Genomic DNA, 98,894 nt, shown 5'->3' with positions numbered 1-98,894 from the left:
CAATAATGCCTTGTAATGCCTGCTCTATATAGTCAGCTGCTATTACTCCTCGCAGCTGTAATGTTGAACTCATCACATAATGCGCACTGCCAGGTTGCATCTGTTCAATAAACCACAAACGCTGTTGTGCATATGACAAAGCCGCCGGCTCTGAACTATCTCTGGGCTCAATTATTATGGCTTTATTAACACCAAGGGCTGCGCTATCAATAAACTGGGCTAACGAGCTAAGCGTGCTGAATTGATATGCTTGAGCTGCAGAGAAGTCAATATTAAAGTAGGTAGCAACGGCTGTTGCCATTTTTATCAAAGAAAGTGAGTGCCCACCCAAACCGAAAAAGCTGCTATCTCGGCCAACTGCTTCACACACAATACCTAGCTTATCAGCCCATAATTCAGCTAACGCAATTTCTGTAGGTGTTATTGGCGGTTGTGTAGTCTGTATCTGTGGTTTTGGCTTTGGTAATCGCTCACGATCTATCTTACCATTTTGAGTTAAAGGCCAATCAGCAACAATAACGATAGCTTCAGGCACCATATAACTGGGCAATTGTTGCTGCAAGTGTACCCGAAGTAACTCTACTAATTGTTTATCGGTGTCGTTGATGGGCTGAACATATGCAACAAGCTGTTTATCAATAGCGCCTTGCTGTAACACCACCAAACTACTCGCTACACCGTTGAATTGGTTAAGACAACTTCGGACTTCATCCAGCTCTACGCGGAATCCACGAATTTTAACTTGCTGATCTACACGCCCAATAAATGCCATTACGCCTGGGCTAATATAGCGAACATAATCGCCCGTGCGGTAGATCATTCGTGGAAGAGTGCTACCCTCAGAATAAAATGGATTCTCCACAAACCGTTCACGAGTCATCTCATCCTGATTTAAGTATCCGAGCGCAAGTCCATGCCCACCAACACATAGTTCTCCTTCCGCACCAAAAGGAGCGAGTCTATCCCCCTGCAAAATATAGACATGATCTCCAGGTAAAGCCTTGCCGATAGGAATTGAGGTAGGAGCTACTTCATTAATCAAATGACATGTTGTAAATGTCGTATTTTCTGTTGGGCCATAACCATTCCAGAGCTGAACTTCAGGCAACTTCTGTTGACATAACTTTACAGCAGCAACATCTAACACATCACCACCCGCGATAACATTCTCAAGAGCGTGATGTTCGGGAAGAGACTGAGCCCATTGGCTGAACAAACCAGCGGTCAACCACAACGTATTGATCTGCCAAAGCGCTAACTGTTGATTTATTTGCTCAGGAGTGACAAATTTTTCAGGGTAAACAACGCAGGTTCCACCGTTAAGTAGCGGTCCCCAAATTTCGAATGTTGCTGCGTCAAAAGCAATGTTTGCACAGTGCAATACCTGTGTCATTGAATTAAGAGGAAAATACTCGGCGTCACAAACTAAGCGTAAAATCCCTTGCTGTGAGGTTAAAACACCTTTTGGCTTACCTGTCGACCCAGATGTGTAAATAACATAAGCTACTTGCTCAGGAGGAGTAGATATTGCGGGCTTGCTCAGCAGCTTAGCGGTATCAATCAATCTTTCCAAATAACCATCACAGAGTAGCAGCTTAGTACCTTGGAAAAATGTGAGTGTACTGCTAAGACTTGGTTCAGTTATCACAAGCGACAACTGAGCATCAGTTACAATATTCTCAAGTCGCTGTTGTGGTTGATTACTATCAAGAGGTACATAGGCGCCTCCAACTTTCAGTATTGCCAACATCGAAACTAGCATTTCTACGCTACGAGATACATGTAAGCCAACTAGCATTCCTGATGTAACGTTATACTTTTCAACTAGAGTGTGAGCGAACTGATTTGCTAGGTGGTTTAACTCTTCATAACTATATTTTTTATTCTTTGCAATGACAGCCACTTTATCCGCATATTTCAGCGCAATGGATTCAAAGCGTTGTGATACTGATTGATTTATTGGGTAAGGGATTTGGGCTTGGTTTAAAGTATGGATTAAATAGTCTTGCTCGGACTGAGTTAACATTTCAAGCTGAGCAGTACTGCCCTCATGGTTGCTTAGCAGGCTTCTCAAAAGCTGCCAAAAGTGTTGATCTAAGCTCTCAATTAAGGCATGGTCAAAACAGTTCTGATCGTAATACCAATTAAGACATAGCGTTTTGTGATCAAAGCTAAACTCTAAGTGCAGATCAAACTTTGCTTTACTTTGATGTAGCTGAAGTAAGGATAAGTTTGTTCCAGATAAGAACAGCTGCTCAGGAGCAATCCCCTGCTCAAAATCTTGTTGTTGCGTCAGCATTATTTGAAATAAATTACGCCCTTGCTCTGGAGCTAAACGTCTCACCAGTTCCTCGTAAGAGGCCTCTTGGTTGGCTTGCGCTTGCCTGTTAACATCTTTTATTTGGGCGAAGAAATCGGTAAGTAACGTATCCTCTACCTGAGTTCTCAACACCAAGATATTGACAAAGAAACCTATTAGACCTTGAGTTTCTATGGTAAGACGATTTGCAGCCGCCGTACCCACAACAATGTCTGTACTATTGCTATGACGTGCTAATAACAAAGCCAGAACCCCATGAACTAGCATAAATGGGGTCATTTGATTATCTTTTAATTGCGCTTCCAAAGGTCGCTTTAAAGCGTCAGAAATACGACTAGAATATTGACCTTGCTGACCTCGTTGCTCTGCTCGTTTGGAAACGTTTAGATATGCAGTTGTTGGCAAGTGGGCAAGCTGACTTTGCCAATAATTATATTGCTGAGCCAATTCGTCGCTATTTTCTCTATCTCGTTGCCACAATGCGTAATCTTTATATTGAATTGGCAGCTCTGGTAGTTTTACTTCTTTTTTCTGCAATGCTAACTGGTATGCAGTTGCAAGTGCTTGACAAAAAATCTCCACAGACCAACCGTCAGCGATAATGTGATGTAAATTTATCACTAAAGTGCCTGACTTTACTTTGTCATCACCAACACCACTTTGCAGCAATACATCCACGTTAAAAAGTGTGTCACGGCCGAGTTCAAAATTATATTCCTGTTGTTCTTGAATATACCTTTGTCGCGCTAATTGATAATCTCTCGCTGTAAGCTGGGAGTAATCAATCACTCTTATGTAGTCATCTCGGGGAGCAGAAATAACTTGAACTACAGAGGAGCCATCTTGAACTAGGTTAGTACGTAGGATCTCATGCTGCGTCGCCAAAGCAATCAAGGCTTTATTCAAGCTATGAATATCGATATGTTCAGAAAACTCAAAAGCAGCTAGCATGTTGTATTCACAACTACCACCTTGTAGCTGATCCAGTGACCACAGCCTTAACTGGGCCATTGACAGGGGGTAACGCTCAGCAGAAGGTTGAGGCAATATTGTTGTGAGGTTTTCAGTCGCTTGACTCGCAGCATTTAGCTGCTCAGTTAAAGCGGCAATCGTTGAGGCTCTGAATAAAGTCGCTAAGTTAATATCAACTTTAAACTCGCGCTTTAATCCCGAGAGCATGCTGACCGCCAGCAAGGAATGCCCACCCAAAGCAAAAAAGTCGCTTTCTGGCGCTAACTTGGCAATAGAAACGTTTAACAGCTCTGACCATATCGAAGCCACACGCAACTCCATTTCGCTCAGGCTCATCTTTGAGTTAACACCATCACACAAGGCGATTTGTGGGAGCGCTTTCAGATCTATTTTGCCATTTGCTGAAATCGGCCACTGCTCCAGCAACATAAAACCACTTGGTATCATATAGCTGGGTAGCTCCAATGCTAATGCGCGTTTAATCTGCGCCAATAATTCTTCGGTTTTGTTATCCACAGCTTTAACATAGGCATTAAGCTGAGCTTCAGAGGCTGAGGAATCGAGTACGACGATAACCGAGTCGACACCACTTATCTGTTTGATATGATTTTCAATTTCTCCAAGTTCAACTCGGTGACCACGGATTTTAACTTGCTTATTATTACGCCCTAAATATTCAATGTTCCCATCACTTCTAAAACGACCTATATCTCCGGATTTATACATTCTTGCGTCGGGTTGATTTTGCCAAGGATCTGCGAAAAACGTTCGTGCCGTTAGATCCGGACGTTGCCAGTATCCGCGAGTAACTTTACTTCCTCCAATGTATATTTCTCCAGGTACTCCAAATGGAAGCGGACGTTGCTTTGAGTCTAGAATGTACAGTTGAGTGTTGGGATCTGCACGACCTATTGGTACCCTATCTTGGATATCTCCATTTTTCTCAATCTCAAAACAACAGGCTGAAACCGTTGTTTCAGTGGGCCCATAGGAATTGATTAGCCGAGCTGTAGTATTCGTTTCATTTAGCCATTTTCTGACTTTATCTACCGCTAACGCTTCACCACCTAAAATAATAAGCTCAATACAATTCGGTATCTGACCATCAAGCTCGACTGCAAGTCGATGCCAAAACGCGGTCGGTAAACTAAGCAAGTTAATTTCGTACTTTTGACAAAATTGCCAAAAAGCATCAGCACTTCCCAAGCAGGTTTCACTACGTAACACTAAAGTTCCACCATGTACCAAGGCGACAAAGATTTCTTCTATTGCTGTATCAAAGCTCAATGAAGCAAATTGTAATACTCGCTTACCCGCAGTCATGGAATATTTGTGCTGTAATGGCAGGATAAATGCTGCTAGCTGGCGATATTCAACCATCACCCCTTTTGGTTTGCCGGTGGAGCCTGAGGTATACATGAGATAAGCTAAATCGTCTGACTTAGTAGGGATAGAGACTTGCTGATATTCGTATTGTTCAAGCGTCAGATCATCGCTGTTGATGACGGTGCAACCAAGGCTTTGGTTATTTTGATTTTTTAAGTTAGCAAGCCCTGCATTGTCGGATAAGCACAACACTGGGTCGGCATCAGCAACCATAACTTGAAGACGCGCTAGAGGAAGGGCCATATCACATGGTACATAGACAGCTGCCACCTTCATAATCGCCAGTATATTGACAATAAGTGCTATACTGCGTTGCTGGTAAACTAACACTCGGTCTTGTCTTTTCACACCTAACATTAACAAGTGTTGGGCCATTGCATCTGCACGACGCTCAAGTTCGGCGTAGCTAATCGTTTGATCTGCTGCAATCACAGCCGTCCGCGCAGCAAGGTTGTTGCTATGCAAAGCGATTTGCTGATGTAGTAAGGCTTGCTCGGTATCTAACTCGTCAATCGGTGTATTTTTTAGCAGCGCGAACCTTTGCTGATCTTCAGCAGAGAGAATCTCAATATCAGAAACTGGAGTTTCAGCACTTTGTAAGGTGATCTCTTGCATCACGACCATTAGCCTTTCTAACAACTGAATGCCTTCAATTTCATTGAAATAAGCAAGGTTATGATCAAGCATTAACGCTGGTGATAGTTCCTCACCATACTCCCAATAAGTCACCGTAACTGGAGTTATTTCATGTAGATGTGATACATACTCAAGAGACTCGGTACCATTTTCAAAATTCAGGGAGCTATCCAATTTTAAATAGTTAAAGGCAATATCAAATAGTTGATTTTCTTTGCCTGAGCTACCCAATGCATTGACCAAGTGCCCGAAGGGAAAACGCTGATGTCGAAAGCACTTTTTCTGCCGATTTGCGATATCTTTGACTAACTCCAGCAACGACTTCTCACCTGCGCAATTAAGTGTTGTTGGACTGATACTGGTAAAAGCCCCCAGCATCCGCTTTTGTTTAGCACCGTTACGGTTATGAAAAGATAACCCTATGTTCAATTCCGTTAATTGGTAAGCTTTGGAAAAATAGATGCTTACTCCAGCTAATACCAATTGAGCAACACTCACTCCCCATGCTTTAGCTCGAGCAACCATGCTTTTGTGTAACTGCGTAGGAATATCAAGTTGTATTCGGTTACTCGGTGTATGTTGTTGACGCCAGCTTTCTTTATGAGTACGGTTAAAAACTCGTGCTTGAGGCGTTATTCCCTGTTCAAGCCAAAATTCTCTATCTCTTTGATACTTTAAACTTGCTACATAATTTTCGTCGTCTGCGACAATTTCAGCCCAGAGCCCCATCTTTGATTGATGTTGTGGGTCTTGACCACGATAATACTGGCTCAATAAATCAGCCCAGTTTGCAAATCCCCAACCGTCCATCATGACATGATGAGCAATCGCTACATACCAGTATTCATTCACGGAAAGCTTGACCAAATAGGCATCGTATAACGGCTGCTCTTCAAGCTGAAACGCTTCTGCAAAACGCTGCTGCAGCCAAACTGTGGCATGCTCAAGAGGAGTAGAGTAAACCGAAAAGTCGAGTACTTCTAAATTAGTAAGTCTAGAGTCACTAAAATACTGAGATATGCCGCTTTCACTCTGGCGCACTCTCATTCCAAATATTTCATGATTTATGACTAGCTTTTCATGAGCTGCTTTAATCCGACTTTCGTCAATCGCTCCCAACTTAATATAGCCACCAACATTATATAGTGGGTGCTCAAGATACTGTTGTTGGTCCAAGTAAATGTCGCGCTGCGTTAAACTCAACGCTAAGTAGCAGGTTGAGCCTTGCTTTTGTCCATCCATCATCATCTTCCTAGCTCATTGGATTATCGCGTTCAACTGGCCACTTAGTTGTTTAAGTTCTGTTGTGGGAGAGGAGTCGGTAGCGATTGGTTGCAAGATTGATAGCTGACCTTGCTCCATTCGGATCACCTTATCAGCGATTTTGAAGTACCTGTCATCGTGGCTTATAACTACTACGGCTTTATTTGCTGACTTTAATTGCGGAAGAATTTCCGTATAAAATATTTCTTTAAACTCGGGGTCTTGATCGGCTGCCCATTCATCAAAAAGGTATAAGCTTTTATCTTCAAGGACACTAACCAAAAGTGCTAATCTCTTTCTCTGCCCATCCGATAACGAAGTCGTTGAAAATGCGTTATCTACAACCTTCACTTTTTCATTAAGATCCAATGCACGAAGCAATTGAGTAATTCTTTCCGGATCCACTTTCAAACCAAAAAGACGCTTAAATAAGTGATAATCAGAGTAAATGGCTGCAACTTCTTCACGGCAACTAGCTAGGCTTTCCATTGTTACTTTTGTGTCACCAAAGTAAATATCGCCTTCTGTTGCTTGATAATGCAGTGTCATCAATTTACTTAGCGTGGATTTCCCAGAACCATTCCCTCCGACAATAAAAACAACCTCACCTTTGCTAATTTCGAAACTCAACGGTCCTACTTTAAATCCGGGTTTATCATCAACACTCAAATATCGAAAACTTACGTCATCAAAACGAATACTTTGCCATTCTGGAAGTGGAGAAATTTTCTCGATAAATTGCTCTTCGGGTAATGTTTCTAGCAGGGTGTTAACTTTCCTAACTGAGACTTTAGCAATCGCAATCTGGGGAATAGCGTTCAAAATCACCGATACTGGACCTGCGATATACAACAACACCATCACTACACCAATCAACTCAGATGAAGATATTTGGTGATAATTGACAAAGACAAAGCTGATCATTCCAATCACCATAAAACTCAAAATATCACCGTAATTCACAGCAACTCGCAGTACACTTTGCGCTATTTTATCGGAGGCTAGGATATGGCTTTCTTGCTGATGCAATGCATAATCAAAGTAATCGTCACTTTTGGCTCTGTTTAGTTTGAGCTCCTTCGCACCATTAATAATACCGCGGATACCTTCTTGTAAATTATCAACGTGCTTGCGGGACTTTGTTATATATACTCGGCTCACATACATGGGTAATTGATAAGTCACCACACCAAATACAATGCAGTAAGCGACAAACAGAAAAACATCTCTATTGAGATAGTAGAGAAAGATCATCATGCCCAGTAGCGTTACACCATTTGTTAATAAATCAGGTAACACTCTCGCTCCCATCACGATCCTCTGAACATCAGTCGTTAGCGCTGCAATCAATTTAGCTGAACCTACTTTTTCCAACGCCACTATTGGTGCTTTACGGATGCGATCGTACATGTCCTTACGCATCTGCGTCGTGACCTCAAGCGCAACACGAGTCAGTAATACTTGTGAAAGTGAACGTGTAACAAAAATAAGGGCACATAAAATAGCAAACGCAATTGCAAATTTGGCACTGCTTACCTGCCAACCAAAGAGTTCTAATTGATCTGACTCTGTTGCCAACCCTCCCAACGACGGCTGAAGCGCTTTTAGGACCAATGGAATAAGAAGTGAATAAGCGATGCCCGCCAGCGCTCCGAGAAAGATGGCACAAAATACCTTGTTAGGCGCCTTTTTTGTAAATACATCAAACAGCTTCATAGTTATCCTTAGTTAGACTAATGCCAAGAAAATAGCGTCGTTTTTCATTTCCATGACGTGCCTAATCACCCGCAATCAATTCAACGTAAGCAAGCTGCGATGGTTCTGCATCAAACCTTTCGAACTCTACTCGACTAAACTTCATAACCATGTCATCGTAATGTTCACTGATCGGGTTGCCAGACTGCCCAGTTGAGTTCATGTAGAAGTGCTGCTCAGGATCGCCCATCACTATAATTTGCCTCATACCGGCACCAAAGTTTTGCACAAACCCTTGTGATTTGTCGTAATATGAGGCTGCAACATTGACCGAGTGTATTGAGCCGCCAGCAGGAGCCCTGCGCTCAAATAAGCCATCCAATACTCTTATATGACTAAAGGGAGTATGAGCATATTCAGTATGTTGCAATTCTCCCCAATTCCATCCAGCAATGTCTTCACCTAGTTGATTTGATAACACCTGCAAGGCTTTTTTAAACGCTTTATTTATAAGTTGTTGACAATTATCACTAGAGGAGTTTGCTGCACTATCCACACACCATTGCGGATGCTGCAGCAACTCAACAACAGTCGTCAGCGGTAAAGTAGATGCAATGTCCTGCAAAATATCTAGCTGCCCTTGCTGATTCCAAAAGCCAGCCAGCTCGTCCTTTAATAGCAACTTTCTTATCTCACGCTGCCACACAATAAAAATGCTTGGCGCCTGACTATCCGCTGACATATTGCCGGACCAACTTTTCAGCAGCTCTAGCGCTTGACGTTGATGCTCATTCTGCGGTTGAATTTGCTGCGCCAGCGGCAGCAATTTTTTCACTTCAAGATCTAATGTGTCCCCTTGTATGCTCATCATGTCCTTTGCTGTGAGCAGCCTTTCTGGATTTTTTATTAAATCGCTAATCCGCTGACTGCGATAGCTAGGGGCAAATGCATGACTGATAAAATATGGATAAGAATCAAATAACAAACCATCATTGGCTGACACGATAATGCCACTTTCCGGGTTATATAGCTTAGGCATTTGTTGATACGGAATATAACCAGCCCAATCGGTATTAACCCGACCAGCAGGCAATGGGATTACCCCCTCACCAACAGCCCTTATAGGTATGCGTCCTGCTCCAGCGTAACCAATATTCCCTTCGGTATCGGCATAAAGCATATTCAGTGCTGGCGCGACTAAAAAGCTGAGGGCATTTTCAAATGATGACCAATTGTTGGCATAGTTAAGCTTAAAAAAAGCCTCATAAGACGTATCATCAGGGTCTAATCCCGTCCACCTTAGGGAAACAGGGTGCATCATTGACTGCTTGATATCACTGATCAAGGGACCACGCTCAGTAGTTCGAACATTGATTTTTACTGGCTTTATACGTTTATTCAGTAATTCTGGAGTGTCAGCTCTAACCTCTATGATCTCAATTCGTTCACCAAGTGGTTGCCATGAACTCCCTGACTCATATAAGCCTTTTTGGTTAATGTTTAAAGTTTCGAAATATAGGTCTTGCACATCAGCCATCATATTAGTCCCCCCCCAGCTGATATGATCGTTTTGACCAAAGATAATCAACGGGGTACCAACCAAGCCCATTCCTTTAGCTGATAGATGCTCACCTTGTTGCGAAAGTGCATACCAATATGAGGGGATTTGCAGTCCTAAGTGCGGATCATTTGCCAGAATAGGCATATTATCTTTGCTATGCTTGCCACTTATAACCCACGCATTACTACCAACATATTGACCACCAAAGTTAAATTGTTTTTGTAACTGCGAGTTACGTCGCATCACATTTTCAAGTGCGACTAAAGTAGGTTGTTGATTAAATTCGGAGTATTGAGCAATACTAAACTTACTGGTGATGCCACCAAATAACTGAGTAAGCTGCTTTTCTGGCAAAGACTGAGCGGCAATATAGTTTCGAATCTCATCATTCATATTGCCAGCCAAATTTAGCGCAAACATTTTAACCCAAGCAATAGTATCTATTTCTTGCCATTGCTGTGGTTTTATATCTAGTAAAGTAAACTCAGCTGGATAAACAGTCTGTTGCGCAATCCAATAGTTAATCCCAGCAACATACGCTGTAACTGACTTTTTAGCTTCAGGAGAGAGGTTTTGCCAAGCTTGCTCTGCAGCGCCATAAATTCCAAGGCTTCGTATCCAAATATCACTTCCTAGAGCATCTCGACCGAGTACTTCGCTCAAGCGTCCTTGAGCCATGCGTTTTTGAAGTTCAAGCTGCCACATTCTATCTTGAGCATGGACAACCCCTGTTGCAAAGAAAATATCTTGATCATCACTACCGTCGAGATAAACAACGCCATTTTGGTCACGATAAACTTTTACATTAGCGCTCAACCATGGAGCCTTTAGCTGCCCTTTGAGTGGCGGGAGGCTTGCCTGAAGATGGTTAACTCCGTATATCAGAATAACGAGTAAAGGTAGTAAGACCACTAAAATTACTCTTGAAATCAATGGGTAACTCTTAAACACGAGCAAACTAATCCTTTTTTATTATAATTTATTTCTAGCACCTGTACTGCTAAACCCAACAACCCCTAAGATCCCCTGAACTCCCAGTGACGACTGCCTCCAGTCACTCGGGCTGTTAAAACGAAATCGTGTTCATGAATGAGCGAGACTTAATCTGTTGAAATTGGCTAAGTCGCTGACTAGGGTAAAATATAACCACAATCAAACTTAACCTTTAGAAAACACAAAATCAACTAAGAAAACAAAAAAATAACACTTGCAACCATTCGTGAAACAAAACAAACTAATGGCTAATTTTTCATCTGTTTTAACATCAGCTTTATAAGTAAAGGAAAAACAGCTAGAGGGTATGTGGTCTTGCCAGTAGTGGTCTACTTCATAAAACATGTAACCCAAGATGTTAATCGCGAGATATATCAATTCCGGAACAAAAAATTGCAAATGTATCGAAAGTGGGACTTTTACCTGCTGTAAGTAAAGTCTTTTAAAAATACATAACCAATTGATTCCAATTGACAAATAAAACAAAAGTAGAAGTTGGTATTAAATCTGCTGACCAAGCTTACATCAGAAGATATACGGTAGAGTTCATGGATATAACTATTAATAAAAAGAGTAAGAAAAACGTCAGCAAAAAAATGTGGTTAATTATCACAGCCAGTGCAATGGTCATTATTGTGTTTTATTTATTCTTTAATAGCGGATACTCCAACGCTTCTTATATAGCCAATAATCGTAGTTTACTTTTTGCTAACGTTCAGCAAGGCCAATTCACTATTAACGTGAGAGGCTATGGTGCATTAGTCCCTAAAGAGATCCATTGGATTTCTACTGATATTAACGGCAGAGTTAAACAACTGTGGGTTAAACCTGGAGATAGCGTAAAGCGTGGTGACATTTTAGTTTCTTTGCAAAACCCCCAGTTAATACAAAAAAAGGAAGAAACCACATGGGAGCTCGAGGCATTGATTGCCGAGAAAAAGGCTGAACGCGTGGCATTAGAATCGCAATTATTCCAACTCAAAACAACGCTACTGGAGACCGATGCCGAGTTTGAATCCACCAAACTGGTACTGGATGCCCAAGAAGCCCTTATAAAAGCTGGTAACTCAACTATTTCAGCACTTGACCACTCGAAAACTAAATTGACCATGAAAAACATTGAGCTGCGTCAAAACTTACAAGCTCAGCAATATAAAAAAATGGAAGAGAATCTCGAAGCTCATATCGCAGGTGCTAAAGCGCGCTTAAATAAAATGCGAAAGACGTTACAACAAGTTCAAGGTCAAGTCGACGCATTAGATATAGTGGCGACCTCCGATGGTGTTGTACAAGAGATGGAGCTGGAACTCGGGCAACAATTGACTAGTGGCGATGGCGTAGCCAAGATAGCCCGCTTAAATGACTTTCAGGCCGAGTTAAAAGTACAAGAGCTTCAAGTACAAAATATTCAACAAGGACAAAAAGTAAAAATAGACACAAGGACTTCGACAGTTAATGGAGTTGTTGAACGGATCGATCCCAATGTTGTTGAAGGAACAGTTAAAGTGGAAGTCAATTTGCTAGGAGAACTTCCACCTGAGGCTCGACCGGACTTAAGTGTCGAAGGGACTATTGCGATCGCAGATAAAAAGGACACTCTATTTGTTAAACGCCCAGTATTTGCCTCAGAAAATACACAAGCATATGTCTATCGTGTAGATAACAATTCAAAAACAGCCCAGCGCGTTAAAGTTGAGTTTGGCCAAGTATCAACAAACACCGTTGAAATACTGTCTGGGCTCAAAGCAGGTGACAGAATTATCATTTCAGACCAATCTGCTTGGGAGCAGCATGCGGAAATTATCCTCAATTAGGGAAGCCTTATGACAAATAAAACAATTATTCAACTGGACAATATCGAGAAAAAATTCTCAACGGAAGATGTTGAAACTTATGCATTAAGCCAGATCAGTCTCACTATTAACTCTGGCGATTATATTGCAATTACAGGCCCTTCTGGTTGTGGTAAATCGACACTGCTATCGCTCATTGGCTTACTTGATGTGCCGTCAGCAGGTAAATACGTACTAAGTGGGCATGATGTCAGCCAAATCAGTCGAGATGAGCGAGCCGCCATCCGTAATGAACATATTGGATTTGTATTTCAGTCTTTTAATTTAATTAGCGATATGACTGTTGAGGAAAATATTGCTCTACCACTAAGTTATCGAAACAACATCGACCAAAAACAGATTAGTCATCTTATTGACTTCGCACTAGAAAAGGTTGATATGCAACATCGCCGTAAGCATTTCCCAAGTCAGCTATCAGGGGGCCAGCAGCAACGTGTTGCCATTGCCCGAGCGATTGCAGGAAAGCCAGCTTTAATTTTAGCTGATGAACCAACTGGTAACCTTGATTCTAAAAACACTGATGCGGTTTTAGAATTACTAAAAAAGTTACACAATGAAGGTACGACGATTGTTATGGTGACACATGACCCGCGCTCAGCTGGACAAGCCAACCGCCAAGTTGAGATGTTTGATGGTAAAATCGTTGCGGATCAAGTCGTAAGCGCAAAAAACTCTGCCGCTTAAGGTGTGCACTATGAATTATTTATTAGATATAAAATACGCTTTTCGACTTTTGGCAAAGTCTCCGCTTTTTACTATTTTGACAACCATCGTATTGGCTGGTGGTCTTGCGGTCAGTATATTCAGCTACTCTTTTTTGCATACCTTCGTCTTTTCTGATTTACCATTACCCGAAGGCGAGTCGATAGTGAAACTACAAGCGACAGAACAGGGCTATGACCGTATGTTTGATGCCGTTGACTTTGCTGCCATTCGGCCACAAATATCAACGCTAAGTGAATATGGCATGTATTATTCAACTTCAGTGCTGTTGGATATTAATGGTCAAGCTCAGTCTCACAATGCTACTTTTAGTGAATGGAACTTGTTCCAATTCTCCCGCGTCCAACCGCTAATGGGTCGAGCTTTTAGACCTGATGACAGCTCCCCCCGGTCAGAAAAAGTTGCCGTGATAGGCTATGACCTTTGGCAAAGTAAGTTCTTCGGCACGCCGGATATTCTTGACTCCACAATTAAAATCAATGGTAAAAATACCCGAGTCGTTGGCGTTATGCCTCAGGGATATGGTTTCCCTGTTGCTTCAAAATTATGGCTTCCGATTCCTGATCCCTTGTTTACGACTCAAAACAGGGATCAAGTTTATGTAGATGTATACGCTAGGATAAAACCCGATATAGCACAAAACGTTGCTAATGACGCACTATCTCGCATCGCCAAAAACACTTATGAGATGCGTCGTCAAAATAGTGATACTGCAATCGATGACATTTACATCACGACTTTTCAAGCCGCGCAAACCAATGGCGCTGATGGTATTATCGTTTTCACCATTCTAAACATAGTCACCGGATTTATTTTTCTGCTAGCAGCAATTAATGTGGGGAATCTACTGTTAGCCCGCATGAATGCAAGAACCAAAGAGATATCTATCCGAGTCGCCCTTGGTGCGCCGCAGAAACGGCTTATCGTCCAAATGATGTGGGAAAGTATTATTATCTGCGTAGCTGGTGGCGTTATTGCTTTACTTTTATCAGGCTGGGCACTGCAACAAGTTAATCAGTTTTGGATTAACATGAATCTAGCTGACGGATTGGCCTATTGGTGGCACTGGGGACTTGACCTGAATACTATCTTTGCGACTATCATCTTCATTTTTGTCGCTATTATCATGACGGGTGTATTACCTGCGCTACATGTAACAGGTGGCGACTTCAACGCCATTTTGCGAGGTGGTACCAGAGGCGCGGCTAGCAGCAAAGGAAACAAAGTTACTAGAATGCTACTCACTACCGAAATTACTGTTGTTACGGTATTAATGTACCTAGGTATTGTCTCTAGTTTTTTTGCCAATCAGCTGATCAATTTAGATATTGGCTTAAACACCAAAAACATCTTGTCTGCCCAAGTTTCTCTGCCTGCAGAACGTTACGACTCCCACCCTCGCCGCAATGCACTCTACCAAAATATCGCATCTAGGCTACAGCAACAGTCAAGTGTGTCTGATGCAGTTGTCACTACTAGCTTTGGTAAAAATACCTTCATGCAACAAGGTATAAAATACCAGCTGGAGCAAGATAAACCACAAGCTGTGATTAGAAGTGTATCAGGCAACATTCAATTCACAGGTGTCCAGCTACTCACAGGCCGCTATATAGATTCAAGGGACCAAGGGAACACCATGCCTGCAGCAATGATCAGTAAAACTTTAGCACAGACTTATTGGCCTGAAGGATCGGCCATAGGTAAACAACTTAAAATAAGTGACGAAGTAGAAACAGCTAGTACTTGGGCAACAATTGTCGGCGTAGTTTCAGATCGTGTTGAAGGCACTCCAGTTAGCGATCCTAAAAATCTAATGACAATTTATCGTCCAATAAGTCAACTAGATAGCGGTAATATCAATATAGAATACAAGTTTATTGGTTCAGAGCAACAAGCTCGCTCAGTGATTTATGAAACGCTATACGCAATAGACTCAGAAGTACGTATCAGTGCACTTAAAAGTATGGAAGAATTACTCGTAATGCTAAGGGATCTCACTCACTCTGCAACCCAACTATTTTTGAAATGCGGCTTATTTGCCTTGGCATTGGGAGTGACAGGTATTTATGGCCTCACGGCCAATTCAGTTACCCAACGCCAACATGAAATTGGGATCCGCAGGGCATTAGGTGCAAACGATCAAAACATCATCCGCTGGCTCGTTAAACTCGGAGCAAGACCGATGTTAAAGGGTCTAAGTATTGGTTTAGTTTTGTCAGCCATACTCAGCTTTGCCACTTGGCAGATCATCGCGTTAGATATCTATCTCTACGCGATTAGCGCCTTGGTTGTAATTGTAATAACAAGCACGGCTGTGTTAAGCGCCATTTACCTTCCTGCGCGCCGCTCAATTCAATTAGAGCCGAGTGAAACACTGCGCTGTGAAGACTGATGTAGCAAACCTCCTAGCTGACGATCTTTGTCAGCTAGGTCCTAAAATCAGACCCTAAGGAGAAGGAAATGTTTACAACTACTGCCATACGCGTCGGCTTTACAGCACTTGTTATGCTCTGCGCGACATCGCAAGCACAACAACCCGCCCCACAAACCACTTCGCTTGAATCGGCATTTTACAATCGACAATATGAGCAAGTCGCTGAAGCATTAGCGGCACAAAAAAACAAAGATCTTAACTCGGAAATAATGGCTGTATCCGTTGCAGTAGCACAAGATAGCGACGATAAAGAAGCGATGCTAAATGCCTTGATCAAGCGGCATCCAGAAAATGCCGAAGTGCATTTTGTAGCTGGCGAATTATGGTATCAAATTAAGGAGCAATCGAACCTCTTTAATAAACTTGGTCTAGTGGAAAAATCTAATAAGCATTCAATTAGAGCTGCTGAGTTAGCACCAAACAATCCTAAATATTTAGTTGCTGCTGCAAAAGCTTTAGCTATTGAAAGCGGCTTTTGGGACTCAGAAAAGAAAGCATCGAAAGCTATCGTCGAACGACTGAAAGACATGGATAAGCATTATTATTATTTGGCTCTCATGGATTACCTTCAAAACACTCAAAATGAAAGCCTCGCGTTACAAACTGTAGATTTTGTGAATCAACACTACCCTCATGATATTGCCTTAGTAAACCGAGCCGCTAATTTGCTTTGGACTTTTTCGGCCAAAGAACAAGCACAGAATCTGTTCGCTAAAGGGTGCCAAATTAATAATGTAGCCACTGGGTTGTTACCTACTTGGCGAGATACTTGTGTGTCTGCCGCTTATTTAGCATTACAGGAACACGGGGATAAGCAATTAGCAGTTGATGCCATGGAGCACTTAATAAGCAAAGAACAAGTAGAAGATGAGCAGCACATAGAATACTTAATGCTGTTAGGTGAACTAAGTCGAGCAGTAAAGGACAACAATAAAGCTAAAAGTGCTTATCAACAAGCGCTAACACTTAGCAATGACAGTTCAACAAAGCGAGATATTCGCCGTGCACTCGATAAAGTAAGCCAATAAGCGACATTAGTAATATAGAGAAGGTAAAAATTGACTTGAAAAAACACAAGTAATTCAGCAAGATGGAGTTATTGCTATTATTTATCCTAGCAAAGATCATGAGTAAAGATTAAATTTTTATAATGTAAATCATATAGATAAAGATTTTTTCCTTGATACACATGATACCTCGAAGCAGCAAGGGTTAAATACTAATAACGCCGCTTCAGCTAAGCAAATATATGATATAGATAGTCTTACGGGTTGCATTGTCACCACCAGAGGAGTAGTAAAATGACAAAAATGGCAAGATATGCTCTACGAATTGCTGCCTGTTAATTAGGAAATCACGATGAGTGAATCGATTCTTGTAGCAGATGATAATCCAGACATCATCACCTCTGTACAACTACTGCTTGCTGAGTTTGACTATCAGGTATTCAGTGCTACTACCCCAACAGAGCTACTTAATGTACTGGAAACAAAGCACTTCGATCTAATACTCATGGACCTTAATTATCACTTAGACAGCACCTCAGGTATGGAAGGTCTAGAGTTATTAGCTAATATTCGAGCCAAATGGGACATTCCCGTAATAGTCATGACCGGATGGGCTACTGTAGAGTTAGCGATAACGGCTCTACAACAAGGTGCTAATGATTTTATCCAAAAACCTTGGCAGAACGAACACCTCGCAAACAGCATTAAAACCCAATTAGCCTTAAGCGATAGCCAAAGGTTAAGCAAAAAACTAAGTGCTGAAAACAATCAGTTACGTACGCAACTCAGTAATAATCACTGCACTCTAATCGCAGACTCACCTGCGATGCAGAAATTAATTGCAGAAATAGATCGATTACGAGAAAGCCAATCGAGCATTTTACTTACCGGTGAAAACGGCACAGGAAAAACGCTACTCGCTCGCTATATACATAATGACTCACAACGAAGTCAGCAGCCTTTTATCTCCGTAAATATGGGAGCTATCGCTGATGGTGTGTTTGAAAGTGAATTTTTTGGCCATAAAAAAGGAGCGTTTACAGGAGCAATTACTAGTCGAGAAGGTCTTGTCAAACAGGCTCAATGTGGCACATTATTTTTAGATGAAATAGGGAACACTCCCCTTTCTCAACAAGCTAAAATACTTAGCGTGATTGAAGAGAAAATGTATACACCTGTTGGGAGCACACAGGTATATCACGCTGACGTCAGAGTCATTAGCGCCACTAATATGGATTTAGTCAGAGCGATAATGGAAGGAACATTTCGCCAAGATCTATTTTATCGTCTAAACACTATCGAACTTCGTGTACCGTCACTTAGGGAGCGTTTGGAAGATATTCCTCTTTTAGTAGATCATATGTTAGATAAGCTCATCGCTGAGTATAGCTTCGCACCAATAAGACTTACGAATTGCGCCATGGAGAAACTTAAAGCACATTCATGGCCAGGCAATATTCGAGAACTTAACCATTGTATTGAACGGGCAGTATTTATGTGTCAAAACGGTGTTATAGATGCACATCATTTGCACTTAGTTACTGAGCCTGCAGCTACAACAGCAAACGCTGCGGTTACCGCAGCGGTACCATTAAATCTGACTTTGGATGAACTCGAACGACAAGCCATCATCGAAAGACTTGAACATTATGCAGGAAATGTGAAAAAGACAGCAGCATCATTAGGCCTTAGCCGAAGCGGCTACTATCGTAGAATTGAAAAGTACAACCTTTAAAACATAGCAGCTTTGACCTTGTCTACCACACTTAAAACCACAACTGGAATGCTCATAGTATTGAGTTTAGCCTTTTGTTATTTATTAAGCTTACTATCGGTATCTAAATATATCATAGCGTTGACAGGGCTATTTCTACTTCCAGCCTGCCTGTTTTTAACTAACCACATAAAAGCGAGCTATTACAACCAAACTAGAAACATTGCTGTATTACTAGAAGCACTGGTGGACGAAGACTACAACATACGGTCAGCCATCCGTGCTGAAGATGATGAGATGCTAGAAATAAAACAGCTCCTCAATACACTTTCACAAAGACTAGCACAACAAAATGTTGCCATAAAAGAAAGCCAACTTTTACTGGAAAAAGTGATCACTCACATTGATGTAGGAATAATTGCCACGGATGTTAACTACGACATAACCTTTGCAAACCCCGCAGCTAATGAGCTACTAGGCCTTCAATCGTCACAACAAGGCGCAAACTTAAGCTGCACTACAATCCCTGTAGAACAAGTTACAAGACAGCCACAAAGCTTTACCATTAAAGATGGTGCTGTTAGTAAAACCTATCGAATTGCGGTAGTAAAATACATTCATCATCAGCAGCTCAACTATCTATTTTTTATCAGCGACGTACAATGGTTACTAATAGATAAAGAGCGAGAGAGTTGGCAACGCTTACATCGAGTACTCAGTCATGAAGTTAACAATAGTTTAGCTCCGATCTCTTCTATTAGTGCCACGTTACTGAAACAGCTTCAGAAACTAGAAAGTGCTACACCGGCTCTTGAGCAGGGTCTTACGGTGATCCATAATCGCTCAACTTCGCTCTACAAATTTATTAGCAACTTTCAGAAAATTAGTAAGCTCCCTCAACCTAATAAGCAACCGCTCGACATCTGTGAACTTATCGAAAAATGTATTTTACTATTTCCCGATAGCAAAATATCACTACTAAATCCAACGAAATGCCAGCTATATGCTGATCCACACCAATTAGAACAAGTCTTTGTGAATCTTTTAAAAAACGCTCAAGAAGCCATGAGTACAACAACAGGAGAGATTACCATTGAGTTTGAACAAAGCGACAAATATTGCAGTATAAAGATAATTGATGAGGGTGTCGGCATTAGTAATACTGACAACCTCTTTATTCCGTTTTTTTCTACCAAAGTGTCTGGCAGCGGTATAGGTCTAGTGTTTAGCCGGCAAATACTTTTCAACCATTTAGGTGATTTACAAATTCAAAATAGAAACGATAAAAAAGGAGCTGTTGCAGTAGTTTCTCTTCCAAGGTTGCAATCGTAACAATTGCTACAGCGTTATATTACTATTTTTAGGTATACACCTTATTGCAGTAGATGAATCATTCATAAACAAAATATCCATCAATTAGCGGGATCGTTCTTGTATTTTTGTAACAAACAAAATAAAGTAATAACGATTTGCATTTAAATTAGTAACGGATGTACGTAGTTGTGCCTACCTCACACACAAAAGCTTTGCGACAGCAAACCCCAGACGTCGCGTCCTTAAGTTCATGTTTCCTTGTTATTGCTATTCATATCGGAGGCATTGCTTTTGCGTGGACAACTACCTCAATACCGGAGCCAATGGAAATATCTTCTCAGCACTCTAGCATTAAGGGCAAGTTTATCAACTTACCATCCCAAACAGAGGTAACGACAGTTCAACAACCTGAACCTATTGTAGAACCTGAGCCTATTGTAGAACCTGAGCCTATTGAGCCTATTGTAGAGCCTGAACCTGTTGTAGAGCCTGAGCCTGTTGTGGAGCCTGAACCTGTTGTGGAGCCTGAACCTGTTGTAGAGCCTGAACCCGTTGTAGAGCCTGAACCTGTTGTAGAGCCTGAGCCTGTTGTAGAGCCTGAGCCTGTTGTAAAGCCTGAGCCTGTTGTAAAGCCTGAGCCTATTGTAGAGCCTGAGCCTATTGTAGAACCTGAGCCTGTTGTAGAGCCTGAGCCTGTTGTAGAGCCAACTCCAGTCAGCTCCGCTGTTCAACCAGAACAAAGCGATGTTAGTAACACGACGGAGACAGCCATCACCTCTCAGGATCCGAGTTTACCGCCAGGACTTGTATTGCCGCACATGAGTGACGCTAATGCATTAAACAATCCGGCACCTATTTACCCAAGATTATCCCGTAAATTTAAAGAACAAGGGACAGTCTTATTAAAAATTTATATTGAAGCGGACGGCAGCGTCTCTGAGATAGAAATACATGAGTCGAGTGGCCACGGTCGCCTAGATCAGTCTGCAAAAGCAACTGTAAAGCACTGGCAATACCAACCGGCAACTCAAGACGGACAAGCGATCGGTTATTGGTACCTACAGCCTGTCAATTTTGCATTAAATTAAATAAGGAACAGTCATGGAGAACCCATACGGAATCGCCGCCATGTGGGCACAAAGCGATATCGTCATTAAAGCAGTAGCGTTTAGTCTGCTGTTTATGTCAATCGCAACTTGGTGCGTCATATTAATTAAAGGCATTAAGCTTTATAAATTAAAACAGCCACTTGTTGGCTCTAAGCAGTTTTGGCACGCACAAGATGTGCAGTCAGGTATTTTATTGCTCGAAACTCCAACGGGCCAAGCGACGCCCTTTAGTTCACTGGTCAACGAAGGCATGCATGCCAAGGCGCATCATGAGCAACACAAAGAAGATTTGCATGGTAATTTACCTATCGCGGAATGGTTAACTGCCAGCTTACGAACTTCTATTGACGAAAGTAAATCGGAACTACAGAGTAACTTAGCGATACTAGCTTCCATTGGTGCCACCGCTCCTTTTATCGGCTTGTTTGGCACGGTATGGGGAATTTACCATGCCCTGATAAGCATTGGCGTTAGTGGCCAAGCAAGTATCGACAAAGTAGCAGGTCCTGTGGGTGAAGCATTAATTATGACTGCTTTTGGCCTTGCCGTCGCTATCCCCGCAGTACTGGGTTACAACGCACTCACTCGGGGAAACAAACGCGTTGTAAACCGCCTGAACCACTTTGCTCACGAATTACACGCATTCTTACTGATGGGCTCTGCACCAAATGCAAACGCTAAGCGCCCAGTATTTAAATCGGTCGGAGGTAAATAATGGCGTTTGGCCAAGGGTTTGAAGATGACGAAGAGGTCATGGCTGAAATAAACATGACACCACTTGTGGATGTGATGTTGGTATTGCTGATCATTTTTATTATCACCATGCCTGTGATCACTCAGTCCATTGAAGTAGAGCTGCCCAAAGCAGCCTTGCAAGAAACCAGCGTAGAGGTATTGCCCGACAGCGTTTCTTTGATAGTACAAGCGAATGGTGATATTCAGTGGCAACAACAAGCCATCACGCTCGCGCAACTTAAACAACGTTTAGTGGAAGTTGCCGCACAATCACCGCAGCCTCCGATCCAATTACAAGGGGCTGCCAAAGTTCCCTATGAAAAAATAGTCGAGGTTATGGCACTGGCGCAGCAATCGGGCGTTAACTCGCTGAACTTTGTGACACAAACCAAGTAATAAAAGCAAGATAGCGCTAAGCGGGGTGTCGCCTTGTTATAGCGCTATGAAGATTGATAAATAGATAGAACTTAGCTTTTTTAACACAGTGCAACGGGCAGAGATTAGGCACTAAACGACGAAGGATCTCGTTAGACAGTTTAAATACGAATTAATTTCATAAATATTTAAATAAATTAAATTCTCACTCGTCTAATCCAAAACATAATTTTAGTTGAGCTTCTGATAGTCATACCAATTCGCTTAATTAAGTGATCTATTTTGAGGCGAGCAAATCTTGTCGATAACAAGGCGAAAATTTTGCTATTTAGTTGTTCTAAATGAGAAATTTTTAACGCGGTTAGCGTCAGATTTGCTCCTTCAAATTGAGCAACTATTAAGACTAATTGGTATTAATAGCGCCCTGTCGGTCTTGACGCTCAGCAGGCCCTAGGACAATAGCAGTAGCTAACCGTAACTGTGAGGATTAAGTATGAACAACACATCTCGCTTTTCATTAGTAGGTATTGGCTTCGGACCTTCTAATATTGCACTAGCAATCGCACTTCGTGAGCAAGGCCTAACAGATTGGGCTAACCATGCCTTGTTTATGGAACGTCAGCCAGAGTTTTCATGGCATAAAAATATGATGCTCGAAAACACGCACATGCAAATTTCCTTTTTGAAAGACCTTGTCACTATTCGTAATCCTAAAAGTGAATTTACGTTTATTAACTATTTACACCAAAAAAATCGCTTAGCAGACTTTATCAACCTTCAAACATTTTTCCCAAGCCGACATGAGTTTAACGACTACTTAGCATGGGCGGCTTCGCATTTTAAAGATCAAACCAGCTATGGCGAAACAGTATTTGATGTCCAACCGATTTTAGAAAACGAGCAAGTTGTTGCGCTACAAGTGCATTCCAGAGGTGTTGATGGCAGTGAAAAAGTCGTTGAAACAGATAACCTAGTCATCAGTATTGGTGGTGGTGGATATATACCAAAACAATTTAGAAAGCTGGCGGGCGACACCCGCGTATTCCACAGCAATGATTACAAAGTTGCTATTGAAGCAAATAACACAGCTAAGAAAATTGCCGTCATTGGCGCAGGCCAAAGTGCCGCCGAAATATTTATGGATTTACACGGCCGCGCAGATGATAACCAAGTCGATTTTGTTATTCGTGCAAACTCTATTAAGCCATCGGACGACAGTCCATTTGTAAATGAAATCTTCAATGCAGAATATACTGATAAAGTTTTCTCCAAATCCGATATCGAACGCGAAGCCTTCTTAAAAGAATACCGCCAGACCAATTACGCTTGTCCTGACTTACCCCTTATCGAACAAATTTACGGCGTATTTTACGAACAAAAAGTACGCAGCCACTATCGCCATCGCTTCCTTTCTAGCACAGAGGTCGCAGCGGTTGACGCGGACGAAAACGGTATTCATCTAACCCTCACAAACCGCAAAACTGGCGACACTAAAGTGTGTAGCTACGATGCGGTAGTGTTGGCAACAGGCTATGTACGAGATCAGCACAAAACGCTATTGGCACCTTTATCAAAATACTTAGGTGACTTTACTGTGGGACGCGACTACCGCATTCAAAGCACGGAAGACTTTAAACCGAATATTTTCTTGCAAGGCGCATGCGAAAGTTCCCATGGACTGAGCGATACCTTGTTATCAATTTTGGCAGTCCGTAGCCAAGAAATTGGTGAGGTACTTAAACAACTAAAACAAACATCAACGCCTCAAGTTACTGATAACACGGCGCTAGTGGACTAGCCTCGAACTAAAACGGGTGATTGAGAAAAGCTCTGCTCAATCACCTCATAAATAAATCTGCTTCTCAAAAATAATAAGGAGTCTTTGTGAAACAACAACGCTCAACCCCATTGTTAACCCTATCACCAATTGCTGCCGCCATTTTAGGTTTAACACTGGTATCAACTGCACATGCTGAAGGTAACTCGCCAAGCAAACTAAAAGCGGTTACCGTCAATGCTGATGCCGACCAAGAAACGGCAACAGGTCCGGTTGAAGGTTACAATGCACGCCGCAGTGCAACTGGCTCAAAAATCGATGTTGCAATAATTGAGGTGCCACAAACCATCAATGTTGTCACCGCAGACAAAATTGAAGCCATTGGCGCAACGCGTGTGACAGAAGCATTATCATATACCGCAGGTGTAAATACCGCACCTTGGGGTGACTTACCACAATACGATTGGTTATACATTCGTGGCTTTGATGCTTATGCACCTGGTTTCTACCAAGATGGTCTACAGATCCGTAACAGTGGTAACTGGGGTTTATGGCAGACCGAAAGCTACGGTATGGAGCGTATAGAAATTCTTAAAGGCCCCTCTTCAGTATTATATGGTCAAAATGGTCCAGGTGGCGTCGTTAACCTAGTTAGTAAAATGCCAACGCCATTTTCGCAAAATGAGCTGCAGATCAAACTTGGCAATAACAGCCTCAAACAACTAGCCGTTGATATGTCAGGTCCAATTGACGACGATAGCGAGTATTTATATCGCGTGACAGGCTTAACCAAAAAGTCTGATTTGAGCACCGATCCACTAGAAAACGATCGCGACTACTTAGCCCTATCAATGACTTGGCAACCAAGTAGCCAAGGGAAAATCACCTTTTACTCACAGTACTACGACATTGAGTCTGGCGCTGCTTGGCACGCCTACCCAACAACAGGTACTATTTTACCTAACCCTAACGGCCAAATCCCGTTTTCAACATTGATTGGTGAGCCTGATTTCAACCGCTACAACCAAGAGCAGTGGGTGGTAGGTTATAAAGGCGAATATCATTTCAATGACAACTGGCAAATCAAGCAACACGCGCGCTATGCGGAATTTGACGTTGACTATGGCGTCATTTGGGGTAAATGGGCGCAAAAAAATGCTGATAACCCAAGTGACCCAGAAAACTTCCGTTACTTAGCCCGTACTCCACTATCAAGTAAAGAGAAAGTCAGCGGCGCTACTATCGACACGCATTTGATCGGTCAGTTTTCACACGGCAACGTAGAACATACATTACTCATTGGTGCCGATTATCAAGATACAGAGATTGAAGTGAGAGCGCGCTACGGCGGTGTGTTAGCTGATCTTGATATCTTTAACCCGACTTACGGCTCAAGTGTGATCCAACCTGAACCTAATATCAAGGGTGTTTCCAAGCTAGAGCAGTTTGGTATTTATATCCAAGACCAAATCAAAATTAATGAGAAGATCATCATTTCTTTGGCTGGTCGTTGGGATGAAGCAAAGCTAAAAAATGAGACGCTAGAAGGTCAAGTAGACCCGACATCAGTGCGTACAGACAGAGAATTTAGTGCTCGCGCCGGGGTTGTTTATTTAGCTGACAACGGCTTAGCACCTTACTTTAGCTACTCTGAATCTTTTGCACCGACAACCAATGTTGACCCTGCTACCGCTCGTCCTTTCTCACCTGAAACAGGTAAACAATACGAAACCGGTGTGCGCTATCAACCAAAGGACTCAACTTCGAGCTATAGTGCAGCGGTATTTGAGATTGAACGTAGTGACTTCACTCAGTGGGTATGGACAACCGAACCTGCTGGCTACAAACAAACGGGTGCCATCGTTGTGCGCGGTTTAGAGTTCGATGCCTTTGTGCAACCAACTGAAAAAATGAACTTAACCGCTTCTTACGCTTACATTCCTAAAGCGGATGTCACTGAGAGTGGTCTTGATCCAAGACTTGCTGACGAAGTCGGCAAACAGGATAAAGCAGTTTCAAAGCATCAGTTTAATATCTGGAGTGACTATCAACTTACCGACAACTTCACTGTAGGTTTAGGTGCACGTTACACAGGAAGTAACAAAGGTACTGGTGAAAAAGCACCTAAAACCGTTGAGGGTTACACCCTGTTTGATGCCATGGCAAGCTATGATCTGGCACAATGGCGCTTTGCACTCAATGTGCGTAATCTAACCGACAAAAAGGTTATCGCTTCATGTGGTGAAACATCCTGCTCCTATGGCAGTCGCCGAAACATCGCATTAACTGCAACTTACCAATGGTAAGTGCTAGCAACTAGAGTTAACTCTCACAAAAACGGCGCTACTCAGCGCCGTTTTTATTTCCAAAGACAAACCTTCCAAAGACAACCCTAAAGATAAAAATAAAGCGACTTAGAGCCGCTTTATACTTTAACTTTAAACTTCGCTAGACACGTTCTAATACAGTGCGATCTTTAACCACCGCGAAATGTCCAACATCCAAGTCGTGAGACGAAACACTTTGGCTATTCAACCACTCGTACCACCATGCTTTATGCGCTTGCTCTCGACCTTTCATCCAAAATAGTTCAGCCTTACCGGTGAAAACAGGCAGCGTCTCAATATTGACGGCAGCCAAAAATAGCGGTTGGAAGGCCAGATATAAATGATATAAGTCTTGAGCCGTTAACTGTCCGTAACCCGTCATAAACTCCGTCCTTGGGTGCTCAAACACTTGCTGCATCAACCTTTGAATGTCATCACTTGATATCTGCTGTTGAGCAGAACATTCAGCCAGCGTACTTTGTATTTCAACGTCTTGCATCAAGGCAAACCCACTTTCTTCGCTCAGTAATAAGCTGAAGAAAGTTTGTAGCTGCATCATTGGGCCTATTTGCTCTGCCAGTGTTGAGCGCTGTGCACTTGCATTAGGTGGCGAGTAAGGGTCAAGTAAAAGCAGCTGCTCTACTTGCTCACCTTGTTGTTCTAACTCAGCGGCAATAGCGTGCGCCAACACGCCACCTAAAGACCAGCCACATAAACGGTAAGGTCCGCGAGCTTGCACTTTGCGAATTTCGCTCAGATGCGATGCCACCAGTGCAGATAAATCAGCAGCTTGTCCAGTTAAAGAACCAGGCTGATAAGTCAGTCCGTACACCGTACGCTTGCCATCGAGATGCCTTGCCAAAGTGGTGTAGTCCAACACTTTACCAAAACCATCATGTAAGCAAAATAGCGCACTTGCAGCAGCTGATTTTTGATTCAGTGCGATAATAGGCTCGCTACAAAGTGTATTTCCAGAGCCGGTAGCGCCTTGCAACTCAGTCAACTGCAAGGCTAACTGACTCAGATCTGCGGTTTCAAACATGTGTTTTACCGCCATGTCAAAACCACGTTGGCGCATCAATGACACCACTTTTAGACATGCGATAGAATCGCCGCCAAGCGTAAAGAAATTAGCAAAACGACTGATATAATTGATTCCTAAAACCTCAGACCAGACTTGCGCCACACTTTGCTCCATGTCGTTTATTGGCGCAACAAACTCTCCGCTATCTTGCCAAACCGGTTCCGGTAAAGCGTCGCGGTCAATTTTCCCATTCGGGCTAAGTGGCAAGCGCTCAAGACTCAAAATGCTGTTTGGCACCATATAGTCAGGTAAGACTTTAGCTAAGATGCTTTTTAGCTCATCACTTGACTGTACTTGTTGAGACTGCACATAGCCGACTAAACGGTCGCCTGACGGCGAAGGCTTTGCCAATACAACGGCTTTTTGAATACCGCTAATACTTGCAAGCTGAGCTTCAATTTCTTCAAGTTCAATACGTAGGCCTCGGATCTTAACTTGGTGATCAAGTCGGCCCATGTATTCAATCAGTCCTTCTTTATTCCAACGCACCAAATCACCGGTACGGTAAAGACGACCACCTGATGCGGATATCGGATCGGCAACAAATCGCTCTGCGGTTAAGTCAGGGCGGTTAAGATAACCCCGGCTCAACCCTACTCCACCTAAATAGAGCTCACCTACTACCCCTTGAGGAACTGGCGTCAAGTATTCATCGAGTACGTAGCAACTGGTGTTTGAGATAGCACGACCGATTGGAATTGTGGTTCGTGGCGCTTGCGTAAACTCCCAGTTGGTCACATGAATTGTGGTTTCTGTTGGTCCATATAAATTATGCACCTTAGCATTTGGTAGTGCGGCGAACATACGTTGACGAAGTTCCGGTGGCGCAGCCTCTCCTCCTACCATAATGTTACGTAAATAGTTCTCTTCATTGGGGTTAGTTTGCTCAATAAAGGCTTGTAGCATCGTCGGTACAAAACTTGCTGTTGTAACTTGTTGCGCCTTGATAAGTGCAATTAATTTGTCTGGATCTTTATGATCTCCGGGTTCAGATACTACAATGCGGCCGCCTTGACTCAGTGGGAAAAATAGCTCCCAACAAGACACATCAAAGCCAAATGGTGCCTTATGTAACACCGCATCTTCCCGTGTGAGTTGATACTCGCGCTGCATCCACTGCATACAGCTAACCAGTGAGCGGTGACTAATAGCCACGCCTTTAGGTCGTCCCGTCGAGCCTGAGGTATAAATCACATAAGCCAGTTGCTCTGGGTGAGCATCGACAATGAGATTATCTTGGCTGTATGGCGCTAAGTCTATCTGTTGCCATACACACTGCGTGAGCTGCTCAGGGAATGGCGGCAGTGCATCTACCCCTTCAGCATGAGTCAATAGCAACTGTACGCCACTTGACGCCACAATATATTGCAAACGCTCCGCTGGATAATCTAAATCTAGTGGTACGTACGAGGCGCCCACTTTCATGATTGCCAACAGACTTATCACGGTTTCAACACTACGCCACATGCCCACAGCGACTCGGCTCTCTATACCCACGCCTCGTGATTGTAGATAATGCGCGAGCTGATTCGCTTGTTGGTTAAGCTCAGCGTAACGCACGTGATTGTTTTTAAATGTGACGGCAATAGCGTCAGGCTGTTTTTGCACCTGTGCTTCAAATAAGCGGTAGATCGCTTGCTGGGTGTTCTCTTTGGTGGTGTTTTCGCTCCACAAGCGCTGAGTTTGCCACGCATTGTCAGTCAACGCTTGCCAATCACCTAGCTGTCTTAGTGCAGGCTCTGCGACAAGCTGAGTCAACGCATTCAGTAAATAGCCACACAACTGCGCAGGTTCAACACTCGGTAGTGTTTGCGCTACGATGTTAAAGCCATCGCCAGCATCGTCAATAGAAACTCCAATAGGGTAATTGGTGCGTTCCTCACCGCCAAATACTTGCCAGCCATCATCGGTAACATAGAGCTTTTTCGAATCACCATGTTTGTGCGCATTTGGGCTATAGCGATAGTTCAACAGCGTCGAAAACAGCGGCGTTCCTTTCGCTACGTTGCTGCAAGATTGTGCTTTGGATAAGCTCGCACTTTCATGGCAAATAAGCGCAGTTAACAGCTGCTGCGCTTGTTGCAATCCTGATTTAAGATCTGCTTGGCGCAATCGAAAACGGATCGGCAATGTATTGATAAACATGCCAACAGCCCTATCGGCGCCTTCTCCACCTTGTGAACGGCCAAACATCACCGTGCCAAATACCGGATCATTTAGTCCGGTCAGCTTTTGTAGCACCATCGCCCAAGCTAGGTGGAATACCGCCGCAGCACTGGTGTTTTGCTTTACGGCAAGGTGGCGCACTTGGGCGGCCAGTGCTTCAGGCACGGCAGTTTCGTGCGTTAGAATGTCCTCACCTGTGCCCTTAATATCTAACAACCCAAATGGCGCAGTTGGCGTTTCTATATCCCCTAATAATTCGCTAAAGAACGTATTTTGCTCCGCTTCGGCCTCTGGGTTTTGCTGCGCTAGCGCCACAAAATGTCTAAACGGCACAGGCTCTGGCAGTAGCGCTACATTACCCGCTAAAATCATCTGCACTTCTTCAACGAGTACTTCTAAGCTGGTGTGATCCATCACTAAATGATGACTCGGCAGTTGCAACCAGCAGGTCTCGTCTTGCACTTCGGCAATAGCGATGGCGGCAATTAAAGGTGCACACTGTGTATTTAGTCTAAAGTGGGTTGGATCTACGGCTTCATTTAAGCGTCTTGCTGCTGCCGTTAAGCCCGCTTCATCAGCAGCTAATGGCGCATCACAGGCATAATCTAACCACTTGATTTCCACTTTGGCCTGACGCTGCACAACTTGCACAGGCTCAGGCAGGCCCTGCCAAAAAATGGCTGTCCGCAGAATATCATGACGGGCAATAACAAGGTTAAGCGCATCAACAAATGCACTTAGCTGCGCGCGGCTTTCAAAACGTAATAGATTAGGCGTAATGTAAGCGTCGCCTTTTTCTTGCAAAGTATGATGGAATAAAATTCCCGACTGCAGCGGTGCCAGCGGATAAATATCTTGGACATTTTGTACGCCCCCATCTACTTGCTCGACGACTTTAGCTATCTGGTCATTATCCAGACTGACCAATGGCAGCATTTCACTGGTGATAACAGCGGTATCCGTCGCAATCCCTGACCATGCGGTTTCTGGTGCCGTATCTTGGCGGTAAGGCGTAAGGGCAGCAGCGAAGTGTTTGAGCACTGGCTGACTAAATAGGGTTTTCACTTGTGCTTGCCAGCCAGCTTGGCGGGCACGCTCCACCAGCTTAATCGCCAGCAGTGAGTGGCCACCTAACGAGAAGAAGTTGTCATCCCTGCCCACTCGCTCAAGGCCGAGTAAATCTGCCCATAGGTGTGCAGCCATGGTTTCAGCCTCACCTATCGGTGCGCTGTATTCTTGCGCTTTGGCCCATTGCGGCTCAGGCAAAGCTTTGCTATCGACTTTACCATTGGCTGTCAGTGGCATTTTATCTAACACCACAAACGCATTGGGCACCATATAATCCGGAACATTTTCACCAAGCGCTTGAGCTAATTGCTGCTCATCTTGAATACTACCAGTTACGTAAGCGACCAATTTATCGCCAGTAGCCAAGTGTTTAACTAAGACTTTGGCTTCACGCACTTGAGGTAAGCGTCTTAACTGCTCGGCAATTTCACCCAGCTCTATTCTAAACCCTCTGATCTGTACTTGGTCATCGCTACGACCTAGGTATTCAATCTCACCGTTTTGATTCCAGCGCGCCAAATCACCAGTACGATACATCCTTTGGCCATTACCTAACACGCTGTCTGCAACAAAGCGTTCGGCGGTTAAATCTGGTCGGGCAAAATACCCTCTGGCCAGCTGGATGCCTCCTATGTATAACTCTCCAGTAACGCCCTCTGGCACGGGATTTAAACTGGCATCTAAAATATAGGTATGGGTTTGTGAAATACCTTGGCCAATAGGCGCCAAGCTTCTATTGTCGTTAATAAAAGGCCAGTGGGTTACATGAATTGTGGTTTCTGTTGGCCCATACAGGTTGTTCATCACAACATCAGGCAGTGCCTTGTATGTATCACGGAATAATTCAGCAGGCACGGCTTCACCACCACACATGATATGCCGCAGCGAGGTGCATTCAGCCACATCAGGTAGCTCGATAAAGGCCTGTAATAAAGCCGGAGGAAACGAGGTAATTGCGACTCTTTGCTGTTGGATAAGTCGCTTCAGTTCGAGTGGATCGCGTTGGTCACCAGGTTTTGCAACCACCACAGACATCCCTTCACTCAGAGGGAAGAAAATCTCCCAGCAAGACACGTCAAACCCAAAAGCGGCTTTGTGCAATACCGCTTCCTCAGGTTGTGGAGAGTATTGTCTTGCCATCCATGCCATGCAGTTACTCAGTGCACGATGGCTGATCGCAGCCCCTTTCGGGCGACCCGTTGAGCCCGAAGTATAAATCATATAAGCCAATTGCTCGGGATGAATAGCCACGTCGAGCGATTGGGCTGACAACGTTTGCCAAGGCAATTGTGCTAAGTTGACGACTGGCAGAGAAGCCAAATGGTGTGTGATCTGCGTATCTTTCAGCACCTCGGTTAATTTCGACTGTGCGTCAGGGTGAGTGATAATGGCTGTGAGTTGACTATTTTCTGCGATGTAAGCCAGTCGCTCTGGCGGATAATCTTGGTCCATAGGCACAAAGGCAGCGCCAGTTTTTAACACGCCTAATAACGTCACTACCGTATCCATACTGCGCTGTAGCGCTACACCGACTCTATCTTCGCGACCAATATTTAGGCTTTGAAGGTGCTGCGCAAGCTGATTTGAACGTTCATCCAGTTGTTTATAGCTCAACGTTAAATCTGCAAATACCGCTGCCACTGCATCTGGCTGGGTGTCAGCCAAACGGCTAAACTTTTGCTGCACTGGGGTGGTGTCTTCTAGTTGTGGATTTAACCCCCAACGCTGCCATTGCTGCGTTTCACTATCGTCTAGCAAGTTAATGTCACCAAGGGCCATAGTCGGCTCAGTGAGCAAGGCAGCAAGCACTCGCTCAAAGTGCTGACTCATGCGAACAATGCGTTGTGTGGAGATGGCCTTTTGATCGTAAGTAAAGGTCAACAAGCAAGCGCCTGCTCGGTTTTCATGAGCATCTAACACCAACTCAAACTGCACTTCTCCTGTGGTTGCGGGCAATTCACCCACTTTGAGCCCAGGCAACTGTTGTAACTGGCTTAAATCACCAAACTGATAGTTAAACAATATCTGAAATAACGGATGCACTTCGCTACTTCGCTCAGGTTGCAAGGCTTCAACTAATTGCTCAAAAGGTAAATCTTGATATTCTTGTGCTCCAAGTGTGGAAGCCTTTACCTGTGCTAAAACCTGTTGCAATGAAGTGCGGCTGTCAAAGCGGTTATCCTGCACTTGGGTATTGACGAATAAGCCGACCAAATTAGCGACTTCAGCCCGTTGTCGATTCGCGATTGGCGTACCGACACGGATCTGCTCCATCCCGGTATAGCGCTGTAGCAATACCTGAAATGCCGTCAGCAATATCATGTAATGAGAAACCTGATGGCTGGTGGCAAAAGTACCTAGCTGCTGCGTTAAGCTCTGTGGTAATTGCCAAGCGTGTGAGGCACCGCGAGCGCTGCCATGCTCTGAGTGTTGAGCTAAACCATTATCCACCTTAAGCTGTAACACTGGCTGTTCGTCACCGAGCTTTTGCTGCCAATACGCTAACTGACGCTCAAGCTCACCGGCCGTCATCCAGTCTTTTTGCCATTTAGCATAATCACCATAGGCAATATTCAGTGCTGGTAGCGCTGATTGGGCCAGCTGGCTCGATAAATCTCCCGATGCAATTTCAGCGCTAAGCAATTGGCTATACAGCGCGGCAAATTCTCCCACTAAAATCTGTAAGGAACCACCATCGGCAATAATATGATGCAGTACCACCACCAGTTGATATTGGTTTGGCGCAAGCGTGAGTAACCCCACACGGATTAAGTTGCCTTGGGTGAGATTGAACGGTGTGTTTAACCATTGCTGACGCACCGCATCAATGTTATCACCCGCTCCTACCTCTACCTGAAAATCATTGGCAATCTCGATTGGTTGCACCTGCTGCTTTACCTCAGCATCAACTTGTACAAATTGCGTGCGAAGCGAACTGTGACGAGCAATTAATAGCTGAAAAGCACGTGTCAACGCACTCAGGTTTATCTCACCTTCAAGCTGTAATCCCCCAGTGATGTGATACGCTGCACTGTCTGGGTCTAAATGCCATAAAAACCACTGACGTTGCTGTGCATAAGACAGCTCAGCAGCCTCAGCTGAGTGATGAAAAGGTAAAACGGGAAACTGACGCATGCTCAGCCCATCGGCTTGCACCTTTTGATATACCAGCTGACGTTTTTCTTGAGGTAACTGATGAAAGCGCTCAGCAATGCGTTGGATGACCTCACTGCTCATTATAGGTTCTCCAGAAATGCTTCTAAGTCGAGCAAGGCATCTTCTTGCTCTGGATTTGTTTGTGCTGAAATAATTGCAGCTAAGTCTTTTAGTATTGGATTCGCAAAGGCGTCGCGCACCGCAATGTCTACACCAAATTGTGCTTGGATTTGACTCAGGGTTTCCACCGCAAGTAAAGAATGTCCGCCAAGTGCAAAAAAGTTGTCGTCACGTCCGACTTTTTCAAGCTGCAGTACTTGCTGCCATATCTCGGCCAGTCCACTTTCGATTTCACCTTGTGGTGCCGCAAACGTTGAAAATTGCTGTAGCGATGGCTCAGGTAAAGCTTTACGGTCTAGCTTGCCATTCACGGTGAGCGGCAATTTTTCAAGCTGCACAAACACACTAGGGATCATATATTGCGGCAACTGAGTAGTGAGTTGCGAGTTAAGCGTATCAGGCTCAAGCTCAGCGTCATTTACCAACACCAAATATGCCACTAGTTGCTCGCCACCAGCGCTACTTTTCACTAACACCGCAGCATCAACTACATTGGCTAATTGCCTTAATTGGCTCTCTATTTCGCCCAATTCAATCCGCAAACCACGGATCTTCACTTGCTGATCTAAGCGGCCTAAAAACTCAAGTTGACCTTCATCATTCCAAACTACCTTGTCGCCAGTGCGATACATTCTAGCGCCTTGGCTGTTGCTACCGGCAAATGGATTCGCGACAAAACGATCGGCACTGAGATCCGGTCTAGATAAGTAACCACGCGCCAAGCACTCACCGGCAAGATATAACTCTCCTGCCACCCCTATCGGCACTTGATTGAGTGCACCATCCAATACATAAGCTTGTATGCCAGAGATAGGTTTACCAATTGGAATTACGTCATCTTGCTGGTGACACTGCCAGCTTGTCACCTCTATCGCCGTTTCTGTCGGTCCATAAAGATTGTGCAGTGCCGTTTGTTCAAAGTAGCTAAAAAATTGCTGTTGGGTTTGCAAGGTAAGCATTTCACCGCTCGTAAATACTTGGCGTAAACTTGGGCATAAGGCTTTTCCGCCCAGCGCATCGCGTGAGCTGCTTATCCCCGTCATAAATGCTTGCAACATGGAGGGAACAAAGTGACAAACCGTCACCGCTTCTGTTTCAATAAGTTGCCGAATTTGTGACGGTTCTTTGTGTTGTTCTGGCGCTGCTAATACTAGGCTTGCACCTTGCGTTAATGGCCAGAAGAACTCCCAAATAGATACATCAAAACCAAATGGCGTTTTTTGCAACACCCTATCACTGCCTTGAAGCTGATAGCGAGTTTGCCCCCAAGCCAAGCGATTTGCGACGCCACGATGTACACATGCAACCCCTTTGGGCTTGCCCGTCGAGCCTGAGGTATAAATCACATAGGCTAAGTTATCTAAATGGATTGTCACATTGGGTGCTGTGGTTGGATAAGCGCTTAACTCTAAGTGCTCAAGCCATGTTACTTGAGCGCTGATATTCTCTGCCAGCTGTGCTTTTACTGAAGCATGACTCAAGATACAAGCACAGGCGCTTTGCTCAATAATATAGTGTAAGCGTGCCTCGGGCAGTTGAGGCTCGATTGGTACGTAAGCCGCGCCCGCTTGAAGCGTAGCCAGCATCGCCACCACCATCTCAATGCTGCGCTCAAATAGCAATGCCACTTTCGACTCATGGCTGATATTTTGCGCCACCAAATACTGTGCTAATTGATTTACCCGTTGCTGTAATTCAGCATAGGTGACAGACTCGCCCATAAACCTTAACGCAATCGCGTCTGGGGTTTTCTGTGCCTGAAGCGCAAATGCTTGAGGTACGCTAAGCAAGCTTGCTGAAGTTTTACCGCCAGATTCAAGCGCCGCTAAAGCCGCCTTCCGCTCGGCACTCATCAGTAAAAGATCGCGAATTTGAGTCTCTGGAGCTTGGCAAAAGGTGCGCAGGAGCGACTGATATTGCTCGTCAAATGTGGAGATCCAAGCCGCTGAAAGTTTATTGCTATCAACACGCCATTGTAATTGCACGCCACCATCACTTAGCTCGGTTGTATCTAGCGCAAGGTCACACATTATGCCCTGAGTCAAACTAAAGTAATTGGTCAACGAGGCACCATGCAATTGTGCTAAACCACTGCTGCTATCTTTGAGGTGATTGAACATCACTTGATAAGGCGTTGCGCCCTGCAAGTTAGGTTGAAAACGCTTCATCAGTGAGTCTATGGGGATGTCTTGTTGCGCTTGGATTGCTAATGCCTGTTTGGCACAGTTACGCAATAGCTGCTGTAGCGTTAATTCACCAGCAACAGGCAAGCGCATCAGCTGTATATTAACAAAAAAGCCAACCACACTATGGGTAGCAAACTGGTTCCGATTTGCCACCGGAACCGCCGTCAGCAGCTCATCTTCGTTTGTGTATCTATGCAGCAAAGCTTGATACGCAGTCAATAACACGACGAATAGCGAGACCCCTTGTTCACGCGCAAATTGTGTGACTTGTGCTGCCAATTGCGCGGGTAACTGAGTAACGAGTTGCTCTGCCTTAGGTACACTATTTGCTGAGTTTGTCACACCGAGTTCAACCACAGGCAAGTGACCTGTGAGTTGTTGCTGCCAAAATTGCCACTGCTGCTGCACTTGCTCAGCATCACTGTTAAGCCAATCATTTTGCCACTGAGCAAAGTCAGTATAATCTAACCGGTTCGCGTCATGGGTGATGGGTTGAGCGAGACTCGCTTTTTGATAAATTTCAACGAAGTCTTTAATAATCAAACTCTTCGACCACGCATCACTAATTATGTGGTGCATCACGACTAAGAGTACATGCTGTTCTGGAGCAAACTGCAACCACTGCATTCGCATCAAAGGACCTGTCCGTAAATCAAAGGGCGTTGCAGCGAAGCGCGCTAACCTTGCTTTATAAACCTGTTCCTGCGCTTGTTCGCGACTCAGCTCTGTATCATGTGCTTGCAGTGCTGCGACTTCAGCGGCTAATTCGTGTTGCTCTACCGATTCCAGCGGTAAGCGCAGTGTCGGCAAAACCACTTGCGCAGGTTTGGCGCCTTCCCCTTCAACAAACTGAGTACGAAGCCCAGCATGGCGCTCGGCTAAGTGATCTAAGCTTGCACGCAGCGCGTCTTTGTCTAGATGGCCACTTAAACACATCCCCCCACCAAGGTGGTATGCGGTATTTTCAGGGTTGATCAACCACTCAAACCACAGCCTTTGCTGCGCCGCCGATAACGGCGCTTGAAGTTTGCCAAGTTTTTTAATTACTGGCGCACTCGACTGAACCGGCTGTTTATCCTCGAGCTGTTTAAGCATGGCTTTTTTCTGCGCCAGTGTCATATTGCCTTTGCGCGCTGCCAATAGTGCATTGATCGACATGCTTATTTCGCTCCCTCAGCCAGCTCTTGCTGTAGCTCTTGTATTAGAATGGCTTCTATTACTCGAGCAAGCCCCAAAATGGTTGGATCTTTAAAAAAGGAAGCTGGTGACAAGGTCACTTCAAATTTATTGCTTAGTTGCGACATGATTTGTACCCCCATTAAGGAGTCACCGCCCAGCTCAAACAAATTATCGTGAATGCCTATTTGCTCTATCCCCAACATGGCGCTCCAGACTTGCGCAATACCAACTTGTAAATCATCTTCTGGCGCAACATATGGCGTTGATAACTCAGGACGCTCATAGCCACCACTGCGAGGTGTCGCATCTGCCATAGTCAATTCTGCATCTAACAGGTTACCTTTGGTGGCTTCTAATCGTGCAGGAAGGTCGAGCGTTGAGACCGCAACTTGCGGCAATATTGGTGCGCTGAGTATGCGCGCCATAACTTCAACCCCTTGCTGAGGCGCGATACCGACTCCGTCAGGCATATCCATATCACCAGCCATGCCGACCTCTCGCCAACTGTCCCAGTTAACAGCCAGTATTGGATAACCGCCTGTTTGCACCGATTGCTGAGCGTATTGCTGTGCAATAGCATCTAGATAGGCATTCGCTGACGCGTAGGCGGCCTTAGATAAACCACCTGCAATGCTAGCAAGCGATGAGCACAACACCATAAAGTCCAGTGGCTGCTCGTTAAATAAAGCCAACAAATGTTGCGTTCCCACAACTTTGGCAGCAAACATCTGCTCGATAAACGCTGCATCCGTCGAACTAATTAAGGACGTTGCACCACTCCCTGCTGCGTGGATCACCCCATTGATCTGCCCAAACTGCTGATGTGCTTGTGCGACAACCTCTGCCATTTGTTCAAAGTCCGCCACATCCGCTTGTTTAACCAGTACCTGCGCACCAAAAGATTGCAATTGTGCTAATTTTTGCTGTTGTGCCTCTGAAGGCGTGCTGCGACCAAGCAAGACTAATTTAGCCTGGTAGTGCTCCGCCAAATGCTCAGCCATTACCAAACCAACGCCACCTAAACCGCCGGTAATTAAGTACACCCCACCTTGGCGATAAATCGCTTCATTTTGCTTAGGTTTGGCCGTCGCTTCAAAGCCCATCAGCCAACGATGATAAGACCGATAAGCAACCACCTCGCCCGCTTCGCCATGTTGCTCTGACAACAACCAATCTATCCAGTCACCGTGAAGTTGTGCACCAAAATCAACCAATTGACATTGAATGTGTGGGAACTCCTGCGGGATGACTTTACATGGGCCAAGTAACATCGACTGAGCGGGTGAAATCTCATCATTACCCGACACATCGGCCAACCCTTGGCTCACTACGCTCAAATTAACCGGCTGACCTAACTGTTGCGATTCAAGTGCTTGAGCAAGTGCGATTAGACTCATCATGCCCTGTTGTTGAGTTTGGCTTAAATCAGCAGGCTCGCTGGTCGGCAAGCTCCACAAATGGAATATATGCGATACAGGACCATGAATTTGATTCACGCTTGCAATAAGTTGCTGATAGTCGCTCAACTGAGCCGCGCGGATCACAAACTCATTATCCGATTCTTGCTGAAATGCTTGCCCTAATTTGACCCGAATTAGCTTATCGCTCTGCGTGTGTAGCTTATCAAGGAGCAGGTCGCAGGCCTTATGCTGTGTTTCAAATAGCAAAGTACAACCCAGTTCAACCGGCTGAGTTAAATCAGGAACCGAGCGCTTATATGAAGGGATGTAACACCACTGTTCAATCGGTTTTGGTGCCAAGGCGTTATGGTTGTTTTGCGCCACAATATTTGCATCGGCTTCAATCCAAAAACGTTTTCGCTCAAACGGGTAAACAGGTAAGGCGACGCGATGAGGTGTCTGCTCATACAAGGCATCCCAATCAATCTCTACGCCTTCAATCCATAAACGTCCCAAGGCTAAGGCAAAGTGTTGCTCTGTCTCTTGCGCTTTTCTTGGGTGTGGTAGCGAAGTGACAATACTCGTTTGCGCTTTTACTTCTGCATCCCGTCCAGCAAGTTGACTTAGCGTATTACTTGGTCCCACTTCGAGTAGCACAGTTTGTTCTAAGCCATTTTCTGACTCTGGATTGTCAAGATTGACGATAGTGCGCAGACCTTGGTTAAAGCGCACCGCTTGTGCTAAATGCTGCGCCCAATATTGAGGGTCGGTCGCTTGTTGGTCGGTTATCCAAGTGCCTGTTACATTCGATACAAATGGAATGCTTGGGGCACTGCGCTGAACCTGAGCAATCAACTTAGCCAGTTGATCACCTGCATCACTCACCAAGGACGAATGGAACGCATGGGAAACATGTAAAGGCTGTACTACGACCCCTTGCTCAGTGAGCCTATTTGATAGTGCCGCTATCGCTTGCTCTGAGCCCGATACAACACAGTTTTCAGGGCTATTCACCGCTGCCAGCTCAACTTTATGCCCAAGATTGTCGGTATCAAGATAAGGAGCTAAAGCGGCTTCTGAGAGCGCCACCGATAACATACAGCCCGGTGCTTGCACCTGAATAAATTCGCCCCGCTTGGCGACCAGGTATAATGCATCCTCTAAACTAAACACCCCCGCAATACACGCGGCGACGTATTCGCCGATACTGTGGCCAATCATAGCACTGGGCTTTACTCCCCACGCCAACCATTGCTGCGCCAATGCATATTCCACAGCAAATAATACCGGCTGAGTGACTGAGGTTTGTTTTAGTTGCGCCGCACCGTGCTCAACGTCCGCTTCATCAACAAAAATAAGGTCTTTAATATCTTGCCCAACATGCGCTATCAGGCCCTCCCGACAGCGGTCAAATGCATCTCTAAACACGCTTTCTGACTCATACAGTGCGCGGGCCATATTGATATGCTGCGAACCTTGCCCTGGGAACATAAAGGTAACGGGCCTGTCACCTGAAACCGTTAACTGCCCTTGCGCTCTTAATGTGCTGGTATCGTCAGCCAGTGCTGCAATCGCTTGCTCACTATTTTGCGCCACCACGACGGCACGATGGGTTAGGCCTTTCCTACCCACTTGCAAAGTGTAAGCACTGTCTTGCCACAAAGGCTGAGTGCTTGCTTGCTTAAACCAAGTTGCTAACTGCTCGCGGCGACTGGCCAGTGCAGTTTTGGTGTGGCCCGACAGCGGTAGGATTTGCCAGTTGCGCTGCGACTGCGTCGCACGTTGAACTGGTGGCTCCTCAAGGACCACATGCACATTGGTGCCACCAATACCGAATGAACTCACCCCAGCACGGCGTGGGCCTGTTTCATTTGACCAAGGCGTCAGCTTATCCGCGACATAGAACGGGCTATTGGCAAAGTCAATTTCTGGGTTAGCTTGCTTGTAGTGCAAACTCGGCGGGATTTGTCCGTGCTTCACTGTCAGCGCGGCCTTTATTAACCCGGTAACCCCTGCGGCTGCATCTAGGTGGCCGACATTCGATTTGACTGAACCTACGGCACAATATTGCGTTTGCTCGGTATCCATTCGGTAGGCGCGGGTGAGCGCAGCAATTTCAATGGGGTCGCCAATCACCGTGCCGGTACCATGCGCTTCAACGTAACCAATGCTCTCTGCCGGGGTATCAGCCATTTCCAGTGCTGCGGCGATAACTTCAGCCTGCCCATCCACACTAGGTGCGGTGTAACCTGCTTTAGTATTACCATCATTATTCATTGCAGAGCCCTTGATCACGGCATAAATGGTATCGCCATCAGCCATTGCATCTTCAAGGCGTTTAAGTACCACGACACCAGAGCCAGAACCAATTACCGTCCCTTGAGAATCTGCGTCAAACGGACGACAGTGACCATCTGAAGACAAAATTGCGCCGGGTTGATATACATAACCGCCCTGATGCAAAAAGTTCAACCATGAGCCGCCAGCCAAGGTCATATCTGACTCATAATTCAATAATGAGCGTGTCGCCATGTGAACTGCAGCCAAGGAAGTTGAGCACGCCGTTTGTACCGTTACCGCAGGGCCCTTTAGGTTTAGTTTGTAGGCCAGTGTCATGGTCATGGCATCTTTGTTATTACCGTTCATCAGCGCTTGTAGCTGCGAGATATTACCAAGATCGCTAAAACGGCCACTTTGCATCAAATTAGAGATTAGATAAGTGTTTACGCCACAGCCGCCATAGACACCTATTGGAAAGTCACACTTGTCACCATCGTAGCCAGCATTTTCCAGCGCCTGCCAAGCGGTTTCTAAAAAGAGACGTTGCTGCGGGTCAAGCTCTTCTGCTTCACGCGGTGAATAGCCAAAAAATGACGCGTCAAACTTGTCTTGATCAGGCAACAACGCACACCGAGGGACAAAGTTGGGGTCAGCAATAGTCGCTTCCGGCACCCCAAGTTCACGTAATTCTGCCTCTGTGAAGGTTTTGATTGATTCCACCCCGTTTTTTAGGTTTTCCCACAGGGCATCTACGTTCTCAGCTCCTGGGAAACGACCTGCTAGGCCGACAATGGCAATATCTGTGCTTGAATAAGTTTCTGTAGTCATGCTTAGCTTTCCACTTTTGTGCGTGTTTTTTTCAAGAAGGCTTGGCGCTGGCGTTGACCACGCGCCGATGCTTTTTTCATTTCTTTGGCAACTGCTTGCTGTGCATTCGCAGCGCCTTCAGGTGTACGTTGTTCAAAGTAAGTGGCCATGGCACTTACGGTTGTCATATGAAACAGTTCTAACATGGTCAATTTACAGCTAAATTCGGCTTCAAGACGTTGCTGAATTTGACCAAACAATAGGGAGTGACCGCCCAAGTCAAAGAAGTTGTCATGCAGGCCAATTTGTTTCGCATCTAGACCTAGCACTTCCGCCCAAATCGCAGCGACTTTATTTGCTAAGCCGCCTGTTGGTACTTGATGGCTTTCACCACTCCCCCACTGAGGTTCGGGTAAGTGATGACGGTCAATTTTGCCATTGGCCGTCACAGGCAAGTTTGCCAATACGGTGATACAACTCGGGACCATGTAGTCTGGTAGTTTTTGCAGTAAACTTTGCTTCAGTGTTTGCGCGCTAGGTAATACGCCTTGGCCATTCGCCTCAGCGCCAACATAAGCCACCAAATGTGTCCCAGAATGACCATGTTGGCCATCACCGTCTTTGGCCAATACAACCGCTTCTTTAATGTGTGGAAGTGCCATTAATTGCGCTTCAACTTCACCGAGCTCTATCCGAAAACCACGAATTTTGACTTGATGATCGATGCGCCCTAAATATTCCAGTTCATCGCGTTGATTCCAACGAACCAAGTCTCCCGTTCGATATAAGACTTCGCCATCGCTACTAAATGGGTTGGCAACAAAACGCTCTGCGGTCAGGGCTGGACGCCCCAAATAACCACGAGCAACACCACGACCACCCACGTAAAGTTCACCGCTTGCTCCTTGTGGTACAGGATTCAGATCGGCGTCTAAAATATAGGCCTCACGCGCACCTATCGGCTTGCCAATTGGTACAGTGCTAACCTCGTGTAGCTCACCCGGTAAACTGATCCATGCCGTTGGTGTAATAATGGTTTCAGTTGGCCCGTAGGCGTTGACAATCCGAGGCGCAGAAAACGCCCGATGAGCGTCTTGATAATCTGTGCGGCTAAATTCTTCACCGCCGACAATACAGGTGCGAATTTGCTTACAGTCGTGCAAATGCGGCGTCAAAAGGCGTAAATAGGCGGGCGGTAAATGCAGTGCCGTCACCTTGTGCACGTTTATTAACTCACTGACGGCCTCCACATTGAGCTGCGCCTTAGTCGCCAGCACTAACGCACCACCTTTGATCAGTGGTGTCATCCACTGCTCACCTGCGGCATCAAAGTTAATCGAAAAGAACTGCAGCTCCGTGTGATCGCTATCTACTCCGTATACGTCAACCATATTTTGAATATGCATGGACAATGGGCCATGCGTAACGGCAACCCCTTTGGGCAACCCTGTCGAACCTGAGGTGTAAATAACATACGCTAAGTGCTGGGAATGTGATGCAATCGCAGGATTAGTCGTTGCAAAGTCGCCAAGCGCTATATGCTCGTATGCAAGCACAGAGATGGCGTTTTCAGCGTTTGGAATATGCGCCACGAGCGCTGCATTGGTCAGCACCAACTTCACCCCGCTATCCTTCACCATGTGAACAAGCCTGTCCTCAGGGTACGTCGGATCGAGTGGCACATAGGCGGCTCCCGCTTTCCAAATCGCAAATAGGGTGACATACATCTCAATACCGCGCTCAAGCGCCATACCGACACAATCTTCAGGCCCAATACCTCGACTTTTTAAATAGTGCGCGAGCTGGTTGGCTCGTTGATTTAATGCGTTATAACTCACGGTTTGTTGGTTGAAGATAAGTGCGGGCGCATCTGGCGTGCGCTTCACTTGCTCCTCAAACAATTGATAAATGGTAGAGTCATCCGTTGCAACCGCAGGCCCTTTGGCAACCTGAGTCAACCACGCTTGCTCTGCCGAGGTTTGCACACATAGCTGCGCAAGTGGCGTTGCGCCAGACTCAAGCTGGGCATGTAGCAGAGCAACATATTGCTCAGCCATACGCGCTATCGTTTGTGGCAAAAATAGTGCTCTGGGATAAACAAACTCTAGCGCTACTTGATCCTCTTCTAGCTCGTAAGTTTCGAGCGTTAAGTCAAATTGCGGCGCCACTTCTAGCGGCTGCCAAGCGCGGGCTGATAAGTTAGTATCCTTTGCGACCAACGGCTGCCATGCACGAGTATCATGCTCCGTATGGCTAAACATTACCTGGAAAAGCGGATGCGTATCGACGCTCCGTTCCGGCGCTAGCGCTTCGACTAGATACTCAAAAGGAACATCTTGATTTGCTTGTGCGCCCAAGACGGCAGTTTTGACTTGCGCCACAATATCTTGCAAACAAGTCTGACCCGAAAACTTCGCAGGGATCACTTGGGTATTTACAAAAAAGCCTACTAACTCTTGGAGTTGAGGCAAATGGCGGTTCGCAACTGGTATCCCCACTCGAATGTCATGTTGCCCAGTATGACGATAAAGCAATGCATGAAAACTGGCTAACATCACCATAAATAAGCTGGCGTTTTGTTTGGCCGCTTGGCGACGAAGTTGCTTAACCAGTTGAGCCGGTAAGACGACACTGTGATTTGCACCTAACAGTTGCTTATTATTTTCAGGAGAGTGCGCTTTATTGACTCGAGGGAAATCCGTGCACAACTGCAAAATAGGTTGCTCATCGCAGGCGAGCTGTGCTTGCCACCACGTTAATTGTGCTTGCGCTGCATCGGAGGTGAGATACGACCGCTGCCACAAAGAAAAGTCTTGATAGGTGATTGTGCCCTCTCGCACTTTACTCGCACTCAAGGTTCCCAAATAAATATGCGCAAGTTGGTCTAGTAATATTTGCATCGATACGCCATCGGAAACGATGTGATGCATCACTATAATCAGCTGATAGCCTTGCTCACCTAGATTAATTAGCGCCGCGTTGACGACATCCCCTTTAGTTAAATCAAATGCGTATTGACTCACTGTGGCAACCAATTCAGCCAATGCCGAAGCTTGCTGCGACGCTGCAACATTACTTAAGTCAAATTGTTGCAGCGGCCAATGACCCGTTTGCGCAACCACTTGGATTGCCGTACCAAGTTCATCGGTATCAAAGCGTGTGCGCAGGGCTTGGTGTTCAGCCACCAGAGTATTTAACGCGTTTTGCAAGCGCGTAGCGTCTATATCTGAGTGTAGGTTGATGCGCGCACCAATATTGTAAGCACTGCTATGGGGTTCTAGTTGCCATAAAAACCATAGTCTCGCTTGCGCATGAGACATTGGAACGGCCTGCTCAATTCCATACTCGTTGGCAATAATGGAATTTATTGATGACACGCTGGAAGCTTCTTTAGCCACCAACTGTTGACGTTGTGACGCGGCCAAAATAGCATCGGCTTGCTCGCCTAAGCGCAAACAATGAAATATTTCTGTGGGGTCAAACTTCACTTGCCAATGTTGCTCAATGGCGTGAATTAACTGCACCGCTTTTAGCGAGTTACCGCCCTCTGCTAGAAAGTGTGCGTCACGACTAAAATCACTCTTACGATTGAGCACGGCTTGCCAGATATCGGCCAGTGCTTGCTCGTGTTCTGATAAAGGTGCTGGGGCCAAAGTATCTGCCAGTGTTTGACCACGCACCAGCTGATTATGTGCATAAATCGCATAAGCCTTATCAACATTATCGTCTGACAGTGGCGCAGCGACACTCAGTTCAGCGGCTTGCGTCCACATTTGCTTGCAGGCGCTACGCTGTAATTTGCCACTGGACGTTTTTGGCAAGCTTGCAGGTTGCATCATCAAAACGCCTGTGACGGACTCATCACAATATTCTGCAACGATTTCCTTTAAGCGATTGACCAACAACTGCGGACTCACTTGGCGCTGAACCTTGCGCGCAATTTCTAGGGCTACACCAACGCCTTCGCTATGGTTATCCGTGGCTGCAAATACCGCGATCCGACCTTTACGGGCGAACTCAAATTCCGTTTCGATAATTTTTTCAATATCCTGAGGATAGATATTGCGACCATGAGAAATGATCAAATCCTTGATGCGGCCAACAATGTATAGTTGATTATCTTGCCAAACCCCTAAGTCCCCAGTGCGCAGCCAACGCGCTTGCTCATGTTCTACAAAGGTGTCTGCCGTTGCAGCTGGGTTTTGCCAATAGCCCTGAGCAATACTCGGCCCCGATACCCAAATTTCACCCACATGTCCTGCCGGCAATGCCGCCTTGGTCGTGTTGTCTGTGATCCGTATACTATGATGTGAAGCTGGTACGCCACAGGCTACCTGCTTTACGCCGTGCTCAGCTTGTTGTGCGATACCTTGTGCAAGTGAGGCAGCAGAAAATGACTGTACCACTAGGCCAGATTGTCTTTTTGGCCCAGTAACAAATAAGGTTGCTTCAGCCAATCCATAACACGGGTATATGGCTTGAGGATTAAAACCTGCTGGCGTGGCTTGTGCAAAAAAGCTATCAAGCGTATCAACCCTTACAGGCTCTGCGCCACTAAAGGCCACTTGCCAAGAAGACAGATCCAAGTTCGCCATTGCGCTTGGCCTTATCCTTTCAACACACAAGCGATAACCAAAATCTGGACCACCGCTTGACGTACCTCGGTGTCTAGCAATTGCTTCAAGCCAGCGGATTGGTTTTTCAAGGAAGTAGCGAGGCGACATCAAGACACATTTTGAGCCATTGAATAAAGGCAAAATCAAGCCGGCCATTAATCCCATATCGTGGTACAGAGGCAACCAAGACACCACAACCTCGTCTGCTATCACCCCACTCCCTTCGCTGATGGCAATTTCATTTGCAATCAAATTACCGTGACTCACCATAACACCCTTTGGTGCTGCCGTTGAGCCTGAGGTATATTGTAAAAATGCCAACTCTTGTGGTTGTGGCGTATGCGCTTGCCAGCAGGTATTCTCTTGATAATTTAACTGGTCAACAAACAGTAAACTTGCAGCACTTAGGCCGCTGTTGTGCATTTCTTGTTTGGCTAGTTCAACTAACTGATGATCTGCAGAATGCGCTAAAATAGCGGTTGCTTGACAATTTAACGCAATCCCAACAACGCGCTGAATATGCTGAGAACGTGAAGATTCGGGAACAAATAAAGGAACCGCGATGAGACCGGCATAAAGGCATGCGAAGAAACTGATAACATAGTGTTCATTGTTATCTAGCATCAACAGCACGCGATCACCTTGACGACACTGTAGCTGCAGCTCGGCCGCTAGTCTTTTAATCTGTATATCTAATTCACCATAGGTAAATGAGCGCTCATCCAGCACACCTTCTTTGTCACTAACGACCACCAGCGCGGTTTTATCTGCTTGGATCTGGGCAAGGTGTTGTAAACGCTCAACCATGCTGTGGGGCGTCTCGCCCGTGAGATACGGGTTTAGTTGTAATGGCTTGTGTTGCATATTGCAGCTCTACCTCAATTTTTCTAAATGGGCTCGCGACTAGAGACAAGATTAAAAAGCGAACCGACTAATACCAAGTGTTTAATGCTGTGTGATAACCCAAGTCCTCAAGTGCAGCGCTTGGTTTTACTCACAACTACTGACCAAAGCAGCCGCTGATGTATTATGGCGACTCAGTGTTTGCTCAAGTGCAGACAACACTGAAGCTTGGGCACTGTGAATATAAAAATGCCCACCAGCGAACCCTTGTTGCGATAATGGTTGACGGGCGTGTTGCTGCCAGGCCAGTACTTCGCTAACACTGATTAAGTCATCGTGACCATAAAAAGTGGTTACCGGCACGGTTATTTGCGAAGAGCTCGGTGGCGTAAACGAGCGCAATGCGTGATAGTCAGCGGCCAGCACCTCAAGCGTCATTTCCAATAAATCAGCATTGTCAAATAGCATGTCTGGCGTTCCTCCCTGCGCTCGCAATTCAGCAATGAGCGCTTGCCGATCATTAGGTTCTGGATAGCGCTCAGGATGAATAAACTGTGGCGCAGGACACGCCGATAGCATCAAAGTGTTAGGCAAAGGTAAATTGCGCTGTTGCAACTGCAGTGTTACGCCATAGGCAAGCAAAGCTCCCATGCTATGACCAAAAAAAGCATAATCACCGGTCATCTCATGCTGATAACACTGAAGTATCGCACTCACTTGCTCGTGGTAGTTTTCGACTTTCTCTTCATCTAACCTAGGGCCTCTTCCTGCAAGCTCAATGGGCACTAGCTTTATCCAGCTAGGCAATTGCCGACTCCAACGTAAGTACATTGAGGCACTCGCCCCAGCACAAGGCAGGCACAACAGCTTAATGCTTGATGTACTCACGCGTCACCTTGTTGCGCTTGCTCAGCCATCCACTGACGCAAAGAAGCAGGACGCATATCAGTCCAGTGCTCGTTAATGTAGCTTTGCACGTGGGCCTTATCGCCCTGAACACCAGCTACAGCTTGCCAACCCACTGGTACCGCTTTCCACTCGGGCCAAATTGAATATTGTTCTTCTTGATTAATAAGCACGATGAAGGTTTCATCTTCGCGGTCAAAACAGCTCACTGACATGACATCTCCTGATAAATATTGCACTGCTACTATAGGCAGTCGGTTTACATTCTGATGAGGTTGGGTAGTCATGAGGTATGTATCTCCGTGCTACCTTCTCAACATGCCAATAAATTTGGCGATATTGCCTCTGTAGACGAATAGAAATGCGAATTGTTTAAAGAAAAAAGCGTCTATATTCTGATTTTTTACCAGTGCAGATAATTGAAAGCATATGGGTAGGGATATCGCGGCCTAAATATGCTTAGCCGCTAAGCGGTTATCAAGTTAAACGCAGTGATAGTGTTGGCTTGCACTGCGCTCAACTTTAACCACTCAGGTTATTTATGCAGCTGCCTCTTCACGCTGATAAAGTTGGCCGTGCTCCATTCGCAACAGTCGATCGGCGCAGTCAAAATACTTATCGTCATGAGAGATAACCAACAGCGTTTTACCCTGCGCTTTAAGCTCTGGTAATAACTGGCGATAAAACACCTCTTTAAATATAGGATCTTGGTCCGCCGCCCATTCATCAAAGACTAAAAACGGACGCTGCTCTAAATGGGCTACCACCATGGCTAGTCGCTTTCTTTGCCCTTGAGATAACGCACGCGTTGAAAATGCACCATTGGCAACATGCACTTTACGATTAAGTTGGAGCTTTTCTAACAGTGAGTTTGCGGCCGCATCTAATTCAGCCGAAGGGATATCCAGCAATTCTTCAAACAAATAAAAGTCAGAGAAAATTGCGGTGAAAAGCTGTCTATACTCATCTAGATCTTCAGGGTTAATGGTTTTGCCATCTAAGCGAAGTTGACCAGTATTACTCTTGTATAATCCGACCAACATCTTAGCCAGCGTGGTTTTGCCACTGCCATTACCGCCAACCAAAAAGACAATTTCCCCCGGTTTAAACGATAAATCGATAGGTCCAAGTGTGAATAAATCATCAGAAGGTTCATGATAAAACTGATGTGTTAACCCGCTTAATTCAAGCTGTTTAAACGAGGAAGGCGCATTCGGTAAGTGCTTTTCTTTCGCTCCTTCGGATAAATGCGCGGTAACAGCTTCAATGCGTGCAGCTGATGCTTTCGCTATATTGGCCGCGGGCAGAGCCTTTAGTAAGTTCTCTAAGGGCGCAATCATATATATAAAGACCAACGCAAAGCCCGTTAGTATTTGGGTACGCTGCGCTGAATCTGCTACCAGCGCGAACAAAACCGCGCCAATAAATGCGTAGATTAAGAAATTTCCCCAAGCGGTAGAAATAACAAAGACAGACATGCCCACCGTCCGTTGCTTACGAACCGATTCAATGGAATCTCCAAGCACGTTATCTGCAAATCGCTGTCTTTTACCAGCATGCAAGCGTAGCTCTTTGGCACCATCAACCAAAGCACTAAAGTGTCCAAACAAGCGATCTTGCTCTTTTGCTGCACCATTTAAATAGCCGATGGCTTTGAGATGAACCAAATGATAGCCAATAGAGCCTAAACCCAAGACCACCAGCGCCATCACAAATACATCCAGCGATAACCAAGCGATATAAGCCATACAACCAATTACAATAATACCATTGACGACGATCACCGGTAACCGGACGAAAAACTCAGCAACTTTTAAACAGTGTTCAGACAGCGCTGATTGCACCTTGGCTCCGCCCACTTCTTCAAGTTGACGATAATCTGCTTGCAGTACCTTATCTGAAATATGCCTTCTCAGCACAGCATGTGCCTGTTGACTCAATCGCTCAAACAATGTTGAAGCCACCACCTGAAAAACCAGCACAGCCACCACCAAGGCCACAAAAATACCAAAAAATTGATTGGCTTCTTGTTGTGATGAATTCAATACCTTATTAATTTGCGTGAGTAACAATACGGCACACACACCGCAGATTGCACTCGTGAACACAGCCGCACCTAACAACCATTTTGATTGACGAATTAAATACCCAAGCACACGATTTCCTCATAATTCAATTACTGAGTCTGATAGCAACAAGACGAAGCACTTCTAAAGTTGTTTAATGAAAGTCTAAAAAAAACTAGATTTATACCAATTTACCTAAATGTTGAGGCCAGAAAATCTTGTCTTTAGCCCGGCAAAAATTTTGCTATTTAGTTGTTCTAACTGATAAATTTTTAACACAGCTCGCGTCAGATTTAATCCCTCAAATTGAGCAAGTATGAAGTCAAACTGGTATTGTCTGCCTGACGGCGTGCAACTTATTCACCAGCGGGCAAGTTAAGGTGTTGCTTTGCGCCAAAAAAATCACTGAGCACCGTTAAATAAATCTGCTCGATTTCCAGTAAATCACTTATGGGTAAACACTCATTGGCTTGGTGTATCGTGTCGTTTTTAACACCACATTCAATCGTTTGGGTGTGGCCATTGGCAAAAAAACGCCCATCAGACGTGCCTCCAGCGGTGTTTACTATGGGGTATCTCGCAGTACACTGCACGATGGCGTTTTCCACTAGGTTTAAGAATGAATCTTCGATATCTGCACTGGTATAATAGGGGTTACATGCCCTTGACCAATCTAGGCTCAGGTTGTCTTTAAATCTTGCTAAGTGATTTTCGATAATGCCGATGATCTCTTGATTACAATACCCATGGCTGTATCTAATATTGAAATTAACCTGACACGCTTCAGGTACGATATTATCCACATCAGTCGTCGTATTGACGCCCGTGACTTGAAGGGTTGTTTTGACATCTGGTTGGTCTTTTTGCCACTGTAAACTGCATAGTATCGCCACTACTTTACCCGCGATATGTGCTGCATTGACCGTTTGTTCGGGATAAGCGACATGGCCTGCTTTCCCTTCAATTTTTATGGCACCTGAGATTGAGCCGCGGCGACCATTTCGGATCACATCACCCACTCGATTGTGTGAGGTAGGCTCTCCAACAAGGCAAGCGTCAATCGTTACACCATCTTGACTGAGTCGCTCGACGATTCGCTTGGTACCAAATTCAGCTTCCCCCTCTTCATCGGATGTCAGCAACCAATAGAAAGTGCCTTTAAGCTTTTGCTTCGAAGCCAGTAAGACTCGTGTGGCACTCAGCATGGCAGCAATGCCCCCTTTCATATCGGACACGCCCCTGCCATAAATAACATCGTTTACGACAGTCGCTTTAAATGGATCGGAATGCCAATGCTCCTGCTCAGCGGGGACAACATCAACATGACCAGAAAATGCAAAACTTGGACCTTCAGAAAAAACCTGCTTGGCTATAAGGTTACGCACTCCATTTTCTTCAAACCATGAGGTTTCAAACCCGAGTTCCTCAAGATATTGGGCGATTGTTAAGATCAACCCGGCATCACAAGGCGTCACAGACGGCGCCGCGATGAACTCCTGTAGAAGACTTATAGAGGTACTTATTTGGGTTATTTTTTTAGTTAGTTCTTGCATGTAGAGCCTAGTTCCCAAGCCGAATATTTGTTTTTGTTGCACACCACTTTTAGGCAGCAACCACGACACTCAGACTAGTGACGAAACTAAACTAAATTTTTTTACATAAGATTATTGATTTGTCGGTGTTCGGTATTTTTTACCCCGCCAAAACATGTAATTTGACCATTAACTGCATTTTCTAGTGCCGTTTTTGGCAGATAACAGCCAAACAAACATAAGCACTAAAGTAATGTGGGAGTTTGAGACTAAAAGGCGGTATTAAATTAATGAAGTTGCGCTTCGTCATTAACCATAAACCTCTATAGCTGTTCGTTTCAATGCTGCCGAATTTAGTGCCTTTTTTTAAACCTCCTTATGATACGTATGCGCAAGGTGTTGACCTCACCCCCTTACGATCTACAGCGACTTTTTCTGAGTTATTAGAGTCACCACATTTTATCGACCATATAACTCGCTTTAGCTTAGAGAGAGGCGTAACGAAATCAAGGGCTCAAGCCTCCGTGTGGCATATGTATTACACCTTCAATATTTTTCCAAGCATCATCGTGAGCCATTCATTATTGCTAACACCCTTGCCACTAAAGCTTTGCGAATTGAGCTACAACCCTGAGCAGCTCAGCATTTTGCTGCCGCATCAAGGTAAAGCACTTAAAAACACTGACACAGAAACACGCTATCACGACTTATTGTTCAATCACTTATCACCGCTTCACGACCTGCTACACCAAGCTTTTGGCGTAAAAGAGCGGACGTTATGGAGTAATTGCTTTTATCGCTTGAACGACTTTTTCGACATTATTATGGGGCTTGTGGGTGCGCATCCAACATTGCTTGAAGATAAACAAATACTGACTACATCCGCCCACTTAGGGGCGCTAAAGAATCCGCTTAAGTTTACCGAAATAACCGCACATGATCCGAGTGGCAAATATCAAATCCGCCCTGAATGCTGCCTTCTCCACGACCGAGAAAATGGCAATTACTGCCGCGACTGTCCCAAACACAAGCACAATATGGTGCAAAGAAAAGCCGCGCTAAGTAACCTAAGCAAACTGAGGAAAAACGTCTCGATAGAATGAAGCTTTCTCAGCCATCACTAACGCAGCACGCTTATGAGGAAAGTCAAACTCAAACTGGCTATGATAACCAAGCTCTGCAATGCGAGTGAGTAGCCGCGTATTATCATGGCGAGGCTCTAGCACAATACGCTGAGTATCTTCATGCCCTAAATAAATAAGGTGACTTAAACTGGTCATCCAAGCACGAAAATTTTCGGGACCTCTACATGATTGCTCGCCAACTAATAAATGGACGCCTCTATCTTTGGGCTGCCACTCATAATATCCCGCTAACTTATCTAACTCAGCCCAATAAACTTCAACATAGCCAAATGGCTGCTCATCAAAATACATGACGAGCGGCAAACTAAAGTTGTCTGCTAAACGTTCGCTGAGATACTGCCACTGCTTTTCTTCTGACCACGCCTGCTGCCAAAAATGTGCAACTCGAGGATCGTTCATCCACTGACAAAATAGTGGTAAATCCGCTTTTGAGATCAGCTTAAAGCGCACTGTCTTATTGATCTGCGGGTTGTGATACGAGGCGAGCTCTGTACCTTGCAGCGCGGTTTTGTCGGCACAAGGGAATTGCTGCCACAAAGGGTGAATTGAATACATACTTTTCCACTTAAATTACACAAACGACTGTCATTGAAGCGACAAAGCCCGTTTGAAAGATTTAGTAACCGAGTCATGAGGTTACATGCACTCTGTTTAGTAGACGGTGACTAAGGGAATTAATTTAAGGAAAGCGCGATTTGTAGGCACGCTAGTTCATTTTTTTCTGATACATGTGTTTGTCTGCTCGAGAGAATAAACTGGTCATGCTTTCAAACTTACTGTCGCTCTTGGCAAATCCCGCAGAAAAACCACACTTGGGGAGCTTTTTCTTTTTTAACGCCTGATAGAAATTAGCCTCACTTTGAAAAATAAAGTCGTTTACTGCTTCTTCATTATCTCGTTGTACAATAGCCAGAAACTCATCGCCGCCATAGCGCCCAATAATATCATCTTCGCTACTTGCGGCTTTCAAGGCTTCAGCCAAACTTTGTAACACCTGATCTCCAACTTCATGACCATAGCTGTCATTTATCGGTTTAAAACCATCTAAATCAAGAAAGACACAGTAAAGCGCACCACCCAGTTTTAAGGCAATATCACGCTTATGTTCACCGAGTATTTCAGTCGCGCGGCGATTTAGTACTTCAGTCAACGGATCTTGCATCGCTATCGCTTTGATTTTGCTATAGCGCTCAATCATCACCAAATCGTCTTCTAGCATATCGCGTAAGTGCTCTATAAATTCAACCAACGAAGCGTTGTAATTTGTAGGCTTAAAATCCATCACACACAATGTGCCAAACGATTTTCCATTGGGCCAGTGGATTGGTACACCCAAATAAGACTCAAAGCCATCATTGGCAACCTCAGGGTTATCGTCCCATTGATAGTTTACGCTGGCGTGCTGCTCATATAGATTGTGATTATTAGCGACAACATGCTTACAAAAGATATTGGTTTCTTGCGGTATAAAACCACCTGCAGGATACGGGTTTTCTTCTTGGTCACTTGCAATCATCACTGCAAAACCGTCTTCTTTTTTTTGTACCACAAACGCAGCAGGCGCCGAAAAAATCTTCGCCATCAAATCGACTGTTTTTTGCCATTTTAATAATGTTTGTTGTGAGGCTTCTGGTTTGAGCAAGTCAGCATACGGCACAGTAATACCATTTAATTCAATTACATTTTATCTAAACAGTATAGCGGACAGCTGAAGAGTGGATGAATTATTGTTTCAAAGGAAAACGGTGTGGGCAACACGCTGACAGGTGCGTCAGCGTGTATTGGGAGGTTACGGCTTTAATGCTACTTTTCTATCGTTGTAATAGGCAATCAAATCATCAACGGTTTGCTGACAATACTCACGGATCCCAGAAACTAACATGTGCTTTTCACCATAACCGACTTTAGTGCCGTTCGACAGCAAGTTAAAACGCAGGTTGATTTTGCCACGTTTGCCTTCATGGCTAAACTCAGGTTTAGCCGCTTCCAATGTTACTTCCGTTACCGATATATCATCCATATGAATAGACATAGATTCGTATATCACCATTGGCCTTGCTGGGTTTATCATTACCTCTTGCTCACCCATCAATGGGATGATCACATGAGGAAAGGTAGTGCCTGAAAATTCTACGTAATTTCTCGTCAAACTATTGATGAGCGTTGGGCACGTGCTGGTTTCGCCAGCGCGCGACACTGACAGCATCACTTTATCATTTGCGGTAATATCAAATTGCGCAGCACCTTCTGGCAATGTAAGGGTTGTTGTTTCATCAACCATGCCCACAAAGCTAAACTCCATATTCTCGCTTAAGCCGTAGTGCTTTAACACTAAGGAGAAAAGTAGATCACCCGGTACACAAAACTTCTTTGCATCGATGTCGTGCAGTGGGTTGTAGTCGTCCGCGACTCCTTTTGCAAATAAACTCCCCTGCTCTCTGGTAATGGTGATCTCATTTGCTTGTTGTTGATAATACGGCTCTAACATCGCTACTTTTCTCTAACCTCTATGATAAAACTGCGCCATGTTACCAGAATTTTCTGAAATAGAGGTCATATCTGTTACGATAATCTGTTAACAAATATTACATTGACCGGACTTGGCACTAAAAGTTAGCGAAGTTATTGAAAACAATGACCTCGCTAACCTCTGTTTAGAGTTAAGTTACATTAACCCTTGTAATGGCTCAGCGCCCCACGTAAAGAGTAACAAAGCTGAAAGTGCAATAAAGATAAGGTATGCAACAACACCCGATTTCATGACAGGCGTGCTGACTGCATGTTCTTGCTTACCAGTAACTAATGTCTTTACTAGGTTTTGACCTTTTAGGCGATACACCACAATAGCAAATATATGCAGTGCAATGGCCGCAATTAACAGCTCAATATTGGTGTGATGTATATCACCTGCTAATTCAACTAAGTCGTAAGATACATATTGTGCAAGTGGGCCTTCCACCAAAATATCATCTGTTGTCATCAAGCCAGAAACAAGCTGGACAATGATCAGCACAAAAAATAGCAGCACCATCAAACTTCCCGCAGGATTATGTCCTACATGGCTTTGTTTTGATTTAATGGCCGATAAAATTGCTTTAGGTGAATGAAATAACGCGCTTAATTTAGCGGTTTGGCTACCAATGACACCCCAAATTAATCGCGCTGCCATCAGTGCTAACAATAAATAGCCAGTAACAAAGTGAAGATCCATCATGCCTTCTTCACCGGTAATATATAAGGTTACTAGTCCTGCTACGAGCAGCCAGTGAAACCCGCGGATAAATCCATCCCACACTTTGGTCATTGTTTATTTGCCCCATAGGTAAAAATCATTGCAATGATGACAGGTTATAAAACTCAGCACAAAGAGTTAAGGTTAAATAACCACTTATCTTGATTTGGCACCGTATTTTGCGTCCAATTTATATACATCTGTCTGATGTTTGTTAGGCTTTTAGACATGTTTTTGCAGCAAACTTCGCAGCTCCGAGTAATAATGTTCTATAGTAAACTGGTGTTTGCTTTACTGGGTTGGAGCAATAATGAAATATTTACTGCTAATGCTGCTGTTATTTGGTGCGTGCTGCAACGCAAAAATATTGCTGATCTCGAATGAACCTGCCGATGAGCAAAGACTTTTTACCAGACAAGCCCATAGTTTAGAGTCAGATACCAACAACTTGCTTTTAAACCAGTTTGGCCGAGATTACTTTGACTTTAACATTGTCACCCCAACCAAGCTTAACCAATTACTAGCAAGCGAAGAGCCTGTGTGCGCGGTGTCTCGCCTAAAAACCCCAAGTCGCCAGCAAGCCTTCTTGTTTACCATCCCCATCCACCTATATCCGAGCCATAGATTATATTACTTCAAACAGCACACCCCGATGGATGCCAGCCTTGTGAACGCCACGGGTAAGCTAAAGTCGCTTGCAAGTTTAATGGCTTACTATCCACAGACCACTATCATCAAAGAGGTCGGCAAATCTTATGGCAATACCATTGACTCTGCATTAGCGCTACTTGAGCCCAAAAATGTTGCCATTAGACCGTATAAAACCTCAGCACAAACCATTATGGAGCAGTTTAATGCAGGTAAAGTCGACTTTATATTAGCCTACCCCGCTATTTTTCAGCAAAGCTTTCCAAAGGACAAAGCCCATCTAGTGGGCTCATTACCGATTGCAAATAACCTCCCTCATCTTGAAGGCCATATTGCTTGTAGCCACACCCAAGAAACACGAGCATTTATCGACAAGGCCAACCAGATGATCCGTGCACTATATTCCACCAGTACCTACCTAACCACACACTTAAAATATCTCCCCAAGCAAGATCACGCATTGATCACCAGGCGGCTTGCGATGCTAAGCGCCAAATATCAACATACTCCTGCAAAATAATTTCAACTGCGGTTGCACAAGGGTCATACTTAGTCTAAATTAAATCGTGCACGATTAAATCACAAGAGACTAAAAATGACGACACTCTATCAGTTTGAAGCAAACACGTTACAAGGTCAGGCATATCATTTTACCGACTTACAAGGCAAAGCTGTGCTTATTGTTAACACGGCTAGTGAGTGTGGATTAACACCACAATATGAAGGACTCCAAGAGCTACACCAAAAATACGCGGATCAGGGACTTGTGATCATCGGCTTTCCCTGCAATCAGTTTGGTAAACAAGAACCCGGAGATGCAAAACAAATTCAAGAAGGCTGCTTAATTAACTACGGTGTTGATTTTCAGATGATGGAAAAGATTGAGGTTAATGGCGATAAAGCACACCCACTGTATCAATACCTAAAGTCCGCGCTTCCAGGGCTATTTGGTAATAAAATCAAATGGAACTTCACTAAGTTTTTATTTAACCAGCAGGGTGAACCCGTTAAGCGCTATGCCCCAATCACCAAGCCTGAACAAATAGCCAAAGATATTGAAAAGTTACTAAATGAGTCAATCTAACCCGCAGCTCAATCTCGATAACCAGATCTGTTTTCGGCTATATAGTGCATCAAGACAGGTTACACGACTCTATCAGCCGTTACTCAAAGAGGTTGGGCTCACGTATCCGCAATACATAGTGTTATTGATTTTATGGGAGCAGGACGGACAGCTCGTGAAAGAAATAGGCGAACGAGCTGAACTCAATAGCAACACCCTAACACCGCTCCTTAAGCGCTTAGCAGAGCGTGGTCTCGTTACCCGTAGCAAAAATCCTGATGATGAACGACAAACCTTCATTCACTTAACTCAAGCAGGTAAAATCCTCGAGCAATCATGCGCTTGTATCCCAGCACAAATGATGGCAAAAGCGGGCTTAAGTATGGAGCAAATTCAACTGTTAAGGCAGTCTCTTGATGTGTTGATGGCACAAGGAAAGCGGTAAACACGATACATTTCGGACAATAAAAAAGCCGCTACATCAGCGGCTTTTACAATACGGTCTCGCTATTATGCAATAGACGGGTACTCACGGTATGCTTTTTCAAGCTTTTTCGCTTGCTTTTTAGATACACCAATATGCTCTAGTGCCACTCTTAAACGCGCACGAGAAAGGTCTGAACCTAACACTTCCATCGCATCTACTACTGAGGTCGATGAGGTTTTGCCTGTAATAGCAACGAAGATAGGCTCTAAGAACTCTTTGATCTTTAACTCATGGTGTGTCGCCACAGCCTTTGCAATAGAGAAGATCTCAGACTTGTTCCACGTACGCAGCTTTTCCAATTCCCAAATAAAGAACTGCAGAGCTTGACGAACCACTTCTTCGTCCGCTTTACCAGCCGTTAATAACGCTGGATCGTATTCAGGTAAGCCCGCCACAAAGTGGCCTGCTAGCCCCACCAAATCAGATAACGTGTTAATACGCGCCTTGGCTTCAGGAAGTACGCGAGCCAACATATCACCGTTAAACTTCCAGTCGACAAAGCGCTGGATAAGTTCTGCATCGGTTAGGTTTTCACGGATCCACAGACCGTTTAACCAGTTAAGCTTGTCAATATCAAAGATAGGTCCACCAAGCGATACGCGCTTCATATCAAAGTGTTCAATCATCTCAGCCAAAGTGAACTTTTCACGCTCATCCGGCATTGACCAACCCATACGACCTAAATAGTTAAGTAGTGCTTCTGGTAAGAAACCCATTTCTTTGTAGTAGTTAATTGAAGTTGGGTTTTTACGCTTTGACAGCTTAGACTTATCAGGGTTACGAAGTAGCGGTAAGTGACCAAGTACAGGTGCTTCCCAGCCGAAGTCTTCGTACAATTTTAGTAGTTTAGGCGCAGAGTTGATCCACTCTTCACCACGGAAGATATGGCTAATCTCCATGTGATGGTCATCTACTACGTTTGCAAGGAAGTAAGTTGGGAAGCCGTCGGCTTTCAACAAAACTTGCATGTCTACGTTTTCCCATGGGATCTCAATTTCACCGCGTAGGTAATCGTTAAACTTAAACGTGCCTTCTTCTGGGATTTTCATGCGAATTACGTAAGGCTTGCCAGCTTCAAGGTTTGCCTTTACTTGTTCTTCAGATAAACGTAAGCCACGGCCATCATATTTAGGGCGTAAGCCTTCTGCCATCTGCTCTTCACGCATTTGGTCTAGCTCTTCAGCCGTCGCAAAGCAGTAAAACGCTTTACCATCATCTACAAGCTGCTGTGCAAACTTTTTGTATAAGTCAGAACGCTCTGATTGACGGTATGGACCAAACTCGCCACCCACATCCGGACCATGATCCCAGTCAAGCCCTAACCAACGTAGGCTGTCCATGATAGCTTGCTCAGATTCAACAGTACTACGTACCTGATCGGTATCTTCAATTCGTAATACAAACTCACCACCTTGCTGCTTGGCAAAGCAATAGTTGAATAAGGCAATATAAGCCGTTCCTAAATGCGGATCACCTGTTGGAGAGGGTGCGACACGAGTACGGATAGTCATCAAAATTCTCTTAAAAATGGATTAGTCGATTAATGGCGCTATGCTAGCATAGCGCCTGATTAGCGCATAGTAAGGCGCGTGAATTAAGCTGCTTTTTCCAGCTTTTCTAGATAAGCAACAATGTCATTGGATTCGTACAGCCAAGTGACTTCGCCTTGCTCTTCGATTCGCAAGCATGGCACCTTCACTTTACCCCCCTGCTCTAGCAACTCTTGGCGATATTGCTCATCATTTTTGGCATCACGGGTTTCGAGCTTAAGCCCTTCACGCTTGGCAGCGCGGCGCACTTTAACGCAAAATGGACATGCCTTAAATTGGTATAACTTTAAGTTTGCCGTCATAGCATCTAGCTTTTGCTGTTGTTCTGCGGCACGTTTTTTACTGCGCGGGGTAAAAATAAAATCAAAAAGTAAAATCAGACGTCCTAAAAACCATCTTACAAATTGCATAACGTTTCCCAAACCTTTTGCTACATTCGCTAAAAAATAGGTTGGGGAGTTTAGCATAATCTTTAAGCGCTATATATAAGCGGAGCTTAAAACAACTCTATTTCTGCACATGCGTATTGTGATTCAGCTAACCCTAAAGCGAGGTAGTTTGTAACTTGGTTTCTGCCATTTTCTTTTGAGTGATAAAGCGCAAGATCGGCTTTATGAACTTGCTCAGAAACTTGTAGTGTATCGACCACTTCAGTAAAACCTAGGCTCACAGAAACATGCTCTACTTGCGGAAATCGGCTGGAAGCTATTGTACTTCTCAAGCGCTCAAGTGCTACTGCAGCAGAGTCATCATTGCGACTTTGAAATAGCGCCGCAAACTCCTCTCCGCCGTAGCGAAACACATAGTCTTCTGCTCTAAAGTTAGCTTTGATCTTTTGTGCTACCAACAGGATCACTTCATCGCCAATCACATGACCAAAATTGTCGTTTACCTGTTTAAAGTGATCGATATCTACCATCGCTAAATACCACTTGCGGTCTTCACTGTCATCACGGCATACCGTAAACCCGTCCCCATTGGTTATTTCCATGACTTTTTCATCAAACGTTTGGCGATTGAGTAGCTCGGAAAGCGGATCGATACGAGCAAAGTGCAATGTTGCCATTTGATGCGCAAAAACAGTGAGTAAGTGCTTCATTAAAGTCGCAGTGGTGAGATTTACTTGACCTTCTATATATAAAAAACCAACGAGCTGAGCTTGGTGATAAAACGGGATAACACTATCGCCGTGGTATTGAATGAGGTGTTTGTCATCTTGGCGCTGCTGTAATTTATCTACCACGGCATCTACCGGTCCCACCACAACACAAAAGTCGCGATGGCTCACAAATATAGATTTTGGGACTTCTTTTTCCGATAAGCTTTTACTGAAATAAAATGCATAGCTTTCCCCACAAACATCAGAGATAACCCGCTCAAGGGCCTGCATTAGCACCAGTTCACTCTTTTGCGCCAAGAGCTCTAAAGTAAGTTCGTGACCACAGGGTGAATAGCTAATCGACATTCAAGGCCTCTCAATAAAGTTGACTCTTGATAAGTGTAGAACAGCTCTCTGAATTTACAGTAATTTATAGGCTAATTTAATACTTCTTGTTGGCTATGTTGATTTAAGAGCACCAAATTATCGCGATGGATGATCTCCTCTGCACTTTCAAAGCCAAGACACTGCGCAAATTCACTACTATGACGGCCAATTACCAAACCAAGTTCTTGATTACTTAAGCTAGTTAAACCTTGTGCCTGTAGCGTGCCTTGTTGGCAAAACACTTGAACCAGCTCACCACGTTTAAATTGCCCTTCAATCGACACGATACCTTTTGCTAGTAAACTTGCTCCTTGATTACATACCGCATTGATTGCACCACTATCACAAATTATTTTACCGGTTGATTTAGGGCCAGACAGCAACCAGCGCTTGCGCCCTCCAACCGGAGCGTCAAACTTCAAAAACGTCGTGCTTGGTGCGGTTTGCGTAAGTACTTGCGGTAAAATGTCGTATTCACTACCTTTTGCAATCACGACATCAACGCCTGCTCGTTGTGCGATGTCGGCGGCTTGCAACTTAGTCGCCATACCACCCGTGCCAAGTTGTGTGCCACTACCACCAGCAAGAGCTCTAAGTTCGTCGTTTATATGTGTTACTTGCTCTATCAACTGCGCATCTGGATTGGCTCTGGGATCTGCGGTAAAAAGACCATGCTGATCGGTGAGTAATACCAATTTATCGGCATTTGCTAAAATTGCGACGTAAGCCGAGAGGTTATCGTTATCGCCAACTTTGATTTCAGACGTTGCCACCGCATCGTTTTCGTTGATGATCGGCACGACATGATGCTCTAAAAGCTTAGTGAGCATGTCCCGTGCCGTTAGATAACGTTCGCGGTGCTCAAGATCGGCTCGTGTCAGTAGCATTTGTGCCACATTAACGTCGTAAATACTAAACAATGACTGCCATAAATGGATTAATTGACCTTGCCCAATCGCAGCCAACATCTGTTTTTCAGCGAGTGAATGACCAATTTGTTGCTGCAATACACCGCGCCCAGCAGCAACAGCACCGCTAGATACAACAATGACCTGATGACCAGCTTGACGCAACGTTACACACTGCCTTACCAGCTCAACAAGTCTGGGCTTGTTTAAGGTCTGGCTGCCTGCAGTTAAGACACTTGTGCCGAGCTTGATAACAATGGTTTGTTTATTGTTTTTGGTCATAGTATTTGTTGGTTTTTACAGCGATAGAGCTTCGTTATACCACGGACCTTCCCCCCTCCCAAGTAATAATACCAATTGCATTGGTATAAACTAATGAATTTTATTTCTAACTCAGAGTGAATTGGTATAATCCGCCGCACTGATTTCGATCAAGGCTTTTTTGCACCGCGTGTGAGAGAGTGTTCACCATTCAATGAAAGAATAATTAGCTGAGTTCAGAATGAAAAAACACAAAAAGAACAAAGAGATTATGATGCTACCTTTGCTGTTTGTAGTGATCTTAATGTGTGTGGGTGGCCATTTTATTTTGCAACCTAGCTACAAAGACAGCCACATTGTCGAATACTCTCTAGCTGCACTGCCGTTTTTAATGTTTGCCGTCGTGATTGTCGCTATCAAAATAGCCATAAAAGCAGATAACGATGAAAACAATGAGGGTGAGGGCTAAAGTATCCCTCACATTGGTTATAGAGGATGATAACCAAACCACAAAGGGGTAAGCGGTGTTGATTGGCCACTGTGGGTGAGCTTGATATTTAAGTTTTGATCAAATAAATCGATGGCAAAACAGTCATCTACATCATGTAAATCGTCTTTATGAATATGGCTAAAACCGTTAAGCAAAAACGCTTTTGCCTTCTCTTTTGCTTCATCGGCATTCGTTGCAACGAACAGCCCAAAGTCATGCGCCTCAGCTAAACTATCTGGCTTATATCCTCCCAAGTTCACAAAATACAAATGCTCAGCTTGCTCAACACGCTCTTCGGTAAGTTCAATGGCATAGCCATCGGCATGTTCAATGATTGTGTAGCTATCCATATGCACCGAGTTTTTATCACCAACCCATTGCTGCTTTAATTTGGGATAAGCTTCTTCAATTGTATTTGCCGCGACAAAGCGCACATCATGCATTTCAATATGGCAACCTTGAATACGGCCGCCTAGGTATACAACAAACAACTTCACTTTGACACTCCACTCCTTTAAAACCCAAGTATACTCTCAACGCAAAGACTTGGCTTTATTGAGTTAGATGATTATTCTGAATAAATACTCTCAGTGAAGGACAATATAATGAAAAAAACATTCCTCGCGCTTTTGGCTAGCTTTAGCCTGTCAACAACAGCTCAAGTAACCTTAATCCACAATGTAAATGGCTATACGCCCACTAAATCGCAGCAAATTGAGCGCTTTTCTTCTTTGGTAATTAAAGACGGTAAAGTCGTAAAAACAAGTGCAAAGGATCTGAGTACCCAATACCCGAGTGCAACCAAATTTGATGGTGAGGGAAAAACCCTATTACCTGGTTTAATTGATGCGCACGGTCATATCATTGGCCTTGGCAATAATTTACTCACACTCGACGTGCGCGGTAGCAAAACCATTGCAGAAGTAGGAAAACGGCTTAGCCACTACGCAAAAGCCCATGAAGGTGAATGGATAATAGGTCGAGGCTGGGATCAAACCTTATGGCCCGGCGGACAATTCCCAACCGCAGCCGATCTCGACAAATACGTAAAAGATAAGCCCGTCATACTCACTCGAGTAGATGGTCACGCTATTTGGGTAAACTCAAAAGCGATGGCGCTTGCCAACATTTCGAAATCAACAAAGACGCCGGAAGGCGGTGAAATCATTACATTGAATAGCGGTATGCCGAGCGGGATTTTTATCGACAAGGCAGAAGACCTTATTCGCACTCATGTCCCAGCTCAGTCAGATGCACAGGTAAACAAGGCGCTGAATAAAGCCGGAGAACACTTGCTGAGTTTAGGCATTACCTCAGCCCATGATGCCGGGATTGACTACACCACATGGCAGGTTTACCAAGCACGCGCCAAGGAACACACGATGCCGCTACGCGTCTACGCTATGCTCAGTGCAAGCTCCCCCAAACTCGCAGAGATGTTGGACGTGGGAGTGATCAAAGATACACGAGATCAACTCTCTATTCGTAGTGTAAAAATCTATGCTGATGGTGCACTTGGCAGTCGAGGTGCGGCACTTATTCGCGACTATCATGACCGCAAAGGTCACAAAGGGTTAATGCTCGAAAACCAAGCGACGCTTGAAGCATTGATCACCCAAGCCATACGCAGCGGCTACAGTGCACACACTCACGCCATTGGCGATAGAGCGAATCGCATCGTGCTAGATTCATATCAACACGTTTTTAAAAAAGCAGGTGGTAGACTGCTCAGAAATCGCATTGAGCACGCACAGATTGTCCATCCGGATGATATCCCCCGCTTTAAGACGCTAGATATTATTCCATCAATGCAGCCTGTTCATGCCACATCTGATATGCATATGGCCGAAAAGCGCCTAGACGACAAACAGCTTAGCGGCGCTTACGCATGGCAAACATTCTTAAAGCAAGGAAGTAGAGTGGCGGCGGGTTCTGACTTTCCAGTGGAGCTCGCAAACCCTTTCCATGGTCTGCATGCCGCTATCACCAGACAAGACCATCAAGATTTACCCAAGGATGGCTGGCGCCCAACAGAAAAGCTAACCAGAGAACAAGCACTCCAGGCATTTACTGTTGATGCTGCGTATGCCGCATTTCAAGAGTATAAACTGGGAAGTTTAGAACAAGGAAAGTGGGCCGATTTTATCTTAATAGACCAAGATTACTTTACCGTAAGCGAAGATAAAATTGATGATATTAAAGTCGAGCAGACCTGGATTGCAGGTGAACTTAAATATCAGCGTTGATCTTTTTGTAATTTCACCAAGTGGTAGGTGTTAACTAGTGCCAGTAGACCATTAGTTAACGCCACCGGCCAAGCTTGGATAAGTGCACCATAGGCGGTAAAACAAATACAGCCCATTAAATTGAACCAACGCAACTTAGCAACATCGCTCATCATCAAAGAAACGACCAAAAAAGCAGAGGCTAAATAGCCTAAATATTCCCAACTCATTTGTCCTCTCCCCTAAGTTGCGTTAGCATATAGTTTATGCTCGAATTTACGTATCGAGCAGAATAAAAAGGCTAACCCACAAGCCCCTAGAAATTAGCACCAATAAATTAGCTCTAACACGGGAAGTGGGGGTTTAATGGTAATATCGTTTATTAAATTCTTCGCCACAGCGCTGAGATAAAACCGATACTACTTAAACGGTGTGAGTTAGCGTAAAACTGAAAAATTCATGCTAACGTCATTATAGTTTAATAAATAGGACATTTGTCCGAAGAGCCATCTAGATGTTTCAATATCATTTTTCAACCAATTTGGTCGAACAGTTACTCGCTTTTGCTGGTAATAGTTTTCAGCACAGCAAAAAAGAAGTCTTGATCCACCAAGATGAACCATTGAGTAAACTCATATTGGTGACCAGTGGCACTGTGTCTTTTAGTTATGATGTCGGTAACGGTCGTCGTCTATTACTCGGACAACTGGACTGTAACAACACGCTAATTGGCGAAATCGAAGCGCTGAATCATCAGCCTTGTATTTATACCGTGACTTGCTTGAGCGATGTAACCTATCACCTCATTGAGCTAAAATATTGGCGAAAATTACTGCTTGAGCAGCCAGAGCTGAGCCTATATACCGCGCAAACCATCGCTGCTAAGTTTACTGAAAACCAAAAGATAAACTTAGACAAGTTGCTGTTGCCGCTGAGCTACAACATTGCTAAAGACTGCTTATTACGTGCCGAGAATTCGAATCCAACATTACTTCGTGCCTATTCAACGGTAAGTGCTGAAGCCGAAAGGTTTGCGACCACTGAGCGTGCATATCGTCGGGTGGTAAGTGAATTGGTAGAAAAGGGCTTGATAGTACGTAGTAGTGAAGGCTTAAAGCCAGTCGATGTTGACGCGCTTGAGGATTTTGTTGATAGCTTCGCGCAAGCTTAATTTTTCGCGGTTAGAATAACTAGGGCGAGTACTTTCTCGCCCTTGAGTACTGATTAACTTATTTTGCAAATAGGTGTTTAATATTTGCTAAGTCAGACTTTCCTTCCACTAATTCTTCCGGTGTTAAGCCTGACAGCTCGTGAGGGAATACCAACCACTCATCAGACTCATGAATAAAATAATCTGGTGTCATTGGTACTTTTTTGTTTGCTGGCTTGTAGTATGGGCAAGCAACACGAATATCGCGAGGCAAGTTCAGGCGCATTAGCTCTGCAAGCTTTTCTTTCAACGCAAAGATACTGCGGCCAGAATCAAACACGTCATCAACGATTAGCAATGAATCGTCAGCGTTTGCATTTTCCACAATGTAATGCAAACCGTGAACTTTGATTTCTTTAGATTGCTTACCAATGCCATAGTAAGAAGAAGTGCGTACTGCGATATGATCAGTCTCTATACCTTTGTAATCGTAGTATTCTTGAACTGCGATACCAATAGGCGCACCACCACGCCAAATACCGATAATAAAGTCAGGTCTAAACCCGTCTTCATAAACTTTAGCGGCTAAGCGAAATGAATCTTCTAGCAATTGTTGCGCTGTGATATAGCACTTATCTGACATAAATACCCCGTTAGGAAGCCCGTGTGATGGTGACAAGCAGCAAGCGCTGCCAATTGATACCAATTACAATTGTTTGCAAGCCATAGGCACTTGTGTGATTGGTATAACCGAATATTTTAACGTAAAGCGCAATAAAATGCTGCAATAATAGTGTCTTTTTATTTTCATTTTTTGATTTGAGGAGCCATATTCTAAAGTTAAGGATCGCCGGGTGAACCGGCTCCTACGCAAAGTTCAATGGTTGAACAGACACCTACACAGAGTGGTTAATCTGGTGGGAGCGAGTTCACCTCGCGATGGTTTTCAACAGATAAAAATAAGGCCGCGGTGGGCGGCCTGTATCGGTTATTCTTCGGTATCTACGCTGGCGTCATTGTCTTCTGGTGTCTCAACACCATTGTGCTCCAGATCATAGCTATCTACGCGCTGTAATCCGCGCGGTAACTTATTACCTCTGCGCCCTCGCTCACCGTAATAGTGCTCTAAATCACTCGGCTTTAAGGTTAGCTTGCGCTTACCTGCATGTAAGGTAACAGAAACGCCTTCAGGTACTACCGCTAACACTTTGACAAACTCTTCGCGGCTTTGCACTTTCGCGCTAGGGATAGAGATAATCTTATTCCCCTTACCTTTACCAAGCTTAGGTAAATCACGTAATGGGAATAGTAGCATTCTGCCTTCGCTCGAAATCGCCATACACATATCGGTGGCAACATCAAATACCTGGATAGGAGCCATCAAATGCGCACCTTTTGGCACGCTAACGAACGCTTTACCATTTTTGTTTTTGCTCACCATATCAGCAAAGTCACTGATAAAACCGTAACCGCCATCGGTCGCCATCAGATAAGTCGATTTCTCTTCGCCCATGACCACATGTTCAAAGTTACATCCTGACGCTAAGTTAAAGCGTCCCGTCATCGGTTCACCCTGACTCCGGGCTGAAGGTAAGCTATGCGCATCGGTTGCAAAGGCTCGCCCTGAAGTATCTAAGAACACCGCAGGCTGATTACTCTTGCCTTTCGCAGAGGCTTTATAACAGTCTCCTGAGCGGTAGCTTAGCCCTTCGGCATCGATATCATGGCCCTTCGCAAAACGCGCCCAGCCTTTTTCAGATAGCACAACAGTTACAGACTCTGATGGGATCAAATCTTTTTCGCTAAGCGCTTTGGCTTCACCACGCTCAACTACCGGTGAGCGTCTATCATCGCCATACAATTCAGCAGCTTCTTGGATTTCTTTTTTCATCAACGTCGACATACGACGCTCAGAGCCTAAGGTTTTTTCCAATCCATCACGCTCTTTTTCAAGCTCATCCTGCTCACCACGGATCTTCATTTCTTCAAGCTTTGCAAGGTGGCGTAATTTCAGGTCTAGAATTGCTTCTGCCTGCTTATCTGAAAGACCAAAACGCGCTATTAACTCTTCTTTTGGTTTGTCTTCGTTGCGAATGATTTCGATGACTTCATCGATATTCAAAAATGCAATCATCAAACCTTCAAGAATATGCAAACGCGCAAGCACTTTGTCTAAACGATACTGCAAACGTCTACGCACCGTTTCACGACGGAATACTAACCACTCAGATAAAATCTGACGCAAGTCTTTAACTTGTGGACGCCCGTCTAAACCAATCATGTTGATGTTAACACGGTAGTTCTTTTCAAGATCCGTCGTGGCAAATAGGTGCGCCATTAATGGCTCGACCTTAACTCGATTTGAGCGCGGTACGATGACGATACGCGTCGGATTTTCATGATCCGATTCGTCACGTAAATCCGCTACCATAGGGAGTTTCTTCGCTGTCATTTGTGCTGCTATTTGCTCTAGCACCTTGGCACCCGAACATTGATGTGGCAACGCGGTGATCACCACTTCGCCTTGCTCTTCGGTGTACACAGCACGCATCTTGATTGAGCCACGACCTGTGGTGTAAAGCTTTTTGATCTCTTCTTGCGGCGTAATGATTTCCGCATCGGTTGGATAGTCTGGCGCTTTGACCAATTCTAGAATTTCTTCTAGTTCGGTTTTAGGCTTATCCAATAACAAACAACAAGCTTCAGCAACTTCACGTACGTTATGCGGCGGAATATCGGTTGCCATCCCCACCGCAATACCCGTCACCCCATTCAGCAAGATATGTGGTAAACGCGCGGGTAACACTTGCGGCTCATCTAAGGTGCCATCAAAGTTAGCGGTCCAATCGACCGTACCTTGGCCAAGCTCTTTCAGCAGTACTTCTGAGAACTTAGATAAACGCGCCTCAGTATAACGCATCGCAGCAAATGATTTAGGATCATCCGCAGCACCCCAGTTACCTTGGCCATCCACCAGCGGATAGCGATAAGAAAACGGCTGCGCCATGAGTACCATGGCCTCATAACAAGCACTGTCGCCATGAGGGTGATATTTACCCAGTACGTCACCAACGGTACGGGCAGATTTTTTGTATTTTGCTTGAGCAGATAAGCCCAGCTCACTCATCGCATATACAATACGACGTTGTACAGGCTTCAGGCCGTCACCAATATGTGGTAACGCCCTATCCATGATCACATACATGGAATAGTTCAGATAGGCATCTTCAGTAAAACGCCCCATCGGAAGTTGTTCAATGCCTTGCAAGGACAAGGCTTGAGGATCTGTCATGTTACACCTTACTTGTTGTTGTAGCTGATGCGATATATCGCATTGGCGTAATCATCGGAAACGAGCAGGCTACCGTCGTCGAGTTCTGCAATTGCGGCTGGTCGACCATGGGTTGTTTCGTTTTCCATAAAGCCGGTAAGGAAAGGCTCATAGCCTCTAATTTGGCCATCTTGCACATTTGCTCGCATTACTCGATAGCCCACTTTTTTGCTGCGGTTCCAAGAACCATGTTCAGCAACAAAAAGCTGATGCTTCATTGCCTTTGGAAATTGCTCGCCACGGTAAAAGTGAATGCCCAGCGGTGCAACGTGCGCTTGTAGTGCAAGTGCTGGCATGGCGTAGTCAGTCACCGATTTACCCTCGCCAAATTCAGGGTCTAGCACGCTGCCGCCATGAACATAGGGGAAGCCAAAATGCTGACCAATTTCGTCAACACGGTTGATTTCACATGGTGGAATGTCATCTCCCATCATGTCACGACCGTTGTCGCTGAACCATAACTTTCCAGTTACTGGGTGATAATCAAAACCCACTGAGTTACGCACGCCTTTGGCAATCGTCGAAAGCTTTTTCGTCTCAAGATTTAGTGAAAATATACGGCCAAACTTAGGGTCTTCGGCACAAATATTACAAGGCACGCCAACTGGAATGATCAGTTCGCCTTCCGGCGATACTGTCAGGTACTTCCAGCCGTGGTGACGTTTGTCAGGCAAATCATCGAACACCACTTCTTTTACCGGTGCCTTGAGGTTTTTTGCGATTTGCTTAAAACGCACAATACGCTCAACTTCAGCAACATATAAGTCACCGTCTTTTAGGGCGATACCGGAGGGCATATTCAGCCCTTCTGCAACCAAGATTTTCTTGTCGGCTACGCCATCACGGTTGTTGTCAATGAGTGCGTGAACTTTACCCGCTTTACGAGAGCCAACATACACAGTGCCATCTTTGCCCACCGCCATTTGTCTCGCATTTTCAACATCTTTCGCAAAATAGCTCAGCTCATACCCTTTAGGTACTGAAAGGCGCGAAAGCATATCATTTGCCAGCGCAGGTGAGCTTAATAACGCTACTGCCAGCGTCGTCGCTATCGTGGTCAATTTACTATGTATTTTCATGTTAAACCTCTGCCTTATCTCCGTGCTGCTCAAGCCAAATTTTACGGTCGCTAGAGCGCTTTTTAGCTAACAGCATATCCATCATTTCGAGGGTTTGTTCAGGCTCATCTAATGTCAGCTGAACTAAACGTCTAGTATTTGGATCCATAGTGGTTTCACGCAATTGCAACGGGTTCATTTCACCCAATCCTTTAAAGCGCTGTACGTTGACTTTACCGCGTTTCTTTTCGGCCTCAATACGGTCTAAAATGCCCTTTTTCTCATCTTCATCAAGGGCGTAGTAAACCTCTTTACCAACATCAATACGAAATAGCGGCGGCATGGCAACAAAAACATGGCCCTTACGAACAAGCTCTGGGAAGTGCTTCACAAAAAGTGCACATAATAAAGTTGCAATGTGAAGTCCGTCAGAATCCGCATCCGCGAGGATACATACTTTGCCATAGCGCAGGCCTGATAAATCTTCAGAGTCTGGGTCAATACCTAAGGCAACAGAAATATCATGTACTTCTTGTGAGGCTAAGATCTGTCCAGATTCCACTTCCCAGGTATTGAGGATTTTACCGCGCAGCGGCATGATTGCTTGAAACTCACGGTCTCGTGCTTGTTTTGCCGAGCCACCTGCTGAGTCCCCTTCCACCAAAAAGATTTCTGAGCGTTCAGTTTCACTTCCAGAACAATCGGTTAATTTACCCGGTAAAGCAGGACCCGAAGTGACCTTTTTACGAACCACTTTTTTTGCAGCACGCAAACGTTTTTGCGCATTGCTGATACACAGCTCAGCAAGTAACTCTGCAGTTTCAGTGTGTTCGTTTAACCATAAACTAAAGGCGTCTTTGACAATGCCAGACACAAAGGTAGCGCACGAACGTGATGACAGCTTTTCTTTGGTTTGACCGGCAAATTGTGGGTCTTGCATTTTAACCGACAAGACATAACTACAGCGGTCCCAAACATCATCAGGCGTCAGTTTCACGCCACGCGGGATCAGGTTTCTGAATTCACAAAACTCACGCATCGCTTCAAGTAAGCCCTGGCGTAACCCATTTACATGGGTTCCGCCTTGTGCCGTTGGAATAAGGTTTACGTAGCTTTCAGCGATGGATTCCCCGCCCTCAGGCAACCAATGAAGCGCCCAATCAACCCCTTCGGTTGAGCCACTGAAACTGCCTGTAAATGGGGATTTCGGCAGCACTTCGTAGCCTTCAGCGCTGTCTTTTAGGTAATCCTCAAGACCTGCCTCGTAGTGCCATTCTTGCGTTTCTTTCGTCTGTTTATTTACAAAACGAATTCTAAGCCCTGGACACAATACAGCCTTAGCTTTGAGCAAGTGGTTTAACTTAGTAATTGAGAAGTTAGCTGAGTCAAAATAACTCGCGTCGGGCCAAAAGTGTACTGAGGTGCCGGTATTACGCTTACCAACGCTGCCGGTCACTCTTAAGTCTTCGACTTTATCGCCGTTTTCAAATGCCATTTCATAGATTTGCGCATCGCGTTTAACGGTAATTTCGACCCGAGTCGACAACGCATTAACAACCGATATACCCACCCCATGAAGACCACCGGAGAACTGGTAGTTTTTATTGGAAAACTTGCCCCCGGCATGAAGTTTGGTCAGGATCAATTCAACCCCAGGCACGCCCTCTTCTGGGTGAATATCCACAGGCATTCCTCGACCGTCATCGATGACTTCAAAGGAGTTGTCTTCATGCAAGATCACGTCAATCTTGGTGGCATGTCCGGCTAAGGCTTCATCGACACTGTTATCGATAACCTCTTGGCCTAAATGATTAGGTCTGGTGGTATCGGTATACATGCCAGGACGGCGCTTAACTGGCTCTAAGCCATTGAGTACCTCAATAGCTTCGGCATTATAGTTTTGCTGACTCATAGGCTAGTTCTAGTTATCTTTTTATCCGCTAGTATATGCACAACATACAGTTTTGAGCAGAGCTTTGTGCATAAATTCTAATTTTTGATAGTTAAAAATTTGGTGATGGTGTCAAAATAGCGTGGAAATTCAACAAAGCTATGATCCCCACCAAACTCAATAATTTGACGACAATGACTATAATAACGCACCGCCTCTGCAAAAGGCAGCACCTCGTCGCCCGTTTGTTGCAATAATAGCAAGTTTTCTGGATTACTCAGCTGCTCGACATACATGGATTTTAACGCATCAATATGTTCATACTGCAGCTCATAATGACAGTCCTGATAAGGATTGTATTGTGGTCCAAGGTAGTCATTTAATAATGAAAAAGGCCTAACTGCAGGGTTTATCACCACCGCTTTACAGCCAAGATGTTGCGAAAAGTAGGTGGCGTAATAGCCGCCTAACGAGCTACCTAATAACACAGTATCAGAATCAATGACGCTATCCAACTGTGCCAATGCGACTCTCGGGTCATAATGTAGTCTTGGGACAAGGTATGGCGTTTTTTTATCCATCATATATTCACCAAACGCCGTCGCTTTATAGGATAGCTCAGAGCTATTAAAGCCGTGAATATAAACTACTTTCCGAGCCATTTTACCTCTGTTGTTATAGCGCTTTTACTAAATACGATGACACGATAAGCGGGACCCAAATCAGACTGATACCAGTCCTTTGTGTGCTTATCAAATTGGATTGATGTTGCAGGCGTAGCGTAGATAGGTAAAGTGCGAAATTGTTGTTGATATTCATTATGCACATGACCATGAAATAGCCCTAAGACTTGCTCTGAATCCACCAACAGGTTTAACAGTGCAGGACCATTTTCGAGCATATGTTTATCTAAATAGCCATCTATCGGCCTAGGATGGTGGTGAGCAAAAGCAATCGTATTGTTGTTGATACTATTGTTAAGCTTGTCTTTGAGCGCACCTAAATGTGACTTAGCACACCATCCGGCGGGTGTTTCACCCTTTGAGTTTAACAGTAACACCTGCCCAAACGGACCTGTGATGCATTTATGACGGACGATTTGCCCAGCACTTATTTCTTCGAGTAAAGCTAGCTCGTCGTGGTTACCCGGCACCCAAAGCACCGGACATTGCAACTCACTCTCCCTCACTATACGAGCAAACTCATGATAAGAAGCCGCACTGTGATCTTGTGTTAAATCACCGCCAAACACCACACAATCGAAATGCTCTTTTGCCATCGCGGCGAAAGTGCGTTCAAGGTTAGCGGCGGTATTTACCGCAAAATATTCCCCAGAGGGCGTGGCAAACAAATGGCAATCCGTAAAATGACCAATACGAATTTGCGCTTTATCGAATTGCAGCTCGAGATCAAACCAAGCCATTGTTTACATCCCAGTTTAAATGCACGCGGCCTTTTTCTAAACACACCATAAGCCAATCAGCTAAAAACGCATTTATTTGATACTTTTCATCTTTTTGGTGCATATCAGGATTTGGGTAACCATAGGATGGCTTTATTCGACGATGATAATCACGGTGAATTACTTCAGCCACTTTAGCATCATGGTAGAGGCGCACAGACAACGAAAAGTGTGGCAAATGGGCGCTTACTGTCGCCATCTGCTCGATGTGAATGTCCGTTGTGTATTTACTGACTCCAGCTACGCTCAAACTGTATCGCGCAGAGGCTAAGTCAATCACTCGACTCTCACCGACCACTTCTTCAGGTAGCAATTTTAGCGCCCGTAAATAATTACGTTCGCACAGCGTGATGTAACGGGGCAGAGATTGAATATACTGCTTTGAGCTCAGCACTTGTGACAAAAATACGACTCCTAAACTGCTTCTATATCCGCGCTTTATTTAATGCCAACCATTGTAGACTAATAACAGTGGCAGCGTTATCGATTTCCTCATTATCAAGACGTGCAAGGGCTTCATCAAGTAGCATCACATGCACTTTAATATCTTCACCTTCTTCAGCCAGTCCATAAACCCCACTCGCTTTAGATAAATCAGCAAGCGCTAGATACAAATATAGTCGCTCTGTTGTACCACCTGGGCTTGATAAATAAGAGCGCATATAAATGAGCTTATCAAGCTCAAGTCCAGCTTCTTCTTTGGCTTCTTTTCTTGCAACACTCTCATAGTCTTCGCTCCCTTCTGCCATCCCTGCAATGCATTCCAAAAGCCAAGGAGAGTGTCTTGAAGCCAACGCTCCAATGCGAATTTGCTCAATAAGCAACACACTGTCTGTAACAGGATCATACGGCAATATTGCAACCGCATGACCACGCTCTAATATCTCGCGAGTTATCAGCTCTGATACACCGCCATTAAATAAGGCATGGGTAAATTGGTACTTGTGAATGGTAAAAAAACCATTGAAGATTGTTTCTATTGAAGAAACATTGACGTCGACTTTGTTGAACTGACTCAAAGGTTTCATAAAATAATCCTGTATTTTTTAATAGCAACGGTTTAAAAGCTAACCAATCGCCCTTATAGTAGGGTCATACCTGAATAAGTAAACGAAGTCGTTTACCTTTAACTTTTTCCACTTTACAATACCCAAGTGGTATTAATATATTCTGTTACACTTGTTGGCGATGTTTTACGCATTTGGTCTTTAATTGGGCCGCAAAAACAGGGTAACATGCTGACAGTATAAAAATTGTCTAAGGACTGAGCGAAAAATGAAAAAAACTCTACTATCATTAGTTGTTGGGTTGTCGTGCGCACTTTCAAGCAGCCTGTCCCACGCGGAAGACCTACTGCAAGTATACGACATTGCAACGGCTAACGATCCTACCGTATTAAAGGCTAAAGCGCAGGCTGATGCGCAAAAATATGCACAAGACCAAGCATTAGGCGTATTGCTACCTCAGCTTGGCTTTCAAATGAGTTATACAGACGTTAACTCTGAAGGTCCATCGAGCCAGCAAAATGACTCGACAGGCTACACCATGTTTGAGTCTGACACTGACACCTTTCAGCGTTCAATCTCTCTAAGCCAAACCATTTTTGATATGGCATCTTGGCAGGGTCTTTCAATTGCAGAAAAACGTGCAATGCAAGCATCGACTCAATATGAGCAGCAAAAGCAAACTTTGATTGTCCGTATCGCTGAAGGTTACTTTAATGTGCTAAGTGCGTTAGATAGCCTAGAGTTTGTGCAAGCCGAGAAGCGCGCTATTGAACGTCAACTAGAGCAGACAAAACAGCGCTACGAAGTAGGTTTGACAGCAATTACAGACGTGCATGAAGCAAGAGCACAATTTGACCGTGCAGTTGCAGACGAAATCATAGCAAGTAATGCAGTTGAAACAGCACGTGAAACATTACGTACGATTACTGGTAAGTACCACGCTAAGCTAGATAAGTTAAACACTGAAAAGTTCTCAACAGTTAAGCCTACGCAGAATACGAACGATTTTATCGAAATTGCAAAAGCGAAGAATTTAGACCTTCAAGTTGCAAAATCTGCGGTAGACATCGCAAAAGATCAAATTGATTTAGCTCAATCTGGGCATTACCCAACACTAAACTTAAACGCTACTTACTCTGATTCTTTAGCTGACAGTGCAGGTAGACAACATGCACCACGTAGCGACAGAACTTCGGTAGGCTTAACGTTAGACGTACCAATTTACACAGGTGGCCGTACAGTTGCAGCAACAGATCAAGCTCGCGCAAACTTTGTTGCTAGCAGCGAAGATATGGAAGCGGCAATGCGTAACATGACACGCTCAGTGATCACGTCTTATAACCAAGTGGTTTCAGACGTTGCAACTTACCGTGCGCTAGAGCAAGCGGTTGTTTCAGCAGAAAGTGCATTACAAGCAACTGAAGCGGGTTTTGATGTAGGTACTCGTACCATCGTTGACGTACTAGTCAGCACGCAAAACCTGTATAACGCGAAACGTAACCTAGCTGATATCCGTTATCGCTACGTACTATCATCGCTACGCTTAAAACAAGCAGCAGGTACACTATCTCGTACCGATCTTGAAGCAATTAACCAAGGTTTGATTGAAGGCTAAGTACTTCGATTATCACCTCTGAAAAGGCCAGCTATGCTGGCTTTTTGTATTTTTACAGCAATATAGATAAACTAGCCTCTTCAATTAAGTCTCAGGTATATTACTTTGGTTACTCACTCACCTTTCAGATGGTCATTCTTAGCACCTAAATTTTGGCTGACTTGGCTTGGTGTTTTCGCCCTGTATTTGATCTCATGGCTCCCACAAGGTGTTCAATTTACACTGGGTAGAGGCCTTGGACGTCTAGTTCATAAATATATGAAACGCCGCCGTCATATTGCTGATGTCAATTTGAAACTTTGCTTTCCACAGCTAAGTGAAGCAGAACACAAAGCTATGCTACTAAAAAATATGGAAAATACCGGCATAGCAACTCTTGAAACGGGGATGGCATGGTGGTGGCCAGATTGGCGCATCAATCAAGTGGTGGGCTCTATTAACGGATTAGAGCATATTGAAGCCGTGCAAAAGCAAGGAAAAGGGGTACTTATGCTGGTTCCCCATATGTTGCATCTTGAGATGGCAAGCCGAGTGCTAGGCACTAAAGTGCAAGGTGTTGGCTTTTATCGCCCACACAATAATCCACTTATGGAGTTTTTTATGACCCGTGGGCGACTACGCTCAAATGAGTATTTAGTCACTAAGCGAGACGTCAAAGGCTTATTGAAAACACTCTCAAGCAAACGCGTGTGTTATTACTTGCCAGATCAAGATTATGGCCGCAAGCGCTGTGAGTTTGCCCCTTTCTTTGCGGTTCCTGATGCAGCAACAACAACTGGCACTTTATTATTTTCTTCAAGCAAAAAGGCTGAGACTTTAAGCTTACACTGTACGAGAGACGCAAAAGGGATGTATCATTTAGACATACAACCTATTTTAGAAGCATTCCCAAGTGGCAATGATCTTGCAGATGTTACTCGCGTCAACGAGAGAATGGAGCAAGCAATCAATTGTGCGCCGGATCAATATATGTGGGTGCATCGTCGCTTTAAAACGCGACCTGATGAAAAGGCACCTTCGTTTTATTAGGGCCTAGAGTCTTGGAGTAGTTTGAAATGGCTAAGAAGAAAAAAAATAAATTATCGTCAATCTGGTTTTGGACTAAACACCTATCACTAGGTGTGTTACTCATTTGGGCTGCCTACTATTTTCTTTTTGGTGCCTCTAAAGATATGAACTTTAGGGAAACCACCAATGTTGCAGCGCAAGGCCTGTCGCAATTTTACGAAAGCTTTCGAAATAGCATGAGCAATCGTGATACCGATCGTGAAAAGTATGTTATCACACTCGGAAAGCCCACCTACCCTCTTGACGATGCGCTAGCACAAAGAGCGCTCGCAGTTAAACCATCTAACCCTAAATGGACCGGTGAAAAACAACCAAGACGCTTTGACACAGGCGATACTTTAAAAGATGTACTTACAAAGCAAGCCAAAGAAGAAGGTGTGGAACTGTTTTGGTATCTAGAGCGTGACTATGTGGTGAAGTATAACTTCCGTCTCGATACTGACTTTGTTTCTGCACTCTATCAGGTTGGAACGGCGATAAACGACGACTTTGAATTTCAAGTCTACACATTTTTCTGCCCGCGAGAGCGTGCTGCGGTTATCACAGAAAACCCACCAATCTATGTACGTGAAAACTGCCGTAAGCTAGCGGGTTAAGCAAGTACCCGCTGCCAAACTTGAGTGACTTGTTGTGCGTGTTGATCAAACGCTTCACGCCCAACAACCCTACCTAATTGGTTTAAGCTATTAAAATGATATTGATCTCTAAACAAACAATATGCAGAGATTAAGTGCTTCATTTCATCACTATCAATCACTTCAACTTCACCCGCTTGTTCTAAAATACGTATATTATCTGGATAAGTACAAAGTGCTGGATACTGACTGCTATATCGCAACACAATGTACTGACTGATAAATTCAATATCCGTCATGCCGCCAATTCCCTGCTTTAAGTCAAAGTGACTGTCACTATCTTGGTTAAGGTGGGCTCGCATTTTTTCACGCATATTGCGAACATCTTCCGCTAATTTAGGCACGTCTCGCTGCTGCATTAGTATTGCATGACGTATTTCCTCAAATCGTGCGGCCATTTTCGACTCACCTAACACCATACGAGCTCTCACTAGCGCCTGATGCTCCCATGTCCAAGCTTGCTCTAACTGGTATTGGTAAAAGCTTTCTAGATTGATAGCGAGTAAGCCCGAGTTTCCTTCAGGGCGAAGTCGAGTATCTAATTCGTAAAGCATGCCAGAGAGCGTTTTGGTATTGAACAAATGCATTAAACGCTGTGCCAGCTTCATATAAAACTGTCTTGAAGAGATAGCTTTATCACCCTGAGTTTGGCTTTCGCCGTCACGATTATGCACAAACACTAAGTCTAGATCTGAGTTGTAACCGAGCTCATATCCCCCCGCCTTGCCATACGCTATTACAGCAAAGCCTTTTTCTTCTATTGTTGCACCTTCAGGCGCACCAAAACGCGCCACCATATGCCCCCAAGCAATATCGACGGCTTTTGCGATAATCGCCTCAGCAAGCGCGGTTAGATGATCGCTCACCTTCATAATATCCAACACGCCAGTGGCGTCTGCAGCCGCGACTTTTAGCTGATGCGTTTGTTTAAATTGTCGCAGCGCTTCCATCTGTAGCTCAACATCTTGCTCATCTATACGTAAAAATGCTTGCTGGATCTCGTTTTTATAGGCCGTTAATGGCAAAGGTTTGTAGAGAGTTTGTGGGTCGATAAGCTCATCAAGGAGGATCGGGTATTTCGCAATATGCTCAGCAATCCACGCGCTATGACAACAAAGCTTGATAAGTTGAGTCAACGCACCGTGATTTTCGTAAAGTAGCTCCAAATATGCAGTACGAGACGCTACTTGATTGATCACACTGAGCACGCGAGCAAGCGCCGGCTCCATGTTTTGTTTACTAAGCTCTCGTAGCAAGGCTGGCATTAACTTATCGAGAATATCGCGACCACGAGTGCCCGCCTGCTTTTTACTTAGCCCTTGTTTAAACTCCATCAAGTCAGTTTGCCAAGTCTCAAAACACGGTGCAGCTCGGCACTGGCCTAGCTGAGCAATTTCTCCCGTTTGCCACGCGTAAACCGCGCTATCGTCTTCATCTAATTCTTCTTCAGGCGGTTCACCAATGACTTGGCTAAACTCAGCCCGGATATGCTGCGTCACAACCTTTAGCATTTGCTCGACTTCGGCGTAATTGTTACATTGCAATAAGTGGCTCAGGCGCAGACAATCTAAGTTGTTGTCGGGTAAAGTTTGCGTTTGTTTGTCGTCAAATGCTTGTAGATATTGCTCAACTTTACGCAGCACTAAATAGTTCTCATGCAGACGGTTTTTGACCTCGACAGGGACAATATCAAGCGCTTCAAGCTCTTCTAATGCCTGTAACAATGAAGGGGTTTGTAATGGCGTTTCGCGACCGCCGCGTATCAGTTGCAAAGCCTGCACAATAAACTCTACTTCTCGAATGCCACCAGCGCCCAGCTTTATGTTATTCGTTAAGCCTTTGCGTCTCACCTCTTGGGCAATCATGTTTTTCATCTTTCGCAGTGAATCTATCACAGAAAAGTCGATATAACGGCGATAGACGAACGGCCGAATTAGGTCGTAAAACTCTTGCCAATACGGCGACGGCTCACCAATTGGCCGCGCCTTTAACATCGCATAGCGCTCCCATTCTCGACCTTGATCTTGGTAATAATCTTCCATCGCGGCATAGCTCATTACCAAAGGACCACTATCCCCAAATGGTCTTAAACGCATATCGACTCTGAATACTTGGCCATCAATGGTAACTTGATTAAGCGCTGAAATAAGTTTTTGTGCCACTCTAGTGTAAAAAACTTGCGCCTCAATACTACGCCGGCCACCGGATGTGTCGACACTTCTCGGATAGGCAAAGATCAAATCGATATCAGAGGAAAAATTCAGCTCCTTACCACCAAGCTTTCCCATGCCTAATACCGTCATAGGTATCGAGTTACCAGCCTCATCTTTTGGTGAGCCTGATTGCGCTTCTACGCTTAAGTACGCCCATCGGTACGCATTTGAAATCAAGGTATCGGACAGCTGTGAAACATAGCGAATACTGTCATCAATCTCATTGCCTGCAACCAAATCCAGCCACATCACTTTAAGCCAATACTTTAAGCGATAGTGACGCAGCTGCTGCCAAGCTTGTTTTTCTTCAACCAATGGCGCGGAAAAGTCAAACACATCAGGACAGTCGCGTATTTGCATCTGCGTATCATCGAGCAACCAAGCTCCCCACTCAGGAAATCGTGCAAGTGTACGCTCGGCAAAATCACTCAACGCCAGTAACCGTGCCAGTTTGGGCTCCATCGGCGCATCACCATAAATCATTTGGTAACGCTCTTGAGCAAGCGTATTTAGCGCTGCTTGAACAAACAATTCCGACATAAAAAACTCCACGGTAGACTGGCTCTCTTTGTGAGCAGTGTTATAGTAACTCTATCTAAAACACAACCTTACACCGAGTATGAGTTATTTGTCTTTAAACAATATCAACTTTTTAGCGATTTTGATTTGCTTTGTCATTGTCTGCAGTTTAACTATTTTGCTGCGCTTAATGATCCAACGTAGCGCTAACAATCTACTGGATGACGAGCTCGCACAACGTGACAACTTTGCACTTGGGATCAGCTATGCCAGTCAAGTGACGATGCTGTGTATTTGTGTTGCATACTTATTCAATGACTTAGGCGTGGTGAGGGCGCAGGCACACCCTCTGCAAGTGGCCTTACATATAGGGTTGATCATTGCCTTTGTATACTTCGGCCAATGGATCCATCGCAAATGGATTCTGTATCAGTTTGACGAAGAAGAAGCGATTTTAAAGCAAAATATCTGCGCCGCGATGGTGGACTCCGGCATGTTACTCGGTAACACCATATTGGTGCTTGGTTTATATCATTGGGTGCACCCGAAAGGCTGGAGCGATCTATTAGTCGTAGCCCTCGGCTTTATGCTATTGCAGCTGCTTTATACGCTAGATAGTAAAATCAGAGAAAGTCGCTTTGCCAAGTTCAATCAAGGGGCTTCTTTACAACAAAATTTTAATCTCAGAAACACTTCGATTGGTATTCGGTATGCAGGCAAATCCATCGGCCTCTCTTTAGCCATGTATGCGGGGCTGCACAGCGCTCCCTACCATGGAGCAAAAGTGGTAGAAAACTTGTTTTCGGTTGTCATGCATTGCGGTGTAATGTGGCTTTTTCTTTACATTGGTAGTTACGTATTGCTGCATTTATCCTTACCTAAGGTCAATATTGGTCTAGAGGTAGACCACCAAGATAACGTTGGCATCGCATGTCTGGAGTTTGCGGTTTTCTGCTCAATAGGCTATTTACTTATTAACTTGTTTTCGGTGTAACGCAATACTGCATGAATGCTTTAAGTGATGGACTTTTACTGGTAGATAGCAATTGGGATTTTAGCCAAGAACTCGTCGAGCATTTGCAAAATGTGCGCTCTAGCCAAGCCAGTAATATAATTATCGCAGGTGACAACACCAAACAAATGCTAAAGATGATGTTTAAAGAGCAAATAAAAGACTACTGTTATTGTGACTTTGACAATGAAATCAGCGTCTCTGAACTTGCCAGCTATTTGCACCGTCATCATAACATTAATGCTGTGCTGCTCTATTCTCTGGACTATCATTTAGCTACCGAGGAGCAGCGCTTTATTTTTGATTCTCTTCACCCACACCGGTTTTTAATCGAACAAACCCCGCAAGGTTTTCAGATCACTAAACAGCACTCACAAGCATTAATCAATCACTTATCTTGTCATCCGGATACCGCGGGCCTCCCCGACCCTGACTTGATGCTTGCTAAGCTCACCGGGTTACTTTGCGGTAAAGCTAAAGTGGCAGGATGATGTAGACTAACCGTGCGCGAGCGCTTACCATTGCCACAAAACAGCAACTGAATAATCGAATTATGCGTATTCCACATATTTATCAAGACTCGCCTTTGGCCATTGGTGTGCCAGTTACTTTGGACGATGACGCCGCAGGACACATAGGCCGAGTGCTTAGAATGACAACCAAAGATAAAGTCAGCCTGTTCAACGGACAGGGCGGCGAGTACCTATGTCAATTAAGTGAAGTTGGGAAAAAGAAAGTCGTTGCTGTACCTGAATTATTTGAAGACAAAAATGTAGAATCCCCACTTGCCATACATCTTGGGCAAGGGATTTCTCGCGGTGATAAAATGGACTTCACAATTCAAAAGTCGGTAGAGCTGGGTGTGAGCGAAATCACCCCTTTGTTTACCACACGCTGTGGCGTTAAATTAAGTGGCGAACGTCTAGCAAAAAAACACCAGCAATGGCAAAAGATAGCAATTGCCGCGGCCGAGCAATCCGGACGTAATACCATCACTATTATTAACCCACCGATGGAGTTGTCTGAGTGGCTTGCACAGCAAAGCGACGAGTTAAAAATCACACTACATCCTCGCGCCGAACATTCAATAAAAACACTGCCGTATAGTCAGTCTGGGATCCGCTTTTTAGTGGGGCCTGAAGGCGGCTTTACCGATGAAGAGCTCGATGCTACCGCTCAACAGCGGTTTGTTGATGTCCGTTTAGGCCCACGTGTACTTCGTACAGAAACCGCAGCGCTAACGGTACTGAGCGCACTACAGCTGCAATTTGGCGATTTAGCACTTTAAATACACAGAGCAACCCCCATATCATGGGTAAACTCAGCAAGCGCAATGGGAGCGTCTATGACGATTAAATTAGGGATCATTTCCGATCCAATCAGTGGCTTTAACATTAAAAAAGACACCGGGTTTGCCATGATGCTGGCGGCACAGCAGCGCGGCTATGAATTGTATTACATGGAAATGAATGACCTTTTCTTGTACCAAGGCGTTGCCAAAGCGACCGCGGCAAAAGCGCAGGTATTTGACGATACTTCCCATTGGTATGAACTAGCTGAGAAACAAGAAATCGATTTGGGCGACCTTGACGTTATTTTAATGCGTAAAGATCCGCCTTTTGACACTGAATATATTTACGCCACTTATATTCTTGAGCGCGCTGAACTTGCGGGTTCGCTTGTGGTAAATAAACCACAAAGCCTGCGCGACGCCAATGAAAAGCTCTTTACGGCGTGGTTTAGTGAGCATACTCCAGATACTTTGGTTACGCGTAATCAATCACAAATTCGCGAGTTTTTAGCTAAACATGGCGATATCATTCTCAAGCCTTTAGATGGGATGGGCGGCGCGTCTATTTTTAGAGTGAAACAAGATGATGCAAATATTGGCGTGATCTGCGAAACGCTTACCGAGCATGGCTCTCGCTATGCGATGGCGCAAAACTATATTCCAGCCATTAAAGACGGTGATAAGCGCGTGTTAGTGGTAGATGGTGAAGTGATGCCGTACTGCTTGGCTCGCATTCCACAAGGCGGTGAAACTCGTGGTAATCTCGCGGCAGGCGGCCGTGGTGAAGCAAGACCTATTAGCGAATCGGACCGTAAAATTGCCGAAGCCATTGCCCCAACGTTAAAGGCAAAGGGCCTAATATTCGTTGGCCTAGATATCATTGGCGATAAGCTCACCGAAATCAACGTCACCGCACCAACTTGCGTAAAAGAAATTGAAGCGGCGTATGACATTTCAATTATGGATAAGTTTTATGATGCGATCGAGCGAAAACTCGACCATACTAAAAACTAACCATTAAGGGGGTCTGGTTATGAAATCACTCGCTAATCACTTTTTAGTGGCAATGCCCAGCATGGACGACCCTTTTTTCAATCATACGGTAACCTATCTTTGTGAACACAGCGAAGATGGCGCGATGGGGTTGGTGGTAAACCACCCTATCGATATCACCGTGGGCGAATTGCTTGATCAAATTGATATCGATAACGACAAATCTAGCCAAGCGGCTAAGGTAAATATCTACGCAGGTGGGCCTGTTCATACCGACAGAGGCTTTGTATTACATACGCCAAAGTTTGGTTACGCCTCAAGCCAAGAGCTTAGTTCCGAAATTATGATCACCACATCAAAAGATGTTTTAGCCTCTTTAACGTCATCACACTCTCCCGAAGGATTTATCATCACCTTGGGCTACGCCGGATGGGTAAGTGGTCAGCTAGAGAAAGAACTGAAAGAAAACACTTGGTTAGTCGTCGAGGCTGACCCCGAAATCATATTTAATACGCCACCCGAAAAGCGTTGGGAAAAAGCAGTGCAAATGCTTGGTTTCGACGTTGCACAATTAAGCTCGCAAGCGGGTCATGCGTAACTAGCCTGTCATTTTGAGCTTAGGTTAATAAACGAAGTATTCATGGAAATCAAAAAAGAAAAAGTGCCTAAAGGTAAACGTAGCATCATCGGTTTTGACTTTGGCACTAAAAGTATCGGCTTGGCTATCGGCCAAGAAATCACCGCAACCGCATCAAGCTTAGGTGCAGTTAAGGCAAACGATGGTATTCCAAATTGGGATGACATCGCGGTATTCATTAACGAGTGGCAACCTGATTTATTAGTGGTTGGCTTACCACTGAATATGGATGGTACCAATCAAGATTTAACATTCAGAGCAAAAAAGTTTGCTAACCGCTTGCATAACCACTTCCGGTTGCCGGTAGAAACACAAGATGAGCGCTTGACGACAGCTGATGCCAGAGCACGTTTATTTGAACAAGGTGGCTATAAGAACCTTGCAAAAGGTAAGGTAGATGGCATGTCTGCTTGTATCATTCTTGAAAGCTACTTTGAAGCAATGTGGGAATAGCTAGCCTAACTTTTGGGTCTGTTAAACTTTATTTTCCACCAAGTGGATTGATATTCATACACGGCATAGTCGGTGTAGCAATAACACACTAAAAATATCAATCTAGCGCCGACCTTTAATATCAAAAATTCAGTACTGATATTAAAGGTACGGCTAACTGTCTGTAAAAGTCCATCATATTTAACGGACTCTCAACGCTTTCAATCACCAGCAGTAAGGCAACTCTTATTCCTCTAAACACTATGGTGAAGTCGCCATTTTTGTACAGCTAGCAGAGCAACTCTAGCCACGAGCAGGAGTATGAATGACTAGCGGCTCTCCTGTACGGGGTTTACGACTTGGTACTTCTTCAAATCAGGTATTAACCCTGCTTGCTGATACGCGCTAGTGATCCGGCCTTGCTCACGTAGTATTGCAAGGCCTTTTTGTAATGCAGCAAACGCTCGTTCACCTTCTGGGTGAAGCCGAGACACCGCAAAATGTCTGCTGTCGTTTAACAGCACGACTAGATGCTCATTAGCAATGAGCTCAACATCTTCCAAAACAAAACGATTATCTAGCTTCGGCATAAGCGGCATCAACATAAAGTCGACCCAACCTTTGCTCACCATACGCGCTTGTGACATCCAATCGGATTCAGCATGAAGTTGTTTAAGCGGAAGTGACTCCAAGGTTTGCCAGTCGGTCTGCCATTTAGGGTTGGATACCGAAGTTAGCTGGGTGAGCCCTTGCTCCTCTTTTAGCTGCTTTACTTTTTGATTATCTATCCCGTGATAAATACCAGCAAAATACTGACCTTTTTGAATAACCGGCTCACTGATAAAAAGCAGCCGACCTTTATTTTCAAGGTCTGCTTTCCAATAGCTATCAAAGTGAAGCAGTTGCTCTCCTTTTTCAAGCAAATTGGATTCACGAAAACTGACGAAACCTGGAGTAAAGATAAACGTTTTATCGAAGCCACCTTTTTGCAAGGCTTGCTGTGCTACCACCATATCGACAACATCACGGCGTAAATACTGGCCACTAAAATCGGTAATTTTTGTGACGTCGCGTTCACCAACAAAACGTTGATAATCAGCGAGGACATCATCTCTAATAAAAACATTAAGTGCTTCGCTGGCATTAAGTACACCAGCAAAGCTCAGCACGAAAGTGAAGAATAGGTAGCTACGTTTAGTTCTTCGAATCCAACCCATCTACCGTAACCCCTTGTAGGAAGCCCGCACCTTTTTGTTCATTATTTTGCAGCTTGATCATCAGGCGCAGATCGTTTGGCGAGTCAGCATGATGCAGGGCATCGGCATAGTTGATCCGCTGCTGCTTATAAAGCTCAAACAATGCTTGATCAAAGGTTTGCATGCCCATGTCTTTCGATTTTGCCATTGCCTCTTTAATTGAGCCAATATCGCCTTTTTTAATAAGCTCGGCAACGAGTGGGGAGTTAAGTAGTACTTCAATGGCGGCTTCTCGGCCTTCGCCCTTTGAAGAAGGCACAAGTTGTTGCGCCACAATAGCACGTAAGTTCAGCGCCAAATCGTACTTCAGTTTATCGTGCTTTTCTTTAGGGACTAAGTGCATGATACGGTCAATGGCCTGATTGGCATTATTGGCGTGCAAGGTTGCAACGCATAAATGCCCCGTTTCAGCAAAGCTCAGTGCATACTCCATGGTTTCTTGCGAGCGAATTTCACCAATTAAAATAACATCTGGCGCTTGGCGTAATGAGCTTTTTAAGGCAGATTCAAAACTGTCAGTATCAATGCCCACCTCACGCTGAGTAATGATGCTTTTTTGGTGTTGATGCACAAACTCGATGGGATCTTCAATGGTCAAAATGTGGCCACGTTGGTTACGATTACGATAACCGAGCAGTGCTGCAAGCGAAGTTGACTTACCCGTGCCCGTACCACCTACAAATAACACCAAGCCACGTTTGGACATGATCACATCGGTCAGTACCGACGGCAAACCTAGCTCATTGACATCAGGAATAGCAGTAACGATACGGCGGATAACCATGCCCGCACAATCCCGTTGCCAAAATGCTGAAACACGAAAACGCCCGATATCGTTAGCAATCGCAAAGTTGCACTCTTTAGTGTTAAAGAATTCTTGCTTTTGCTTGTCGCTCATAATCGAGGTAACAAGATTCAGTGACTGCTCGGCATCTAAGCTTTCTTCACTTAACGCTCTAAGTTCGCCATCAATTTTGGCGCTCACCGCAAGCCCTGCCGAGACGAATAAGTCGGATGCTTGCTGATTTGCCATCGTTTGCAAAAACGGTTCTATATTCATCGCTACACCACTACTTAATAGCCGCTATTAAACTGATTTTTGTCATGCGCTTTTGCACGCGCATCTTGCTGTGTGATCAAACCACGGTTTAATAAATTTGTAAGGCATTGATCCATGGTCTGCATACCGTGCATTGCACCGGTTTGAATTGCCGAATACATCTGTGCAATCTTGTCTTCACGAATAAGGTTACGAATAGCAGGGATCCCGAGCATGATTTCATGCGCTGCTATGCGCCCGCCGCCAACTTTTTTCACCAGTGTTTGTGAAATCACCGCTTGTAGCGACTCTGACAGCATAGATCGCACCATGTCTTTTTCTTCACCTGGGAACACATCCACAATACGGTCGATGGTTTTAGGTGCTGAGGTAGTATGCAAAGTACCAAATACTAAGTGGCCTGTTTCCGCGGCAGTTAGCGCTAAACGAATGGTCTCAAGATCACGTAATTCACCAACTAAAATAACGTCAGGGTCTTCACGGAGTGCACTTCTCAGCGCCGCGTTAAAGCTGTGTGTGTCTCTATGTACTTCACGTTGGTTAATAAGGCTTTGCTTGTTGTCGTGAACAAATTCTATCGGGTCTTCGATGGTTAGAATATGGTGATGTTTGTTGTTATTAATATAATCCACCATCGCAGCCAGCGTGGTTGATTTACCAGAACCTGTCGGGCCGGTTACCAATACTAAGCCACGTGGGTTGTCGGAAATTTTGGTAAAAATGTCTGGTGCCCCCAAATCATCTAAGCTCAGCACTTGATTTGGAATGGTACGGAACACCGCAGCAGGACCACGATTTGAATTAAAGGCGTTAACACGAAAACGCGCCAGATTTGGCACTTCGAACGAGAAATCTACCTCAAGGTTTTGCTCATAGTCACGACGTTGATTATCATTCATAATATCGTAGATGAGGCTGCTGACGTCTTTTGCTTCTAACGGCGGGATATTCACCCGACGTACGTCCCCGTCAACACGTATCATAGGGGAAACACCCGAAGAAAGGTGTAGGTCAGATGCTTTGTGTTGAACACTAAAAGCCAATAATTCTGTAATATCCATTTATAACTCCACAATGAGCACTAGTACTATATGGTTACAATAGCAGAACGCTTAGATAACGCCTACGGCAGGATAGAAAAAGCCAAACAAAACTGTCAATTCAGCGAAACAGTACAATTACTCGCGGTTTCTAAAACCAAACCTATCGCCGATATTGAGGCTGCAATTGCGGCAGGTCAAACCCAATTCGGTGAATCTTACGTACAAGAAGCGGTTGATAAAGTTGCCTATTTTAAACAAAACAAAGCGCTTGAATGGCACTTTATTGGTCCAATCCAGTCCAATAAATCAAGATTAGTCGCCGAAAACTTCCATTGGGTACAAAGCGTGGATAGAGAGAAAATCGCACGCAGGCTAAATGAGCAAAGACCAACAAACTTAAAGCCACTCAAGGTGCTATTGCAGGTCAATATTAGCGGTGATGACAACAAATCAGGTTGTCATCCCAATGAGGTTGATACGCTCGCGCAGTTTATTAATGACTGTCGTCAATTGGAGCTTCGTGGCTTGATGACTATCACTGAGCAAACCGATGATAAACAAAAGCAATTACAATATTTCCAGCAAATGCGCGCTTGCTTTGATAGACTAAAGGACCAATATCAACAGCTAGATACCTTATCGATGGGAATGAGTGGCGATTTAGACACTGCGATTGCAGCAGGTTCCACTATGGTTCGCATTGGTACTGATATTTTTGGCAAACGACAGTGAGGTGAATAACACAATGTCAAACAAGACAATTGCATTTATTGGAACGGGAAATATGAGCTATGCCATTATCGGTGGCATGATCAAAAGTGGCTTTGACGCGCAGTCTATTATTGCCACCAACCGCAATGCAGAGAAACTTGCCAAAGTCGCAGAGCAATTATCAGTAAAAACAACACAAGATAATCTAGAAGCAGTCGCCGCGGCTGACGTCATTGTCTTGTCTGTAAAACCACAGATGATGGCCGAGCTGTGTCAGACCTTTCAAGATGCAGATATTGATATTAGCAATAAACTGTTTATCTCTGTCGCCGCCGGAATTACCGTTGCACGACTGAGAGAAATGCTCGGCCAACCGGTAAAAATGGTGCGCTGTATGCCTAACACGCCATCGTTGCTTGGACGCGGTGTGTCTGGCTTGTATGGCGTCGACATCAGCGATGAAGAAAAAGACTATGTTGAGCAAGTATTTTCATCCACAGGTATTGCCCTGTGGCTTGATGAAGAGTCGAAAATCAACGACGTTATTGCGGTAACAGGTTCGTCTCCAGCGTATTTCTTCTTATTTATGGAAGCCATTGAAGAAAAGGCTAAAGCCCTAGGTTTTAGTCCTGAGGAAGCCAGAAAGCTTGTGCAGCAAACTGCGCTAGGCGCGGCTGAAATGGCATTATCGCAACCTGAAATTAGCATTGCTCAGCTACGCGCTAACGTCACCTCTAAAGGTGGCACAACCCACGCAGCCGTTGAGCATTTAAAAGCACAGCAATTACCAAAAACCGTAGCGGACGCGATGGATGCATGTATCGCGCGCGCTGAAGCAATGGAAAAAGAAATCTAAAGGTGACCAATGAATGCCATGCAATTTTTAGTCGGGATCGTATTTGATCTATTTTTAATGGTCGTATTACTACGATTCTGGTTGCAGCTTGTCAAAGCGGACTTTTATAACCCGCTAAGCCAAGCGGTTGTTAAAGCAACCTCTTTTGCCGTGAACCCACTGAGAAAAATCATTCCGGGCGTGGGCGGTTTAGATCTTGCCTCTTTGGTGCTGGCATTCATTATTGGTTTTGCCAAAATGGCGACGCTGATGGTGTTATTCGGTGGTTACTTTGACGCTTTAGGCGCGCTGATTGGTGGCGCTATTACGGTAGTAAAAGAAGCATTTAGTCTGGTGTTCTGGATCCTTATTATTCGTGCCATTTTAAGTTGGGTAGCGCAAGGCTACAATCCAGTTGCCGCCGTGTTCGAGCAATTAACAGAGCCGATGCTAAGACCTATTCGTAAAGTGATCCCACCGCTAGGCGGACTGGACTTATCTATTTTAGTCCTAATTATCGGCATGCAATTTTTGCAGATCCTAATGATGGATTTACTGAGATAGGAGCATCCCAATGAAACCATTTATTATTGTGTTAATGATGCTGCTTGCACCGGGCGTATTCGCTCAAGATGAACAAGGCGGCCAATTTAAAGACTTAGGTCCTTGGGAAGTGCATTATATCGCCTTCCCGTCTACCTTTGTTCAGCCTACAATTGCAAAAGCGTATGGCTTAATTCGTAGTGGTAACAAAGCGATTGTGAATATCTCGGTCTTGGCCGACAAGCCAGGAAAACCAGCAGTTAAGGCACGCGTTGCAGGTAGCGCCAAAAACTTACTTGGTAAAACCGTACAGCTAGAGTTTAAAGAAGTCGTAGAAGGTGAGGCAATATACTATCTTGCCCAATTAGATTACGACGATGAAGATATTTTTCGTTTCGACATTGAGATCAGTGAAGGTAAGCAAAGCCGCAAACTCACGTTCTCACAAAAGTTTTATGTAGAGTAGAGAAAATATGTCAAATAAAGTGGTACTTGCCACGGGTAACCAAGGTAAAGTCAAAGAGCTTAGCGCGATGCTAAATCAGTATGACATTGAGGTATTACCGCAAAGTGATTTCAAGGTGCCAGAGGTTGCAGAAACCGGCACTACCTTTGTGGAAAACGCCATTATCAAGGCACGTCATGCAGCTAAGGTTTCTGGCTTGCCTGCCATTGCCGATGACTCAGGCCTTGAGGTAGACGCGTTAAACGGCGCACCTGGAGTATATTCAGCGCGTTATGCTGGCGCAAACGCCGACGACCAAAAAAATATTGATCACTTACTCGCAGCGCTTGGTGAACAAACTGAGCGCAGCGCCCGTTTTTGGTGCGTTCTAGTTTATATGCGCCACGCTGACGACCCTACGCCGATTATTTGTCAGGCAAGTTGGGAAGGTGAAATCACCACAACGCAACAAGGCCGAGAAGGGTTTGGTTACGACCCAATCTTTAAGGTACAAGGTTTAGACTGCACATCAGCAGAGCTAACCAAGGAAGAAAAAAACGCAATCAGCCATAGAGGACAGGCACTTAAACAACTCGTCAGTCACTTTCAAGGCCTCGCGTGAAACTACCTCCATTAAGTCTTTATGTGCACGTACCTTGGTGCGTGCAAAAGTGTCCTTACTGTGATTTCAACAGCCATGGTAAAAAGGGCGATATTCCTGAAACGGAATATATTCAACATTTGCTCCACGATATCAAAGCCGATCTTCACTATGTTCAGGGCCGCAAACTCAGTAGTATTTTTATTGGCGGTGGCACCCCTAGCCTGCTTTCAGGTGAAGCGTACCGCTATTTACTCAGTGAAATTGAGGCGCTAATTGGTTTTGAGGATGACATTGAAGTCACTTTAGAAGCAAATCCAGGTACAGTTGAGACAGATCGTTTTAAGCATTATGTCGCGGCTGGCATCAATCGTATTTCGATAGGTGTACAAAGCTTACAACAGGAAAAGCTTACTCAACTTGGTCGTATTCATGGCGAGCAAGAAGCGCTAAATGCCGCTCAAGAAGCACATCAAGCAGGGTTAAATAGCTTTAATCTTGATTTGATGCATGGCCTTCCCAATCAATCGGTTAGCGATGCCTTAAGTGATTTAGAAAAAGCCATTGCGATGGCACCGCCACACCTTTCTTGGTATCAATTAACCATTGAGCCAAATACGCAGTTTGCCTCTAAGCCTCCGGTTTTACCTGAGGATGAAACACTGTGGGACATCCAAGAACAAGGTCAGGCACTACTTGCAGAGCACGGCTACCAACAATATGAGATCTCAGGCTATGCCAAAGCGGGATTTCAATGTCGACATAACTTGAATTATTGGCAATTTGGCGATTATCTTGGGATCGGCTGTGGTGCGCATGGCAAAATCACTTTGCCTGAGCAGCAACAGATCTTAAGAACCGTAAAGGTAAAACACCCTCGTGGCTATATGGATCTGAGTAAACCCTATTTGTATGAGCAGTGGCATGTTGCAAGCGATGACAGACCATTTGAGTTTTTTATGAATGTGTTCCGTTTAAAAACTGCCGCATCAAAACAACAGTTTATTGACTACACTGGTCTTGAACTTAGCGCTATTGCAACGCAAATTGCTGAGGCCGTAGATAAGGGTTTGATTGAGGAAACCAACGATTCATGGCTAGTTACAAATAAAGGCCACCGATATCTCAACGATCTGCTAGAGTTATTTGTTTAATATAGAAATTATGCGGGTGACATTCACTGCAACCAGCATGAAAACCGCCATTCGGCAACATATAATAAAAGGGTATAAAATGCGTAAATTAACCATTTTAGCAGCAGCGGTAAGCGTCGCGCTTTTTGCTGGCTGTCAACAAACCACACACTCTCCAGCACCTGCTCCAAAAGCTGAACAACAAGTCGTAAAAAGTGAAGTAGAAAAGGCGAACGCACTTTTTGAAGCGTCGTTTACCCGTGGCGTAATGCGTAGCCCAGTTTACCAAACTTATATGGGTATCAAACAAGACTACGACAAGTGGGATGACGGCAGCGAAGCGCGCCAACTTGAAGATCTTGAACTGACGAAACAAGACTTAGCTGCGCTTAATGCAATTGATCGAAATAAGCTAGATGCCAATACGCAAGTGAGCTACGACTTATTCAAGCAAGGTCTTGAAAACACCATTGCAGATTTTAAATGGCGTTATCACTCATATCCGGTAAATCAGATGTATGGTACGCACTCAATGGTGCCTGCATTTTTAATCAACCAGCACCAAATTACCGATGTCAAAGATGCCAAAGCGTATATTTCACGTTTAAACGGCGTACCGGCTGTATTTGATCAGCTCATCGTTGACTTAAAAGCGCGTGCGGACAAAGGTATTATTGCACCGAAATTCGTTTTCCCTCACGTCATTGAATCAAGTGAAAATATCATTAAAGGTGCGCCATTTGCTGCGGGTGACGACTCAACGTTACTGGCTGACTTCAAACGCAAAGTAGCAACACTTGAAATCAGTGAAGACGAGAAATCAGCGCTGGTAAAAGAAGCAACAGACGCGCTAACAACAGCAGTAAAACCTGCTTATAACAAGTTGATTGGCTACCTACATAAACTTGAGAAAAAAGCAGACAATCGTGATGGTGCATGGAAGTTCCCTAACGGCGAAAAGTTTTATAATAACGCCCTAGCACGTACGACAACCACAGCATTAAGCGCTGAAGAAATTCACGAAATCGGTTTATCTGAAGTGGCGCGTATTCATGACGAAATGCGAGCAATCAAAGAGAAAGTGGGCTTCAAAGGCGATTTAAAAGCCTTTATGGAGTTCATGAAAACCGACAAACAGTTTTACCTTCCCAATACAGAAGCTGGTAAGGCACAATATTTAGCCGAAGCCAAAGCGATAATCGATAATATGAAGTCACGCTTGGATGAGCTGTTTATCGTTAAGCCAAAAGCGGACATGATAGTAAAACGCGTAGAGGCATTCCGCGAAAAATCTGCAGGTAAAGCTTTCTACCAGCAACCCGCGCCTGACGGCTCACGTCCTGGTGTTTACTATGCAAACCTTTACGACATGGAAGCGATGCCAACTTACCAAATGGAAGCCTTGGCTTATCACGAAGGTATTCCGGGTCACCACATGCAGATCGCGATTGCTCAAGAGCTAGAAGATATGCCTAAATTCCGTAAGTTTGGTGGCTACACTGCATACATCGAAGGTTGGGGCTTATATTCTGAACTTGTACCAAAAGAAATGGGTTTATACGAAGACCCCTATTCAGACTTTGGTCGCTTAGCGATGGAATTATGGCGTGCATGCCGCTTAGTTGTAGATACAGGGATCCACGCAATGAAGTGGACACGTCAAGAAGGTATTGATTACTACGTAAACAACACACCAAATGCTAAGTCAGACGCAGTGAAGATGGTAGAGCGCCATATTGTTATGCCTTCACAGGCGACAGCATACAAAGTGGGGATGTTGAAGATCCTAGAACTTCGCGAAGCCGCTAAAAAAGAACTGGGTGATAAGTTTGATATTCGTGAGTTCCACGACGTCGTACTGAAAAATGGCCCAGTTCCACTAAACGTGCTTGAATCATTTGTTGATGAGTGGGTCGCGAGCAAAAAAGGCTAACTCCTACTGCCAATGAACCGAATAAAAGCCAGCATGATCAGTCATGCTGGCTTTTTTTACTTTATTTACCTTACATAAGCTGTATTCAGATAAGCAAATCGGTATAAGAAATAACGGCCGCTAGAGCGCGAGTTGTTATCCCGCGCTCAGGTTACTCATTCTTCTATAAAATTAAACTCTGTTCCGGTTAAAATAATATGCAAGCAGGCACCGCCATGCGCAGGGCTTTGCATTTTGATTTCGCCCTTCAACTTCTGTGTTACTAAGTTATATACAATACTCAAGCCAAGTCCTGTCCCCCCCGAAAAACGCTTTGAAGTAACGAAAGGCTCAAATATAGCAGGCAATAGCTCTTTATCTATACCGGCACCATCATCTTTAAAATAAAAATGGATATAGTCATTAATTAACACGGTAGATACCACAATATTGAGCTTTTGCCCGTCAATCTTGGCGTGCTTGATGCAGTTGTTAATACTGTACCCAACAACTTGGCTAAACACCGACGGGTAGCTTATTAAAGTTAAGTTTTCGGGGATTTCGAGTTCAATGGCATAGTCTTCTTGGTTTAATTCTGATTGGTAGCAATCAAAGACATTTTTAACTAAATGCTTAAGGTTGAACGAACTCTTTTCTTCAAACTCTCGATTCACTGCCACTAGCTTAAAATCATCTACTAACGAGGCTGTGCGGTGGAGGTTATTTTCTAATAAATATAGCGCGGCTTCTGCCTCAGTAATTAGTGTCGTCAAGGTTTGCCGCTGTAACTTCCCAAGTTCAAGTTGCGATTTTAGTGTCGCGACTTGCTCTTTTAAATGCGATTGACTGGTAATAGCAACACCAAGCGGCGTATTAAGCTCATGAGCAAAGCCACTCACCATATTTCCTAAGCTCGCCATTTTGGCTTCTTCAATCAAACGTTGCTGCGCTGCGCTTAGGCGCGCAAGCAAGGTTTCAATAAATGCTAATAGGTCATCGAGTTGATGAGCAATTTGTGCAATCTCATCGTTACCGTCAATATTCACCCTTAAGCTAAAGTCTTCAAGCTTAGCAACTTTTACGAGTACTTTATTAATAGCCAGTATATGCCGTGTGACTTTGCTATTTTGATAATTCAGTAAGATAAGCACAGCAATATTCATCAGTACAATTAAAATGAGGCCATATAAAATGATACTTTCTTTACGTTCTTGCGTAACGGCTTGGGTACGGATTGATACCAGTTCAAACTGGCTTCTTAATTTTTGCTTCTCGGTGAATAGCTCCGCACGTACGCCTTCACCATCGTGCAAACCTAGCTTTCGCAAAATAGCAACATAGCTTGCAAAACCCGCTTCATAACGTTTAAGCAAGTTGCTTATCTCTTCACTAAGCGCACTGTCTTTGATTAGTTGCTCAGCATGCATGACAAGTTGTTCATGCTGCTGTAAATAACTTAAGTCAGCTCTTAACAAAAAGTCTTTTTCTCGACGCCTTAACTCCAATATGGCAATTTCCAACTGAGGCATAGCCTTACCAGAAATTCGCTCCTGCAAAGCATGGGCGCTACGTCTGAAATCACCATAAATACCTGCATTTTCGTCATAGCCGAGTTGCTCATGCAAACGGATAAGTTCGTCTAGTTTACTAAAGTAGGTTTTTGACAGTTCATCGAGTTGTAATAGCAAAGGCAGCAAGGCCTCTTCATTGGCCATAGAATTAAGCAAGCTACTAAAGCTATCCTGATAGCTGTACTTTAATTGCGGGATGGCAGAAACATCATCTTTTTGTGCTCGAATAAGAATATGCTCTTCTTGATCTATGGTTCGTTGTAGAGCGGTTTGCAGCTGAGTAAGTTGTGCGGTAAGGCGGGCACTACGACTCACTTCGTAATACAAAAACCAGCTGACAAAAATGATCACAATCGCAGAAGTCAACGCGGCAATTTTGAAAAATAGAACTGACTGCTTTAGCTGCACGGCACATTCTCACTTAATTGATACTCTGTAAGCTTAGTATAGTTCTATTGGGTTTCCTGATTTGTTTCCAAAAACTCACTTTCTTGTTGTCGTTGCGACAGGTTTTTATCGTAATACATACTGTGATCGGCGCGAGCCATGAGTTCCGAAACACTATCTTGATTTGCTGAAGGGAAAGCATAGCCAACGCTTACCGTCGCTTGAATAGTGTGTCTATCAACTTGTAGCGGTTGCTTTTCAACCTGCTCCTTAATATTTTTTATAATTGAGTTAACCAAAGCGTCCTCTGAAACTCTGTGCAAAATAATAACAAACTCGTCCCCCCCCAATCGCGCGATAAAATCATACACACGCACTGAGTTCATCAAAATTGACGAGACATGGAGTAACAGCTTATCTCCCACTTCATGACCAAACTTATCGTTTACTTGTTTAAAATTATTTAGATCGAGGTTAAGCAGCACAAATGACGGTTGCTCTGAACGACCAAGTAACGTATTGAGTTGTCTAATCGCATAGCGACGGTTGGGCAACTTAGTTAAATCATCTTGCAACGAGGCGGTATGTGCTAAGTGATACGATCGATAGAGCACTAATAACGAGAGAAACAATATTGAGGCAACAGCAGTAACCAAAATCTGAGCTTGTTGCCTTGCTTTTGCATAAGTGCTCTCGTCTATTTGATAATCAGCCACAAGCTGCCACTCACCAGATGGTAAGTTGATTGGGATGACTAAATCTGGAGTTTCAAACAAGGTAGCAGAGCCATAAAAGGCATCCCCCTGTTCACCGAGTCCATCTCGACCTCGAATCGCTAAAGTGGCACTGTCCAATTCGTTAATGCCACTGTATTCAAGCAGCTTCTGATAATCTAGAACCACACTAATCGCGCCCCAGTAGTTTTCATTCCTCGGATAATCCGAAAACACAGGAAACCTCGCTATCAACGCTTCACCGCCTTGCACTAGCTGTAATGGACCGGCGATAAATACCTTTTGAGAGGTTCTTGCAATTTCAACAGTGCGAAATTGTTCAGGGTTAGTGCGAAAATCGAAACCGATAGCCGCTCGGTTCCCTTCAACTGGATAGACATGACTAATGATATTATTTGGTGCGAGACCGACATGGCGAATCAGCGTCGACTTTTCAACGGCTTTAGCAACCACATGAGACCAATGCTCAATTGCAAAGTCAGGATCAATTGTAACAAAGGTCGCTAAACTCTCAGCCAGATAGGTGTCCATAAATATGGCGTTTTCAATTTTAGCGCGGACAAGTGAAATGTTAGACCTTACCGTTTCGGTTCTTTCGCTTACTTCCTGAACCACAATAGAGTGAGAAATAAGCTTTACCGCGTAGAAAGTCAAACTCCAGAACACGATGGTAAACAACGATAACAGCACTATGGTTTGCTTTTCTACAGTTACCTTCATCGCCTCTCTTGCCCAATAAAATTTAGCTGCCTAAATCTACAATAAACCAATTTAATTACAAAAGCATAGGCAATTTACCGAAAACCGCCAGTTTTGTGAGGAAGTAACTGTCAGTTTAGAATTATAGGTTGAATCGTGGAGGTGGCTTGATTTGTAGCGACGAATAGCACCTGTGATGTGACGCTTGCTTAAATCAATTCATCGAGATAAGACCAATTCGTCGAGATAAATCTCGACCTACAATTCGAGGCATAAAAAACCCAACCAATTGGTTAGGGTTATAAAAAGTGGTACCAGTGGGCGGGCTCTTAACCTGTATTAGCGCCACCCGCGTGGCGTCCAAGTCCGATATCATAATTTCAAAGCATAAATTTGAGGCATAAAAAAACCCCTGCTAAAAAGCAAGGGTTATAAAAAGTGGTACCAGTGGGCGGGCTCTTAACCTGTATTAGCGCCACCCGCGTGGCGTCCAAGTCCGATATCATAATTTCAAAGCATAAATTTGAGGCATAAAAAAACCCCTGCTAAAAA

General features: G+C 44.5%; 69 protein-coding genes. 34 read left to right on the top strand and 35 right to left on the bottom strand.

Annotated elements, in window-relative coordinates; translation table 11 throughout:
• The 3 genes from L1271_RS20900 to L1271_RS20890 all read right to left on the bottom strand — a co-directional run.
• Nucleotides 1-6,562 (bottom strand): non-ribosomal peptide synthetase (locus L1271_RS20900; protein WP_235368706.1); only part of this gene is annotated, 6,562 nt, incomplete at its 3' end.
• A gap of 9 nt (nucleotides 6,563-6,571) precedes the next feature.
• A complete protein-coding gene (locus tag L1271_RS20895; RefSeq protein WP_235368705.1) occupies nucleotides 6,572-8,293 on the bottom strand; it encodes a cyclic peptide export ABC transporter in 1,722 nt (573 codons plus the stop codon).
• A 61-nt stretch (nucleotides 8,294-8,354) separates the two neighbouring features.
• Nucleotides 8,355-10,649, bottom strand: coding sequence for a penicillin acylase family protein (locus tag L1271_RS20890; RefSeq protein WP_235368704.1), 2,295 nt, complete (start codon nucleotides 10,647-10,649; stop codon nucleotides 8,355-8,357).
• 725 nt (nucleotides 10,650-11,374) lie between these two features.
• On the opposite strand from L1271_RS20890, the gene L1271_RS20885 reads away from it, so the two are divergent.
• The 11 genes from L1271_RS20885 (at nucleotide 11,375) to L1271_RS20835 (ending at nucleotide 26,173) form a co-directional block, all read left to right on the top strand.
• Complete coding sequence (locus L1271_RS20885; RefSeq protein ID WP_235368703.1) at nucleotides 11,375-12,640, top strand: efflux RND transporter periplasmic adaptor subunit; 1,266 nt, start codon at nucleotides 11,375-11,377, stop codon at nucleotides 12,638-12,640.
• Nucleotides 12,641-12,649: 9 nt separating this feature from the next.
• Nucleotides 12,650-13,363 carry an ABC transporter ATP-binding protein gene (locus tag L1271_RS20880; RefSeq protein ID WP_010607661.1) on the top strand — a complete coding sequence of 238 codons (714 nt, stop codon included), beginning with the start codon at nucleotides 12,650-12,652 and terminating at the stop codon, nucleotides 13,361-13,363.
• A gap of 10 nt (nucleotides 13,364-13,373) precedes the next feature.
• On the top strand, nucleotides 13,374-15,794 hold the full coding sequence (locus L1271_RS20875) for an ABC transporter permease (RefSeq protein WP_235368702.1): 2,421 nt from the start codon (nucleotides 13,374-13,376) through the stop codon (nucleotides 15,792-15,794).
• 68 nt (nucleotides 15,795-15,862) lie between these two features.
• Nucleotides 15,863-16,864, top strand: coding sequence for a tetratricopeptide repeat protein (locus L1271_RS20870; RefSeq protein ID WP_235368701.1), 1,002 nt, complete (start codon nucleotides 15,863-15,865; stop codon nucleotides 16,862-16,864).
• Between the two features lie 331 nt (nucleotides 16,865-17,195).
• On the top strand, nucleotides 17,196-18,578 hold the full coding sequence (locus L1271_RS20865) for a sigma-54-dependent transcriptional regulator (RefSeq protein ID WP_235368700.1): 1,383 nt from the start codon (nucleotides 17,196-17,198) through the stop codon (nucleotides 18,576-18,578).
• 225 nt (nucleotides 18,579-18,803) lie between these two features.
• A complete protein-coding gene (locus L1271_RS20860) occupies nucleotides 18,804-19,889 on the top strand; it encodes a sensor histidine kinase (RefSeq protein ID WP_235368699.1) in 1,086 nt (361 codons plus the stop codon).
• Between the two features lie 305 nt (nucleotides 19,890-20,194).
• A complete protein-coding gene (locus L1271_RS20855; protein WP_235368698.1) occupies nucleotides 20,195-20,959 on the top strand; it encodes an energy transducer TonB in 765 nt (254 codons plus the stop codon).
• Nucleotides 20,960-20,972: 13 nt separating this feature from the next.
• Entirely contained in the window at nucleotides 20,973-21,695 is a 723-nt protein-coding gene (locus tag L1271_RS24885) for a MotA/TolQ/ExbB proton channel family protein (RefSeq protein ID WP_010607668.1), read from the top strand.
• Nucleotides 21,695-22,111, top strand: coding sequence for an ExbD/TolR family protein (locus tag L1271_RS20845; protein WP_235368697.1), 417 nt, complete (start codon nucleotides 21,695-21,697; stop codon nucleotides 22,109-22,111). Before L1271_RS24885 ends, L1271_RS20845 begins: the two co-directional genes overlap by 1 nt.
• Nucleotides 22,112-22,583: 472 nt before the next feature.
• Nucleotides 22,584-23,888: a lysine N(6)-hydroxylase/L-ornithine N(5)-oxygenase family protein gene (locus L1271_RS20840; RefSeq protein WP_235368696.1), complete on the top strand. Its 1,305-nt coding sequence runs from the start codon at nucleotides 22,584-22,586 to the stop codon at nucleotides 23,886-23,888.
• Nucleotides 23,889-23,974: 86 nt separating this feature from the next.
• The gene (locus L1271_RS20835; protein ID WP_235368695.1) at nucleotides 23,975-26,173 is read left to right on the top strand and encodes a TonB-dependent siderophore receptor; all 2,199 of its coding nucleotides are present in this window, start codon (nucleotides 23,975-23,977) and stop codon (nucleotides 26,171-26,173) included.
• 142 nt (nucleotides 26,174-26,315) lie between these two features.
• On the opposite strand, the gene L1271_RS20830 is transcribed toward L1271_RS20835, so the two are convergent.
• From L1271_RS20830 to dapE, 8 genes are all read right to left on the bottom strand, one after another.
• Nucleotides 26,316-33,749 carry a non-ribosomal peptide synthetase gene (locus tag L1271_RS20830; RefSeq protein ID WP_235368694.1) on the bottom strand — a complete coding sequence of 2,478 codons (7,434 nt, stop codon included), beginning with the start codon at nucleotides 33,747-33,749 and terminating at the stop codon, nucleotides 26,316-26,318.
• Entirely contained in the window at nucleotides 33,749-37,132 is a 3,384-nt protein-coding gene (locus L1271_RS20825; RefSeq protein WP_102056201.1) for a non-ribosomal peptide synthetase, read from the bottom strand. Before L1271_RS20825 ends, L1271_RS20830 begins: the two co-directional genes overlap by 1 nt.
• A gap of 2 nt (nucleotides 37,133-37,134) precedes the next feature.
• Nucleotides 37,135-41,661: a type I polyketide synthase gene (locus L1271_RS20820; RefSeq protein ID WP_235368693.1), complete on the bottom strand. Its 4,527-nt coding sequence runs from the start codon at nucleotides 41,659-41,661 to the stop codon at nucleotides 37,135-37,137.
• 2 nt (nucleotides 41,662-41,663) lie between these two features.
• Entirely contained in the window at nucleotides 41,664-47,120 is a 5,457-nt protein-coding gene (locus tag L1271_RS20815; protein WP_235368692.1) for a non-ribosomal peptide synthetase, read from the bottom strand.
• Between the two features lie 126 nt (nucleotides 47,121-47,246).
• Nucleotides 47,247-47,987 carry a thioesterase II family protein gene (locus tag L1271_RS20810; protein WP_102056198.1) on the bottom strand — a complete coding sequence of 247 codons (741 nt, stop codon included), beginning with the start codon at nucleotides 47,985-47,987 and terminating at the stop codon, nucleotides 47,247-47,249.
• Nucleotides 47,984-48,292 carry an MbtH family protein gene (locus L1271_RS20805; protein WP_442960423.1) on the bottom strand — a complete coding sequence of 103 codons (309 nt, stop codon included), beginning with the start codon at nucleotides 48,290-48,292 and terminating at the stop codon, nucleotides 47,984-47,986. Before L1271_RS20805 ends, L1271_RS20810 begins: the two co-directional genes overlap by 4 nt.
• Before the next feature lie 252 nt (nucleotides 48,293-48,544).
• Nucleotides 48,545-50,161, bottom strand: coding sequence for a cyclic peptide export ABC transporter (locus L1271_RS20800; protein WP_235368691.1), 1,617 nt, complete (start codon nucleotides 50,159-50,161; stop codon nucleotides 48,545-48,547).
• A 266-nt stretch (nucleotides 50,162-50,427) separates the two neighbouring features.
• A complete protein-coding gene (gene dapE / locus L1271_RS20795) occupies nucleotides 50,428-51,624 on the bottom strand; it encodes a succinyl-diaminopimelate desuccinylase (RefSeq protein WP_235368690.1) in 1,197 nt (398 codons plus the stop codon).
• 320 nt (nucleotides 51,625-51,944) lie between these two features.
• Between dapE and L1271_RS20790 the strand changes: the two genes are divergently transcribed.
• A complete protein-coding gene (locus L1271_RS20790; protein WP_102056194.1) occupies nucleotides 51,945-52,706 on the top strand; it encodes an IucA/IucC family C-terminal-domain containing protein in 762 nt (253 codons plus the stop codon).
• On the opposite strand, the gene L1271_RS20785 is transcribed toward L1271_RS20790, so the two are convergent.
• The 4 genes from L1271_RS20785 to L1271_RS20770 form a co-directional block, all read right to left on the bottom strand.
• Nucleotides 52,671-53,303, bottom strand: a complete 633-nt coding sequence (locus L1271_RS20785; protein WP_102056193.1) for a GNAT family N-acetyltransferase — start codon at nucleotides 53,301-53,303, stop codon at nucleotides 52,671-52,673. The genes L1271_RS20790 and L1271_RS20785 overlap by 36 nt on opposite strands.
• Before the next feature lie 151 nt (nucleotides 53,304-53,454).
• Nucleotides 53,455-54,405 (bottom strand): sensor domain-containing diguanylate cyclase, encoded by a 951-nt coding sequence (locus L1271_RS20780; RefSeq protein WP_102056192.1) that lies wholly within the window; start codon nucleotides 54,403-54,405, stop codon nucleotides 53,455-53,457.
• Nucleotides 54,406-54,537: 132 nt separating this feature from the next.
• On the bottom strand, nucleotides 54,538-55,236 hold the full coding sequence (locus L1271_RS20775; RefSeq protein ID WP_102056191.1) for a DUF3581 family protein: 699 nt from the start codon (nucleotides 55,234-55,236) through the stop codon (nucleotides 54,538-54,540).
• Between the two features lie 177 nt (nucleotides 55,237-55,413).
• Nucleotides 55,414-56,052 (bottom strand): cytochrome b/b6 domain-containing protein, encoded by a 639-nt coding sequence (locus L1271_RS20770; protein WP_102056190.1) that lies wholly within the window; start codon nucleotides 56,050-56,052, stop codon nucleotides 55,414-55,416.
• A 238-nt stretch (nucleotides 56,053-56,290) separates the two neighbouring features.
• Between L1271_RS20770 and L1271_RS20765 the strand changes: the two genes are divergently transcribed.
• The 3 genes from L1271_RS20765 to L1271_RS20755 all read left to right on the top strand — a co-directional run bounded on the left by L1271_RS20765 (nucleotide 56,291) and on the right by L1271_RS20755 (nucleotide 58,136).
• Nucleotides 56,291-57,148 (top strand): transporter substrate-binding domain-containing protein, encoded by an 858-nt coding sequence (locus L1271_RS20765; protein WP_102056189.1) that lies wholly within the window; start codon nucleotides 56,291-56,293, stop codon nucleotides 57,146-57,148.
• Nucleotides 57,149-57,223: 75 nt separating this feature from the next.
• Nucleotides 57,224-57,712 (top strand): glutathione peroxidase, encoded by a 489-nt coding sequence (locus tag L1271_RS20760; protein ID WP_010379179.1) that lies wholly within the window; start codon nucleotides 57,224-57,226, stop codon nucleotides 57,710-57,712.
• On the top strand, nucleotides 57,699-58,136 hold the full coding sequence (locus L1271_RS20755; protein WP_102056188.1) for a MarR family winged helix-turn-helix transcriptional regulator: 438 nt from the start codon (nucleotides 57,699-57,701) through the stop codon (nucleotides 58,134-58,136). The genes L1271_RS20760 and L1271_RS20755 overlap by 14 nt, the downstream gene beginning before the upstream one ends.
• A gap of 65 nt (nucleotides 58,137-58,201) precedes the next feature.
• Here the strand turns inward: L1271_RS20755 and gltX are convergent, their stop codons facing one another.
• The 4 genes from gltX to proB all read right to left on the bottom strand — a co-directional run bounded on the left by gltX (nucleotide 58,202) and on the right by proB (nucleotide 62,404).
• A complete protein-coding gene (gene gltX, locus L1271_RS20750; RefSeq protein ID WP_010607688.1) occupies nucleotides 58,202-59,689 on the bottom strand; it encodes a glutamate--tRNA ligase in 1,488 nt (495 codons plus the stop codon).
• Between the two features lie 83 nt (nucleotides 59,690-59,772).
• Nucleotides 59,773-60,138 carry a glutaredoxin family protein gene (locus tag L1271_RS20745; protein WP_026000901.1) on the bottom strand — a complete coding sequence of 122 codons (366 nt, stop codon included), beginning with the start codon at nucleotides 60,136-60,138 and terminating at the stop codon, nucleotides 59,773-59,775.
• An 86-nt stretch (nucleotides 60,139-60,224) separates the two neighbouring features.
• A complete protein-coding gene (locus tag L1271_RS20740; RefSeq protein ID WP_102056187.1) occupies nucleotides 60,225-61,193 on the bottom strand; it encodes a GGDEF domain-containing protein in 969 nt (322 codons plus the stop codon).
• A gap of 71 nt (nucleotides 61,194-61,264) precedes the next feature.
• Nucleotides 61,265-62,404 carry a glutamate 5-kinase gene (proB, locus tag L1271_RS20735; RefSeq protein ID WP_102056186.1) on the bottom strand — a complete coding sequence of 380 codons (1,140 nt, stop codon included), beginning with the start codon at nucleotides 62,402-62,404 and terminating at the stop codon, nucleotides 61,265-61,267.
• A gap of 220 nt (nucleotides 62,405-62,624) precedes the next feature.
• Here proB and L1271_RS20730 point away from each other — a divergent pair, with 220 nt between their 5' ends.
• Entirely contained in the window at nucleotides 62,625-62,852 is a 228-nt protein-coding gene (locus tag L1271_RS20730; protein WP_010379194.1) for a hypothetical protein, read from the top strand.
• Between the two features lie 17 nt (nucleotides 62,853-62,869).
• Here L1271_RS20730 and L1271_RS20725 read toward each other — a convergent pair whose 3' ends face one another.
• Nucleotides 62,870-63,370, bottom strand: coding sequence for a DUF1543 domain-containing protein (locus L1271_RS20725; protein ID WP_010607693.1), 501 nt, complete (start codon nucleotides 63,368-63,370; stop codon nucleotides 62,870-62,872).
• A 108-nt stretch (nucleotides 63,371-63,478) separates the two neighbouring features.
• On the opposite strand from L1271_RS20725, the gene L1271_RS20720 reads away from it, so the two are divergent.
• The gene (locus L1271_RS20720; protein ID WP_102056185.1) at nucleotides 63,479-65,119 is read left to right on the top strand and encodes an amidohydrolase; all 1,641 of its coding nucleotides are present in this window, start codon (nucleotides 63,479-63,481) and stop codon (nucleotides 65,117-65,119) included.
• On the opposite strand, the gene L1271_RS20715 is transcribed toward L1271_RS20720, so the two are convergent.
• Nucleotides 65,110-65,328: a YgjV family protein gene (locus L1271_RS20715; RefSeq protein WP_010379202.1), complete on the bottom strand. Its 219-nt coding sequence runs from the start codon at nucleotides 65,326-65,328 to the stop codon at nucleotides 65,110-65,112. The genes L1271_RS20720 and L1271_RS20715 overlap by 10 nt on opposite strands.
• Before the next feature lie 284 nt (nucleotides 65,329-65,612).
• On the opposite strand from L1271_RS20715, the gene L1271_RS20710 reads away from it, so the two are divergent.
• Nucleotides 65,613-66,269, top strand: coding sequence for a Crp/Fnr family transcriptional regulator (locus tag L1271_RS20710; protein ID WP_010607695.1), 657 nt, complete (start codon nucleotides 65,613-65,615; stop codon nucleotides 66,267-66,269).
• A 58-nt stretch (nucleotides 66,270-66,327) separates the two neighbouring features.
• On the opposite strand, the gene L1271_RS20705 is transcribed toward L1271_RS20710, so the two are convergent.
• From L1271_RS20705 to L1271_RS20670, 8 genes are all read right to left on the bottom strand, one after another.
• Nucleotides 66,328-66,891 (bottom strand): phosphoribosyltransferase, encoded by a 564-nt coding sequence (locus tag L1271_RS20705; protein ID WP_010607696.1) that lies wholly within the window; start codon nucleotides 66,889-66,891, stop codon nucleotides 66,328-66,330.
• 345 nt (nucleotides 66,892-67,236) lie between these two features.
• Nucleotides 67,237-69,540 carry a DNA topoisomerase IV subunit A gene (parC, locus tag L1271_RS20700; protein ID WP_102056184.1) on the bottom strand — a complete coding sequence of 768 codons (2,304 nt, stop codon included), beginning with the start codon at nucleotides 69,538-69,540 and terminating at the stop codon, nucleotides 67,237-67,239.
• 8 nt (nucleotides 69,541-69,548) lie between these two features.
• Nucleotides 69,549-70,658, bottom strand: coding sequence for a PQQ-dependent sugar dehydrogenase (locus tag L1271_RS20695; RefSeq protein WP_102056183.1), 1,110 nt, complete (start codon nucleotides 70,656-70,658; stop codon nucleotides 69,549-69,551).
• A 1-nt stretch (nucleotide 70,659) separates the two neighbouring features.
• Nucleotides 70,660-72,549 carry a DNA topoisomerase IV subunit B gene (gene parE / locus L1271_RS20690; RefSeq protein ID WP_010607699.1) on the bottom strand — a complete coding sequence of 630 codons (1,890 nt, stop codon included), beginning with the start codon at nucleotides 72,547-72,549 and terminating at the stop codon, nucleotides 70,660-70,662.
• Between the two features lie 77 nt (nucleotides 72,550-72,626).
• Entirely contained in the window at nucleotides 72,627-73,190 is a 564-nt protein-coding gene (locus tag L1271_RS20685; RefSeq protein WP_102056182.1) for a YqiA/YcfP family alpha/beta fold hydrolase, read from the bottom strand.
• Entirely contained in the window at nucleotides 73,175-73,951 is a 777-nt protein-coding gene (locus tag L1271_RS20680; RefSeq protein ID WP_102056181.1) for a metallophosphoesterase, read from the bottom strand. Before L1271_RS20680 ends, L1271_RS20685 begins: the two co-directional genes overlap by 16 nt.
• Entirely contained in the window at nucleotides 73,938-74,393 is a 456-nt protein-coding gene (locus L1271_RS20675) for a DUF1249 domain-containing protein (RefSeq protein ID WP_010379051.1), read from the bottom strand. Before L1271_RS20675 ends, L1271_RS20680 begins: the two co-directional genes overlap by 14 nt.
• A 22-nt stretch (nucleotides 74,394-74,415) precedes the next feature.
• Entirely contained in the window at nucleotides 74,416-75,018 is a 603-nt protein-coding gene (locus L1271_RS20670) for an NUDIX domain-containing protein (protein ID WP_235368689.1), read from the bottom strand.
• 247 nt (nucleotides 75,019-75,265) lie between these two features.
• Between L1271_RS20670 and tolC the strand changes: the two genes are divergently transcribed.
• The 3 genes from tolC to L1271_RS20655 all read left to right on the top strand — a co-directional run bounded on the left by tolC (nucleotide 75,266) and on the right by L1271_RS20655 (nucleotide 78,276).
• Nucleotides 75,266-76,612, top strand: a complete 1,347-nt coding sequence (gene tolC / locus L1271_RS20665; RefSeq protein WP_010607703.1) for an outer membrane channel protein TolC — start codon at nucleotides 75,266-75,268, stop codon at nucleotides 76,610-76,612.
• Nucleotides 76,613-76,717: 105 nt separating this feature from the next.
• Nucleotides 76,718-77,641: an LpxL/LpxP family Kdo(2)-lipid IV(A) lauroyl/palmitoleoyl acyltransferase gene (gene lpxL / locus L1271_RS20660; protein ID WP_235368688.1), complete on the top strand. Its 924-nt coding sequence runs from the start codon at nucleotides 76,718-76,720 to the stop codon at nucleotides 77,639-77,641.
• Nucleotides 77,642-77,667: 26 nt separating this feature from the next.
• Complete coding sequence (locus L1271_RS20655) at nucleotides 77,668-78,276, top strand: TcpQ domain-containing protein (protein WP_017217000.1); 609 nt, start codon at nucleotides 77,668-77,670, stop codon at nucleotides 78,274-78,276.
• On the opposite strand, the gene glnE is transcribed toward L1271_RS20655, so the two are convergent.
• Nucleotides 78,273-81,068: a bifunctional [glutamate--ammonia ligase]-adenylyl-L-tyrosine phosphorylase/[glutamate--ammonia-ligase] adenylyltransferase gene (gene glnE, locus L1271_RS20650; protein WP_235368687.1), complete on the bottom strand. Its 2,796-nt coding sequence runs from the start codon at nucleotides 81,066-81,068 to the stop codon at nucleotides 78,273-78,275. The genes L1271_RS20655 and glnE overlap by 4 nt on opposite strands.
• Before the next feature lie 79 nt (nucleotides 81,069-81,147).
• Between glnE and L1271_RS20645 the strand changes: the two genes are divergently transcribed.
• From L1271_RS20645 to ruvX, 6 genes are all read left to right on the top strand, one after another.
• Nucleotides 81,148-82,041 carry a DUF350 domain-containing protein gene (locus L1271_RS20645; protein WP_235368686.1) on the top strand — a complete coding sequence of 298 codons (894 nt, stop codon included), beginning with the start codon at nucleotides 81,148-81,150 and terminating at the stop codon, nucleotides 82,039-82,041.
• Nucleotides 82,042-82,052: 11 nt separating this feature from the next.
• Nucleotides 82,053-82,550, top strand: a complete 498-nt coding sequence (locus L1271_RS20640; RefSeq protein ID WP_010607708.1) for a hypothetical protein — start codon at nucleotides 82,053-82,055, stop codon at nucleotides 82,548-82,550.
• A 62-nt stretch (nucleotides 82,551-82,612) separates the two neighbouring features.
• The gene (gene rsmE, locus L1271_RS20635; RefSeq protein ID WP_235368685.1) at nucleotides 82,613-83,347 is read left to right on the top strand and encodes a 16S rRNA (uracil(1498)-N(3))-methyltransferase; all 735 of its coding nucleotides are present in this window, start codon (nucleotides 82,613-82,615) and stop codon (nucleotides 83,345-83,347) included.
• A gap of 57 nt (nucleotides 83,348-83,404) precedes the next feature.
• Nucleotides 83,405-84,364, top strand: coding sequence for a glutathione synthase (gene gshB / locus L1271_RS20630; RefSeq protein ID WP_010379037.1), 960 nt, complete (start codon nucleotides 83,405-83,407; stop codon nucleotides 84,362-84,364).
• A 19-nt stretch (nucleotides 84,365-84,383) separates the two neighbouring features.
• A complete protein-coding gene (locus tag L1271_RS20625) occupies nucleotides 84,384-84,941 on the top strand; it encodes a YqgE/AlgH family protein (RefSeq protein WP_010607710.1) in 558 nt (185 codons plus the stop codon).
• A gap of 42 nt (nucleotides 84,942-84,983) precedes the next feature.
• Nucleotides 84,984-85,433 carry a Holliday junction resolvase RuvX gene (gene ruvX / locus L1271_RS20620; protein WP_102056175.1) on the top strand — a complete coding sequence of 150 codons (450 nt, stop codon included), beginning with the start codon at nucleotides 84,984-84,986 and terminating at the stop codon, nucleotides 85,431-85,433.
• Nucleotides 85,434-85,741: 308 nt separating this feature from the next.
• On the opposite strand, the gene L1271_RS20615 is transcribed toward ruvX, so the two are convergent.
• From L1271_RS20615 to L1271_RS20605, 3 genes are read right to left on the bottom strand one after another with little or no spacing between them, the layout of a single operon-like run.
• Entirely contained in the window at nucleotides 85,742-86,629 is an 888-nt protein-coding gene (locus tag L1271_RS20615) for a hypothetical protein (protein WP_235368684.1), read from the bottom strand.
• A complete protein-coding gene (locus L1271_RS20610) occupies nucleotides 86,607-87,728 on the bottom strand; it encodes a PilT/PilU family type 4a pilus ATPase (RefSeq protein WP_010607713.1) in 1,122 nt (373 codons plus the stop codon). Before L1271_RS20610 ends, L1271_RS20615 begins: the two co-directional genes overlap by 23 nt.
• A 14-nt stretch (nucleotides 87,729-87,742) precedes the next feature.
• Nucleotides 87,743-88,789 (bottom strand): type IV pilus twitching motility protein PilT, encoded by a 1,047-nt coding sequence (locus L1271_RS20605; RefSeq protein WP_010379026.1) that lies wholly within the window; start codon nucleotides 88,787-88,789, stop codon nucleotides 87,743-87,745.
• A 30-nt stretch (nucleotides 88,790-88,819) separates the two neighbouring features.
• On the opposite strand from L1271_RS20605, the gene L1271_RS20600 reads away from it, so the two are divergent.
• The 7 genes from L1271_RS20600 to L1271_RS20570 all read left to right on the top strand — a co-directional run bounded on the left by L1271_RS20600 (nucleotide 88,820) and on the right by L1271_RS20570 (nucleotide 94,972).
• Nucleotides 88,820-89,503: a YggS family pyridoxal phosphate-dependent enzyme gene (locus L1271_RS20600; protein ID WP_010607714.1), complete on the top strand. Its 684-nt coding sequence runs from the start codon at nucleotides 88,820-88,822 to the stop codon at nucleotides 89,501-89,503.
• 13 nt (nucleotides 89,504-89,516) lie between these two features.
• A complete protein-coding gene (gene proC, locus L1271_RS20595; protein ID WP_010607715.1) occupies nucleotides 89,517-90,338 on the top strand; it encodes a pyrroline-5-carboxylate reductase in 822 nt (273 codons plus the stop codon).
• A gap of 9 nt (nucleotides 90,339-90,347) precedes the next feature.
• Complete coding sequence (locus L1271_RS20590; RefSeq protein WP_102056173.1) at nucleotides 90,348-90,881, top strand: YggT family protein; 534 nt, start codon at nucleotides 90,348-90,350, stop codon at nucleotides 90,879-90,881.
• Nucleotides 90,882-90,891: 10 nt separating this feature from the next.
• On the top strand, nucleotides 90,892-91,326 hold the full coding sequence (locus L1271_RS20585) for a DUF4426 domain-containing protein (protein WP_010607717.1): 435 nt from the start codon (nucleotides 90,892-90,894) through the stop codon (nucleotides 91,324-91,326).
• 7 nt (nucleotides 91,327-91,333) lie between these two features.
• The gene (locus tag L1271_RS20580; protein ID WP_174170327.1) at nucleotides 91,334-91,927 is read left to right on the top strand and encodes an XTP/dITP diphosphatase; all 594 of its coding nucleotides are present in this window, start codon (nucleotides 91,334-91,336) and stop codon (nucleotides 91,925-91,927) included.
• Entirely contained in the window at nucleotides 91,924-93,060 is a 1,137-nt protein-coding gene (gene hemW / locus L1271_RS20575) for a radical SAM family heme chaperone HemW (RefSeq protein ID WP_039494444.1), read from the top strand. Before L1271_RS20580 ends, hemW begins: the two co-directional genes overlap by 4 nt.
• 79 nt (nucleotides 93,061-93,139) lie before the next feature.
• Nucleotides 93,140-94,972, top strand: coding sequence for a DUF885 domain-containing protein (locus tag L1271_RS20570; RefSeq protein WP_235368683.1), 1,833 nt, complete (start codon nucleotides 93,140-93,142; stop codon nucleotides 94,970-94,972).
• Between the two features lie 155 nt (nucleotides 94,973-95,127).
• On the opposite strand, the gene L1271_RS20565 is transcribed toward L1271_RS20570, so the two are convergent.
• Both L1271_RS20565 and L1271_RS20560 read right to left on the bottom strand, forming a co-directional pair.
• The gene (locus tag L1271_RS20565) at nucleotides 95,128-96,930 is read right to left on the bottom strand and encodes a sensor histidine kinase (RefSeq protein WP_235368682.1); all 1,803 of its coding nucleotides are present in this window, start codon (nucleotides 96,928-96,930) and stop codon (nucleotides 95,128-95,130) included.
• Nucleotides 96,931-96,974: 44 nt separating this feature from the next.
• A complete protein-coding gene (locus tag L1271_RS20560) occupies nucleotides 96,975-98,363 on the bottom strand; it encodes a diguanylate cyclase domain-containing protein (protein ID WP_235368681.1) in 1,389 nt (462 codons plus the stop codon).
• Nucleotides 98,364-98,894 lie beyond the last annotated feature (531 nt).

The organism is Pseudoalteromonas sp. OF5H-5, assembly GCF_021530695.1.
In the GTDB taxonomy this organism is placed as follows: Bacteria; Pseudomonadota; Gammaproteobacteria; order Enterobacterales; family Alteromonadaceae; genus Pseudoalteromonas.
The sequence above is the reverse complement of the archived record's forward strand: the minus strand, read 5'-3'. Positions and strand labels throughout refer to the sequence as shown.

Excerpts from the sequence above, each read along its gene's own strand:
- L1271_RS20895 (WP_235368705.1), bottom strand. The coding sequence starts at position 8,293 with ATGAAGCTGTTTGATGTATTTACAAAAAAGGCGCCTAACAAGGTATTT.
- L1271_RS20885 (WP_235368703.1), top strand. The coding sequence starts at position 11,375 with ATGGATATAACTATTAATAAAAAGAGTAAGAAAAACGTCAGCAAAAAA.
- L1271_RS20880 (WP_010607661.1), top strand. The coding sequence starts at position 12,650 with ATGACAAATAAAACAATTATTCAACTGGACAATATCGAGAAAAAATTC.
- L1271_RS20875 (WP_235368702.1), top strand. The coding sequence starts at position 13,374 with ATGAATTATTTATTAGATATAAAATACGCTTTTCGACTTTTGGCAAAG.
- L1271_RS20870 (WP_235368701.1), top strand. The coding sequence starts at position 15,863 with ATGTTTACAACTACTGCCATACGCGTCGGCTTTACAGCACTTGTTATG.
- L1271_RS20865 (WP_235368700.1), top strand. The coding sequence starts at position 17,196 with ATGAGTGAATCGATTCTTGTAGCAGATGATAATCCAGACATCATCACC.
- L1271_RS20855 (WP_235368698.1), top strand. The coding sequence starts at position 20,195 with ATGGAAATATCTTCTCAGCACTCTAGCATTAAGGGCAAGTTTATCAAC.
- L1271_RS24885 (WP_010607668.1), top strand. The coding sequence starts at position 20,973 with ATGGAGAACCCATACGGAATCGCCGCCATGTGGGCACAAAGCGATATC.
- L1271_RS20845 (WP_235368697.1), top strand. The coding sequence starts at position 21,695 with ATGGCGTTTGGCCAAGGGTTTGAAGATGACGAAGAGGTCATGGCTGAA.
- L1271_RS20840 (WP_235368696.1), top strand. The coding sequence starts at position 22,584 with ATGAACAACACATCTCGCTTTTCATTAGTAGGTATTGGCTTCGGACCT.
- L1271_RS20830 (WP_235368694.1), bottom strand. The coding sequence starts at position 33,749 with ATGAGCAGTGAGGTCATCCAACGCATTGCTGAGCGCTTTCATCAGTTA.
- L1271_RS20825 (WP_102056201.1), bottom strand. The coding sequence starts at position 37,132 with ATGTCGATCAATGCACTATTGGCAGCGCGCAAAGGCAATATGACACTG.
- L1271_RS20820 (WP_235368693.1), bottom strand. The coding sequence starts at position 41,661 with ATGACTACAGAAACTTATTCAAGCACAGATATTGCCATTGTCGGCCTA.
- L1271_RS20815 (WP_235368692.1), bottom strand. The coding sequence starts at position 47,120 with ATGCAACACAAGCCATTACAACTAAACCCGTATCTCACGGGCGAGACG.
- L1271_RS20805 (WP_442960423.1), bottom strand. The coding sequence starts at position 48,292 with ATGACTACCCAACCTCATCAGAATGTAAACCGACTGCCTATAGTAGCA.
- dapE (WP_235368690.1), bottom strand. The coding sequence starts at position 51,624 with ATGCAAGAACTAACTAAAAAAATAACCCAAATAAGTACCTCTATAAGT.
- L1271_RS20790 (WP_102056194.1), top strand. The coding sequence starts at position 51,945 with ATGCTGCCGAATTTAGTGCCTTTTTTTAAACCTCCTTATGATACGTAT.
- L1271_RS20785 (WP_102056193.1), bottom strand. The coding sequence starts at position 53,303 with ATGTATTCAATTCACCCTTTGTGGCAGCAATTCCCTTGTGCCGACAAA.
- L1271_RS20775 (WP_102056191.1), bottom strand. The coding sequence starts at position 55,236 with ATGTTAGAGCCGTATTATCAACAACAAGCAAATGAGATCACCATTACC.
- L1271_RS20770 (WP_102056190.1), bottom strand. The coding sequence starts at position 56,052 with ATGACCAAAGTGTGGGATGGATTTATCCGCGGGTTTCACTGGCTGCTC.
- L1271_RS20765 (WP_102056189.1), top strand. The coding sequence starts at position 56,291 with ATGAAATATTTACTGCTAATGCTGCTGTTATTTGGTGCGTGCTGCAAC.
- L1271_RS20760 (WP_010379179.1), top strand. The coding sequence starts at position 57,224 with ATGACGACACTCTATCAGTTTGAAGCAAACACGTTACAAGGTCAGGCA.
- L1271_RS20755 (WP_102056188.1), top strand. The coding sequence starts at position 57,699 with ATGAGTCAATCTAACCCGCAGCTCAATCTCGATAACCAGATCTGTTTT.
- gltX (WP_010607688.1), bottom strand. The coding sequence starts at position 59,689 with ATGACTATCCGTACTCGTGTCGCACCCTCTCCAACAGGTGATCCGCAT.
- L1271_RS20745 (WP_026000901.1), bottom strand. The coding sequence starts at position 60,138 with ATGCAATTTGTAAGATGGTTTTTAGGACGTCTGATTTTACTTTTTGAT.
- L1271_RS20740 (WP_102056187.1), bottom strand. The coding sequence starts at position 61,193 with ATGTCGATTAGCTATTCACCCTGTGGTCACGAACTTACTTTAGAGCTC.
- proB (WP_102056186.1), bottom strand. The coding sequence starts at position 62,404 with ATGACCAAAAACAATAAACAAACCATTGTTATCAAGCTCGGCACAAGT.
- L1271_RS20730 (WP_010379194.1), top strand. The coding sequence starts at position 62,625 with ATGAAAAAACACAAAAAGAACAAAGAGATTATGATGCTACCTTTGCTG.
- L1271_RS20720 (WP_102056185.1), top strand. The coding sequence starts at position 63,479 with ATGAAAAAAACATTCCTCGCGCTTTTGGCTAGCTTTAGCCTGTCAACA.
- L1271_RS20715 (WP_010379202.1), bottom strand. The coding sequence starts at position 65,328 with ATGAGTTGGGAATATTTAGGCTATTTAGCCTCTGCTTTTTTGGTCGTT.
- L1271_RS20710 (WP_010607695.1), top strand. The coding sequence starts at position 65,613 with ATGTTTCAATATCATTTTTCAACCAATTTGGTCGAACAGTTACTCGCT.
- L1271_RS20705 (WP_010607696.1), bottom strand. The coding sequence starts at position 66,891 with ATGTCAGATAAGTGCTATATCACAGCGCAACAATTGCTAGAAGATTCA.
- parC (WP_102056184.1), bottom strand. The coding sequence starts at position 69,540 with ATGACAGATCCTCAAGCCTTGTCCTTGCAAGGCATTGAACAACTTCCG.
- L1271_RS20695 (WP_102056183.1), bottom strand. The coding sequence starts at position 70,658 with ATGAAAATACATAGTAAATTGACCACGATAGCGACGACGCTGGCAGTA.
- parE (WP_010607699.1), bottom strand. The coding sequence starts at position 72,549 with ATGAGTCAGCAAAACTATAATGCCGAAGCTATTGAGGTACTCAATGGC.
- L1271_RS20685 (WP_102056182.1), bottom strand. The coding sequence starts at position 73,190 with ATGGCTCGGAAAGTAGTTTATATTCACGGCTTTAATAGCTCTGAGCTA.
- L1271_RS20680 (WP_102056181.1), bottom strand. The coding sequence starts at position 73,951 with ATGGCTTGGTTTGATCTCGAGCTGCAATTCGATAAAGCGCAAATTCGT.
- L1271_RS20670 (WP_235368689.1), bottom strand. The coding sequence starts at position 75,018 with ATGAAACCTTTGAGTCAGTTCAACAAAGTCGACGTCAATGTTTCTTCA.
- tolC (WP_010607703.1), top strand. The coding sequence starts at position 75,266 with ATGAAAAAAACTCTACTATCATTAGTTGTTGGGTTGTCGTGCGCACTT.
- L1271_RS20655 (WP_017217000.1), top strand. The coding sequence starts at position 77,668 with ATGGCTAAGAAGAAAAAAAATAAATTATCGTCAATCTGGTTTTGGACT.
- glnE (WP_235368687.1), bottom strand. The coding sequence starts at position 81,068 with ATGTCGGAATTGTTTGTTCAAGCAGCGCTAAATACGCTTGCTCAAGAG.
- L1271_RS20645 (WP_235368686.1), top strand. The coding sequence starts at position 81,148 with ATGAGTTATTTGTCTTTAAACAATATCAACTTTTTAGCGATTTTGATT.
- L1271_RS20640 (WP_010607708.1), top strand. The coding sequence starts at position 82,053 with ATGAATGCTTTAAGTGATGGACTTTTACTGGTAGATAGCAATTGGGAT.
- rsmE (WP_235368685.1), top strand. The coding sequence starts at position 82,613 with ATGCGTATTCCACATATTTATCAAGACTCGCCTTTGGCCATTGGTGTG.
- gshB (WP_010379037.1), top strand. The coding sequence starts at position 83,405 with ATGACGATTAAATTAGGGATCATTTCCGATCCAATCAGTGGCTTTAAC.
- L1271_RS20625 (WP_010607710.1), top strand. The coding sequence starts at position 84,384 with ATGAAATCACTCGCTAATCACTTTTTAGTGGCAATGCCCAGCATGGAC.
- ruvX (WP_102056175.1), top strand. The coding sequence starts at position 84,984 with ATGGAAATCAAAAAAGAAAAAGTGCCTAAAGGTAAACGTAGCATCATC.
- L1271_RS20615 (WP_235368684.1), bottom strand. The coding sequence starts at position 86,629 with ATGGGTTGGATTCGAAGAACTAAACGTAGCTACCTATTCTTCACTTTC.
- L1271_RS20610 (WP_010607713.1), bottom strand. The coding sequence starts at position 87,728 with ATGAATATAGAACCGTTTTTGCAAACGATGGCAAATCAGCAAGCATCC.
- L1271_RS20605 (WP_010379026.1), bottom strand. The coding sequence starts at position 88,789 with ATGGATATTACAGAATTATTGGCTTTTAGTGTTCAACACAAAGCATCT.
- L1271_RS20600 (WP_010607714.1), top strand. The coding sequence starts at position 88,820 with ATGGTTACAATAGCAGAACGCTTAGATAACGCCTACGGCAGGATAGAA.
- proC (WP_010607715.1), top strand. The coding sequence starts at position 89,517 with ATGTCAAACAAGACAATTGCATTTATTGGAACGGGAAATATGAGCTAT.
- L1271_RS20590 (WP_102056173.1), top strand. The coding sequence starts at position 90,348 with ATGAATGCCATGCAATTTTTAGTCGGGATCGTATTTGATCTATTTTTA.
- L1271_RS20585 (WP_010607717.1), top strand. The coding sequence starts at position 90,892 with ATGAAACCATTTATTATTGTGTTAATGATGCTGCTTGCACCGGGCGTA.
- L1271_RS20580 (WP_174170327.1), top strand. The coding sequence starts at position 91,334 with ATGTCAAATAAAGTGGTACTTGCCACGGGTAACCAAGGTAAAGTCAAA.
- L1271_RS20570 (WP_235368683.1), top strand. The coding sequence starts at position 93,140 with ATGCGTAAATTAACCATTTTAGCAGCAGCGGTAAGCGTCGCGCTTTTT.
- L1271_RS20560 (WP_235368681.1), bottom strand. The coding sequence starts at position 98,363 with ATGAAGGTAACTGTAGAAAAGCAAACCATAGTGCTGTTATCGTTGTTT.